Raw genomic sequence first — 112,477 nt, 5'->3', positions numbered from 1 at the left:
ATCGGCGGCGCCATGCTGATGGCCAACTCGGCCGCGATCATCACCGACGCCTTCCCGGCCAAGCAGCGCGGCATGGCGCTCGGCGTCAACATCGTCTCGGCCCTGGCCGGCTCGTTCATCGGCCTGGTGGCGGGCGGCGTGCTGGCCGAATGGGACTGGCGCTCGGTCTTCTGGGTCAACATCCCGCTCGGCGTGCTCGGCACCGTCTGGGCGTACCGCTCGCTGCACGACACCGGCGTCCGCCGCAAGGCGAAGATCGACTGGTGGGGCAACGCGACCTTCGCGATCGGCCTCACCGCCGTCCTGGCCGCGATCACGTACGGAATCCAGCCGTACGGCGGACACACGATGGGCTGGACCAATCCCTGGGTGCTGACCGGCCTGATCGGCGGCGCGCTCGTGCTCGTGGCCTTCGGGCTGATCGAGACCCGGGTGGCCGAGCCGATGTTCCCGCTCGGGCTCTTCCGGAACCTGTCGTTCCTCAGCGGCAACCTGGCCAACCTGCTGGCCAGCATCGCCCGCGGCGGCCTCCAGTTCATGCTGATCATCTGGTTGCAGGGCATCTGGCTGCCGCAGCACGGGTACGACTACGAGTCCACCCCGCTGTGGGCCGGCATCTACCTGGTGCCGCTGACGATCGGCTTCCTGGCGGCGGGACCGCTGGCCGGCGCGCTGTCGGACCGGTTCGGCCCCCGGCCGTTCGCCACCGGCGGCCTGCTGGTGATGGCGGTGTCCTTCGGCGGCCTGCTGCTGTTGCCGAGCAACTTCAACTACGTGGTCTTCGCCATCCTGATCTTCGTCAACGGCCTGGGCGGCGGCCTCTTCGCGGCGCCGAACACGTCACTGGTCATGTCGAGCGTCCCGGCCAACATGCGAGGCGCGGCCTCGGGCATGCGGGCGACGTTCCAGAACGCGGGCCAGGTGCTTTCCATCGGCGTCTTCTTCTCGCTGATGGTGGCCGGCCTGGCGTCGTCGCTGCCGAGCACGCTGAACAGCGGCCTGATCGCTCAAGGTGTCCCGGCCGACACGGCGGCCCAGGTGGCGGCCACGCCGCCGGTGGGCACGCTGTTCGCGGCCTTCCTCGGCTACAACCCGATCGGCGAGCTGCTGGGTCAGCAGACGCTGAGCTCGCTGCCGCCTGACAACGCTTCGCGGCTGACCGGCCTGGACTTCTTCCCGCAGCTCATCTCGGGCCCGTTCCACGACGGCCTGGTGATCGTCTTCTGGCTGGCGATCGCGATGTCGGTGGTGGGCGCCCTGGCCTCGCTCCTGCGCGGCAAGCCGGCGCCGGCCGACGCGTCGTTCGTCACCCACGAGGCGGTGGTGCAGGCCGAGTTCACCGACGCCGAGCTGCTCAACCCGGCCACCGCCGTCGCCGAGCCCCTCGACCCGTCCACTCCCGGACCCGCTGGCTCGTCCACTCCCGGACCCGCTGGCTCGTCCGCGACCGGTAACTAGCCGGACAAATCGGGCAGTCGCGCGGGGGTCGCTGGTCAGCGGCCCCCGTTGCGGCGTCTCATGCGGTGGCGGCGTTCAGAAGGATCTCCGCCATGCCGCGGGCGACCTTCGGGGACATCGAGGGCCGGTCCATCTTGGCGCCGACATTCGCGCCGTCGTAGAGGACGACCATCTGGGCGGCGAAGGCGGCCGGGTCCTTCACGCCGGCGTCGCGGGCCAGCTCGACGAACAGGCCGCGGGTCCACGCCCGGGTGGAGTCGGCGACCTCCTGGGCCGGGCCGCCGGGTGTGCCCTCGGCGTTGGCGTTGTAGAAGGCGCAGCCGCGGAAGCCCGGGGTGCCGGCCCGCTCGTCGAGCACCTCGAAGACACCGAGCAGCCGGTCGCGCGGGTTGTCGTACCTCTCCAAGCCCTTGATCAAGCGGCTCCGGCGGATTTCGTGCCGATTTTCCAGGTACGCCCGGACCAGCTCGTCCTTGCTGCCGAAAGTGCTGTAGAGCGAGGCCTTGGCCACGCCCGCCCGCTCGATGACACGGTCGATGCCGACCGTGTGGATGCCTTCGGCGTAGAACAGCTCATCGGCGGCGGCAAGGAGTCGTTCCCGCGCGGTGGGCTTACGCGCGGTGGAGGGTGATGCGGCAGACATGCTGTTGACGATACCAGACAGACCTGTCTAGTGTCGTGGCATCAGACAGACCTGTCTGTTCATAGTTTGGTAAGGATTCGCGAATGACCGCCGTAGCCGAAGCCCCGCCCGCCATCACGCGCAGCCGCCACTTCTCGCGGCCGCTGGCCTTCGCGGCGATCGCCGCGATCTTCCTGACCTTCACCTCGGCGTCGGCCGCGCCGTCACCGCTCTACGTGGTCTATCAGCACCTCTGGAATTTCTCGGCGACCACGCTCACGGTCGTCTTCGCGATCTACGTGGTCGGCCTGGTCGGCGCCCTGCTGACCCTCGGCGCCCTCTCCGACCACCTGGGCCGCCGCCCGGTGCTGGCCGCCGCCATCGCGCTCGAGGTCGTCTCCCTGATCCTCTTCCTGACCGCCGGTGACGTCGGCGTGCTGGCCGCCGCCCGCTTCCTCCAGGGCATCGCCACCGGCGCCGCCATGACCACGCTCGGCGCGGCCCTGGTCGACCTCAACCCGCCGCACGCCCCCGGCCGAGCCGGCCTGGTCAACGGCATCGTCCCCAGCGCGGGCCTCGCGCTCGGCGCGCTCGGCGCCGGCGCCCTGGTGCAGTACGCCCCCGCGCCCACCCACTTCATCTGGGCCCTGCTGCTCGGCGCGATGGTCATCGCCGGCCTGGTCGTGCTGCGCATCCCGGAGACCTCGGCCCGCCGCCCCGGCGCCGCCGCCTCGATGACCCCCAAGCTGGGCATCCCGGCCCGGCTCCGCGCCGACGTGTTCGCCCTCGTCCCGATCATCGTGGCGAGCTGGGCGATCGGCGGCCTCTACCTCTCCCTGGGCCCGTCGGTGGCGGCCGGAGTATTCGGCCTCGGCAGCCACCTGATCGGCGGCCTGGTGGTCACGCTGCTGTGCGGCACCGGCGCCGTGACGTCGTACTTCATGCGCCGCCTGCCCACCCCGAGGGTCCTGGCGATCGCCGCCAGCCTGCTGACTGTGGGCGCGGTCATCGCGGTGATCGGCGTCGAGGCCGACCAGGTGGTCGTCGCGGGCATCGGCACGGTGATCTCGGGCGTGGGCTTCGGCGCCTCGGCCCTGGCATCGTTCGGCACGCTGGCCGTCCTGGCCGACCCGCACGAGCGCGGCAAGCTGCTGTCGGTGGCCCTGGTCATCGCGTACATCGCCTTCAGCGTCCCGGCCGTGATCGCCGGCTTCGCCGCCACGTCGGCCGGCCTGCGGACCACAGCGGTCGCCTACGGCATCGTGGTGGCGGTGCTGGGAGCGCTGGCCTTGGTCGCCCAGCACATGCGCACACGCCGGGCGGTGGCCGCCTGACGCTTCAACTGACCAAGACGCCCGGCTGGGGCCTTCCTAGCCGGGCGTTTCGGCGCCTGGGCGCTTCTTTCGTGGTTGGCCCGGCGTGGAGGCGCCCAAAGAGGGCGCGCACGCCGCAGCATATGGGGCGAACCGGACACGAGAGGCAGGCATGAGAAAACTTCTGGCGGCGGCCACCACCATCGCCTTGGCGGCGACCGGGCTTGCGGCGAGCGGGGCTCGGGCCGATGAGCGCAGCGCTCGGACCGGCTACTCCCGTACCGCGCCGGCGATCAAGCCGATCAAGTGGGCGGCCTGCACGGACGCCACCCTGTCGGCTCGTCGGGCGGAGTGCGGTTTCCTCACCGTGCCGATGGACTACAAGAAGCCGGGCGGGGCGACCGTTCAGATCGCCGTCTCGCGGATCAAGCACACCGTGCCGGCGGCCAAGTACCAAGGGGTCGTGCTGGTCAACCCGGGCGGGCCCGGTGGCAAGGGCCGCGGCCTGTCGATTCTCGGCTCCTTGGTTCCCAAGAAGGCCGGGGAGGCGTACGACTGGATCGGTTTCGACCCTCGCGGTGTCGGTGAGAGCAAGCCGTCGCTGAGCTGCGACAGCGACTACGCCGGCTATGACCGGCCGCCCTATGTGCCCACGTCCTCGCAGATCGAGCGGCAGTGGCTGCAGCGGGCCGAGGGGTACGCCAAGGACTGCGCCAAGGCCGGCGGGCGGCTGCTGGATCATCTGAAGACGCTCGACACCGTGCGGGACATGGACAGCCTGCGTCAGGCACTGGGCGAGCGGCAGATCAACTTCTACGGCTTCTCGTACGGCACGTATCTCGGCCAGGTCTACGCGACCCGCTATCCGGACCGGGTGCGGCGGATGGTGCTCGACGGGAACGTGAACCCGGCACGGGTCTGGTACGACTCGAACCTCGACCAGGACCTCGCGTTCGACAAGAACATCAAGGTCTACTTCGCGTGGGTGGCCAAGAACGACAAGGTCTACAAGCTCGGCAAGACCGCCCGTGAGGTGCAGAAGCGCTTCGACGTCGAGCAGCGCAAGCTCACCGCCAAGCCGGCCGGCGGGGTGATCGGGCCGTCCGAGCTGACCGACGTCTTCCTGCAGGCGGGCTACTACGTCTTCGGCTGGACCGAGATCGCCCGCTCGTTCAGCGCCTGGGTGCACAAGCGTGACGCCTCGGGCCTGCGCAAGCTCTACGACGACAACAACCCGCAGACCAAGGGCGGCGACAACGGGTACGCCATCTATCTGGCCACCCAGTGCACCGATGTCGCCTGGCCGCAGAGCTGGGCCAAGTGGACCTCGGACAACTGGGAGGTGCACCGCAAGGCGCCGTTCGAGACGTGGGGCAACGCCTGGTACAACGCGCCCTGCCGGTCGTGGGCGGCCGAGCCGGGCATCCCGGTCACCGTCTCCGGGGAGACCGTCCCGCCGATCCTGCTGGTCAGCGAGACGATGGACGCGGCGACGCCGTTCAGCGGCAGCCTCGAGGTCCGCAAGCGGTTCCCGCGGTCGGTACTTATCGAGGGGGTCGGCGGCACCACCCACTCGGGTTCGCTGTTCGGCAACAAGTGCGTCGACGAGACCATCGCCGACTATCTGGCCACAGGAGCTTTACCCCAGCGTGTACGGGGTGAGCGGTCGGACAGACGCTGCAAGCCGATCCAGCCGCCCGTGCCGGGTGCGGCCGCGCCCACGGCGAAGCGCGCACCGGCGTACGCGGAAAGGCTCGAGCTGACCCGCGAACGATGAGATGCGCCACGGCCCTCGCGGAAACGCGGGGGCCGTGGCCTATGCTCGTGTTTGCGAAGGGGAGTAGCTCCCAATGTCGCGGTCGACATACTGATCTTGGCCACGTGAGGCAAGGTCCGGCCGCACGGCCTCCATGAGGCGAGCGAGACCTTCGACCATGGCTGTTTCGACGACGGCCGGGTCGAGGTCGCCCTGAGCAGCTTCCGCCCGGTCATCAGATACCGGGAGCAATTTCTGTGGATGGGTTCCTCGCCGCGACGGCGATCAGTTTCGCGGTCATCTTCGTGGCCGAGCTGGGCGACAAGTCGCAGCTCATGGCCCTCACCTTCGCGACACGGTTCAAGCCGGTGCCCGTGCTGATCGGCATCACCGTGGCCACCGCAATCGTGCACGCCGTGTCGGTCGGCATCGGATACGGGCTCGGCGCGACCCTGCCGACCGGCTGGATCTCGCTGGTCGCCGGCATCGCCTTCCTCGCCTTCGGCGCCTGGACCCTGCGCGGGGACAAACTGACCGACGAGGAGAAGACCAAGGCCGAGCGCACCACCAAGTCGGCCATCATCGCCGTCGGCGGCGCGTTCTTCCTGGCCGAGCTGGGCGACAAGACCATGCTGGCCACGATCACGCTGGCCACCCAGCACGGCTGGTTCGGCACCTGGCTGGGCTCGACGGTGGGCATGGTCGCGGCCGACGCGCTGGCGATCCTGGTCGGCCGGATGCTCGGCCGTCATCTGCCCGAGAAGGCCATCAAGTGGGGCGCGGCTGTCCTGTTCGCTATCTTCGGCATCTGGTTGATCGTGGAAGCGATCATCGAGCTGCGATAGGGGATGGCCGTGCTCCAGTACCGGGCGGAAGTGACCGCCGCCGTGACCCTCACCACCGGCGGCGGCCTGCGGGCCGAAGGGCTGCGGGTGGACGTGCCGCACGCCGATGTGACCACGGGCGAGATCGAGGCGCTGCTGGTCCGCTCGCTCGGGTTGCGTGACGTGGAGCGGGTCGAGCTGACCGGGGTGCGCGTGTTCGGCGAGCCGGCGCCGGTGGCCGGTGAGCCCGCGGCCGGGCGCACCCGGTTCGTCGAGCTGAGCCACGTGATCGAGGCCGGCATGGCGACCTATCCGGGCCTGCCCGGCCCGGTCGTCTCCCCGCATCTGACCTGGGCCGACTCGCGCTCCCGGTACGCCGAGGGCACCGAGTTCAGCATGGAGCGGATCGACATGCTCGGCCAGACCGGCACCTATCTGGACTCGCCCCGGCACCGCTACGAGGGCGGGACCGACCTGGCCGGTCTGCCCCTGGAGCGCCTGGCCGACCTGCCCGCGGTCGTGGTCCGCACGGCCGGCAGCGGTCGGCGGGCGGTCACGGCCGACGACCTGGAGCCGCTCACGGTGGCCGGCCACGCCGTGCTGCTGCACACCGGCGGGGACCGGGGCTGGGGCACCCCGGACTACGCGGTCGACGCGCCCTATCTGACCGGCGAGGCGGCCGCCCTGCTGGTCGAGCGCGGGGCGGCGCTGGTCGGCATCGACGCGGTGAACATCGACGACGCCAGCGAGGCGGCGGCGGGCGAGCGACCGGCCCACACGGTGCTGCTGGCCGCGAACATCCCGATCGTCGAGCACCTCACCGGACTGGAGAACCTGCCACCGCACGGTGCCCGGTTCACCGCGGCGCCGCCCCGGATCATCGGGGTGGGCACGTTCCCGGTCCGGGCGTACGCGCAAGTGCCGTTCTTCGAGTCTCACGACCACAACCGTTCCGCGGGCTGGCAGCCTTCATGAACGACACCGCCACCTCGATAGCCCGGGCCGCCGCGCAGTTCCAGCGGGGCGACGCGGCCGGCGCGGCCCAGCTGCTCGGCCCCGTGCTCGCGGCCGAGCCGGACAACGTGCGCGCCCTCGTGCTGATGACGCACACGCAGCTCGCGCTCAAGAAGCCCGAGCTCGCACACGAGGTGGCCCACCGGGCGGTGGTGACCGCGCCCGAGTCGGCCGAGGCGCTCAGCGCGCTGAGCCGGGCCCTGACCGGGCTCGAGCGGCACGACGAGGCGATCGCGGTGGCGCGGGCGGCGGCCCGGATCGAGCCGGAGAACGCCTATCGGCACAACCGGCTGGCGTGGGCGCTGCTCGGTGACGGCAAGCGCACGGTCGAGGCCGAGCACGCGGCCCGCCGGGCCGTGGAGCTCGACCCCGAGGAGGCCGACTTCCGGATCACCTACGCCATGGTGATGAAGCAGCTCGACTACACCGACCGGGCCCGGCAGGCGCTGCGGGACGCGCTGTCGCTGGAGCCGGACAACGCGGTGGCCCAGCACGAGCTGGCCACCCTCGACGTGGTGCACCGCAACCCGTTCGCGCTGGGCCGGCTGGCCCGGGGCGCCAGCGGACTGGCCGGCGCGCTGCGGGCCGACCCCGGCCAGCAGGCCAGCAAGTTCATGCTCGACGTGGCCCTGCAGCGGTTCCTGGTCTACACGGCGATCGTGCTGGCGCTGCTGGCGTACGTCGGGTGGCGGGTCCTGGATTTCTCGGTGCCGGGAGCGCGGTTGCTGGCGGCCGCGGCGGCGCTGGCCCCGGTCGGCGTCGCGGCGTACTTCGTCATGCGCCTCGATCGCGGCCTCCGGACGTACCTCATCAATGTCCTGGCCTATGGCCGTCAGCGCGTGGCGGCCGTGCTGGCCGGGGTGAGCATCGTGCTGCTGCTGACCGCGACCGTCGCGCCCCGCGCCTGGATGGGCTGGCTGCTGGGGCTGGCCGCGGCGGGCGGTTTCGCGGCCCGGCTGCTGACCGTCTCGGCGTCGAACGCGCACGTGCGCTCGGCCGGCATCGCGGTGCCGCGCGGGCTCAGCGGACCGGCGCTGTGGATCATCATGGTGGGCTGCGCCGTGATCGGCACGCTCTGCCTGATCGAGGCGAGCGACCTGATGCTGCTCGGCATCGGGCTGGGACTGTACGCGTGTGCGGGCGTAGCTCTCGCCACAATCGTCAGGCGAAAGCGAAAAGTCTCATCGTCGAGCTGAATCTGCCGATTATCACCATGTGACCCCCGACCTCCAGCGTGCCGTCGCCGGGCCCACCGAACTGGCGGTGGCGCGTGCCGCCACGCTCTTCGAGCAGCTCGACCTCGAGCAGGCCGTGAGCGTCCTCAAGCCGGCGCTGACCGCCGACCCGGCCGCGATCGAGGGCTGGATCCTCATGGCGCGGCTGCGGCTGGCCCTGGACGACGCGGCGGAGGCCCTCGACGCGGCCGACCACGGGATCAGCCTGAACCCGGGCGAGCCCCGGCCGCTGGCGCTGGCCAGCCGGGCGCTGACCATGCTGGGGCGGCACGAGGAAGCGGTCACCATGGCCTATCGGGCGGTCATCGCCGACCCCCGCAACCCGCTCTGGCACGACCGGGTCGCCTGGGCGCTGCTCTCGGCCGAGCGGCACACCGCCGACGCCGAGCAGGCCGCCCGCACGGCCATCGGGCTCGATCCGAACGAGGCCCACTACTACTACACGCACGGCGTCGCGCTGGAGCGCATGGGCCACGTCGACCAGGCCCGGCAGGCGCTGCTGATCTCGCTGCGCATGGAGCCGGAGAACCCGGTCGTGCAGCACCGCCTGGCGGTGCTCAACGGCGAGGCCGAGCGCGAGACCACGGTCCGTAAGAAGGGCTGGCGGCTCTTCAAGGGCAAGGGCTGATCAGCGCGTGTAGGCGAACAGGTCGAGGTCGCGCACCGACGCCGGCTCGGTGGCCTGGACCTTCAGTGTGTTGTCGGCGCCGAACAGCGACAGCCGGGTGACGTCGTCGTCGCGGGTGCGTACCAGCAGGTTGCCGCCGGCGTCGAAGACCGCGCCGACGATGGTGCCGGAGACCGGCAGCCGCACCAGGTCGCCGGTGGCCGTGTCGACGATCGCGTCGGCGGCGTCCGTGCCGGCCGCGTCCTCGCCGGTGGTCTGCAACGGGACGGTCACCCGCTCGCCGGTGGCGTCCACGCTGGTCGGCTTGCAGGCGGCCAGGCCGTCCGGGTTGTCGGCGGTCTGCGTGTCGCCGAGCACGGGCACCGCGGTGACCGACTGGTCCTGGGTGCCGGCTATCCCCAGGCCGCAGTACGACGTGGCGTACACCAGCTTGCTGCCGTCGCCCGACCAGCGGAAATGCTGCCCCTCGGTGAGGCCCTCGGGTAATGGGGTGATCTCGCCGGAGGCGAGGTCGAGCACGCCCGGCGCGTCGACCGCGACCAGCAGCCGGTCACCGGTCGGCGACCACGCCGGCGCCTGGTCGGGAGAGGTCACGCCGGTGGCGACCTGCTGGGGTGTTCCGCCGGAGGTGGCCGGGCCGACCATCAGGGCGCCGTTCTCCTCGTACGCGACACGGGCGCCGTCGGGCGAGACGCCGACGGCCGAGGTGGTGTCGCGCAGCACCGTCTCGGTCTCGCCGTCGGCCGGTGACAGCTTCACCACCGTGCCGCCCTCACGGTAGAAGGCGTGGCCGGGCAGGTCGGTGATGGTCCGCGAGAGCGGCGTGGCCGTCGTCGCGCTGGTCTGCGGCCGGCTGCCGCGATGGGGCGGGCGGACCTCGTCGGCCCTGGCCGAGGTGGCCATCGACGGCACCGGGCGCGGCGCCTCCATGGTCGCCGACCACGAAGGGCTGACGGTGGCGGACTGGGACGGGGCGACCGCGGCCGTCGACGACGAGCCGTCGTCGTCCGAGCCTCGGGGCAGATGCCAGAGGCCGCTGCCCAGCGCGGCCAGGACCACGACGGCGGCGGTGGTGCCGACCGCGGCCTCACGACGGCCGATCCCGCGGGACCGGTGTACCGCGCGGTCGTACATGTCGGTGGGCTCGGTGATGTCGGCCAGGTCGCGCAGCGACGCCCGGAGCTGATCGTGGTCGCCGGCGCTCATCGGCCCCGCTCCGGGAGCATCCGCGTGTCCGGCATCAGCGCGCGCAGCTTGTCGAGGGCGCGCGCGGTCTGCGTCTTCACCGTGCTGACCGAGACGCCGAGCATCTGGGCCGCCTCGACCTCGGTGTGGTCCTCGAAGAAGCGCAGCACGATCACGGCCCGCTGCTTGGCGCTGAGGGTGAGCAGGGCCCGGCGCAGCACGAGCCGCTCGACCGCCGCCTCGGCCGGATCGTCGGCGCCGCGGCGCTGATCGGGCTCGAAGCCGGACGGGAAGACCTCGGCGACCTTCGGCCGCCGCCAGAAGGACACCTGTGCGTGATACATGACCTTCCGGCAGTACGCCTCGGCGTGCTCCGGACGCTCCAGACGTGCCCAGGCGCGATGGGTACGAGCGAGCGCTTCCTGCACCAGATCCTCGGCTAAGTGTTGATCCCCGGTCAAAAGGTACGCGGAACGCAGAAGCGCATGAGAGCGGTCGCGGACGAACCGCGCGTAGTCGGTCTCACGGGCGTCCATCCGAGGGTGTCCGTTCGGGGAGACGAGGGAGACGTGAGCGTACCGAGGCGATTCAACAACCGCGCTCTCGGTCGTCACGTCTTCCCCTCTTCCCCTGCACCGCTCGATGCCTCCCCGTGTGGGCACCGTTCGGCGCATATGAGGACGCGTTTCCGTCGATGCCCGGATGACAGCCGTTCGGCCGAATCCGCGTTCCACCGAACGGCCAGAGGGTTTGTCACGCCGCTCACAACCCGTTTTCGGTAGCGTCGATCGGGCATCGGTCTGTACGCGGGCGCGCGGCGCCCATGACGGAAGGACCCGCATGGCACGCCCTCGCATCGTGATCGTCGGGGCCGGATTCGCCGGCTTCACCGCGGCCCGCACGCTGAGCAAACTCGCCCGCGGCGGCGCCGAGATCATCGTGATCAACCCGACCGACTACTTCCTCTACCTGCCGCTGCTGCCCGAGGTGGCGGCCGGCATCCTCGAGCCGCGCCGGGTCACCGTCTCGCTCGCCGCGGCGCTGCCCGACGTCAAGGTGATCCTCGGCGAGGTCGAGGGCTTCGATCTGGACGGTCGTACGGTGACGTACCGCGACCCGGACGGCGGCGTCGGCCAACTGGGCTACCACCGCCTGGTCATCGCGGCCGGCAGCGTCAACAAGCTCCTGCCCGTGCCCGGCGTGAGCGAGTACGCGCACGGCTTCCGCGGCATCTCCGAGGCGCTCTACCTGCGCGACCACATCATCCGCCAGGTCGAGATGGCGGCGGAAGCGGCCGACCCGGCCGAACGCGACGCGCGCTGCACGTTCGTCGTGGTCGGCGCGGGCTACACCGGCACCGAGGTGGCGGCCCAGGGCATTCTCTACACCGACGCGCTGGTCAAGCGGCGCCCCGAATTGCAGGGCCGGGTGCGCTGGCTGCTGCTCGACACCGCCGACCGGGTGCTGCCCTCATTGGACGGCCGCCTGGCCGAGGCGTCCGACGGGGTGCTGCGGTCCAGGGGCGTCGAGCTTCTCCTGCGTACGAGCGTGAAAGAGGCCACAGAGGACGGCGTGCACCTCTCGACGGGCGAGTACGTGCCGACCAAGTCGCTGATCTGGTGTGTCGGCGTACGTCCCGACCCGCTGGTGGCCGAGATGGGCCTGCCGATCGAACACGGCCGCCTGGTGGTCGACGAGTTCCTGACGGTACCGGGCCACCCGGACGTGTACGCCATCGGCGACGCGGCCGCGGTCCCCGACCTGACCCGCCCCGGCGAGTTCACCGGCATGACGGCGCAGCACGCGACCCGGCAGGGCACGACCGCCGCCAGGAACATCGCGGCCTCGTACGGCACCGGCCGCCGCCGCCCGTACCGCCACCACGACCTGGGCTTCGTGGTCGACCTGGGCGGCCTCGACGCGGCGGCCAACCCGATCGGCCTGCCCCTGTCGGGCCTGCCGGCCAAGGTGGTGACCCGCGGCTACCACCTGATCTCGATGCCCGGCAACAGGGTGCGGGTGGCGGCCGACTGGCTGCTCGACGCCGCCCTGCCCCGCCAGGGCGTCCAGCTGGGCCTGGTCCGAGGCGCCGCGGTCCCCCTCGACAGCTCGGTCGCCTGAGTCCTTCTTACGGAATGATCACCGCGCGGCCCTTGAGGGTGCCGGCTCGCATCTGGTCGTAGGCGTCGGCGGCCTGATCCAGGGTGAAGGTCTGCATCTCGGGCTTCACCAGGCCGCGGGCGCCCAGGTCGAGGACCTCGGCCAGCTCGCTGCGCGATCCCCAGTACGTGGTCTGGATGCTGGCCTCGTACGGGACCGAGAAGAACGACAACGGCAGGACGCCGCCGCCGATGCCGACGATCGTCACGTCGCCCAGCTGGCGGACGACCGAGGCGGCCAGGACCAGCGTGGGGTCGGCGCCGACGAAGTCGAGCACCACGTCGGCGCCGTGGCCGTCGGTCGACTTGCGGATCTGGCCGCTCGCGGCGTCGCCCGAGACGACCATCTCGTCGGCGCCGTGCTTCTCGGCCAGCTCCAGCGCCTCCCGGCGGTTGTCGACCGCGATGACGCGGGCCGCGGTGGTGGCCTTCAGGATCTGCACAGCCACGTGGCCCAGGCCACCCACGCCGATCACGACCGCGGTGGTGCCGGGGGCCAGCTTCGGCCAGGAGCGGCGGATCGCGTGGTACGGGGTGAGGCCGGCGTCGGTCAGCGGGGCCGCGCTCGCCGGATCGAGCCCGACCGGCAGCGGCAGCAGGTGCCGGGTGTGGTGCACGAGCATGAACTCGGCCATGCCGCCGTCCACGCCGAGGCCGCCTCCGCCGCCGGGCGCCGGGGTGGCGCCTGGATTTTCGCAGTACGGCTCCACGCCGATCCGGCAGCGGTCGCATTCGCCGCAGCCCCACGGCCCGTAGACGGCGACCGGCATGCCGACCGGGAAACCGGTGACGCCCTCGCCGACCTCGTGCACCCAGCCGGCGTTCTCGTGGCCGAGCGTGAACGGCGGTCCCCAGCCGAGCGCGCCCTCCTCGAAGTCGTGCATGAGGTGCAGGTCGGAATGGCAGGCGCCGGCGCCGCCGATCTTCACCACCACCTGGCCGGGCCCCGGCGTGGGCGGGTCGACCTCGGTCAGCACCGGTTCGGACTTCCAGGACAACAGGCGCAGAGCACGCACGGCGGCACTCCCTCTCCGGTCGGGTGGTCGCCCTCATCGTTGCCCTCGCAGGTTGCCGTGCCCGGCAAAAGCCGTATTTGGGCGGTGAACCGCGCGGCGATCGGTCCGTCTGGAGCGAGGAAGATTCCTCTACAAAGGAGTGGTACGTGCTTCGTCGTCGACTGATCGCCGTGGCGACCGCGGTGGCCGCCGCCGTGCTGGCACCGGCCGCGGCCCAGGCGCACACGCCGGGCAAGGCCTACGTGGCTCTTGGTGACTCGTACGCGGCGGGGGTGGGCGCGCCGCCGTACACGGACCCGGTCTGCCTGCGGGGTTCCGGCGGATATCCGCCGCTGCTGGCGGCCAAGCTCGGCGCGACCACCTTCAACTACGACGCGTGCAGCGGCGCCACCACGGCCGACGTGCTCACCAGCCAGCTCGGCGACCTCAACCGGCACACCCGCCTCGTGACGGTCACGGTCGGCGGCAACGACCTCGGCTTCAGCTCGGGCCTGACCACCTGCCTGACCGGCACCGACGCCGACTGCGAGGCGGTTGTCGAGCAGGCTTCGAAGTTCACCGCCGAGACGCTGCCGGGCCGGCTCGACGCGGTCTACCGGGCGATCAGGAAGAGGGCGCCGCACGCGACGATCGTGGCGACGGGCTACGCCCACTTCTTCGAGACCACTCCGGACTGCGCGACCGTCCCGGCCAGCTTGACGAAGCGCACGGCTCTGAACGGCGCGGTCGACGCCCTCGACGCGAAGATCCGCCAGCGGGCGGCGCGCGCCGGGGTCCGCTTCGTTGACGTGCGCCCGGCTTTCACCGGTCACGGTCTGTGCGGCGCCGACCCGTGGCTGGGCGGCCCGGCGGCCCAGGCCCCGTTCCACCCGACGGCGATCGGATATAGCGACGGTTATCTGCCCGCGATCAGCAAGGCCCTGACCCGGCGCTGACGGGTGTCCTTTGCCCGGAGGTGACGGCCCGTTCTTCGCCCGGAGGTGACGGCCCGTCCTTGCCCGGAGGTGACGGCCCGTCCTTTGCCCGGAGGTGACGGCCCGTCCTTGCCCGGAGGTGACGGCCCGTCCTTGCCCGGAGGTGACGGCCCGTTCTTCGCCCGGAGGTAACGGCCCGTTCTTCGCGCGGCGGCGACAGCAGTCCTTCGCGCGGCGTTGACGGCAGCCCTCGCGCGGCGTTGACGGCGGTCCTTTGCCCGGCAGCGACAGCAGCCTCGCTCGGCGCTGACGGCGGTCCTTTGCCCGGCGCTGGCGGTAGACGGGGAGCTCGCGTGTGCTGAGGCCACGGGCTCCCCGTCCCAGCTCTGCCAACCCGTTGTCCACAGGCCGGCCGTGGTTGTCCACAGGCGTCCCACGCGCTCGACCGTTTTCCGAGATAATGGTGTCGGGCGGCTCCCCCTGGGGAGGGCGGGCCGTTGATCAGGTGCCGGTTGCGGTTCCGCTGTTGGCAGCCGTTCCGGTTCCGGTTCCGGTTCCGCCTGGGGCCTGGCCCTGCTGCATTTGACCGCCGCCGGGCAGGCCGCCCTGCTGACCGCCCTGCATGCCGCTCGGCGCCTGGCCGCCCTGCTGAGTGCCGCCCTGCTGAGTGCCGCCCTGGGTGCCTTGCTGGGTCGAGGCCAGGTTGGTGTCGGTGATCGACGTGGCGGTGGCCTTCGAGTCGGCGCTGGTGGCTATCACGCGCACGGTGTGGCCGGTTGCTACCGAGGAGATCTGGTCGGCGCCGTTGTCGACCGTGGTCGAGGTGGTGATCACGTAGGTCTGGCTGTAGCCGTCGGTGCTCTTGACGGTCATCGAGCTGCTGCTGACGGCCGATACCGTGCCGGTCTGGGTGACCTGCGTGGTGTAGCCGCCGTTGCCGTCGGAGACCACGTACTCGCCGTGCAGGGCCGTCGAGGCGCCCGTGCCTCCGCCCATCGTGCCGCCGCCGTTCATGCCTCCGCCGCCGGGGAACTGGCCGCCGCCCGGGCCGCCCTGTGCTGAGGCGGAGCTGTCGCTTCCGGTCGCGGCCATCACTCCGGCGGTGATGCCGGCGCTGGCCACGGCCACCGCCACCAGCGCGCCGGCCGCTGCCAGCTTGGCGTTTTTGCGGCCGCCTCCGGGACGGTCGCCGCCGCCACCGTTGTTCTCGGGCGGGGTCCAGGTGGGTGGCGCGCCGCCGGCGTCGTTCACCGGGGTCCAGGTGGAAGTGGGGCCGCCTTCGGCATGCGCGGGCAAGGAGCCGTGCACGGCCGGGGAGTTGTACGAAGGCGGGGCAGCCGGGGAAGCGTGCGCCGACGCGGCGGCCCCGTAGCCGGGGCCTGAGTCGGTGGTTGTGGGGTAGGACGCTGTGGGGCCGGCGAAGTCCGTGTGATCATCGGGGGTGCTGACCGGCGGCCAGTTCAGTGGTGGCTCGGCGGACGAACGGGTGGAATGGTCGTGAACGGTCATCGTCTCGGTTCTCCCTCGGTTCGCTCGTGCGCTACCAGGGACTTTGACCGGCGTGACTATGTACGGCCTGTGGAGGTTTTAGGTGCCCGGTATCAACCCGGACGATATTCGCGCGGTCCTCTTCGACATGGACGGCACCCTCGTCGCCTCCGACGGGGCGGTCGAGCGTTCCTGGCTTTCCTGGGCCGCCGAGTACGGCGTCGACGGCCATGAGGCGTACGAGATGGCGCATGGCGCACCCAGCGAAAGCACCGTCCGTAAGCTCCTGCCGCACCTGGAAGAGGCGGCGATCCTGGCCGCCTCGGCCCGGCAGCTGGAGCTTCAGTACGACGACCTCAGCGACGTCACCGCCACGCCGGGCGCGTTCGAGGCGCTCGCCGTGCTCGAGGCGCGGAACCTGCCGTGGGCCGTCGTGACCAGCGCCGATACGCGCCTGGCCAAGGCCCGGCTGGGTGCCGCCGGCATCGTCGCTCCGGTGCTCGTGACCACCGACGACATCGCCGCCGGCAAGCCCGATCCGGAGGGCTATCGCCGCGCCGCCGAGTTGCTCGGTGTCGATCCGGGCGCGTGTCTCGTCGTCGAGGACGCCGAGGTGGGGCTACAGGCCGCGCGGGCTGCGGGCGCGCACACGGCGGCGCTGCGGGGGCTTGACGGAGACGTACGTCTGGAAAGCCTTGCCGATCTCGCGAGGTTCCTAAGAAGGTAGATCGTCCAGGAAGTCGGCGGTCGGCACGTAGAACAGCGAACCGGTCATCGCGGTCGAGAAATCCAGGATCCGGTCGTACGTCCCGTACGGCTCGCCCAGGAACATCCGGCGCAGCATCAACTCGGGAACGTCGGGAGTGGACGCGTACGCGATGTAGTACGTGCCGAACACGCCCTCCTTGATCGAGCCGAACGGCATGTTGTCGCGCAGGATCTTCAGCTCGTTGCCGTCCGGGTCGTCGACCGTGTTGAGGGCGACGTGCGAGTTCGGCGCCTTCTCCTCGATCTCGACGTTGTCGAGCTTGGTGCGGCCGATCGCCGCCTCCTGCTCCTCCACCTTCAGCGCGTTCCACGCGGTCAGGTCGTGGACGTACTTCTGCACCATGACGTAGCTGCCGCCGGCGAACTCCGGATCCTCGTCGCCGACCAGCACGGCCCGCGAGGCGGTGGCACCGGCCGGGTTCTCGGTGCCGTCGACGAAGCCGAGCAGGTCGCGCTCGTCGAAGTATTTGAAGCCGTGCGTCTCGTCGACCACGTCGGCCACGCCGGCCAGCCGCTGGGCGATCTTGGCGGCCATCTCGAAGCACACGTCCATCTGCCCGGCCCGCAGGTGGAACAGCAGGTCGCCGGGGGTGGAGGGGGCTACGTGCTCTGGGCCCTTCCAGGAGCGGAACTTGTGCAGCTGGGCCGGGCGCGGGCCGGCCGGGAACAGCCGGTCCCACAGCTCGGAGCCGATGCCGGTGACACACGACAGCCCCGCCGCCGGAAGCCGGAAGCCGACCGTGCGCTGGAGCGCGCTCACGTCCTCGAGCAGGTCGCGGACCGCCTGCTCGCCGCCGGGCCGGACGGTCATCACCATGAAGATCGCCGCGTCGGTGAGCGGCGCGAGCACGGCCTGCGATTCGACCGTGGGAGCGACGGAGCGGGGCGCTGTCATGGTCAGCAGCCTACGGACCCGTGGGCCGATAATGACCCGATGAGTGATCGGCGTGACGTCTGATGCGGCCCTTCGCGTTCGCGGGGCGGACCTGCGTGGTGACCGGGGCGGCGAGCGGGATCGGTGCGGCCCTCACGCATGAGCTGGCCCGCCGGCGAGCGGTGCTGGTGCTCGTCGACCGGGACGGGGAGGGCATGGCCCGGGTGGCCGACCTGGCCCGCGAGCTCGGGTCGCCGGACGTGTCGACGTACGAGATCGATCTCAGCGACGGCGGTGACCGGCTGGGCCTGGCGGCCGAGGTCGCCTCGCGGCATGGCGGGGTCGATCTGCTGATCAACAACGCCGGCGTGACCTTGATGGGGACGTTCGAGCAGAACAGCATGGCCGATTTCGACTGGCTTCTGGAGATCAACCTCCATGCGGTCGTACGGATGACGAAGGCTTTCCTGCCGCAGTTGCTGTCCCGGCCCGCATCGCACGTGGTGAACGTGTCCAGCCTCTTCGGGCTGATCGCCCCGGCGGGCCAGGTGGCGTACGTGACGAGCAAGTTCGCGGTCCGCGGCTTCACCGACGCCCTGCGCAACGAGCTGGAGCCCCAGGGTGTCGGCGTGACCGTGGTGCACCCGGGCGGCATCAAGACCAGCATCGCGGCCAGCGCCCGGCTCAGCGGTGGCGACCCGGGCGGTGAGCAGGCCGCGCAGGCCGAGAAGTTCGAGGAGCGGGCGCTGACCATGCCGGCCGAGGAGGCGGCCCGGCAGATCCTGACCGCCATCCAGCGCCGCCGCCCGCGCCTGGTGATCGGTGGTGTGGCGCGGGCCGCGGACGTGCTGGCGAGGCTGACACCGACCCGCTACTGGAAGCTCGCCCAGCGGGCCGGGAAACGCCTGACCTGAAAAGGACCTAGAAAGCGGCGAATCGCCGGCGGTCGCGGCCGTCGATCGTCGTGAAGTCGCCGCCGGCCTCGACCCTGCCCTTGTGCACGGTCAGGACGCGTACGCCGATGACGCCGTTGGCCTGGGGCGCCCAGCTCGTGAGCGTGCCGGTGGCGGTGAGCGCGGCCAGTTTGAGGCGCGGCGTGGAACCGTCGACGCAGCCGCCCTTGGCGCCGTTACGTTCGGTTCGGCAGATGGCGTCGAAGTGGCCGCCGACGTAGGTGATGCCGCCGGCCGAGGCGATGGCGGCCGCGTCACCATCGAAGACGCGTTGCCAGCGCAGGGCGCCGTTGGTGGCGTACGAAAGGGCTCGCCCGCCCACCCCGGCCGTGGCGACCTGCACGCCCGAGGAGTCGACGGCGATCGCCCGGACCTCGGCCGGCACCCGGGGCCGGAAGACCGGGTCGACGGCGCCGCTGACGCTGTTGACGGCGGCCAGGCGCAGCGTGCCCTTGACGCCGTTGACGATGTGGAAGCCGCCGCCCAGATAGACCTTGGGGCCGGCCACCGTGAGCGCGTGCACGGTGTCGTCGGTGAGCGGCCGCCAGTGGGTGTCCAGCCGTCCGGTGGCGAGGTCGAAGGCGGCCAGGTTGCCGCGCCGCTCGTCGTCGACCGCGGTGAAGCTGCCGCCCAGATAGAGGCGGTTGCCGGCGGTGCCGAGCGCGTACGCCGTGCCGGTGATCTCGTGGGCGAACGACGAGACGGCGCCGCTCGACGGGTTGAGCTTGGCCAGCGAGTCCCGGTCCTCGCCGCCGACCTCGTGGAAGTCGCCGGCCGCGTAGACGCTGTCGGTGGTGGCGGCCAGCGCGCGGACCGTGCCGTCCGCGGGTGGCGCCCAGTCGAGCAGGTCGCCGCTGCGCGCGTCGAAGGCGGCCAGCCGCAGCCGTTTGTAGGTCTTCCCTCCGGAGGTCGCGCTGGTGAACGCGCCGCCGACGTAGACCGTGTCGCCGCGGTGGGCGATCGCGTACACCCCGCCGTTGAAGGTCGGCGCGGTCCGTGGTGTTACCGGGGCGGGCAGCGCCCCGACGAGCATGGCAGTGAGGAAGGGGAGGAAAGGCACAAAGTGCTAACCGTCGTGGGTGCCGGAAAGGCTCGGGGCCTCCGCCTTCAAGAGCTCGTGCTGCTCGTCGTCGGCGGCCAGCGTCTGCGTGCGCAGGCCCAGCATGGACAGCCACTCGACGAGCTGGCGGTGGATGGCGTCCGGGCCGTCCAGCTCGGGCTGGGTGATCGGCCAGCGGGCCGGGTGGACCAGCACCGCGTCGGTCTGCCATCCGCCCAGGCCGCCGTGCGAGCCGACCAGCTCCTCGAACGCCGCCACCTCCTCGGTGACCGGGTCGACCGAGCTGATCAGCACCAGGTCGCCCACGTGGGCGGCCTCCTGGTGGCGGAGCAGATCACGCGCGGCGTGCGGCCCGTACGGCAGCAAGGGGTCGATGCCCTCGACGCTGCCGTCGCCGAGCCGGTGGGTGCCCGAGGTGCCGAGCACGACCGGGCCGTCGGCGTCGCGGACGATCACCAGTCCGATGCCCGGGTGGGCGACCAGGCCGTTGATCAGACGCGGGTAGACGCGCTCGATCTGCTCGCGGTCGAGCCGCTCGGTGAACTTGGTCAGGTAGAGCAGGGCCAGGTTGCCCGACGAGACGACCAGCAGCGGCGCCACCGGCGGCTCCGGGAAGTCGGGCTCCTTGGTCGCCTCCTCCTCGGCCGGCGTGGACGGCGCGTCGGCCGGATCGGGCGCCGAGAAACGCTCGACCACCTCGTCCAGGGTCTCGCCGTAGCGCTGCTTGAAGGTGGCGCCCTGGCTCTGCCCGTGATCGGAGAGGACGACCAGGTGATAGCGGCGGGCGGCCTCGGGGGCGAGCCGCTCGAGCACGCCTAGCATCCGGTCGAGGCTCTCCAGCTGGCGCATCGACTCGGGGCGGGCCGGGCCCGCGTGGTGCGCCACCTCGTCGTAGTCGACCAGGTCGCAGTAGACGGCCGGGGCGCCCCGGGCCATCTGCTCGGCGATCAGCGACACGTTCACGTCGCGCAGCAGCATCGAGGCCGGTCGCAGGGCCAGGAAGGAGCCGGAGCGGCTCACCCGGGGCTGGAGGTTGCGGCGGCGCTGGAGGCGGGCCTGGTGCAGCTCGGTGATCACCTCACCGACGCCCAGGACCAGGGCCCGGGTGAAGCCGTAGGGCGAGGCCATGAACGCCGCCCAGCCCCGCGCCGACCGGCCCGGCAGCGCCGCGTGGCTGACCGTGAGCAGGCTGACCGCGGCGTCGCCGCTGAACGCGTTGCCGATGCTGACCCCGCCGTCGCGCAGCAGGCCGCGGCCGTCGCTGAGCCGCGGCTCGATCACGGCCGCGTCGCGCGGGCGGTTGGTGACCATCAGCTTGCCGGTGTCCTTCTCGAACCAGCGGAACGCCGGCACCTGCCGGGTCGCGCCGTGCAGGATGCCGGCCTGCGACGCCGGGGTGGTCGACGGCAGCCCGGTGTGCCAGCCGCGCATCCGGTGGCTGCCCGAGCGCAGCCAGTGGCCGAGGGTGGGCAGGTTGCCGGCCCGCACGGCCCAGCGCAGTACCGGCTCGGAGAGGCCGTCGAACTGGATCATCAGCAGGCCCGGGTCGGTGCCGGTCCGGGGGCGGCGCAGGGTGATGAACGGGCCGCCCGCGAGCCGGGCCTGGCGGCGCCGCACCCCGCGCATGAGCCGCTTGGACTCCCGGACGAAGGTGTCGTCGGAGCCGCTGTCCAGCATCCAGTCGACGATCGCGGCGAAGACGATGGCCAGGATGGCGGTGAGCACCAGCGAGGGCAGGCCGCTGATCCGGTTGGCCGGGTCGATCTCGAGGGCGACCACGATGACGGTGATCTGGGCCAGGATGCCGAGCAGCATGGCCCCCCAGCCGCCGAGGGCCACGATGCCGACCAGCAGCAGCGGGCGCAGCACGGCGCCGACGCCGGCCACCACCAGCACCAGGCCGAGCGTGTCGACGATGTCGTTGCTGTTCACGCCCGGCATCAGCCAGAGCGTGACGGTCAGCACGACGAAAGTGACCAGGGCGCTGCGCAGGACGGCGCGCAGACGGTTGAGGACCCGGCGCCAGCTGAGCAGCGCGCGCAGATCGGCGCGCCAGTCGCGGGCGGCCGGGGCGGACGGAGGCTCGTGCAGGCTGATGGCCACGGGAAAACGATGTCACAGCTTCCGCCGAATCATCGGCTCCTCGTTAGTGTGATCACTTGGGGTTTGTTTGCCCCCTACAGATAGCTTCGGAGCGGTGCGCGCCCGAATAGTCTTGATCATGCTCATGATCACCGCCTTGTCCGCTTGTGGCGGGCCGGACGAAGAGCCTGCCCCGCCGACGCCGAAGGTCGTCGGCTACTTCGCCGGGTGGGGCACCTACGGCCGCGACTTCCAGGTCGAAGATCTGGTCACCACCGGCGCCGCGGCCCGCCTGACCCACCTCAACTACGCCTTCGGCAAGGTCGACAAGGGCCGGTGCGCCGTCGCCGACGCCTGGGCCGACTATCAGAAGCCGATCTCGGCCGGCGCCTCCGGTCTTCAGGGCAACTTCGGCCGGCTCCGCGAGCTCAAGCAGCAGCACCCCAACCTGCGGGTGCTGTGGTCGTTCGGCGGCTGGACCGGCTCGGCCGGCTTCACCGAGGCGGCCCGCGACCCCGAGGCGTTCGCCGAGTCCTGTCAGAAGCTGGTCACCGACCAGCGCTGGTCCGGCGTCTTCGACGGCATCGACATCGACTGGGAATATCCGAACGCCTGTGGCCTGCAGTGCGACAAGAGCGGCCCCGACGCGCTGCCCAAGATGATCACGGCGCTGCGCTCGGCGTTCGGGCCGGACGCGCTGATCACCGCGGCGGTCCCGGCCGACGTCTCCAAGCTGCGGGCCACCGACTACAAGACCGTTTCCGGCACGGCGAACTGGCTCAACGCGATGACGTACGACTACTTCGGCGCCGGCGGCGACGACGCTCAGAAGACCCCCAGGACGGCGCCCCATTCGCCGCTGACCGCCTACCCCGGCATTCCTCGCGAGTCGTCCACGGCGACGGCCACCGTCGACGAGCTGCTCGCGCTCGGCGTCCCCTCGGAGAAGGTGCTCCTCGGCCTCGGCTTCTACGGTCGCGGCTGGGACGGGGTCACCCAGGCCGAGCCGGGCGGCGAGGCGTCCGGACCGGCGCCCGGCAAGTACGAGAAGGGCCTCGAGGACTACAAGATCCTGGCCCAGCGCTGCCCGCCGACCGGCACGATCGCCGACACGGCCTACGCGCTCTGCGGCACGCAGTGGTGGTCCTACGACACGCCGGAGACCATCAAGACCAAGATTGAGTACGCCCGGAGCAAGCGACTGGGCGGGGCCTTCGCCTGGGAGCTGTCCGGTGACACGGCCAAGGGCGACCTGCTCGGTGCGGTCAGCTCGGGTCTCGCCGCGCCGCCGACCGGATGACGGCGGCCAGGCGCTCGCGGGCCGGCGACGGCGGTTCACCGGCCCGCTCGGCGAGGTAGACGGTGTTGAGCGGGACGACCGCGGGCTCGTGCAGCCGTACGAGGCGTCCGGCCGCGAGATCGGCCGCGCACAGATATTCGGGCAGCACGCTGTATCCGCCACCGGCGATCACGGTGGCGAGCACGGCGTGCAGATTGGGCACGACGACGGCTGCCTCCCGCGACGGCCGGGCGCCGAACTCGGTCTGCCAGTAACGGCGGACGATCGGAAGGTCTTCGGCGTACGCCACGAGCGGCACCGTCTTGAGATCACGCCCCGCCACCTCGGGCGCGCCGACCAGCAGGAACTCCTCGTCGCAGAGCGGCTCGACGCGCAGGCCGGCCCCGCGCGGCCGCACGCTGAGCAGGGCCAGGTCGATGGAGCCGTCGCGCAGCCGGGCCGTGAGCTCGGCGGGCAGGCCGAAAGTGACCCGCAGCTGGAGCCCTCGGGCGACGAGCGGCCCCGCCGCCGGAAGCACCACGGCGGTGAGGAACTCGGTCGGCCCGCCGAGGTGCACCTCCTCACCGACCTCGTCGACCACGAGCCCGGCCAGCTTGTCGAGGGGCTCACTGACCCGCCGGGCCAGCAGCTCGGCGGCCGGGGTGGGCGCGACGCCGCGCGGCAGGCGGGTGAACAGCGGCTTGCCGAGCGCGGTCTCCAGGGCCCGGAGCTGCGCGGTCACGGTCGGCTGGGACAGCGACAGCCGCCGGGCGCCCGCGGTGACCGACCCGGCCCGATAGACGGCCAGGAAGGTGCGCAGCAGGTCCAGGGAGAGCTCCATGGGCGGTCAGCCTATTTGCACCCAGACGTTGTCCAGGGCGCCGTTGAACTGGTCGTTGTCGGCGTAGGCGCCCTTGCCGCCGATGCTCATCGGCCGGTTGTTGGTGACCGACAGCTTGGCCGGAATCGTGGTGCGCCCACGCAGATATCCGTTGACCAGCACGAAGAGGGTGGTGGCGACCCGGCGGCACTCGACCGAGTGCCACTGACCGTCGGCCACGCTGACCGAGCTGGTGGCCATCCGGATCGGCGGCCGCTTGTCGTCGACGAGCACGCAGCTGGGCCGCCCGGCGGCACCGTCGATCTGCAGCTTCCACTGGCTGCTGGTGGTCGAGTAGCCCTTCTGCACGACGTTCTGCCCCTTGCTGGTCTGCCCCGGGGTCAGCATGACCTCGGCCCCGAACGCGATGTTGCGCGTGCCCGGATTGAGATCGGCCGAGGAGGTGGCGGTCTGCAGGGCGACATGAGGGCAGACCCGGGCCAGGCATCGCCCGGGAAAGGCCAGAGCCGACCCTTGCCCATGTACGACCCGGCGCACGGCCCCGCCGTGCCCCGAGATCACCCGGAGCGTGTGCCCACGCCCCGACTCATCGATGATCGAGCCGGCCCGCCCGTTGAACGCATACCGAGCCACCACCACACCCGTGGCCCCCACCCCCGGCGTAGGCGCAGCGGCGGGAGCCCGTCCAGCGGGCACTTCGGCGCCAGCAGCCGCCCCACCTCCCGTCACCTTGTCCGGTGCGTTGGCGAGCGCCCGATCACCCCCCACCTTGCCCGGCGTGCCGGCGAGGGCCCCATCACCCCTTACTTTGCCCTCGATCGCGTTATGAGCTGTGGCGGCGAGCGCTTCGGGCGGGGCGGCGAGGGGCGCGTGCGCGGGCAGCGGATTGGCAATGAGGGCGACGGCCGCCGTCGACACGGCGACGAGGGCAGCGCCGAACCAACTAGATCGCATGCCCGAATTATCGCTTGTCGGCCCTTTCGTCCGGCCGAGTTCGGCCCGTCAAACCGGGCGAACCTGGCCACCAAAAGGACTAATCTCACCGAAAAGGTGCAAAAGCGTGATTGTCCCGCGCCCCGCCTACGAGGAGGCGGGGCGCGCGAGCGCGATCAGGCTGAGCGGGACGCGGTCTTGCGGGCGGCGGTCTTTCGGGCCGTCGTCGTGGCCGGGACCTCGGGGGCCGGGGTGGCGGCCTTCCGCGGCGTGGCGGCACGGCGAGCGGGGGTCGTCCGGGTGGAGGCGGCGGTCGCGGCCTTGCGGGCCGTGGTGCGGGCGGCGGTCGCGCGGGCGGTGGAGGCGCCCTCGTCGGCGGCCGTGTCCTCGGCCGGGGTGCTCGCGGCGGAAGACGCCGGGGCCGCGGGTGTGGCCTTGGCGGCGGCGACCTTCGCGGTGGCGGGCGCGGCCTTGGTGGCAGCGGCCGGGGCCGAAGCGGCGGAGGCGGCCGGAGTGGCCGACGCGGCCGAAGTGGCCGGGGTGGCGGACGCGGCTGACGTGGCCGGGGCGGCGGGCGCGGCCTTCGCGGTGGCCGGCTCGGAGGAGGGCTTGGCGGCGGCGCGGTCCCGGGCCTTCTCGCGGGTGATCAGGTCGGCCAGGACGGCCTTGCTGTACTTCTCCTCCAGCGAAGTGGCGCGGGAAGCTGCCTTGTCGGCCTTCGCGGCGGCCTTCTTGTGTGCCTTCTCCAGGCGGGCCTTGTCGCGCTCCTGCGTCTTCAGCGAGCGCTTGAGCCGGCGGGCCTCGGCCTCGGCGTTGCGCAGCGCCTGCTTCTGGCGCTGGGTCAGGTCGGCGTTCGTGCGCAGGCGGTTCTCGAGCTCGGTGACTGTGGTCTTGGCGCGCTCCGCGGCTTCGTGCGCGGCTCCGGACGCGTCGCGTCGGCGGTCGAGCTGATTCTGGCTCACGAGGGGTCTCCTTTCGTCTCACCTATGGCCGTACCCCCGGATTGACGGTGGACGACATCAAGGCGAAGTCAAAGTTACGAGGATTGCTCGACAACTTCGGCCGCGCGAGCCCTGCGACGACGAATGTGACGCACGTGAAGCGTTACGTACGACACAACAGCGACCGTGATGATCCCTATTGCCCACCATTTGTACCGAAGTGCGTGATCCATGATTTCGATGAGGTGGGTGCCGAAGACGTACGCCACTGTCGTCCAGAAACCGACCCACAGCGCCGCGCCGATCGCGTTGTAGAGCAGGAACTGCTTCCACGGCATCGCGGTGATGCCGGCGATCACGCCGTTGAACTGGCGCAGGCCGTCGATGAAGCGGGCCACCACGACGATGCGCCCGCCCCGCCGGGCGAAGAAGCCCTCGGCCCGGGCCAGCCGCTCCGGTGTCAGGAAGACGTATTTCCCCCAGCGCAGGGCGGCCTTGCGACCGCCCTTGACGCCGATCCAGTAGCCGACGTTGTCGCCGAGCACGGCCGCGATGAAGGCGATCGCGGCCACGCCGAAGATGTTGAGCCGGCCGGCGCCGGCGTAGATCGCCGCGGCGACCATGATGGTCTGCCCGGGTGCGGGGACTCCGAAGCTTTCCACTCCGATCGAGCCCGCGACGGCGAGGTAGCCCCACCGGTCGAGGTACGGAGCGACGCCGTGCAGGAATCCCGGAAGGTCGGCTGAAGGAGGCATCGCTTATCTACGGTAGCCGGGGTTCAGGTGGCGCAACGCACAGAGTGGCGATGGTTGCCTGGATGAGGATGTCGACCACTCGCTTCATGACCCCAAAGGTCGGCTCGGTGACTTTCCGTGCGATAGGGCGTTCCTGTGCCCGTCTGTGAATGAGTGGCACGAAAGACCACCCGTTCGGGCCTGGCGCATTCACGCCGCTCTTTGCTTGGCTCCTACGCCGTGAAGGTTCTCATGCGTGCGCGCCGCAAGTTGCTCGCCGGCGGTGTGATCGCCGCCGTGGTGGTGGGGTTGTCGTCGTTCGCGTTGACGCGGGCCGACGCCGCCACATTCGCCACAGTCCAACCTGGAACCTTCAAGGGGTACGCCTTCGACGCGTGCACCGCTCCGACCAGCGCCGCCATGAAGGCGTGGCGCAAGTCGTCGCCGTTCAAGGCGATCGGCATCTACATCGGCGGCGTCAACCGCGGGTGCGCCCAGCCGCAGCTCACCGCGGCCTGGGTGAAGGAGCAGGTGCAGGCCGGCTGGAAGCTGCTTCCGCTCTACGTCGGCCTCCAGGCCTCGTGCACCACGGTCGGCAGCGGCCGCAACCTGATCAACAACGCGCAGGCCGGCGCGCAGGGCCGGGCCGCCGCCGCGGACGCGATCGCCAAGGCGGCCGCGCTGGGCCTGGCCCGCGACTCCGTGATCATCTACGACATGGAGGCGTACCGCACGAACGACGCCGCCTGCCGGGCCGGCGTGCTCGGCTTCATGAACGGCTGGACGTCCCGGCTGCACGACGGGGGATATTTCAGCGGCTTCTACAGCAGCGTCAGCTCGGGCATCGCCGACCAGGTGGCGAGCTACTCGGCCCCCGGCTACGCCCGTCCCGACTTCGTCGACTTCGCCCGCTGGGACCAGGTCGCCACGCTGACCGACCCGCAGATCCCGGCCTCGGCGTGGCCCGGTCACCGCCGCATGAAGCAATATCGCGGCGGCCACAAGGAGACGTGGGGCGGCGTCACGATCAACATCGACAGCAACTACGTCGACTACGCCCCGCTGGCCAAGACGCGCGGCGCCGACTTCAACCTCAGCGGCTGGCCCGACGTGATCGCCCGCTCGGCCACCGGTTACGTCTCGATGTTCCCGGGCAACGGCGGCAGCGTCGACTTCGCGGCCCGGCGCACGATCGGCAGCGGCTTCGCCGCGATGAACGCTCTGGTCCGCTTCGACCTCAACCGGGACGGCCGCGAGGACGTCCTGGCCCGGCAGAGCAACGGCGACCTGTGGTTCTACCCCGGCACGGGCTCGGGCCTGGGCACGCGCAAAAAGGTCGGCAGCGGCTGGCAGGTGCTGCGCGACATCACCACGATCGGCGACCTCACCGGCGACGGCTACCCGGACATCCTGGCGGTTTCCCAGGGCAACAACCTTTTCCTGTACGCCGGGCAGGCGGGCGCCAAGCTGAGTGGCGCCAAGCAGGTGGGTGCCGGTTTCGGCGACAAGACGGAGCTGACCGGCGCCGGCGATTTCAACCGGGACGGCTGGCCCGATCTGGTGGCCCGGCTCGCCGACGGCAAGCTCTACCTGATCACCGGGCGTAAGAACGGTTTCGTCCGGCAGATGCCGCTGGGCGCCGACGCGAGCGGCCTGCGCGATGTGATCTCGATCGGCGACTTCGACCGGGACGGCTTCCCCGACCTGGCCGCGGTGCAGAAGTCGACCGGCGCGCTGATCCTGCTGCCGGGCGCGGGCACGACGCTGCGCCCCGCCATCCGGATCGGCACCGGCTACGGGCCGCTCACACCCCTGGCATAAAAAATTCGTGGCCGGCCCGAACCGGGCCGGCCACGAAAGTCGGTGAAACTCAGAGCGCGTCGGCCGACAGCTGCGCGCGCAGCTTGCTCAGGGCCTTGGTGAGCAGGCGGGAGACGTGCATCTGGGAGATGCCGACCTGGTCGGCGATCTGCGACTGGGTCAGGTTGCCGTAGAAGCGCAGCGTGAGGATCTTCTGCTCGCGCTCGTCGAGGGTGGCCAGGGCCGGGCCTAGGGCGACGCGGGTCTCGGCCAGTTCGAACTCGTTGTCCTCGCCGCCGAGGGTGTCACCCAGCTCGGTGGTGCCGTCGGCCGAGATCGGGGTCGACAGTGAGGTGGCGTTGTAGGCGCGGGCGCCTTCGAGGCCTTCCAGGACGTCTTCCTCGGTGACGCCCAGGTGGGCGGCGACGTCGGCGACTGTCGGGGAGCGGCCCAGGCTGTGGGTCAGGGTGCTGTTGGCCTCGGTGATGGCCAGGCGCAGCTCCTGCAGGCGGCGCGGCACGCGGACCGACCAGGTGCGGTCGCGGAAGTGGCGCTTGATCTCGCCGATGATGGTCGGGATCGCGTAGCCGGCGAAGTCGACGCCGCGCTCGGGGTCGAACTTGTCGATCGCCTTGATCAGGCCGACGTTGGCGGTCTGCACGAGGTCGTCGGTGGGCTCGCCGCGGCCGGAGTAGCGGTGGGCGAGGTGACGGGCCAGCGGGAGCCAGGCCTCGATCGCCCGGTCGCGCAGAGCCGCGCGGGACGGGTGACCGGCCGGCATCGCGGCCATCGCGTTCAGCAGCTCGGCGGCGCTGTCGACGGGCGCCTCGGCGCCGGCCGGAATCGTCTCCGCCTCAGCAGAAGTCGTGGTGGTCTCGGTGACGGTCATGCTCTGGTCCTCCCTGGCACCTACCGGAGAGCCGGTCCCGCTCGCTGGCGGGACCCGTTCGGTCGGGTGTCCCTGTTTCCTGGTCGACGGCGATCGATCCGATAACCATCGACCCGCACACGTGGCCGTTCGGATATGAGAACCCTAGCCGAGAGGGCCAGGAAAGACTAGCCGAAAGTATGAGTTACTTTGCGTGATAGCAACTATACGGAGCGGATCTTGCGCGCGGTCGATTGGATCGCCGCGTTCCGGGCACGCCAAGGGGCATGACATTCGCAGTGGTGACCGGTGCCTCCAGCGGCATCGGATATGAGCTGGCACGGCAATTCGCACAGAACGGCTTCGATCTGCTGGTCGTGGCCGAGGACGCCGATATCGACCAGGCCGCGGCCGACCTCCGCCGCGACGGCCGGCGCGAGGTGACCGCGGTGCGGGCGAACCTCGCCACCTTCGAGGGAGTCGAGCAGACGTACGCCGCGATCCGCGAGGCCGGCCGCCCGGTCGACGCCATCGCCCTCAACGCGGGCCGCGGACTCGGCGGCGACTTCACCCGGGAGACCGACCTGGAGGACGAGCTCGAGATCATCGCGGTCAACGTGACCTCGACCGTGCACCTGGCCAAGCGGGTGCTGCCCGACCTGGTCGCCCGTGGCGCGGGCCGGGTGCTGTTCACCTCGTCGATCGCGTCGATGATGCCTGGCACCTATCAGGCGGTCTACAACGCGTCGAAGTCCTTTGTGCAGTCGTTCGCCGAGGCGCTGCGGGCCGAGCTCAAGGACACCGGGGTCACCGTGACCTCGCTGATGCCGGGCCCGACGGACACCCAGTTCTTCGAGCGGGCCGAGATGATGGACACCGCCGTCGGCACCGGCAAGAAGGACGACCCGGCCCAGGTCGCCGAGCAGGGCTTCAAGGCGCTGATGAACGGCGACGAGAAGGTCGTGGCCGGCTCGCTCAAGACAAAGGTGCAGGGTGCGGCGTCCAAGGTGATGCCGGACAAGGCAAAGGCCGAGATGCACCGGAAGATGGCCGAGCCGGGCTCTGCCAAATCGGATTAGTACATAAGTTTCTCGGCCGGCGGTCGGACGGTCGAGTGTCAAGGGCCACAGAACGGGCAAGATGGACGCCATGACTTCGCTCCGCGTATCGGTTCCCTTTCCGGCCGCGTCGGAGCTGCGGTGCTGGAAGCTGGACGACTTCGGTGAGCTGCGCGGTCTGCGGGCCGCCCTGCGCGAGGCGATCGCGCGGGTGCCCGCGGCGGCGCAGGACGATCTGACCGACAAGGTGGCCGTGGTCGCCACCGAGCTGGCGACCAACGCGCTGCGGCACGGGCTTCCGCCGACCGAGGTGCGCCTGCTCCGGCAGGCGGACCGGCTGATCATCGACGTCGCCGATCACGATTTGGAGGCGGAGCCCCAGGTGGCCGAGGACCGCCCGCTCGGCGCCGGCGGCCTCGGTTTGCAGCTCACCCGCACCTTCGCGATCGACGTCGGCTGGTACACGACCGAACAGGCCAAGCACGTCTGGGCCAGCTTCCCGGGCTGATCCGATCGAGTGCTGGTAGAAAAGGCCCGTGGCTGATTCCTACAAGATCGGCCAGGAGCGGATGGCCGACGGCACGGCCACTCTCCTGTGCCTCGACGGAGAGCTGGACATCAACGCCCGTGACGACCTGCGGGCGGCGATCCTGGGCGCGGTCGACCGCGGCGACGTCATGGTGGACCTCGGCGGCACGACCTTCCTCGACTCCGAGGCGCTCGGCGCGCTCATCGAGGGCTACAACGCGGCGACCACCGCCGGCACCACCTTCCGCGTGATCAAAGCCACCGGCGTGGTGGCCCGTGTGCTCGCCGTCTCGGGTGCGGGGGAGCTCTTCGGCTCGTAGTCTCCCGCGGTGGACTTGATCATTGCGGCGGCCCTGCTCGCCGGCGTGCTGGCGTTCGCGGTGGTCCGTCCCCGCGGGCTGCCGGAGGCGGTGGCCGCGGTGCCCGCGGCCGTGATCGCCGTGGCGGCCGGCCTGGTCCCGCTGAGCGAGGCCTGGGCCGAGGTCCGCGAGCTCGGCCCGACCGTCGGCTTCCTGGCCGCCGTCCTGGTCGTCGCCCACCTGGCCGACGAGCACGGCGTCTTCCGGTACGCCGGGCGGATCGCGGCCGGGATCAGCCGGGGCCGCCCGGTGCGGCTGCTCGGCGCCGTCTTCGTGGCCGCCTCGCTGACCACGGCGGCGCTGAGCCTGGACGCGACGGTCGTGCTGCTCACCCCGGTCGTGCTGGTGACGGCGGCCCGCACCGGCGTCCGGTCCCGCCCGCCGGCGTACGCCTCGGCGCACCTGGCCAACTCGGCGTCGCTGCTGCTGCCCGTCTCCAACCTGACCAACCTGCTGGCCTTCGCGGCCAGCGGCCTGACCTTCCTCGGCTTCGCCGGGGTGATGGCGCTGCCCTGGGTGGCCGTGATCCTGGCCGAGTACGTCGTGTTCCGCTGGTTCTTCCGCGACGACCTGCGGGTACGCGTGGAGCCGGAGACCAACGGCGGCGACGGCCCGGCCCCGCGGTACGCGCTGGTGGTGCTCGGGCTGACCCTGGCCGGCTTCGCGGTCGCGCAGCCGCTGGGCGTCCACCCGGCCTGGGTCGCGGTCGCGGGGGCGATCGCTCTCGCCGTACCCCTGAGGTCGTCGCCGTTGACCTTGATCCGCGAGGCGAACCCGGCCTTCTGCGCGTTCGTCCTGGCCCTCGGCGTCGTCGTGGCGGCGATCCGGGTGCACGGGCTCGGCGCGCTCATCGACCACCTGGTGCCGGACGGGAGCGGGCTGGGGGAGATGCTGGCCATGGCCGGGCTCGCCGCCGTGCTGGCCAACCTGCTGAACAACCTGCCGGCCACGCTGGTGCTGCTGCCCGGGGTGGAATCGTCGCCGGGGCTGTTGCTGGCGATGCTCATCGGCGTCAACGTCGGCCCGAACCTGACCTACGTGGGCTCGCTGGCCACGCTGCTGTGGCGGCAGATCCTGCACAACGAGGACGCGGCCCCGGACGCGGGCGTCTTCCTGCGCCTGGGCCTTTTCACCGTGCCGGTCGCGCTGGTCGCCGGGGTGCTCGCGTTGTGGCTCGGCCTACGGCTGACATAGGGGCGCACCCCACGCCGCCGCGCCGGGATCGGCCCGGGGATGGCCGAGGTGATCCGGTGGGGGATTCGGTGGCGGGGGTGCGACCAACGCAGTCAGTCTTATCGATGCCCGGTGTTACAGGCAAGTAAAACTGGTTACGGAACTAAGCACTGCTGGGCCGTACGCCGCCCGGGCCACCGCCGCCGGCCGGAGCCGCCCCGCCGGTCGGGGTGGTCGTCGTGTCGACCTTCGCGGTCAGCGCCACGGTGAACCCGTTGGTGACGTCGCCGCTGACGGTGCCGAGTTGCAGGGCGGCCGAGTCGTCGCCGAAGACGTTGTCGTTCGCCAGGCTGACCTGACTCAGGTTGGTCACCGATTTCGAGTAGCCCGTCGTGGCGTACACCAGATCGCATGTGGCCTTGGGCAGCGCCACCTGGGACGTGGCGATGGCCTTGGTGGAGTCGGTGATGTCGGCCTGGCTCGGGTAGACCTCGAAGTGGATGTGCGGCCACCGTCCGCTGTAGCAGGCCGGGAAGACGCTGGTGAAGGTCACCTTGCCCGCGCTGTCGGCGATCTGCACGCCGCGCAGATAGTTCTCGCCGGTGATGCCGTCGGAGTAGAGCGAGTAGTTGCCGTCCCGGTCGCAGTGCCAGACGTAGACGGCGACGTCCTTGAACGGCGCGTCGTCATCGGCCATGTCGAGGATCGTGAGTTCGAGCTTCATGGGTACGCCCTCGGCGGTCCCACTGGCCGTGCCGAAGCTGGAGCGGATGTCGCTGCGGACCACACCGCTCTGCTCCAGGACGTCCGGCCCGTTCGAGCCGTCACCGGGGTAGGGCCCGGCGGTCTCGTCCGGGATCTCGCCGGTGCTGGTCGCCGACGTGGTGGTGGCCGAGGTGGACGACACCGGGTCGTTGCTGCCGCAGGCGGCCAGGCCGAGAACGGCGGCGCCGAGCCCGAAGCCGCGCAGCATGTTCCGGCGGCTCATCAGCGTGCCGAGGTCGAAGCCCAGGCCCTGATCGGTCAGCTCCTCGCCGGGGCGGGGGAGTGGTCTTCCCTCGTACCGCTGCGTCATCGTCTCGCTCCTCGTCGTGTTGCCGCACGTTTCGACCGAGCCTAGGAAGATTTTTTGTGGAAAGAGGATGAATGTCCTGTCTGATGCTGTGCCCAGGATCTTTTCCTACCGGTTTTGAAGAGATAATTCTGCCGGACTGTTGACGGAAAAATTCGGGCCGCCCTACGGTGGCCTCGTGTCCGGGTCCGGAGGAGTACATGCGCTGGTCAGGCGCGCGCATGAGGAGCGCGTGCTGTCGATCCTGCGCGAGCGCGGCGGGCTGAGCCGGTCGCAGATCGCGGCCCGCTCCGGCCTGTCCCGCACCACGCTCAGCGAGATCACCGGCGACCTGCTGGCCCGCGGCGCGATCGTCGTGGTCACCACCGACGCCCGCGAACGCGCCGGCAGCGGCCGCCCGGCCGAGCTGCTGGCGCTCGATCCCCGCTCGGGCCAGTTCCTCGGGGTCGACCTCGGTCACAGCCGGGTCCGCGTGGCGGTGGCCGACGCCGCCCACGAGATCATCGCCAGTGAGGTGGCGGCCTACCCGTCGGACATGTCGTGGCCGCGGAAGCTGGCCGCCGGTGTCGCCCTGGTCGACCGGCTGACCCGCGAGCAGGGCATCACGCTCGCGGCGTTGCAGGGCATCGGGGTGGGGGTGGCCGGCCCCTACTCGCCGGACGGCTCCCGGGCCGGCGTGCTCGCCGCCTTCGCCGACCGTTTCACGCCGGGCGTCCCGGTGATCGTCGACAACAACACGCGCTTCGCGGCCCTGGCCGAGGCCATCGAAGGGGAAGCCCCGCCGCACGCGATCACCGACCGGCCAGCGGATGGCGCGGCTGCGGGAGGCGTCGTGGGGAAGGCCGGCGGCGCGGCCGTGGGGAGCGTTGCTGGGAAGGGTGGCGGCGCGGCTGCGGGGAACGCTGGGCGGATCGCGGGCGGCGTGGCCGAGGTGAATGACGTGCTCTACGTGCGGCTGGCCGATGGCATCGGTGGCGGGCTGGTGGTCGGGGGCCGGCTGGTGGCCGGGGCTCGTGGGGTGGCCGGCGAGTTCGGGCATGTGCGGGTCGATCCGGCGGGGGAAGTCTGCCGGTGTGGCAAGCGTGGGTGCCTCGAGACGATTGCCTCGGTGGGGCCGGCGCTGGCGGCCGCGGATGTTCGGGACCTCGGCGAGCTGGCCGCGCGCCGCGACGAGGCCCGGGTTCGTGAGGCGATGGACCAGCTCGCCGAGGCGCTGGGCCGCGTGCTGGCCGACGCCGCGCTGATCCTCAACCCCGACCAGATCGTGATCGGCGGGCCGCTGCCGCATGCCGTCCCGGCGATCGTCGCGCGGGCGGGCGCGGTGATCGCGGCCGAGCTGGTGTCGGTCGGCGGGCCCGGCCCGCTGATCCGGGCCGCCCGCCTCGGCGACGACGACGGCGCCCGCGGCGCGATCGCCGCCTGCTTCCGCCAGTCGCCGCTGCTCGACGACTACCCGTCTCTCTCCGGGAGCCCGCAATGACCGTGATCCAGGCCGATACCGAGGTGGCGGCCGGCTCGCCGCCCACCGAGCGCCGTCGTCGAGGCGTACCCAAAGCTGTCTTGAATGTCATCTCGGTCCTGCTCGGCATCGCCGTGTGGTGGGGTTTCTCGCTTGGCGGCTATGACATTCCGGCGCCGCCGGAGGTGCTGGAGCGCGGCGGTGAGCTGATCAAGGACGGCACGCTGCTCGACGACGTGCTGGCCAGTCTCGGGCGGGTGCTCGCCGGTTTCGTGCTCGGTGTCGCGCTGGCCATCCCGGTCGGGTTCCTGATGGGCTGGTACGGGATCGTGCGCGGCCTGATCGAGCCGTGGGTGCAGTTCTTCCGGACCATCCCGCCGCTGGCGATCATCCCGCTCGCGGTCGTGCTGATGGGCATCGGCGAGACCCCGAAGATCTTCGTGATCTTCCTGGCCTCGTTCCTGGCCTGCGTGATCGCCACCTTCCAGGGCGTCGTCGGCGTGGACAAGACGCTGATCAACGCGGCCCGGGTGCTCGGGGCCAAGGACGGCACGATCTTCGCGCGGGTCGTGGTGCCGGCGTCGATGCCGTTCATCCTGGTCGGCATGCGGGTCGGGCTCGGCTCGTCGTGGGCGACGCTGGTGGCGGCCGAGCTGATCGCCGCGCAGCAGGGCCTCGGCTACCGGATGCAGAGCGCGCAGCTCTACTACGACCTGCCGACCATCTTCGTGGGCCTGATCAGCATCGGCGTGCTCGGCCTGCTGATGGACCGGATCCTCCTCTTCGCCGAACGGCGTCTCACGAACTGGCAGGAGCGCCGATGATCACGGTCGAAAATGTCCGAAAAGTCTTCCCGGACAACAACTTCACCGCGCTCGGCGGAGTGTCGTTGGACATTTCGGACAACGAGTTCGTCACCGTCGTGGGGCCCTCTGGCTGCGGCAAGACGACGCTGATGAACATCCTGGCCGGCCTGGAAACGGCGACATCCGGGCGTGCGGTCGTCGACGGAAGAACGATCACCGGGCCCGGTCCGGACCGGGGAGTGATCTTCCAGCAGTACGCGCTCTTCCCCTGGCTCACCGTGCGCAAGAACGTCGAGTTCGGACTGCGCACGGCCGGCGTGGCCCGGGCCGAGCGCCGCCGCGTGGCCGAGCACTTCATCGATCTGGTCGGCCTGAGCGACTTCGCCGACGCGCTGCCCCGCACGCTCTCCGGCGGCATGAAGCAGCGCTGCGCGATCGCCCGCGCCTACGCGGTCAACCCGTCGATCCTGCTGATGGACGAGCCGTTCGGCGCGGTCGACGCGCTGACCCGGGTCCGCCTCCAGGAGCAGCTGCTCCGCACCTGGAGCCAGGAGAGACGCACCGTCGTCTTCATCACCCACGACGTCGACGAAGCCGTCTTCCTCGCCAACCGGGTCGTCGTCATGGCGGCCCGCCCGGGCCGGATCGTCGAGGTCGTCGACGTCGATCTGCCCTATCCCCGTACCGAAGAGATGCGGCTCAGCCCCGCCTTCACGGCGCTGCGCAATCGCGTGTGGAGCGCCGTCTATCACCAGGAGTCCGTTGCATGAAACGCGTTCTCGCGGCCGTCGCGGCCGCCTCCCTCCTCCTGCTGTCGGCGTGCGGATCAGCCGATGACAACTCTTCCGGAGAGGGCACCGCCAAGGTCAACTTCGGATACATCGCCGACTACAACGGCAGCAGCCTGCTCGCGGTGGCCGACGACCAGAAGCTCTGGGCCAAGCACGGCGTCGAGGTGAGCACCAAGGTCTTCACCAACGGCCCGCTCCAGATCACCGCGCTCAACGCGGGCGACCTCGACTTCGGCTACATCGGCCCCGGCGCCATCTGGCTGCCCGCCTCGGGCAAGGCGAAGATCGTCGCGGCCAACTCGCTCGGCAACGCCGACCGGGTCATCGCTCAGCCCGGCATCACCGACCTGGCCCAGCTCAAGGGCAAGAAGATCGGCGTGCCCGAGGGCACCTCGGGCGACATGATCCTCACTCTGGCCCTGAAGAAGGCCGGCCTCACCAACGACGACATCCAGCGCGTCCCGATGGACGCGGCCACGATCGTCTCGGCGTTCGCCTCGGGCCAGATCGACGCCGCCGGCATCTGGTATCCGCTGCTCAACAACATCAAGCAGAAGAAGCCGGGCCTGGTCGAGCTGGCCAAGGACAGCGACTTCGAGGGCGAGTTCTCGTTCCCGACCGCGTTCGTGGCCTCGAACGAGGTGACCGAGAAGAAGAAGGAGACGGTCACCAAGGTCGTGCAGGTGCTGCGCGAGGCCATGGACTACCGGGCGGCCAACCCGGACAAGACCGTCGAGCTGACCGCGGCCCTGCTCAAGCAGCCGGTCGACGCGGTCAAGGCGGACGCCGCCAACAGCAAGATGCTCGACTCCAAGACGCTGGACGGCTACACGGCCGACGGCACGATCGACAAGTGGCTGAAGGCGCTCGGCGACTACTTCGTCGAGGCCAAGAAGCTGCCCTCCAACCCCGACCCCAAGACCTACTACCTGGGCGACGTGTTCAAGGGATGAACTTCCTCTTCCTGATGACCGACCAGCACCGGGTCGACACCCTCGGGGCGTACGGGAACACGCAGGTCTCCACGCCCCACCTGGACCGTCTCGCGGCCACGGGCACGAGGTTCGACCGGTGGTACACCCCGACCGCGATCTGTACGCCGGCGCGGGCCAGCCTGCTCACCGGGCAGGCCCCGTTCCGGCACAAGGTGCTGGCCAACCACGAGCGCAACGTCGGATATCTGGAGGACCTGCCGGACGGCACGTTCACCTTTTCGCAGGCGTTGCGCGAGCGGGGCTACAACGTGGGCCTGATCGGCAAATGGCACGCGGGCACCGAGAAGGCGCCGGCCGACTACGGCTTCGACGGCCCGCATCTGCCGGGCTGGCACAACCCGGTCGATCACGAGGACTACCTGGCCTATCTCAAGGAGAACGACCTTCCCCCGTACGAGATCACGGACCGGATCCGGGGCACGCTGCCCAACGGCGGGCCGGGCAACCTGCTGGCGGCGCGGTTGCGGCAGCCGGTCGAGGCCACGTTCGAGTACTACATGGCAACCCGGACGATCGAGATGCTTCGGTCGTACGCCTCGTCGGGCGCCCCGTTCTATCTGGCCACCCACTTCTTCGGGCCCCACCTGCCGTACATCGTCCCCGACGAGTATTTCGACCTGATCGACCCGGCGACCGTCGAACTGCCCAAATCGATCGCCGAGACCTTCGAGGGCAAGCCGCCGGTGCAGGCCAACTACAGCGCGCACTGGACCTTCGACACCATGCCGATCGAGGTCACGCGCAAGCTGATCGCGGTCTACTGGGGTTACGTGACGCTGATCGACCAGCAGATCGGGCGGATCCTCGACGAGATGGACGCGCTCGGGCTGGCCGAGGCGACCACCGTCTTCTTCACCTGTGATCATGGCGAGTTCACGGGGTCGCACCGGTTGCACGACAAGGGCCCCGCGATGTACGAGGATATTTACCGCACTCCCGGGATCATTCGGGCGCCGGGGGCGCCGGCGCAGGTGCGGAACGAGTTCGTGTCGCTGCTCGACTGCACGGCCACGATCCTGGATCTGGCCGGGCTGGACACATCGGACGCGGTCGACTCCCGCAGCCTGGTCCCGCTGCTGCGCGGCGAACATCCGGACTGGCAGCCGGACATCCTGGGCGAGTTCCACGGGCACCACTTCCCGTACCCGCAGCGGATGCTCCGCGAGGACCGCTACAAGCTGGTCGTCAACCCGGACTCGACGAACGAGCTCTACGACCTGCACCGCGACCCCGACGAGCTGATCAACATCTACCGGCACCCGGAGATGGAGCCGGTCCGCAAGCGGATGACGCGGCGGCTGTACACGTTGCTCAAGGAGCGCGACGACCGCTTCTATCACTGGATGACCTCGATGTACGACGTCGGTGAGGTCTCCTACGACCCCACGCTCAGTGGGCTGGACGAATCGTCGTACCAGTGAACATCGTGATGATCCTGACCGACGACCACGCCGCGCACGCGATCTCCGCGTACGGGTCGGCGGTCAACACCACGCCCCGGATCGACGAGATCGCCCGGCTCGGCCGGCGCTTCGACAACTGCTTCGCGACCAACTCGCTCTGCTCGCCGTCACGGGCCAGCATCCTGACCGGGACGTACAGCCACGTCAACGGGGTGACCACGCTGGTCACCCCGATCGACGCGAGCCAGCCGACCTTCGTCTCCGCGCTCAAGGAGGCCGGCTACCGGACCGCGATGATCGGCAAGTGGCACATGGGCGACGGGCCCGGCCACGACCCGCAGCACTTCGACTACTGGGACGTGCTGATCGAACAGGGCGAGTACGTCGACCCCCAGTTCCTGTCGCCCGAGGGGCTGCGCACGGTTCCGGGCTACGCCACCGACATCATCACCGACCTGGCGCTGAACTGGATCGCCTCCGGCGACGGCCCCTATTGCGTGCTGATCTATCACAAGGCGCCGCACCGGCCGTGGATCCCGTCGCCCGCGCACGCCGGGCTCTATCAGGATCCGATTCCGCTGCCGCCGACTTTCGAGGACGACTATGCGACCCGCACCTCGTCGGCCCGGCGGGCGGCCATGCGGATCGCCGAGCACCTCACGCTCGAGGACCTCAAGGAGACGCCGCCGGCCGGTCTTTCCTATTCCGGCGAGGCGCTCTGGAAGTACCAGCGCTTCATGGAGGACTATCTGCGCTGCGTTGCCTCCGTCGACGACAACGTCGGCCGGGTCACCGATTTCCTCCGCGACCGCGGCGAGTTCGAGGACACCCTTTTGATGTACGCCTCGGATCAGGGTTTCTTCCTCGGCGACCACGGGTGGTTCGACAAGCGGTTCATGTACGAGGAATCGCTGCGGATGCCGCTCGTCCTGTCCTGTCCGCGGGCGGTCACGCCGGGGGTGGTCACCGAGATGGTCACCAATGTGGATTGGGCACAGACGCTGCTCGAGGCGGCCGGGGTGGCGCCGCATCCGCGCATGCAGGGCCGCAGTTTCTGGCCCCTTCTCACCGAATCCGCGTATGACGCCGCGGCGGGCGTCTACTACCGCTACTGGGAGCACGACGACGTCTTCCACAAGGCGCCGGCCCACTACGGATATCGGACGGCGCGGCACAAGCTCATCTACTTCTACAACGACGGGCTCGGGATCCCCGGCTGCGGCTGGGGGACCTATCCGCCGGAGTGGGAGCTGTACGACCTCCAGGCCGATCCGGCCGAGCTGCGCAACGTCTACGACGAGCCGGCGTACGCGGGCATCCGCGAGGAGCTGAAGGTCGCGATGTGGCGTGAGCAGGCCCGCCTGGGCGACGAACCGCATCCCAGCCAGCCCCGGCCGGTGGGCGTATGAGCGAGTCGTGCTGCAGCCCTTCCGCCGGCCGGCCGTCCGTGTCCGCGCCGGTCGCCATCACCGTGCGGGGGCGGCACCGGGTGCCGCAGGCTTCGGTTCCGGAGCAGACGTACGCCATGGGGGACGCGCACGGCGACGGCGTGCGTCCCGACGGCGAGCAGCCCGTTCATCCGGTGCGGGTCGGCGCTTTCGAGATCGACGCGACGGCGGTGACCGTGGCCGATTTCCGGGCCTTCGCGGAGGCGACCGGATATCGCACGGAGGCGGAGACGTTCGGCTGGTCCGCCGTCTTTCACCTGGCCGTCACCGACGAATCCGCCATCGCCGGAACGATGGCCGGCACCCCCTGGTGGGTGGGCGTCTCCGGAGCCGACTGGGCTCATCCCGGCGGCCCGTCCTCGCCGGCCGCCGACGACCACCCGGTGGTGCACGTCAGCTGGAACGACGCGCTCGCCTATTGCGCCTGGGCCGGACGGCGGCTGCCCACCGAGGCCGAATGGGAGTGCGCGGCCCGCGGTGGGGCGCCGTCGCGGCGTTACCCGTGGGGCGACGAACTGCCCGCGGAATGGGCCTGCAACATCTGGCAGGGCACCTTTCCGACGGTGAACACGGAAGAGGACGGCTGGCTCACCACGGCGCCGGCCCGATCCTTCGAGCCCAACGCGTACGGCCTCTACCAGCCGGTCGGCAACGTGTGGGAATGGTGCGCGGACTGGTTCTCGCCCACCTATTACGCGGTGTCTCCTCAGGACGATCCGCAGGGACCTCGGTCGGGGGCGGCCCGGGTGATCCGCGGCGGGTCCTATCTCTGCCACGACTCGTACTGCAATCGCTACCGCAATGCCGCCCGCTCGTCGAACACGCCCGATTCCTCGACCGGCAACACGGGATTTCGCACCGTCTCCCTCTGAGCTTAAGGACGCCACGGATGGCTCGCAGTCGTACCTCGCTATGGCTTTTTATAGTGATAATCGCCGCGTTTGCCGCGGCACCGGCGCAAGCCCACGCGGCGCCGGCGTCGTACACCAACCCGGTCAGCGCCGGCACCGTCGACACCCTCCCGGACCCGGCGGTGATCAAGGCGAAGGACGGGAAGTGGTACGCCTACGGGACCACGAACCCGATCTTCAGCAGCCGCGGCGAGACGGGTGAGCACATCCTGCCCACGCTCACCTCGGCCGACCTCGTGCACTGGAGCTATGCCGGCGACGTCTTCGCGCTGACCGCGAAGCCGGCGTGGTGGCCGGCCGGCACCCGGCCGTGGGCGCCCGACATCAGGTTCTTCGACAACACCTATCACCTGACCTATTCGCTGTCGGTCGGTGGCATCGCGCTGGCCACCAGCGACAATCCGGCCGGGCCGTGGACCGACCGCGGGCTGATCGTGCCGGCGTCCAACGGCTGCCCGAGCGGCGCCATCGACCAGGCGATGTTCACCGACACCGACGGGTCGTACTACCTGTACTGGGGCAGCTACGACACCATCTGCGCGGCGAAGATGAACGCGGACGCGACGGCGCTGGGCGGGCCGGTCACGCGGGTCGGGCACGGGCGGCGGATGGAGGGCGGGTTCGTCGTCCACCGCGACGGGTTCTACTACCTCTTCTACTCCGACGGCGGATGCTGCGACGGCGCCTTCAGCGGCTACACGGTGAAGGTGGGGCGGTCGACGTCGCCGCTCGGGCCGTTCACCACGCCGACCGGGGTCGGGCTGACCGAGCTGACCAGCAAGGACGGCATCGTGCTGGCCGGTAGCGGCAACGGCTGGGTGGGGCCGGGGCACAACTCGATCGCCACCGACCTGGCCGGGCAGGACTGGCTCGTCTATCACGCCATCCCGCAGGGCGATCCCGACTTCCCGCCGGTGACCGGGGCCAACGGGGCGACGCTGAACCTCACCAAGCGGCCCCTGATGATCGACCGGCTGGACTGGATCGACGGATGGCCGGTCGTGCGGGCCGGGGCCGGGCCTTCCTCCGGTCCACAGACCGCGCCGGTGACCAAGTGGGCTGTGTCGTCCGCGGATCGTTTCACCGGCGGTTTCACGCAGACTGGCCGCCGGCTTTCCGCCGACGGTGCCGCCGCCTCTTTCACTGCGAGGACAATCTCCGGAAATGTCCGTATTGAAGGTGACGTGCGGGGTGACGCGGCGGGCATCGCTTACGGAGACGTCACGGCCTGGCTGGACAGCGCCTCCCGCCGGCTGGTCGTCGAGGGGGCGGCCTCCGGGTCGGCGTCGTTGCCGGCGAACTTCAACTATCAGTCGTGGCACACGATCGTGCTGACCCGGCGGGGTGACGCGCTGACCGTCACGGTCTCGGCCGACCGGCTGCACGACGACGTCGCCTCCGTGCCGCTCACACTTCCGCCGGGCTTCGGCGGTGGCCGGATCGGAGCCGTCTCCCGGGGCGGCGCCGCCGAAGTGGACAATCTGGGCGCGGCTCCGCTGGCCACGCCGGTCACGAGGCGGGTGGCCGATCCTGAGGTGGGGCGCCTCCTGCCGGCGTACTCCGACGAATTCGACGGAAGCGCCCCGAACGGCGGCTGGAGCTGGATCAGGCCGGACGCCGCGGCGACGGTGAGCGGCGGCGAACTGGTGCGGCCCACGCAGGCCGGTGACATCGCGCTCGGCGGCAACAGCGCCGGGGTGCTGGTGCGGGACGCGCCGGCCGGCTCGTTCGTGGTCGAGACGCGGCTCCAGTTCGACGGTGTCCGCGGCAACCAGCAGGCCGGGCTGGTCCTCTATGACAACGACAACCGCTTCGTGAAGCTGGCCCACTCGGTGCTGCCGCTGGCCGGCTTCGCCAACACGTTCCTCCAGCAGACCGAGTTCACCAAGGAGGACACCCGCACGTCGACCAACGCCGTCACCTCGGGCCCGTCCTTCGGCGGCCCGGCCCCCGCCACCATGTGGCTGCGCCTGCTCTACCGCGACGGCGTGGCCCGCATGGCCACCAGCCGCGACGGCGTCACCTGGACCTGGGGCGGCGCCTGGACGCTGTCCCGCCCGGCCACCCTGAAGATCGGCGTGATCGCCATGGGCGGCACCGGCGCCACGGCCCGCTTCGACTACGTCAGGACGTACGCCGCGCGGCCGGCCTGAGGTTTCACGCGCCGGGTCAGGACGTGTGCCGGGCGGCCTGTCTGAGGTCCAGCTCGTCGATGATGTCGCGGGCCACGTCCTGGCCGATCCGGTGGTCGTGGACGGCTGTCGTCACGGCCAGGCGCTGGGCCTCGAAGCTCGCGTCGAGGTCGGCCGCCGGCTGGGCGGCGGCCTCGGCGACGATCTGGTCGGCGGTCTCGCGTTCGGCGTGTTCCTCGGCGTGTTCGGCGGCCAGGTCGAACTTCAGCTTGCGGGCCAGCCAGCTGATCGTCGTGCCCTGGATGAGCAGGGTGCCCAGGGTGACGATCAGCGCGATGGCCTGGATCGCGTCGCGGCCGGGGAACGGCGCGCCCGAGTCCGTGTGCTCCGGGATGCCGGCCGCGGCGGCCAGGGTCAGGATGCCGCGCATGCCGGTCCAGCCGACCAGCGCGATCTCCTTGCGGGTCGGCGGCTCCTGCGACTTGACGCCGCGCTTGCGGAGCTCCTCCTCGCGCCTCTGCCACCGGGCCCGGTAATAGACGTCCTCCTTGACCCGGCGCTTGCGGCGCTCGTCGCGGCGGCGGTAGCGCTCGAACAGCACGAACACCCCGGCCATCCGGAAGACGATGGCCACCACCAGCAGCACCCCGGCCGCGATCAGGGTGCGCGTGAGGCCCGGGTCGTCCTCGTGGGCGAGATCTTCGAGGACGAACTTCAACTGCAGGCCGATGTACGCGAAGACGAAGGTCTCCAGCAGGAAGTCGAGCACCGGCCAGACGTTGTTCTCGCGGATCCGGGTCAGATATCCGCCCGGATATTGGAAGTTCGGGTCGAGCGACAGGTTCAGGGTGATCGCGAACGCGGCCGCCACCACGGCCAGGATGCCCGAGGCGTGCGCCTCCTCGGCGGTCAGGAAGGCGGTGAACGGCACGAGCAGCACCAGGGCCGTCTCGAGCGTCGGGTTGTGCAGCCGCTTGCGGATCAGCAGGGCCGCCGAGGCCAGGGCGGCGCCGATGAGCAGCCCGAGGGACGCGTTGCGGAAGAACTCGGCCACGCCGCCGCCGAAGCTCGCGTGCTCGCCGTTGACCGCGCCGACCGCGATGGCGAACAGGGTCAGCGCGGTGGCGTCGTTGACCAGGCTCTCGCCGGTCAGCACCGAGGTGGCCCGTTTGGGCAGACCCATCTCCTCGCCGTGCGACACCGTGGTGATCGTGTCCGGCGGGGCCAGGACCGAGCCGAGCACGAACGCCGCGGCCAGGCCGATCGTCGGCAGGATCCACGAGGTGACGTAGCCGAGCACGCCGGCGGTCAGCACGACCAGGATCACGCCGAGGTTGATGATCGGGCGCAGGTTCGCCCCGAACGATGCGAACGACGCCCCGCGGGTCGCCGAGTAGAGCAGCGGCGGCACCACGAGCGCGAGGATCACCTCGCTCTCCAGCTCGAGCCGGGGCACGCCGGGGATGAAGGAGGCCGCGGCCGCGAGCACCACGATGATCCAGCCCGGTTCGACGCCGCGCCGCTTGGCGAACGAGGAGACCGCGATGCCGCAGCCGATGATCAGCAGGATCTGTACGCCGTTCACTTGATCAGGCTAGTCAGACGGCCGCAGTCCGGCGACGACGATTTCGATCATCCGCTCCCGGTCGGGGGCGGCGACGCAGGCGTTCAGGAGGGCCTTCACGTCGGCCCGGGTGACGTCGGCGCGCACGGTCCCGGCCCGTTGGGCGTCCGTGAGCAGGGCCGACTCCAGGCTTTCGAGGTCGTGGCCGGTGCGGGCGGCGGCCGCCTCGATGTCGAAGCCGCCGCCGCTGAGGGCCTCGGCCAGTCCGCGATCGGCGGTGGCCCGGCCGACCATGAAGGCGAAGAAGCGGGAGAAGGCCTCGCCGGGGGTTTCCTCGCGTCTCAACCGCTCGGCCTCCGCGTGGATCTCGGCCACCTCGGCGCCGACGATGGCCTCGAACAGCGACTCCTTGGTGGGGAAGTGCCGGCTGACCGTGCCGGTGCCGACCCCGGCCCGGCGGCCGATCTCGGCCACCGAGACGGACAGGCCGTCCTCGGCGAAGGCCTTCATGGCGGCCTCGACGACCTTGGCCCGGTTGCGCTCGGCGTCCGCCCGCACATCTTCTCCTTGCTAAACGGGATGGCCATCCCGCATAGTCGTAAGCGGGACAGGCATCCCGATTATAGGAGGGTTCCGCATGTGGACCACTGCCGACATTCCTGACCTGACCGGCCGGACCGCGCTCGTCACCGGCGCCACCTCCGGGCTCGGGCTGATCGTGGCCCGGGAGCTGAGGGCGAAGGGCGCGACCGTCATCGCGGCCGGCCGGAACGACGTCGACCTGGCCGATCTGTCCTCGGTGCGGGCGTTCGCGGCCGGCGTCGACCACCGGCTCGACCTGCTCGTCAACAACGCGGGGCTGATGATCCCGCCCTACGGGCGGACCGTGGACGGCCACGAGCAGCAGTTCGGGGTCAACCATCTCGGGCACTTCGCGCTGACCGGGCTGCTGATCGACCGGCTGGCCGGCGGCCGGGTCGTCACGGTCGCCAGCAACGCCCACCGGGGCGGCGCGTTCGACTTCGACGACCTCGACTGGGGGCGCGGATATCGCCCGATGGCCGCCTATCGCCGGTCGAAACTGGCCAACCTGCTCTTCGCGTTCGAGTTGGGGCGGCGCTACCCGGGGATTCTCAGCGTGGCCGCTCATCCCGGGGCGGCCCGGACGCCGCTGATGCGCCACAGTCCCTGGCACTTCCGGTTCGTCACGTCAGGACGTACGAAATGGGCGTTTTCGTGGTTGATCCAGAGCGCCGAAGCGGGCGCCCAGCCGTTGCTGCGGGCGGCGGCCGACCCCGGCGTGACGGCCGGCGACTACTACGGACCGGACGGATGGGGGCAGTTCACCGGGAAGCCCGTGGTGGTGTCCGCGGCGGCCGAGGCGTACGACCCGGCGCTCGCGGCGCGCCTGTGGGAGGTCTCGGAAAGGCTCACGGGAGTGCGGTGGCCGGCCGCCGCCACGACCGGCCACTAGCGATCAGCGCTTGATCAGCGCAAACACACCCCAACCGAGATATTCGCGCTGGTAGCGCACGTGGCTCACCGGAGCCGTATCGAGCTCGGCCCGCATCTCGGCCCACAGCGGGTCGCCCGGGTTGGCGTCGAGCCAGCGCCGGACGTTCAGCCAGTGCGCCGCCTCGTAGCGATCCCAGTCGTCGGAGTTCGACAGCATCATCTCGACCACGTCGTAGCCGAGCTCGCCGAAGTGCGCGAGCAGGCCGGGCAGGTCGCGAAGATCTTCTTTCGCGGCCATGTGGCAGGCCGTGACCGTCTCCTGATCGGGTGGGTCGAGCCGCCAGTAGGGCTCACCGATCAGGAGCATGCCGCCCGGTTTGAGGCTGCGTTCGAGGATCTCGATGGTGCCCTCGACGCCGTCGCCGATCCACGTCGCCCCGATGCACGCGGCGATGTCGGATTTGTCAGGCGAAACGAAGTGGGCGGCGTCGCTGTGGTGGAAGTCGGCCTGAACGCCCAGCTCATCGGCACGCTGCTGCGCTTCTCGCGTCCATTTGACCGAAATGTCAACACCGGTGCCGGTGATGCCGTAGTCGCGGGCCCAGGTGCAGAGCATCTCGCCGCGACCCGAGCAGAAGTCGGTCAGCGTCGTGCCCGGCGTCAGCTTGAGAACCCGGCCGAGGTCGGCCAGCTTGGCCGGCGAGAAGGGATTGAGGATCCGGAGGTCACCCTCGCGGATGAGGAACTGCCGTGGAAGATCCATGTCGGTGCGTCCTGTCAGTCGATCGGAAGAGGGAGACGGGAACGCAGCGGACAGTCATGAAACGCACCTCCAGGAGTTTCGGCCGACCCTAGGGAGCCGCCGACGGCGCGCGCAAAGGGTTTTCCGCCCGCTATGCTGGCCCCGGGCCGTGACTGGCGCGTTCGGATGGGCCAACCATCGGGGAGCGGCTCCTCTGACCTGCCGTGCGCCTGGGCCTCTTCATCCGTGATAGGGAGGTCCCATGCCCAACGCAGAGTCCACCGCCTTTCAGTCCGCCCTCGAGGTGGTCCGGTCGGTCGAGCCCCGCATCGCCGACGCGATCGCCAAGGAGCTGCACGACCAGCGCGAGTCCCTCAAGCTGATCGCCAGTGAGAACTACGCCTCTCCGGCCGTCCTGCTCGCCATGGGCAACTGGCTCTCCGACAAGTACGCCGAGGGCACCATCGGCCGCCGCTTCTACGCCGGCTGCCAGAACGTCGACACCGTCGAGGCGGTCGCCGTCGAGCACGCCAAGGCCCTGTTCGGCGCCGAATACGCGTACGTGCAGCCGCACTCCGGCATCGACGCCAACCTGGTCGCCTACTGGGCCATCCTGGCCGACCGGGTCGAGGTGCCCTACCTCAAGAAGTTCGAGAAGCGCCAGGTCAACGACCTGACCGACGCCGAGTGGGCCGAGCTGCGGGCCGCGTTCGGCAACCAGCGCATGCTCGGCATGTCGCTCGACGCCGGCGGCCACCTCACCCACGGCTTCCGCCCGAACATCTCGGGCAAGATGTTCGACCAGCGCAGCTACGGCGTCGACCCGGCCACCGGCCAGATCGACTACGCGGCCCTGCGGGAGACGGCGCGCGAATTCAAGCCGCTGATCATCGTGGGCGGCTACTCGGCGTACCCCCGCAAGGTGAACTTCGCGACCCTCCGCGAGATCGCCGACGAGGTGGGCGCGACGTTCATGGTCGACATGGCGCACTTCGCCGGCCTGGTCGCGGGCAAGGTCTTCACCGGCGACTTCAACCCGATCGAGCACGCGCACATCGTCACCACGACGACCCACAAGAGTCTGCGCGGCCCGCGCGGCGGCGCCGTCTTCGCCCAGGAGTCGCTGGCGTCCCAGGTCGACCGCGGCTGCCCGATGGTGCTGGGCGGCCCGCTGGCCCACGTGATGGCGGCCAAGGCGATCGCGTTCGCCGAGGCCCGCCGCCCCGAGTTCGCGACGTACGCCCAGCAGATCGTGACGAACAGCCAGGCGCTGGCCGAGGGCCTGCTCAAGCGCGGCGTCCAGCTGGTCAGCGGCGGCACCGACAACCACCTGGTCCTGATCGACGTGCACCCGTTCGGCCTCACCGGCCGCCAGGCCGAGCAGGCCCTGCTCGACAGCGGCGTGGTCACGAACCGCAACGCCATCCCGAACGACCCGAACGGCGCCTGGTACACGTCCGGCATCCGCATCGGCACCCCCGCCCTGACGTCCCGGGGCTTGGGCGCGGCCGAGATGGACACCATCGCCGAGCTGATCCACACGGTCCTGACCAGCACAAAGCCGGCCGAGGGCTCAAAGGCCAAGTTCCAGCTCGACGAGGCCGTCTCCGACAGCATCAGCAAGCAGGCCAACGAGCTGCTGGCGGGCTTCCCCCTCTACCCGTCGGTCGACCTGGGCTGACAGCTACGTCTAATCGACAAAGGTAGGGCCGGGAACCGCAACGGGTCCCGGCCCTACCTTTGTCGGCAACTGATTCGTACGTCGCCGCCGTATGGCCCTGTATGACATGCTGAGCGGCGACGAGAGGGGGCCGACCGATGATCGACAAGTTCACGACGCCGCTGCTCACGCCCCTGGAAATGTCCGTTCAGCTGCAGATCCCGGAACGGACTGTGCGCCACTGGCTCAGCCAGAAGGCAGCCGGCCGGCCGCTCGTGCACAGCGTCACTCCGGAACGGCGGGGGTGGCCTTCCGTGCCGTTCGTGGCTCTCGTCGAGGCCTACGTTCTGCGCTCCCTCCGCGCGCTCCATTTGCCGACGCACAAGATCCGCGACGCGGCGGCTGACATCAGGGAGCAGTTCGGCACCGAGTTCGGGCTGGCTACTCGACGCATCGCGACCGACGGTGTCGATATTTTCGTGCACTATCTCGACTCCGACGAAGTAGCGCGAGCCGGCGATCGCCAGATGCCGATCAGAGCGGTCATCGACGACTATCTCAAATACATCGTCTGGGACGAGGACGACGAGTTCCCGAAGCGCCTCACTCTCCGCCGATACGATCCGGCGATCGCCCAAGTCGTCATCGACCCGCGCTTTGCCTGGGGCGCTCCGATCGTGGAACCGGCGAAGGTTCCGGTCGATGCCGTGCTGGGCATGTGGCGGGCAGGGGAGTCCCCGGACGTCGTCGCCGACGAGTATGGTCTGAGCCTTGACCAGGTCAATGCCCTCATCCGAGTCGCAGCCTGAGTTCTTTTCGGACCGCTGCCTGGGTCGAGGCACGTCCCGGTTGCTGCGACAGCAAGGCTGGATCACGCACGACATCACCGATCATTTCGAGAACGATGCGCAAGACGTCGGCGATCCGGAGTGGATGGAGTACGGTCTCAGTCGCGGATGGTCCTTGTTGACGCAAGACAAAAGGATCCGGAACCAGGTCAGCGCCCTCGAACTCCTGGGCGATCATGCCGGGCGGATCTTCTGTCTGAGCAGCGGCAATCTTTTGGTCTCCGACCGCGCCGAGCGTTTCCATTCTCAGCAATCCGCGATCTTCCAGCACGTCGTGGCGGGAGCCGTGGGCTTCTTCGTGGTGTACGACCACGGGGTCGTCAGGCGCTGGCCGTAGCCCTTGCTGACGGAGCCGGGCATAACGCCGGGTGGGTTGCCGTTGGATCGCGCTAGGTCCTGTCTCTTAGATCATCGTGGCGATCATGAGCGTCGATCGTTGAGTGGGTGTGGCGCGTGGTGATCTGACGAACGAGGAATGGGCTGTGCTGGCGCCGTTGCTGCCGGCGCAGCCGGTTCAGGGCCGGAGGTGGCGTGATCACCGTCAGGTGATCAATGCGATCTGCTGGGTCAAGCGCACCGGGTCGCCGTGGCGGGATCTGCCCGAACGCTACGGGCATTGGAAGACCCCATATCAACGGTTCCGGCGGTGGGCCGCCGACGGCACCTGGGCGATGCTGAAGGCGCAGGTCATCACGCTCGCCGAACTCGACGACGACATCACTGGGACGCCCAGATCGACGCCACCGTCGTGCGTACCCATCAGCACGCAGCCGGTGCTGCTAAAAGGGGCTCAGCATCGCTGAAAGGCGGGCACGCGAGAGCATCGGACGGTCCCGGGGTGGGCTGACCGCGAAGATCCACACCCTGGCCGATGGCCGGGGTCGGTCCTTGACCTCGCTGATCACGCCGGGGCAATCAGCCGACACCCGGCAGCTGATCCCGCTGCTGGATCAGGTCCGCGTCGTCACGCCGGGGCCCGGCCGCCCGCGCAAGCGTCCGAACTTGTTAACCGGAGACCGGGCGTACTCGTCACGGGCCAACCGCCAAGCGCTGCGGGACAAAGACATCACCACGACGATCCCGCAGCCCCGTGATCAGATCGCCAACCGGCTGCGCAAAGGCCGTAACGGCGGCCGCCCACCCCGTCTTCGACCCGGACGCCTACAAGCAGCGTAACCAGGTCGAACGCGGCTTCAACCGGCGCAAGCACTGGCGCGGCGTGGCCACCCGCTACGACAAAACGGGCGCTCACTTCTAAGCCACCCTCGACCTCGTCGAAATGCTCGACTGGCTCCGCGCCGTACCCGACAGCCTTGATCTAAGAGACAGAACCTAGCTGCTTCCACCTCCACCGCCGTCTCCGCTTGACGGTGGTGAGTAGTCGCCGGGGTAGCCCATGCCGGGGGTCGAACCGCCCTGTGACGGGTAGTCGGCCTCGCCGGTGTGATGAGTCGGTGAGGGCTGGTCGTGCTGGCGGGAGCGGCGGGCCACGACGAACGCCACCGCGGCCGCGGCCAGGATCAGGACGACGAACAGCGCGTTCCCCATGTCGTGAGTGTGCGGCTCCGGTGCAAGGTGGGATGGCGTGCCGCTGGGCGGTAGCGTCGGCGCGGTGCAAGCGTCCCGAGTTCTTGCTGCCCTGGCCGAGCTGGCGCCGGCCGGTGGTGACCGCGTGCTCGACGTCACGCGGGGTGGGCTGCCGTTCGTGTGGCTGGACGCCGCGCACAAGGCGCCGCGGAAAGCCGAGGTCAACCGGCTGGCCGCGCTCGGCGCCCTGCACAAGGAGGAGCGGCCGCTGCGTGTGGGCTGGGGCTTTCTGGCCGGCAAGGCCGAGGTCGACGGCAAGCTGACGAAGATCCGGGTGCCGTTGCTCAGCCAGCCGGTGCAGCTGGTTCGGGGGATCGTCGGATATACCGTGGCGCCGGCGGGTGACCTGGAGATCACGCCGTTGATCGCGGACCGGGAACTGGCGGCGGCGCTGGAGGCGGCGCCTGGTGTGGGCCAGCCGGGATGGCTGGAGGCCACCGGCACCAAGGCGTGGCTGTGGTCGGCCGCGCGGGCCACCGGGCTGACCGTCGACGCGCTGGCGACGAGCCGGCGAGCGCCGGCCGATCGGGTGGTGCTGATGCCGTCGGCGGCGCTCTACGTGGTGCGGGACGTCTTCGGGGCCGGGCTCGCCGACAGCCTGCGCAGCTGGGCGGGGCGCGACCTGACCGGCACGGCCTTGGCCGCGGTGTACGCCGACGAGCTCGATGACTCGCGTGGGGGCGACGACGAGGCGGTTCTCTCCCCGTTGCCGCTGACGGAGGCGCAGGCCGAGGTGGTGGCGCGGGCGAGGACGGCGCCGATCACCGTGGTGTCGGGGCCGCCGGGGAACGGGAAGAGCCACACGGTGGTGGCGGCGGCGCTGGAAGTGGTGCATCGGGGCGGGTCGGTGCTGGTCGCCACGCAGTCGCCGCACGCGGCCGAGGTGCTGGCCCATCTGCTGGAGCGTTATCCGGGGCCGGTTCCGGTGCTGTTCGGCGACGCGGGCGGGCGGGAGCGGCTCGCGGCGGAACTCGCGGCCGGCGCCGAGCAGGGGATCGGCGAGAAACAGTTGCGGGCGGATGTCACGGCCGTTCGGGAGGCGCTTGATTCCGTACGTCGTCAGCGCTCTCTCATCACCGAAGCGCTGGAGGAGGAGCTTCGCGCGGCCGAACTGCCGAACTGGCAGCCCTTGATCCCGGCATTGGCCGCGGAGGTGCCGGGCGCCTTCGACGGTGAGCGGGACGGGGCACGGAGGGGCGAGGCCGAACGCGTCGCCGGGCGGCTGGCCGGAGGGGCGGTTTCGCGGTGGTGGGCCCGGTTGCGGTTGGGCGCGCGGGGAGACGTACCGGATGAGCGTGTTGTCGAAGCGGTGAAAGCGGCCTCCTCGCGGCAAGCGGCGGCGCGGCTGGCGGCCACGGGCGGCACGGAGCTGGAGTCGCGGTGGGCGGCGCTGCACGCGGCCGAAGCCGAGCTGGCCGAGGCCGTCGGGGTGGCCATGCGTCATGCGGCGCGCGGTGAGAAACGGTGGGACCGCGAGGCTCGGCGGGGCTCGGCGGCCCTGGCCACCGCGCTGCGGGCCGGGCGGAACCGGCGGCGGGAGTTGCTGGCCAAGCTCGACGCGCCGCCGCTGGTGCGGGCGCTGCCGTTGTGGATCGGGACCGTCGCCGACGTGGAGGACCTGCTGCCGGCCGCGCCGGGGATGTTCGACCTGGTGGTGCTGGACGAGGCGTCCCATGTGGACCAGGTGCGGGCGGCGCCGGTGCTGGCCCGGGCCAAGCGGGCGCTGGTCGTCGGTGACCCCCGGCAGCTGCGGTTCGTGTCGTTCGTCAGCGACGTCGACGTGGCCGACGTGCTCGACCGGCACGAGGCGGACGAGCGGCTCGATGTGCGCCGGGTGAGCGCCTTCGACCTGGCCGCGGGCGCGGCGCCGACGACCTGGCTGGAGGAGCATCACCGCAGCACGCCGCATCTGATCGGCTTTTCGGCGCGGCGCTTCTACGGCGACCGGCTCTCGGTGATGACCCGCACCCCGGCGAGCGAGAGCGCCGACGCCATCGATGTCGTACGGGTCGAAGGTGACGAGGTCGGCGCCGTCCTGAAGATCGTCGAGGAGCAGCGGGGCCCGGGCGGCATCGGGGTCATTTCGCCGTTCCGTGCGCAGGCCGAGGCGCTGGAGGCGGCGCTCGTGGAGGCGTACACCGTGGATCAGATCGAAGCTCTGGGTCTGCGGGTCGGCACGGTGCACTCGTTCCAGGGCAGTGAGGCCGAGGTCGTGATCGTGTCGCTCGGCTTGTCGCCGGACGATCCGCCCGGGCGCCGCCGTTTCGTCGCCGACGCGAACCTGTTCAACGTGATGGTGACCCGGGCGCGGCGGCGGCTGATCGTGGTGACCGCCCTGGACCAGGCCGACGGCCTGATCGGGGATTTCTTCGAGTACGCCTCGGCGGCGGCGCCCGCCTCGGCGGACGAGCCGGCGGCGACCGGGTGGGCCGGGGAGTTGGCGGCCGAGTTGGCGCGCCTCGGAGCTGAGGTGCGCCCCGGCTACACGGTCGGCCCGTGGTCGATCGACCTCTGCGTGGGCGACGCCGGCGTCATCTGCGGTCCGCATCCGGACGGCGCTGAGGCCCATCTGGCCCGGCAGCGGGCGCTGCACCGGGCCGGCTGGCGCCTGATCGACGCCTTCGCGAGCCGCTGGTCGGGCGATCCCCGCCGGGCCGCCCTCGAGATCACCGCGGCGGCAGCCGGCGCAGCTCGACCTCGGTGAGCCGGGCGTCGCCGACGGTGGCCGTCATGTAGGTGCAGTAGGGCTGCCTCCGCCGGTCGGTCGGCGAACCCGGGTTGAGCAGCCTCAGGCCCGTACTCGCGGTGGTGTCCCAAGGAATGTGTGAGTGTCCGAAGACGAGCACTTCGACGTCCGGGAACCGTTCCGCGCACCGCTCCTCACGTCCCTTCGACGGCCCGGTCTCATGCACCACCGCGAGGCGGAGGCCGTCCAGATCCGCGTACGCGATCTCCGGAAGCCGGGCCCGCAGACCGGGACCGTCGTTGTTGCCGTAGCAAGCGATCAGCCTTTTCGCGCGACCCTCGAACGCGTCGAGCGCCGCCTCGTCCATCCAGTCGCCCGCGTGCACGACCACGTCCGCCTCGTCGATCGCCGACCACAGCGGGGCGGGCAGGTCGCGGGCGCGCTTGGGCAGGTGGGTGTCGCTCGTGAGCACCAGTCGCATGGAAAGTCAGCGTAGGCGGGAAGCGCTTTCCGAGCCATGATCGGCGGAATTGCCGCTTTTCCCGCAGTGCGGCGGAACCGGTTCCGGGCTCTCTGTTATTCCTACCGGCCGGGTCATCTACCTGCGGTTCTGTTTCGGGGTGGTTCCGGAACCGTGTCGAACTATGGACAACTGTTAATGGCCGTCCTTAGCGTCGTTGCCGGGGGAGCGCTCTCCCCGTACTTCCCTGTCAGGCGCAAGCAGTCCCCCTTGCGTCATCCCCGTCCTAGGAGAAGTAATGATCACATTGCGGAGACGCTCCCCCTGGCGCCTCGCCGCCGCCGGCGGCCTGGTGGCCGTCGTCGTGGCCGGCTACGGCGCCGTGACCGCGGTCGGCGCCAGCGCCGCCGAGACCCTGCTCTCGCAGGGCAGGCCGGCGACCGCGTCCTCGACCGAGGCGGCCGGCGCGTACGCGGCGTCCGAGGCAGTCGACGGCAACACCGGCACCCGGTGGTCGTCGGCCTTCTCCGACCCCCAGTGGCTCCAGGTCGACCTCGGCAGCTCGCAGGCGATCACCCGGGTCGAGCTGAACTGGGAGACGGCGGCGGCCAAGGCGTTCCAGATCCAGGTCTCGGACAACGCCACCACCTGGACCAACGTCTACTCGACGACCACCGCGACCGGCGGCGTCCAGTCGCTGAACGTCAACGGCACCGGCCGCTACGTGCGCATGTACGGCACGCAGCGGACCACCGGATACGGCTACTCCCTCTGGGAGTTCAAGGTCTTCGGCGGGGGTGGCACCACGAACCCCGATCCGATCCCGGGCGGCGGCAGCCTCGGCACGAACGTCGTGGTCTTCGACCCGTCGATGTCGTCGGCCAGCATCCAGGCGCGGGCCGACCAGATCTTCCAGCAGCAGGAGTCGGCGCAGTTCGGCACCGGGCGCTACGTGCTGGCGTTCAAGCCGGGCACCTACAACGGCCTGAACATCCAGGTCGGCTTCTACACGTCGGTGGTCGGCCTCGGCCAGAACCCGCAGGACGTGCGGATCAACGGTGACATCACCGTCGACGCCGGCTGGTTCCAGGGCAACGCCACCCAGAACTTCTGGCGCTCCACCGAGAACGTCTCGGTCTATCCGGTGAACGGCGCCAACCGCTGGGCCGTCTCGCAGGCCGCGCCGTTCCGCCGCATGGACATCCACGGCGACCTGAACCTGGCCCCGAACGGCTACGGCTGGGCGTCCGGCGGCTACATCGCCGACTCGCGGATCAGCGGCTCCGAGGGTCAGTACTCGCAGCAGCAGTGGTTCACCCGCAACAGCCAGATCGGCTCGAACACCAACGCGGTGTGGAACCAGACCTTCGTCGGCGTGCAGGGCGCTCCGGCGGCCAGCTACCCGACCCCGCCGTACACGGTCATCCCGCAGACTCCGGTGATCCGCGAGAAGCCGTACCTCTACCAGAGCGGTTCCGACTACGCGGTCTTCGTCCCGAACCTGCAGAGCAACGCGGCCGGCGCGACGTGGGTCAACGGCAACACCCCCGGCACGTCGATCCCGCTCTCGCAGTTCTACGTGGCCAAGCCCGGCGACACGGCGGCGCGGATCAACCAGGCGCTCGCCCAGGGCCTGAACCTGATCTTCCAGCCCGGCATCTACCACGTCAACGAGACCATCAACGTGACCCGCGCCAACACGGTGGTCCTCGGCCTCGGCTACGCCACGGTCATCCCCGACAACGGCGTCACCGCGATGCAGGTGGCCGATGTGGACGGCGTGAAGATCGCGGGCGTCCTCTTCGACGCCGGAACCACGAACTCGCCGAACCTGCTGGTGGTGGGCCCGACGGGAAGCAGCGCGTCGCACGCCGCGAACCCGACGACGATCCAGGACGTCTTCTTCCGGATCGGCGGCTACATCGCCGGCAAGGCCACGAACAGCCTGCTGGTCAACAGCAACAACGTCATCATCGACCACATCTGGGCGTGGCGCGCCGACCACGGCAACGCGGGAACGTACGGCTGGACGATCAACACCGCCGACAGCGGCCTGATCGTCAACGGCAACAACGTCACGGCGTACGGCCTGTTCGTCGAGCACTACCAGAAGACCGAGGTCCTCTGGAACGGCAACGGCGGCCGCACGTACTTCCTGCAGAACGAGCAGCCGTACGACCCGCCGTCCAACGCCGCGTGGCGCGGCGACGGCGTGCTGGGCTACCCCGCCTACAAGGTCGCGGACGGCGTCCAGAGCCACGAGGCGTGGGCCATGGGCAGCTACGCCTTCTTCAACGTGAACCCGGCCGTCCACTCGGCCAACGGTTTCCAGGCCCCCACCCACGGCGGCGTGAAGTTCCACAACATCTTCACCATCTCGCTGGCCTCCGGCACGATCGACCACGTGGTCAACAACATCGGCGCCCCGGCCCAGGCCAGCAACGTCACCCCCTCGACAGTCACCAACTTCCCCTGATCCCTCTCCCCATCTGAGAACGGCGCCGTGGTCCTGCCGCGGCGCCGTTCCTTATGCGGACGCCGGTGACGCGACCTGCCACAGCGCGCTGACCGGAATGGCGCGAAGCTTGTCGCCGAACGGCAACGTGGACGTGCCGGTGTAGAGGACGACGCCGGCGATGAAGTCGTCGCCGAGGCGGTCGGCCAGCCGGCGCAGACCACGAAAGTCGTCCGACCCGACGGTCGAGGCCGCCTTGACCTCGACCCCGACGACCTGCCCGGATCTGTTCTCCAACACGGCGTCCACTTCGTACCTGTCGCGGTCGCGGTAGTGCGAAAGCTCGGCCCGCTGCTTCGACCACGTGAGTTGCCGGGCCAGCTCGGACAGGACGAAGGACTCGAGCAGCGGCCCGAACGGCGCACCCGGCCGCAGGAGCGCGCGGGCGTCGACGGCTACCTCGTTCGCCGCGATGCCGGAGTCGACGAAAATCATCTTGGGCGCGGCCGTGGCGCGCGTGCCGAGATTGCGTGACCACGCCGGGATGCGCTTGACGAGGAAGATCTCCTCCAGCGCTTGCAGGTACCGCGCGATCGTCGGCCGGCTCAGCCCCAGCCCGGACTCGAGTGAGCCGGCCGTGATGATGGTCGCGGTCCTGGCGGCGAGCAGACGTACCAGCTTGCGCAGCTCGCCTTTGTGCTGGATGTCGGACAGTTGCAGGACGTCGCGGTCGATGAGCGCCTGGACATAGCCGTCGAAGAACCGTTGACGGCGCCGGGCGTCGTCGCGGCCGGTCGCCTCAGGGAGCCCTCCACGCACGATCCTGGCCGTGTAGTCGGCGCGCATCACCGCCGACTCGTGCCGTAGCCGTGGCCCGAACTCGAAGATCGCATCGATGAAGCCGTCCGGCTCGCTGTCGATCTCGCCTTGCGAGAAAGGCCAGAGCTCGACGGTTTCCATCCTCCCGGGCAGCGCGTCGGGCGCCGCAACCATCCCGAACAGCCGGGAGGAACCGGTGAGCAGATAGCGGCCCGGGCGGGGATCCTCGTCGATGGACGCCTTGATCGCGAGCAACAGATCGGGAACGCGTTGAATCTCGTCGATGACCAGCAGGTCGGGAGAGTCGACGAAGCCGACGGGGTCGGCACTCGCTGCCGCCCGATCCTGTGCCCGGTCAAGATCACGGCGCTCGGCCAAACGATCACCGGCGACGACGCGGACGAGCGTGCTCTTGCCGGCCTGCCGAGCTCCGCTGATCAGCACAACCCTGGTGTCCGCAAGTGCCTCGCCGACCTGCGCTGCGGCGTGACGCGGGATCAGTTGGCGTGTGGTCACACCCCATACTATCTGCGGTTCTTTCGATACGCGAGGGGTTACGCTTTCGTTCTGCGAGGCGCTGCGTGTTCGGTCTGCGAGGGTGTCGGTGTTCGATCTGCCGAGTGCGCGATGGGGCGGCCGGCGGCTAGGGGGAAGCCCGACTCCAGGTAGGCCAAAGCGCGGTCGAGGGTGTCGCCGGTGGGTGGGGCGAGCAACAGGGCGGCGTGCAGGGTGCCGGTGAGGGCGCCCAGGAAGATGCGGGCCTCGAAATCGGCCGGTGGACGGCCGGTGCGGTTGATCAAGGCTTGGGCCAGGGCGCTGATCACGCGGTCGAGTTCGTCCGCCTGGGCTTGACGCAGGGCCGGGACCTCGGCGATCAGCGTGCGGCGCTGGGCTTCCGACTGGCGTTCGGTGCGGGCGAGGCCGGTGCGTACGGCCTGGAGGAATGCAGTCAGCAATGGCAGCTCGGCGGGCTGCTCGGCCAGGGCGGCCAACATGGTCTCTTCCAGGTCGTCGGCCAGGACGAGACGTTCCTTGGCGGGGAAGTAGCGGAAGAACGTGCTCGGTGAGACGTCGGCGGCGGCCGCTATCTGTTCGGTGGTCGTGGCGGCGTACCCCTGCTCGGTGAAGAGCCGCATGGCCTGGGCGCGGATCTCGGCGCGGATGCGGGCCTTCTTGCGTTCACGCAGTCCTGGCTCGGGCACTCTCGATGATCTCCTCGGTCGTCTCCCACAGCCGGCGTTCCAGGGCGGCGTCGCCCGCCGGGACGACCGGGATGATCGGTTTTCCGGTGCGTGCCGAGAAGTATCCCCCGGTCACGGTGGCCAGGGCCGGATCGGTGGCCAGGCGCACGATGCCGCCCGCGCCGCGGCGAGGGTCGCCGACGTGCAGGGTTTTCAAGAGCTTCTCCAGTACGGCGGCGCCCGGGAGCTCCCGGCCCAGGCCGGTGGTGTTGAAGCCGGGGTCGAGCGCGTTGGCGGTGGCGCCGGTCCGCCGGGCCAGCTCGTTGCTGAACATGATGTCGAGCAATTTGGTACGCCCGTAGACCGCGGACGATCCGCGCCGCGTGAACGGCGCCGTGTCGGTCAGAGCCTCAGGTAAGGAGAACGTCCCGTGATGGCGGGACGCCTCCGACGCCACCGTGACGATCCGCTCGGGCGAGGTCGGCAGCAGCTCGCGGGTGAGCAGCCACGGTGCCAGGTAGTTGACCGTGACCATCTCGGGCAGCCCCGCGGCCGTGGTCCGCGCCGTGAATGCGTGCAGCCCGGCGTTGTTGATCAGCACATCGATCTTCGGATGCCGCCCCCGGATCGTGGCCGCCGCCCGGCCCACCTGATCGAGGTCGCCCAGATCAGCGGCCACCACATCGATGACGCCGGGGAGGGCGGCCGTCCGCTCGGGGTCGCGGACGACGAGCACGAGGTCGTGTCCCTGGGCGGCGAGCTCGCGCGCGGCGATCGCGCCGAGGCCGCGGGTGGCGCCGGTCAGCACAACTTTCATATTTTGACAGTACTGCCAAAAAATAGTGCTGTCACATTCTGCCCGATCAGATCTCGCCCGAGCCTCGCGGGATGAGGGTGGTCGGGATGCGGATCTCGCGCGGTGGGCCGGTGTGGCCCTCGATGCGCTCGAAGAGGGCCGTCGCGGCCGTGCGGCCCATGCGGGCCGGGTCCTGGGCGACGACCGTGACGGCCGGGTCGAGGAGGTCGGCCATGGGGAAGTCGTCGAAGCCGACCAGGGCGACCGATCGATGACGCTCGAGCCGGCGCAGGGCTCGTACGGCGCCCATGGTCAGCGTGTGGCCGGCCGTGAAGATGGCCGTGGGCGGCCGGGGGCCGCGCATCAGGGTGACCACGGCCCGTTCGGCCGCGGCCGGATCGTGCAGATCGTGCACGACGGGGCCGGGACGGCCGCCCAGGGCGCGCAGGTAACCCCGGTAGCGGTCGCGTGACGTGGCCCTGGTCTCGCTGTCGCCGAGGAAGGCGATGTGGCGGTGGCCCTGGGCGATCAGGTGGCGGACCGCGGAGGCGGCGCCGGAGACATTTGTCGAGACGACGGTGTCCACGGAAGCGTCGTCGGCCTCGACGACCACTGTCGGCATGCCGGTCGCGACGCCGGCGGCGGACGTGAGGATGAGGCCGTCGAAGGACTTGGTGAGGGAATCGTGTGGTTTTCCGGTCAGGACGAGGGCGTTGTGGGCCCGGGCTTCCTCCTCGATGGCCCGGTGCAGGGCGGCGGAGAAGGGGTTGGAGACATCTTCGAAGAAGACGCCGATGGTCCCGGTCATATGGACCTCCGTCGATGTCGATCACTGTTCGCAACGCATCGTTGACATGTAGTCAACCTCGGCGTCTACTGCGGAAGCAACTGCTAAATCGGTGGAGGAGGCATGTCTCGAAGACGAAGGATGGTGGCCGCAGGCTGCGTGATGACGCTGATGCTCGCTCCCACGGCCGCGTGCAACAGAGGGTCCGGCGAGGATGTCGTCGGGCTGATCACCAAGACCGACACGAACCCGTTCTTCGTGCAGATGAAAAAGGGCGCGGAGGCGGCCGCCGAGGAGCAGAACCTCGAGCTCCAGAGCTTCGCCGGCAAGCAGGACGGCGACAACGAGGCTCAGGTGCAGGCCATCGAGAACCTGATGTCCTTCGGGGCCAAGGGTTTTCTCATCACCCCGAACGACTCCAAGGCGATCGTGCCGTCGATCGACAAGGCGCACGAGCAGGACATGCTGGTGATCGCGCTGGACACCCCGGTCGATCCGCCGAACGCGGCCGACGCCACCTTCGCCACCGACAACTACCAGGCCGGCAAGCTGATCGGGCAGTGGGCCAAGGAGAAGTTCGCGAAGGACGGCAAAGAGGCGAAGATCGCCATGCTGGATCTCAACGCCAACCAGGTATCCGTCGACGTCAAGCGTGACCAGGGGTTCCTCGACGGCTTCGGCATCGAGATCGGCGATCCCAACCGGATCGGCGACGAGAACGATCCCCGCATCGCCGGGCACGACGTCACCGACGGGGCCGAGGACGGCGGCCGTACGGCCATGGAGAACCTGCTCCAGAAGGACCCCTCGATCAACCTGGTCTACACGATCAACGAGCCCGCCGCGGCCGGCGCCTATCAGGCGCTCAAGTCGGCCGGGCGCGACAAGGACACCGTCATCGTCTCGATCGACGGTGGCTGCCCCGGCGTGGACAACGTCTCCAAGGGAGTCATCGGCGCCACGAGCATGCAGTTCCCGCTCAAGATGGCGCAGATGGGCGTCGACGCCATCGCGGCGTACGCCAAGGACGGCACCAAGCCGCAGGCCACACCCGGCAAGGACTTCTACGACACCGGGACCGAACTGATCACCGACGACCCGCAGGCCGGCGTGGAGTCCAAGGACTCGGCGTGGGGCAAGCAGAACTGCTGGGGTTGATATGGCGACAACTGCCACTGCCGACTTCGACGTACGCAAGAACGACTCGCTCGGCCTGCGCGTCCAGCACCTCCTGCACGCCAACCCGGTGCTCGGTCCGCTCGCCGTGCTCGTCGTCGCGATCATCGCCTTCTCGATCGTCAACGGCCGCTTCCTCACGGCGACCAACCTGTCGCTGGTCCTTCAGCAGGTCACGGTCATCGCCGTGCTCGCACTCGGGCAGACGCTGATCATCCTGACCGCCGGCATCGACCTGTCGGCCGGCGCCATCGCGGTCTTCTCGTCGATCCTGATGGCCACCTTCTGCGTCGACGCCGGCATGCCCGGCATCATCGCGCTGCTGCTCGGGTTCGCCTGCGGCACCGCGATGGGCGCGATAAACGGCTTCCTCGTCACCCGGATCAAACTGCCGCCGTTCATCGTCACGCTCGGCACGCTGACCATTTTCTTCTCGCTCAACGCGGTGGTCAGCAACAGCGAGACGGTGCGCGGCACCGACATGCCGTCGCTCATGACGTGGACCGGCAACTCGATCCCGATCGGCAACTTCCGGCTGACGTACGGGTCGATCATCATGCTCCTGCTGTTCGCGTACTTCTTCTACGCGCTCTCCAGGACCGCTTGGGGCAAGCACGTGTACGCCACGGGCGACGACGCGGAAGCGGCCAGGCTCGCCGGCATCCAGACGGGCCGGGTGTTGTTCTCGGTCTACACGGTCGCCGGCCTGCTGTACGCGATCGGCGGCTGGATCCTGATCGGCCGGCTCGCCTCGGCCAGCCCCAACGTGGGCGTCGAGTACAACCTCGACTCGATCACCGCTGTCGTGCTCGGCGGCACCAGCCTGTTCGGCGGGCGCGGCAGCGTGATCGGCACGCTGATCGGCGCGCTCATCGTCGGCGTGTTCCGCAACGGCCTCCAGCTCGGCGGCGTCGAGGTCGTCTGGCAGGGCTTCGCGATCGGCCTGCTGGTGCTCGTCGCGGTCTCCCTCGACCAGTGGATCAGGAAGGTGAAGACATGACCGACACCCCTGTTCTTCAGGCGAAGGGCCTGGTCAAGCGGTACGGGCGGGTCGTCGCGATCAACGGCAGCGATCTCGAGCTCTATCCCGGCGAGATCCTCGCGGTCATCGGCGACAACGGCGCCGGCAAGTCGAGCCTGATCAAGGCGCTCTCCGGCGCGCTGGTGCCGGACGAGGGGCAGATCTTCCTCGACGGAAAGAGGGTCCAATTTCGTACGCCCATGGACGCTCGCACCGCCGGTATCGAAACCGTCTATCAGACTCTCGCCGTCGCGCCCGGCCTGGACATCGCCGACAACCTGTTCCTGGGCCGCGAGGAGCGGCGCCCCGGGCCGCTCGGCTCGGTGTTCCGCATGCTCGACCGCAAGCACATGAGGTCCGAGGCGAAAAGGCACATGTCGGAGCTGGGCGTGGCCACGCTGCAGAACATCGGGCAGGCGGTCGAGTCGCTCTCCGGTGGTCAGCGACAGGCGGTGGCGGTGGCCCGGTCGGCCGCCTTCGGCAGCAAGGTGGTGATTTTGGACGAGCCGACCGCGGCCCTCGGCGTGAAGGAGGGCAACCGGGTCCTGCAACTGATCCGTGACGTACGGGACCGGGGTCTTCCGGTGATTCTCATCAGCCACAACATGCCGCACGTCTTCGAGGTGGCCGACCGCATCCACATTCAGCGGCTCGGCCGCCGGGCGACGGTGATCACCCCGAAGTCGCATTCGATGTCGGAGGCCGTCGCGATCATGACGGGAGCGGCGGAACCGCCACCGCAAGCCGCTTGACGATGGTGAATGGCCGGTCGCCGTGGCGACCGGCCATTTCTTATTTTACTTTACTTCCACTTGTGGTTGTTGCCGGTGCCGCACGTCCAGATGTCGAGCTTCACGCCATCCGCCTGGTTGCTGTTCGGGATGTCGAGGCACTTTCCGGAGTTCGGATTGCGAATGGTTCCGTCGCTGTAGAAAAGCCATTTCTGGGCCACGCCGTTGTTGCAGGTCCACATCTGAACCTTGGTGCCGTTGGCCGTACCGCTGTGGTCGACGTCGACGCACAGGTTGTTGAAGCTGATGAAGCTGTCCTTGAACATGAACTTCTGGTTGTTGCTGCCGTTGCAGGGCCGGATCTCCAGCTGCACGCCCTGGGTGAAGCTCGGCGCGTTGACGCACTTGCCGTGCAGGACGCTGGTGATCGCCCGGTCCCACAGGCCGCTCGACCAGATGGCCGCGCCGGTGTCGTTGCGGTAGAGGACCAGGTTGCCGTCGTTCTGCAGTTTCAGCGTGCTGGGGCCCTGGCCGTACGTCTTGGACGACCAGATCGCCGCGCCGGCCGCCGTGTAGAGCACCAGGTTGCCGTCGCGCTGGTTGACGAAGCGGGTGCCGGTGGTGGTGGCGGTCGACCACACCGGTCCGGTGCCCTTCGAGATGACGACGTTGCCGTCACCCTGCAGGCGCAGCGTGTGCCCGAAGGTCGAGTGCAGGAACTTGGCCTCGGACAGCTCGGCGCCGGTCACCAGCTTGGTGTTGACCGGGGTCCACTGCTGGTTGGTGCCGTTGTTCACGTCGTACGTGATCGTGGCCGCGCCGGCGACCTTGCTGGCGTTCAGGACGGTGACCGCCTTGTTGGTCAGCTCGTTGACCCAGACGTAGTTGTCGCCCTGCTTGCTGTAGTAGAAGGTCTGGTCGGTGCCGCCGTCACACCTGCGGATCACGAAGTTGACGCCGTTGGCGCCACCACCGCCGGTCTTGTCGGCCAGGCTCACACACTTGCTGCGGTCCCAGGCGTTGATGATCCGGTACTGCCCGCCGGTGTTGTAGACGCGCATGCCGATCCAGCGGTACTTCTCGTTGTCGTACGAGCAGGTGGTCTGCACCAGCTGCTTGCCGTCGGTGACGCTCTCGGCGTCGGCGGCCAGGCACAGACCGGAGTTGACGTTGGTCCACTGCCACTGCTTGCCGCTGGGCCGGTTGGCGGCGTCCGGCGCCACCCTGTACTGCCCGACGCGGATGAAGTCCGACACCGCGAGGGCGTCGCCCCAGAGGGCGTGGACGGCGGCGGTGACGATGTTGTCGTTGCCGTCGGCCGCGGCCTTGGTCCGGATGCTCTGCACGGCGGCGCGGTCGGCCGCCTCGCGCTCGGCCAGCTCGCGGACCAGGTCGCGCCGGTCGGCCTCGCGCATGCCGGTGTCGATGAACGCGCGCCAGACGGCCGGGTCGCTGCTGCGCAGGGCCCGCTCGGCGGCGGCGCGGATCTCGATGCGGTTCTCGTCGGTGTCGACGAGCTCCCAGATCCAGCGGACGAAGTTGTCGTCGGTCATGGCCAGCTTGCCCGGGTCGGCCACGATGCCGAGGATGGCCGCGGCGGCCTTCATGGAACCCTCGCGGGCCAGCCGGGCCTGCTCGGCCGCGCCGGCGTCCTCGGCCGCCTTGATCGCGTCCTGGAGGTCCTGCTCGGCCGCGGCCATGACGCCGGTGGCCAGGAATTCGTGCTGCTGGGCGGCGGTGCCGTTGATGACGGCCACGGCGGCCGCCTTGACCCGGGCGCCGGCCGCCTTGGTCCAGATCTCGATGACCACGTCGCGCTCGGAGAGCGTCAGCATGCGGCCGTCGGTGTCGAGGACCAGGCCGGCCGCCGCGTACGCGGCGCGCTTGAGGTCGCGTGCCTCGCGGGCGGCGGCCTCGTCGCTGATCTTCTTGGCGTCGTCGGCCAGCTTGGCGTCGAAGATGCCCTTGAGGATGAACTCCTTGCAGACCTCGTCGACGGTGGCGTTGTCGGCGCCCAGCGCGAGCTCGGCCGCCACCTGGATCAGCGGGAAGCGCTCCGAGTTCTGCCAGATCTTGAAGACGAAGTTGCGGTCGGTCTGGCTGAGCCACTCGCTGTCGGCCTCGATGCCGATCTCGTTGGCGGCCCGGACCTTCTCCTCCTCGCTGGTCGGCAGGCCGTCGTCGACGGCGAGTGCCTCGGCCGCCTTCGCGGTCATCGGCACCGCGTCGGCCGCCTTGATCGAGGCGGGCGCCTTGGTCTTCGCGCCGGCGGCCGGCTTCGGCGCGGCCGAGGAGGGCGTCACGGGCGTCGGTGCGGGGGCGGCGAGGGCCGGCCCGGCGAGGAGTGTCGTCAGGGTGGCGGTCACGGTCACGGTGAGCAGTCCACGTAGGACACGTGGATGCCTCATGGCTGTATTCAATTCAATCCCCGTTGTAGTGCCAGATGTGCCCGCGCCATTCGGCGGCCGGGCACGCGGCGACCCGCCTAGGGTGTCGCCGGTTTTCCCCCGCGTCCTGGCGCGGGTTGACGAACCGTAGCGATACGAATACACGATCGTCAAGGTCTGAACACGGTTTTTCAGAGATCCACGTCGATGAGGTGATCACCTTTGGAGCGGGGTGGCGGCGATCGATGGGTGCGTGCTAGAAACCTGGCGGATTCGGTGAACGTCGATCTCTGAGCATTATGGCCTTATCTATTTGCCCAGGGCGCCGGAACCGTAATTTCAACGGGGGATGGTGCAATTGAATACGCGTATGCGGACTCGGTCCGCAGCGATGATGGCGGCTGCGCTCATATTGGCGCCGGCCCTGATGTCCGGTGTCTCCACGCCGGCCTGGGCGGCCGGCCCCGCTTCGAGCGCCGTCACGACCACGACTTTCGACCAGTTCGAAGAGGACCGCATCTACGTGCGCTACCTCGCGAGCTACGACCCGCGCTCGCTCGTGCGCACGGCCGCCTGGAACGCGCTGGTGGCCAGCAACGTGCCCGCCGCCATCGAGCGTTTCCTCAACTCGGGCCTGGCGTACGCGGTGACCCGCTCCCAGCAGCTCGCGGCGCGCAACGCCGACTTCGCGCGCCGGATCCTGGCCACACACACCGCGGAATACTCGCCCGAGGTGCACGCGGCCGCGCAGTACGCGCTGAACAGCGGCACCTCCGCGCTCGACGCCTTCGCCCGCACCGGATACGCCGCGGCCAAGGAGCGCGACCGGGTGGCCCGCGAGGCCGCCGGCGAGCAGGTCGCCGCCCTGCTCGAGACCGACCGGCTCTTCGTCGCCCATCTGCGCGACAACGACCCCGGCGCCCAGGTCAAGGCCGCCGCCGGTTACGCCCTGCGGGTCGGTGCCACCGACGCCGACCTGGTCGAGTTCTACGCGTACGACTGGGCCGCCGCGGCCGCCGTCGACCTGCAGAGTCAGCAGATGCTGTGCACCAACAGCGACATGGTCTGGCGGGCCAAGGTGAAGACCCTGCTGGCCGACGCGCTGGCCGCGCAGAAGGCCGCCGAGGAGGCGGCCGGCGAGGCTCGCGAGCAGGCCCGCGCGGCCGCCGCCCGGGCCTGGCACGCGCTCGGTGAGCAGGCCTCCCCGGCCAAGTCCACATGGGACACGGCGGTCGAGGTGGCCGAGCAGCAGGCCGCCAACTGGCAGCAGGTGGCGCTGGCCGCCGCCGCGGCCGCGGACAACCCGAACTGGGACGCCATCGCGCTCAGCGCTCAGGCCAACGGCCAGAAGTGGACCACCGAGCAGGCCAACGCCGCGCAGCAGGCCGCCTACTGGACGGCGCTCTACCAGATGGCGCTGGACGGCGAGCAGGGCATGCAGGCGGGTGCCCGATGAAGAACTCGATACGTACGTGGCTGGTGCTGCTGCTGGCCCTGATCGTGGCCGGCGGCATCGTGCACGCGCCGCCGCCCGCGCTGGCCGCCCCGGCGCCGGCCCAGCTCCAGGATCCACCGCCGATCCCGATCCCCGACCTGGTGACCGAGCCGTGGAACGGCACCACCGGCGTGGTGACCTCCAACGAGCGCTGGGTCACGTCGATCCAGGATCTCGCCGAGCTCACCGAGGAACCGGAGATCCGCGACGCCGCGCTGGCCATCCTGGCCACCGGCGACGCCGCCAAGATCCGGAACTGGGCGCTGACCCAGGTGCCGGTCATCGAGCAGCAGGTGAAGGACCGCAAGCGCAAGGAAGCGGCCGACCGCCTGGCCAAGGTCAAGACCATGGTCGGCACCGGCGTGCCCGGCGGCTACTTCAACGCCGAGGTCCAGCGGGTGCTGGCCGGCACCGACGACGATCGCAAGCAGTTCCTGGCCTACGGGGCCGACATCGCCCGGGCCCGCGACGAGAAGGTCGCCGGCGACGCCCGCGAGCGCGCCGCCCAGCTGCGCGAGCGGCTGCGGGTCTTCGCGGCCGCCGCCCCGGCCGACTCCCAGGTGAAGCTGGCCGCCGAGCGGGCGCTGGCCGGCGACGACGCGGCCGTGGCCGCGTACTTCGCCACCGGTTACGCCGCCGCGGCCAAGGCCGACGCCGAGGCGCGCGAGCGCTACCTGGCCGACCTGGAGGCGCGGAACAAGGCCGCCGAGGAGCTGTCCGAGCTGGCCAAGAAGGCCAAGCGGGCCTCCGAGGCGCGGGCGCAGATGATGGTCGCGCACGGCAACAGCGTGCACGCGCTGCAGCGCGCGGCCAACGCGATGGCTGGCGCCGCCAACGCGGCCCGGCACAGCCAGCGGGTGCTGGCCGGCTCGGGCACGGTCGCCGAGAAGGCCGGAAGTCTGGCCATCGACAAGCAGCTGATCGCCACCGAGCTGGGCACCGCCCAGCAGGCGGCCCAGCAGGCGCAGGCCGCCGCGACCTCCTCCCGCAACGCGGCCGACGTCCTCGAGGAGACCGGCCTGACCTACGGCGTCGAGTGGACGGCGATCGCGCAGGGCGCGAGCGAGGCCGCGACCGCCGCGGTCGGCGCCACCACGACCGCCGGCCACGCGGTCGACGCCACCATCGCCACCAACAACGCCCAGGGCGCCCAGGCCCAGGCCGAGGCGCACGCCCGGCTGGCCGTGGAATGGCGCGGGCACGCGGCCGAGCACGCGGCGGCCGCGGCCAAGCTCGCCGCCGCCGCGGCCAAGCAGGCCGCCGCGGCCAAGACCGCGGCGGCCCGCACCAAGACCGCCAAGGAACAGGCGCAGGCGGCCGAGGCCAAGGCGTGGGCCGAGGCCGAGAAGACCCGCCAGCAGAAGGAGATCGCCCAGGCGAAGGCGGCGGAGGCGAAGACACACCGCCAGACCGCCGAGACCGAGCGCGCCAACGCGGAACGCCATCGGGCGGAGGCGGAGGCGCAGGCGAACATCGCGCGTAACGCCCGGGCCGCGGCCGACGCCGAGGCCGCCGTGGCGGAACAGGCCCGGTCGAAGGCCGAGTCGTCCGAGTCGGCCGCCCGCGCGGCCGAGACGCGGGCGTGGAACCAGGAAGGCGTCGCGCGGCAGGCGCGCGACGACGCCATGGCCGCCGAGCGGGCCGAGCAGACCGCCAAGGCGAGGGCCCAGGCTATGCGCGCGGCCGCGGCGTCGGCCGAGACGGAGGCCGAGCGTCAGGAAGCTCAGGCGGAGGCCGACGAGGCCGACCGGCAGGCGGGCATCGCGAGCTCGGCGGCGCGGTCGGCCCGTGCCCACGCGAACACCGCCACGGGCGCCGCCGCCAACGCCCGCGCCGCGAGCGCCCAGGCTCAGGACGCGGCCAACCGGTCCCGGGCGGCCGCCGAACAGTCGCGCGCGGCGGCGGCCGCCGCCGACTCCGCGGCCGACAGGGCCGAGGCGACCTCGCGAAGCGCGCACTCGGCGCGAGTGAGGGCCGACGCGAAGGCCGCCGAGGCGACCGCGCAGCAGGCCAAGGCCGCGGAGGCGGCGAACTCGGCCCAGCGGCTGGCCGGTCAGGCCGCCGAGGAGTCGGTGCGGTCGCTGTGGGCGGCCGACCGGACGAAGTCCGAGGCCGAGGGAGCCGCCCGCGAGGCGGTCGCCGCCAGCGAGCAGGCCGAGTCCGCGGTGCGGGCGGCCACGGCGGCGGCGAGCTCGGCGGCCGGGATCGCCCAGCCCGCCAACACCGCGATCGGCATGGTCAGCCCGTTCACCGGCGCCGACATCGACGCCGACTTCGTGGCCCAGGTGGCGGCGCAGGCCCTGGTCATCGGCGATGAGCAGGCGGACGCGGCCCAGGCCCGGGCGGCCGAGGCGCTCATCGCGGCCCGGGCGGCCGACGATGCCGCCCGTGACGCGGCCGACCAGGTCCGGCCGGCGTATCTGTCGGCGGCGGCCGCGGCCCACTCGGCGGCCGACGCCGCCGAGTCCGCGGCGCAGGCCCGGCGGTCGGCGGCTCAGGCCGCGGCCGACGGTGCGGCGGCCCGGACCGCGGCCGCCAGCGCCGGGCGGGCCGACGCACAGGCCCGCGCCGACGCCGCCGCGGCACGGCAGGCGGCCAACGAGGCCGCCAACGACGCGGCGATCGCCGGGCGCAGCGCGCAACAGGCGCAGGAGGCGGCGAACCAGGCCAACCAGGCGGCCAACAGCGCCGAGGCCGACGCGGCGGCCGCTCGCGGCGCCGCCGACCGGGCCGAGGCCGACGCGGCTGCCGCGCGGACGGCGGCCACCAACGCGCAGCAGGCGGCCGACAGCGCCTCCACGGCCGCGGCCAACGCGTTGCAGCACGCCGTCGACGCGCAGAAGGCGGCCGACCGGGCCGAGGAAGCCGAACGGCAGCGCGCCGCCCTGGAGATCGCCAACGCGGCGGCCGACATCCCGCCGGACGCCACCGAGGCCGACCTGCTGCAATATCTGACCCCGGACGAGCTGGCGCAGCTGCGGCAGGCCGAGCAGGAAGCCGGGATGAGTGTCCTGGACTTCATCAAGGCCGAGGCCTGGGACCTGTTCCTGGAACTGTCCGGAGTGGGCGACCTGATCGGCTGCTTCCGTGACGGCAACGTCGAGGCCTGCCTGTGGAGCCTGGCCGGCCTGCTCGGCGGCATCAAGGCGATCCGGGCCGGCTACAAGATCGTCAAGCTCATCCCCAAGCTGATCAAGTTCTTCGAGAAGGTCAAGGACGCGAAGAAGCGGCGGGACAAGCTGCGCGAGCTCGCCCGCAGCAAGAAGAAGAAAAAGGACCGCGACGACGAGTGCGACGCCCGTGCTCGGAAGAACAGCTTCCTTCCCGGCACCCCGGTGCTGCTCGCCGACGGCACCACCCGGCCCATCGAAAAGGTGGCGGTCGGCGACCTCATCCGGGCCACCGATCCGATTACCGGTGTCACCGTCGCCAAGCCGGTCACGGCCACCATCGTCGGTGACGGCGACAAGAAGCTGGTCGACATCACCATCGGCGGCGCCACGGTCACCGCCACCCACAACCACCCGTTCTGGGTTCCGGAGTTGTCGGAGTGGGTCGACGCCGAACAGCTGGCGCCTCAGCAGTGGCTGCGCACCAGCGCCGGCACCTACGTCCAGGTCACCGCGGTGCGGCACCATGACGCCGACACCCGGGTCCACAACCTCACCGTCGCCGACCTGCACACGTTCTACGTGGCCGCCGGAACCGCCTCGGTCCTGGTCCACAACAGCGACTGCCAAGAAGAGGTCATCTGGAAGAACGAACGGCATCCCGACTTCTCGCTCCGCGGTAAACCCGACGACACCCCTCAGGCTCGTTTCCACAACCTCCCGGCGCGGGACCAAGCAGCCCTTCGGCGGAGCAAAGACGGGCGAGGGTCGCTCGCGGACGGTTGCCACACCTTTGTGATCATGCCGAACGACGAGGTCAGGTCGGTCCAGGACAGCATTCTCGACAAGTGGCAGGACGGCGACAAATTCGCGGGTCACACGACCGTCGCCGGCCACGACGCCGATGACAAGCCCAACGGTGTCCTGATGGCGGGCAGCTTCGAGGTCAAAGACGGAAAGATCTTGTGGTGGGGCCGTCACTCCGGCCACTACAGGCCGCAGGAGTATGGCGGTGACATGCTGCAAGACCTCACGAAGCGCGCGTTCGGGTCGGCCGGCTACGGCGGGGATCAGGAGTACAAGGGCGCGACGATCTGCGACGACGGCGACGACGATGACTGGTAAGGGATGAGATGACGAGCCGATGGCGGACGGTCTGGGCGACCGGCGAAAGCGACGAACGGATCGTCCGCCTCGGCATGGCCGGCCCTGACATGGTGGTCTCGGCCGATCACGGCGGCGCGATCGAGGCGCGGTGGGCCGGCGATGGTTCCCCGGTCGCCGCGCCCACCTACACCGGGATCACGGGCATCCTGGCGCTGGCGGCCTGGCGGCAGGGGGAAAGTGTGCGGGTGGCGACCGGTGCCGGTTCCCGGCATGTGTCGCACCGGTGGCTGCAACGGTGGGATCTCGTCGCGAGGAAGGAGATCCCACCGGCGATCGACATGAACGTGATGGGGGTCAAACACGTCGACCCGGCCATCGTCCGCGGTGAACAGGTGCTGGTCGTGGTCAGCCAGGGAGTGCTCGCGATCCGGCGGACCGGTGACGGGTCGGTCATCGACGACGTGGTAAAGCACCGGTCGACATCCCGTGTCGTGATCGGCTCGACCGATCGTGGCCCGGTCGCGGTCACCTCGTCGCACGACGAACATCCGCAATTGTTCTGGTTGGAGAATCTGACCGAGGCGGTGCGTCTGCCGCATGCCGACGGCGAGTTCATCGCCGCCATGCAGGGCGACCGCCTGGTCTGCGGTAGTTACGCGGAGCCGTGGAACGCGTGGCAGACCGCCTGGGCCGGTGACCTGTCCGGCCGGCGCCTCGGGCCCGCGGTCACCGGCGAGGTGATCACGGCGGTGGCGGTGGCGGCCTGGCCCGCGGTCTACATCGCCCGGGCCGACCGTACGGTGTCGCTCGTCGATCTGGAGACGGGCCGCGAACTGGCTCCGGCCCTGAGCCTGCCGAAACGGGCCCGCAGCCTCGTGGTCGTCGACGGGCGGGACGTCATCGTGGGGTTCGGCCTTCAGGTGGCCCGTTTCGAGCCACCGGGATGGAAGAGTGAGGCGTGAGCGATCTATGGACGCGGGAGATGGCCGGCGTCAAGGAGGAGTTCGCCCGCTGGAGCGAGGCCGAGCGCATCCGGGTCATGTGTGAGGCCATCGACTACGCGATGTTCCGGTCGCTGACACCGCTGGCCGCGATTCCGTCGCCCGGGGCCCGCGCGCTGATCGACGAAGCCCTGGCCGCCGGGCGGTCGGGCGCGAAGGCCGAGACCGCGTACGAGATCTCGGGCCGGATGTATCCCTCTCTGGACTTCGAGGGGTCCGTCGGCTCGCTGCAGCGGCAGGCGATGGGGCGCCGGATCACGATCGAGCACGAGCTCGGCAATCCGGCCTGCCTCGACATCATCCGGGCGCAGAAGGAGCTTCTGAGCCCGAGGTGACGTACGGGCTATTTCTTCTTCTTTTTGCCCTTTTTCCCGTCGCCGTCGGCGAACATGCTGTTGAGCATGACTTCGTCCCGTTCGTGGGCCTGTTCGGCGGCGGTCTTGGGCTCGCGGACGGCGATCTTCCAGAAGATCGCGACGGCGACGACGAGCCAGGCCCACCACGGGATGCCCGACTCGGGGCCGAACAGCTGGCTCGTCACGTCGTAGGCGCCGTTCATGTACTGCTCCATGGCCGCAAGGATCGGCTCGTGAGCCCGCCGGGTTGAGGAACCCGGCGGGCTTTTCTCACGTCAGGCGCCCCAGCCGGCCTGCTCGCCGCCCACGCGCTCGGCGACGATCTTCTCCTGGTAGCCGCTGGCCTTGTAGGCGCGCACCGGGTCGGGGTCGAGGCCGGCGTCCGCGCGGACCTCGGCCAGCAGCGGGCGGACGTCGGTGTTGTACGCGTCCATCAGCACCGCGTTCGCCTCGAGCACGTCGCCCTCGGCCTGCGCCTTGAACAGGGCGTCGCGGTCGACCAGCAGGGCCTTGGCGGTGGCCTCCTGGATGTTGAGCACCGAGCGGATGATCGCCGGGATCTTCGCCTCGATGTTGTGGCACTGATCGAGCATGAAGTTGATGCCGTACGCCGGGTCCAGCGCGCCGCCCCGGACGATCTCGTACATGATCCGGAAAAGCTGGAACGGGTCGGCGGCGCCGGCCATCAGGTCGTCGTCGGCGTAGAACCGGCTGTTGAAGTCGAACGCGCCGAGCTTCTTCTGCCGCAGCAGGAACGCCACGATGAACTCGATGTTCGTGCCGGGGGCGTGGTGGCCGGTGTCGATGCAGACGGTGGCCTTCTCGCCGAGCTCGACGCAGTGCGCGTACGAGGTGCCCCAGTCCGGGATGTCGGTGGCGTAGAAGGCCGGCTCGAACAGCTTGTACTCGAGCAGGAAGCGCTGGTCGTCGCCGAGCCGGTCGTACGCCTCCTTGAGGGCGGCGCTCAGCCGGTCCTGGCGCAGGCGCAGGTCGTCCTGACCCGGGTAGTTGATGCCGTCGGAGAACCAGAGCTTCAGGTCGCGCGACCCGGTCTGGTCCATGATGTCGATCGCCTCGAGCAGGTGATCGGTGGCCTTGCGCCGGATGCCGGCGTCGGGGTTGGTGACCGAGCCGAGCTTGTAGTCGTTGTCCTGGAAGACGTTGGTGTTGATGGCGCCGATCGCGACGCCCTCCGACTTGGCGTACTCGCCGAGGGCCTTGTAGTCGTCGACCTTGTCCCACGGGATGTGCAGGGCGACGGTCGGCGCGACGCCGGTGAAGCGGTGCACGACGGCCGCGTCGGCGATCTTCTCCTCGGGGGTGCGCGGCACGCCCTCCTGAGCGAAGACCTTGAAACGGGTGCCGGAGTTGCCGAAGGCCCACGACGGGGTCTCGATGCGCTGCGCCGCGAGCGCGCGCTTGACTGCGGAGAGATCAGTCATGGGTAGCCTCCAAAGGCTCATCGGAAAGGTGGAACACCTCGGTCAGCAACGGGAATCCGTCGGTGGGTGAGGTGCCGGCGAAGAAGGGGGCCATCTCCGCCTGCCACCGGGTGTTGACGTCCAGGGCCGCCATGGCCGCCTGGGACGCCTCGAGATCGTCGGCCTCGACGTAGCCGATCAGGAGGCCGTCGTCTCGGAGGAACAAGGAGTAGTTGCGCCAGCCGGTGGCCCGAAGTGCTGCCTGCATCTCGGACCACACGGCCTGGTGCCGCTCCACGTACTCCGCCATCCGCTCGGGGCGGACCTGGAGGTTGAAGCAGTAGCGCATGTCTCTAGAAGTTGAACTGGTCGATGTTGTCGGCGGTGAACTCGGTCGGCGGGCCGAGGACGATCTCGCCGTCCTTGCCGATCGTGTACTCGCCGAGCTTGCCGGCCTTGAACTTCTCGCCCTCGGCGCCGGTGATCTGGCCGGAGGCCAGGGCCGCGCCCGCGTAGGCGGCGAGGTAGCCGATGTCGGCCGGGTTCCACAGCGCGAACTTCTTCACGGTGCCGTTCTTGACGTACTCACGCATCTGGTTGGGAAGGCCCAGGCCGGTGACGGCCACCTTGCCCTTGTACGACGACGAGCCGATGTAGCGCGCGGCGGCGGCGATGCCGACGGTGGTCGGGGCGACGATCGCCTTCAGGTTCGGGTACGACTGCAGCAGGCCCTGGGCCTCCTGGAACGACTTCTGGTCGTCGTCGTTGCCGTACGCGACCTTGACCAGCTTCAGCTTCGAGTACTCGGGCTTGGCCAGCTCGGTCTTCATGACCTCGATCCAGGCGTTCTGGTTCGTGGCGTTCGGGGTGGCCGAGAGGACCGCGATCTCACCCTCGCCGCCGGCCTGCTCGAGCGCCATCTTGGCCAGCGACTCGCCGATGCCCTGCGTGGTGGCCTGGTTGATGAAGGCGTCGCGGCAGTCCTTGGAGGCGTCCGAGTCGAACGTGACGACCTTGATCTTCGCGGCGCGGGCCTGGTTGAGCGACGGGCAGACCGCGTTCGGGTCGTTGGCGGCGACCACGATGACGTCCTGCTGCTGCTGGATCAGGGTGTTGATGTACGACACCTGCGACGAGGCGGACGCGTCGTTCGGGCCGACCAGCTTGTACTCGCCCTTGACCTCGCCGACCGCCACCTTGCCGCCGCCGACCTCCACATCGGAGTACGGGTTGTTCAGCTGCTTCGGCAGGAAGGCGATCTTCAGGCCCTCCTTGGTGGCGGCGTTCGGGTCGGCGGCCGCGGAGGCCTGCGAACCCGAGCCGCTGTTGTCGGTGCTGTCCTTGGTGGTGCCACCGCAGGCGCTCAGGCCCACGACCAGGAGTGCGGCAGAAGTGACGGAAAGTAGTGTGCGGGGGGAGCGACGAAGCACGGCGTACTCCATTCTTTTCAGGTCCGAGGGTTATCGGGCTGCGGCTTGCCGCAGGCGCCGGCGGTGCCAGTTGCCGCGGACGGCGGTGGCGATGTTGGGAAGCAGGACGGAGAGCACGAGCAGGGCGCCCGTGACGATGTTGAGCGCCTGCCCGGAGACGTCCTCCAGGCGCAGCGCGTTCTGCAGCGCGGCCAGCAGCACGACACCGGCCAGTACGCCGGGCAGGCTGCCCTTTCCGCCGAAGATCGACACACCGCCCAGGAGGACGGCCGCGACGACGGCGAGTTCGAGGCCCGAGCCGTTGTCGGCCCGGGCGCTGGAGTAGCGGAGGGTCCACAGCACGCCGACCAGTCCGGCCACGGCGCCGCTGACGACGTACAGCCAGAATTTGGTCCTGGCCACCCGGATGCCGGAGAAATGCGCGGCCTTGTCGTTGGCGCCGATCGCGTAGAGCGCGCGGCCGACCGGGGTGGCGTGCTGCACGATCCCGAAGATCAGAGCCAGGATCACGATCAGAATCAGGACATTGGGTACGGGTGATGACCCGATCGTTCCGGTGACCCAGTCGGTGTAGCTGAACGGGAAGTCGGCCACCGCGCCGTCACCGAGCACCACGAAGGCGAGGCCGCGGAAGAGCGCGAGCGTGCCGATCGTGACCGCCAGCGAGGGCAGGCCGAGCACCGTGATCAGAAATCCGTTGAGCACGCCGCAGATCGCGCCGATCACGATGCAGAGCGGGATGATCATCTCGATCGACAGGCCGTTGTTCCAGAACCAGCCCATCAGCGCGCTGGTGAAGCCGAGCGTGCTGGCCACCGACAGGTCGATCTCGCCGGTCACGATGATCATTGTCATCGGCAGCGCGATCAGGATGATCGGCAGCAGGTCGAGGACCATGAAGGTGAAGTTGCGGCTGGTGCCGAAGTTGTCCACGACGGCCGACGCGACGAACAGCACCACGATGGTCAGCAGGATGATGATGCTGTCCCAGCTGGTCAGCCTCTTCTTCACTTCAGACATGAGCGTCTCGCTTACGGAGAGAACGGGCGATCCGGACCGCGACCAGCCGGTCGGCGCAGATGGCCAGGATGATCAGGGAGCCGACGATCGCCTGCTGCCAGAACTGGTTGATGTCCAGGACGGCCAGGGCGCTGCTGATCACGGTCAGCAGCAGGGCGCCGAGGCCGGCGCCCCAGACCGTGCCGCTGCCGCCGAAGACGGCCACGCCGCCGACCACGACCGCGGCCACCACGTTCAGCTCGTAGCCGTTGCCGGCCGAGGCGTCGATCGTGCCGAACCGGGCGGCGAACAGCACGCCGGCCAGCCCGGCGGCGGCGCCGCTGAGGATGAAGGCGACGATCAGGTTGCGGGCGACCTTGATGCCGGCCAGCTCGGCGGCGTCGGGGCTGGAGCCGATCGCGTACATCTCGCGGCCGATGCGGTAGTTGCGCATCATCAGCGAGACGCCGCCGACCACCACCAGGGCGATCAGGACCAGCCAGGGGATGCCCAGGATGTTGTCGTTGGAGAAGTCGAGGAAGCTGCCCGGCAGCTCGTCGGCGGTGACCTGGTCGCCGCCGGCCCACGAGTAGACCAGGCCGCGGAAGATGTACATCGTGCCGAGGGTGACCACCAGGGCGGGCACCTTGCCGTAGCGCACCAGCACGCCGTTGACCAGGCCGGCGACCGCGCCCACGGCGATGCCGACGACGATCGCGACGATCATCGGCAGGCCCGGGTTGTCGCTCATCATGGTGGCCACGGTGAACGCGCTGATGCCGAGCACCGAGCCGACGCTCAGGTCGATGTTGCGGGTGATGACGACGACGGCCTGCCCGGCCGCCATCACCGCGAGGATCGCCGTGTTGAGCAGGTTGTCGCGGATGCTCTGGCCGGAGAGGAAGCGCGGGTTGTCGATCGCGGTGTAGCCGATCAGCACCACGAGGGCGAGCACGATGCCGAGCTCGCGGGTCTTCAGCAGCCCACCGGCGAAACGCCGGCCGGGCGCGGGCGGGCCGAGCGTAGACGTGGTCATGCCGAAACCTTCTGTCCCATGGCGGCGTACATAACTGACTCCTCCGTGGCCTCGGCCCGGGTGAGCTCGGCCGCGACCTTGCCCTCGCGGAGCACGATGACCCGGTCGGCCATGCCCAGCACCTCGGGCAGTTCGGACGAGACCATGACGACGCCCATGCCGTCGGAGGCCAGCGAGGAGAGCAGCCGGTGGACCTCGGCCTTGGTGCCGACGTCGATGCCGCGGGTGGGCTCGTCGACGATCAGCAGGCGCGGGCCGGTGGCCAGCCACTTGGCCAGCACCACCTTCTGCTGGTTGCCGCCGGAGAGCGTGCCGACCGCGTCGCTGAGCTTGCCCAGCTTGGTCTGGAGCTTCTCGGTCCAGGTCAGCGCCGACCGGCGCTCGCTGCCGCCGAACAGCAGGCCCAGCCGGGCCAGCTTGCGGGCCCGGGGCAGCGTCACGTTGCGCTCGATCGACAGGTCCATGACCAGGCCCTGCTGGCGCCGGTCCTCGGGGACCAGGGCCAGGCCGGCCGACATGGCGGCCCGCGGCGAACCGCCCTTGAGCTTCTTGTTCTGGACGCGCACGGTCCCGGAGTCGTACGGATCGACGCCGAACACGGCCTGCATGACCTCGGAGCGCCCGGCGCCGACCAGGCCGGCCAGCGCGACGATCTCGCCCTCCCGCACGTTGAACGTGATGTCGCGGAAGACGCCCTCGCGGCTGAGCTTGTCGACCTCGAGGAGCACCTCGCCCGGCTCGACGTCCTGCTTGGGGAAGAGCGCGCTCAGGTCGCGGCCGACCATCTTGCGGATCATGTCGTCGACGCTGAGCTCGGACACCAGCTCGGTGGCGACGTGCTTGCCGTCCCGCATGATCGTCACCCGCTCGCAGAGCGCGGTGATCTCCTCGAAGCGGTGCGAGATGAACATGATGGCCGCGCCCTCGTCGCGCAGCGAGCGCACGACCGAGAAGAGCCGCTCGACCTCGACCGCGGACAGCGCCGCGGTCGGCTCGTCCATGATCAGCACCCGGGCCTCGGCCGACAGCGCCTTGGCGATCTCGACCAGCTGCTGGTCGGCGATCGAGAGGCCGCGCGCCGGGCGGCCCGGATCGAGGTGCACGCCGAGGCGGCGGAACAGGGCCTCGGCGTTCTCGGTCATGGCCTTGCGGTCGATCTGCCGCAGTTTGGTCAGCGGCTGGTTGCCGATCGCGATGTTCTCGGCGACCGAGAGGTCGGGGAAGAGCGTGGGCTCCTGGTAGATGACGGCGATGCCGGCCGCCTTGGCGTCGGCCGGGCCGGCGAAGTCGACGTCGGTCCCGTCCACCCGCAGCGTGCCGGTGTCGGGCCGGTGCACACCGGCGAGCATCTTGACGATGGTCGACTTGCCGGCGCCGTTCTCGCCGACGAGAGCGTGCGCCTCGCCCGGGAAGAGCGGGAAACTGACGCCCTGGACGGCCGCGACCGCGCCGAACGACTTCGTGACGTCGGCGACCTCGAGCCGGGCCGGCCCGTGGTCACCGGCGCGGTTATCGGGCTTGGCCGAAGAGTCCGCCACAGCCACCTCCACGTCGGACTTTGAAATGTTTCAGAGAACGTGTAGAGAACGTAGGTGGCCCCGATCACACGTGTCAAGCATTCGATCGAAACGTTGCGGAAACACGGCCGTTGTGAGTTCGACCTGTACCGTAAGATGCATCTTCAACGTTTCAACGGCGTTCGCTGTCCCCGCCAGGACCCCCGGCGCGGTACCGTGAGCCGGTTCCGTTCACCGCCGGTTGACCGGCAGGTCTAGGAGGTAGCGGTGCTGAACGGCAGGACGCCATCCGTCAAGGATGTGGCCGCCGCCGCCGGCGTCTCGCTGGGCACGGTCTCGAACGTGATGAACCGCCCCGAAGTGGTCAGCGCCCGCACCCGGGAACGGGTCGAGCGCGCCATGACGGAGCTCGGTTTCGTTCGCAACGAGTCGGCCCGCCAGTTGCGTGCGGGCACAAGCCGCACCCTGGCCTACGTGATGCTCGACGGCACGAACCCGTTCTTCCACGACGTGGCCCAGGGCATCGAGCTGGCCGCCGAGGACGCCGACCTGTCGCTGTTCATCTGCAACAGCAACAGCCGCGCCTCCCGCGAGGAGGTGCACCTCGACCGCCTGCTCCAGCAGCGCGTCCAGGGCATTCTGATCACCCCGGTCGACCCGGCGGCGCCCCACCTCGACGAGCTGTCCCGCCGGGGCGTGCCCCTGGTCGTGGTCGACCGGGTCCGCGGCGTCGACAACTGCTGCTCGGTGGCGGTCGACGACGTGCTCGGCGGCCGCATAGCGGTCGAACACCTCGCCGAGCAGGGTCACGAACGGGTGGCGTTCATCGGCGGCCCCGACTCGCTGGGCCAGGTCGGCGAGCGTCTGCAGGGAGCCCGCGAGATCTGGTCGTCACTCGGCCGCTCACCGGACGACCTGATCTACCTGCCGACCGACGCCATGACCGTCGCCGATGGACGGTCGGCCGGCGAGCGCCTGGCCGGGTTGCCGGCGCGGCGCCGCCCGACGGCCGCCTTCTGCGCGAACGACCTGCTGGCCCTGGGCCTGCTGCAGCAGAGCATCGGCGCCGGCCTGCGCGTGCCGGACGACCTGGCCATCGTCGGCTTCGACGACATCGAGTTCGCCGCCGCGGCGGCGGTGCCGCTCACGTCGGTCCGCCAGCCGCGCCAGGAGCTGGGCCGCGCGGCGGCCCAGTTGGTGCTGGACGAGGCCACCAACCCCGACCACAAGCACAGCCAGCTCCAGTTCACCCCCGAGCTGGTCGCCCGCGCCTCGACGGTCTCCCGCTCCCGCGCCGTCTGACCGCGCCGCATCTGGTGGCATTCTGTGACCGTGAGGCCTAGGTGCTCCCTATATGTGGACGTCGGTTACCTGCTCAGCGCGGCAGCGGTCCGGGTGACGGGTACGTCGCTGCGCAACGGAATCCAGGTCGACTATGAGTCGCTGATTGACGGGCTCGTCCATCAGGCCGAGAAGCTGTCGGAGCTTCCGGTTCTGCGAGTCCACTGGTACGACTCCGCGCGAGACGGCGTACCCGACCTTCAGCAGCAGCTCATCGGAGAGCTGTCCAACGTCAAGTTGCGGCTCGGCCGGTTCGGCGTGGAAGGTCAGCAGAAAGGCGTCGACCTGCGCATCGGCCTTGATCTTGTAACGCATGCCCGTAACGGTGTCGCGGAGGTCTTCATCCTCGTGTCGGGGGACGATGATCTGACCGAGGCGGTCGAAGAGGCCCAAGTTCATGGCGTGCAGGTCTTCCTGCTTGCCGTTCCCAACGCTGAGGACAAACCGCACGGCATCAGCCGTCATCTGATTCGTGCGGCCGACGGTCTCAAGATCCTCTTTCCGGAGACCATCGACCAGACGGTGACGAAGGTGGCACCGCAAGGAGCTCGGCCGGTGTCCCTCGACAGCGAACCGCCGGTCCTGACCTCGGAGTCGGCCGAACAGATCGACTCGGTGGTCAATGGAGTCCTGACGACCTTCCGCAGATCCGCCAGCGCGGAGGAGCTCGCGGCGCTTACTGCCGGCAAGCCGTCGATTCCCCGGGACATCGACAAGGCATTGCTGACCGATCTGTCGGATCGCCTCGGTGTCGTCGACTTGGATGAAGCAGCCCGGCACAAGCTTCGGGCACGGTTCTGGGCGAAGTGGGACGAGGCTTACGGGCCGGAAGGTTCCGGTCGACCGACCACGCTGATTTGACTTTCGGCAGTGTCGAGCGGTGGCCGCGGCCCCGTACCGTCGCCTCGGTGAAGCGCACAGCGATCAAGGTTGCGGTGTCGTCCGTCCCGGTCGCGTTCGCCGGTCTGAGCATGGTGAGCGCGTGGTGGCTGCTGCCGGCCGTGGTCACCGCGTTTCTGGCCGGGCGGCGGCCGGGGCGGACCGGTCCGACGGTGGTCGGGCTGGTGGCGGTGCTCTCGGCCGGTGTCGTGGTGTTCTCCGCTGTGCCCGGCTGGCTGCCGCTGGCGAGCCGGTTCCTGGTCGTGATCGTCGCCGGCACGATGACGCCCTGGTTCGCGGGACGGTTCTGGCGCCAATATCAGGATCTCGCCCGCGCCGGCTGGGAACGGGCCGAGCAGGCGCAGCGTGAGCAGCGGCTGGTCGCCGAGCAGGCGCGGCTGCGCGAACGGGCGCGGATCGCCCAGGACATGCACGACCTTCTCGGCCACGACCTCAGCCTGATCGCGCTGTCGGCGGGCGCGCTGAAACTCGCGCCAGGCCTGGAAGAGGACCACCGCCGGATGGCCGCGGATCTGCGGGCCCGGGCCGGGGCCGCGGTGGAGCGTCTCGGCGAGGTGATCGGCGTCCTGCGCGAGGAGACCGACAGCGCACCCATGGAAGCCCCTGGCCTCGCGGCGCTGGTGGCCGGGGCGTCCGCATCGGGGCTGGAGGTTGAGCTGCGCGTCGATGGTGAGGCGGGCACTATGCCGCCGATGGCCGAGCGGGCCGTGCACCGGGTCGCGCAGGAAGCGCTCACCAATGTGGCCAGACACGCGCCCGGAGCGGCGGCGGTCATCGCGGTGACGCATGCGGAGGCCGCGACGACGATCGTGGTGGAGAACGGCCCGCCGTCGTCACCGGCCCGGGTCGGCGGCGGCGGTGGCGGGCATGGTCTGGTCGGCCTGGCCGAACGGGTGCGGCTGGCCGGCGGCACCTTCGACCACGGCCCGCACGACGGAGGTTTCGCCGTCACCGCGAGGATCCCGCACGCCCCCTGGCCACCACCGAAGATCGACCGGACGCCTCTGCGGGAGCATCGTCACGCCCGGCGGCGTGTCGGCCGGACCCTGGTCATCGCGGTCATGGTGCCGCTGGTCACCGGTGCTGTGCTGAGCGGGGCCCTGGCCGGCTGGGAGACGCTGTCCGCGTCGCGGGCGGTCCTCGATCCGGGTGACTACGCCCGCCTGCGCGTCGGGCAGGATCGCTCCGAGGTGGAGCGTCTCCTGCCGAGCCGGCAGACCCGCTACCGCCCGCTGACCGCCGAGCCGACCGGGGACGGATTGACGTGCGAGTACTACGCGATGACGGCCGACCGCTTCGACGACCGGTCGGGAGACGTCTACCGGCTCTGCTTCCGCGACGGCGTGCTGGTGTCCCGCGACACCGTCAGCCCGTGAGCCGCCGATGATCCGCGTACTGATCGCCGACGACGAGCCGATGATCCGGGCCGGGCTGCGCGCGGTTCTCGCCACCGCCGCCGACATCGAGGTGATCGGCGAGGCCGGTGACGGACACCAGGCCGTCGAGTTGGCGCGGCGGCACCGGCCCACGGTGGCCGTCCTCGACATCCGGATGCCCGGCATGAACGGCATCGAGGCGATGGCCGAGCTCCGCCGGGCCGTGCCGGCCACGCGCGTGATCATCTTGACGACGTTCGGGGAGGACGACTACATCCTCCAGGCGCTCGGCGGCGGGGCCGCCGGCTTCCTGATCAAGTCCGGCGAGCCCGAAGAACTGATCATCGGCGTACGCGCGGTGGCCGACGGCGCCGCCTATCTGTCACCGAAAGTGGCGGCCCGGGTCGTGGCGCACCTCGCCGCTACGGGCGCGGACGCCCTGGCTGCGCGGCGCTCCAGTGCCCGTGACCTGGTCGATGCCCTCAGTCCCCGGGAACGGGAGGTACTGGCCTTCCTCGGCCGCGGACTGTCCAACGGGCAGATAGCCCGGCGGCTGCACGTGGTCGAGGGGACGGTCAAGGCGCACGTGAGCTCGATCCTGGCCAGGTTGGGTGTGGACAATCGGGCCGCGGCCGCGGTGGTCGCCCATGAATCGGGCATCGCGCAGCAGTAACGACGCCGCCACGATGGCGCCGCCGAGCACCGCCCCGGCCAGGACGTCGTGGGGATAGTGGACGCCCACCAGCACCCGCAGCAACGCGGCGGCGACGGCCACGGGCAGGGTGATCGCGGCCAAGCGCGGCCGCAGCATCGCCAGGCCGACGGCCAGCCCGGCGGCCAGGGTGGCGTGGTTGCTCGGGAACGACCAGTCGCCGCTTTCCGGGCAGGCGGCGATCACCACGGTGCGACACGGTCGTTCCTCGTCCACCACCAGCTTGATCGCCTCACTGAGGGCGTATGCCACCACGGTGCCGAGAACGGTCAGCACGACCCCGGTGATCTCCCGGGCGTCCCGGCGTCGCAGCGCCCTCCATCCCATTCCGGCCAGCATCAGGCCGAGGAGCACCAGGGTGCCCTCGGTCGCCACCTCCAGCACCGGTCCGAGCCACGGTGGGGCGTCCGCCACCGCCCCGGTGATCGCTCGATACGCGGACGCCGAGACGCCGCCGGTCACGTGCACCGGTTCGGCCCGGCCCAGCCCGCCCGGGGCGAGCCAGGTGACCAGCGCCGCCGCCGGCACCAGGACAACGAGTGCTTTTCGTTTCATGGGCTGACCGTAGAAACGAAGACGGCCGGAAACCCGGGTCCAACGGCAAGCCACACCCCCTGACGATCGTCAGGGTTGACTGCCCAGCAGCTCCGAGACGGTGACGAAGCGGTAGCCGCGGGCGCGCAGGCCGGCGACCATGGCCGGCAGGGCGTCCAGGGCCACCAGGCGCCGCTTGGTGCCGGCGTCGTGGGCCAGGATGATCGAGCCCGGGCGCACGGCGTCGATCAGGTCCTCGGCCTGGGCCTTCGGGTCGCCGGCGAAGCGGCGCTCGCGCATCTGGTGCGACCACAGCACGATGTCGTATCCCATGGCGTCGGCGGCCAGCACCGTCGATCCGCCGAAGTGGCCGTAGGGCGGGCGGAGCAGGGTGGGCGTCCGGCCGGTGTGGCGCTTGATGGCGTCGTGGGTGCGTTCCAGCTCGCGGCGGCAACCGTTGAGGTCGAGGGTGGCCAGGTCGTCGTGCGACCAGGAGTGGTTGCCGACCTCGTGGCGGTCCAGGCGGTTGCGGAGCAGGTCGGCGTGGGCCTCCAGGTGACGGCCGACCAGGAAGAACGTGGCCGGCACGCGGGCCTCGTCGAGCGCGTCGAGGAAGCGCGGTGTGTAGTCCGGCAGCGGGCCGTCGTCGAAGGTGAGCGCGACCAGCTTCTCGGTGGTCGGCTTGAAGTAGTGGATCCGGACGCCACCGGTGGAGACAGCGCCCAGGTCGTCGGCGGCCGAGGCGTAGCCGCCGCCCAGTGGTGGGCGGTCCCAGCCCAGCCAGTGCTTGACCTGGTCCGACCCGGCGAAAGCCGTGGCCGCACCGCCCGCGGCGAGCAGAGCTCCGCGCAGCATCGAACGACGAGTAACCATGAATCCCCCATGAACGTACCGGGCTCACAGCCTGGTTGATCATGGCAAGAACCGCCTCGGCCACTGGACTGGTTCAGTGACCGAGCTCATCGGCCAAAAGGCCGAGGGGATGAGGATTCGCTCAGTCGAAGGGGTGCGAGGTCTGCACGTTGAGCAGCCGGGCCAGGCGGCCGGTGACCGGGCGGGCCTCCAGGTGGAGGCGGGCGATGTTCAGGCCGCTGTCGCCGATCACGGCCAGCAGGGCGAGCTCGCCGATCGCGTACACCGACAGATAGCCGCCGGTGTTGCGGATCGTCACCTCCTGGAAGGTGCCCTGGCCGAGGGCGGCGCCGCAGGTGCGGCTGATGCCGTGCGCGCCGGCGGCGAGGGCGGCGATGTCGTGCGGCTCGGTCGAGGACACCGTGTCGTGCAGGATCAGCAGGCCGTCGACGCCGGCGATGACGCAGCCACGGACGCCGGTCACCTGGTGGCGGAGCGCGGCCAGCTCGCCGCGAACGGCCTGGTACGGATCTGTTTGCACGGCTTTCTCCAGGAGGGGGAGCGGATCAGAGGGAGCGGAGGGCGTTCAGCACACGGTCGAGCACGTCGTCGTCCGCGGCGTAGGGCTGGCCGAGGAGGCTGAACAGGTCGGGGGAGTCGTCCGCGGGGGGCGGCTCCACGCGGTTGCGCCGGGGCAGTTCGCCCGGCGGCGGCGACGGGTCGGGATCGGAGGCGGCAACCTCCGAAGGAGCGGCGATCGCGGGAGCGGCCGGGGACGCGAGGGCGGGGGCGGCCGCCTCGCGCGTCTGAGAGGCTTTTCCGGCGTACGCCTTGATGAGCGACCCGAACTCACGCCGGGCCATCGCCAGGTTGGCGCCGGACCGGCGCAGCGTCAGATGGGCGACCAGCGGCGAGGTGTCGTCCTCGACCAGCCGCACCACATGGAACGCGTCGCTGCTGGTCAGCAGGACGTCACCGAGCTCGTCGCCGGTCTCGCCCAGCATGACCATGCCGGCGGCGGCCGCGGCCAATGTCACCACGGTCGCCGCCTGCTGCTCGTCCGGCGGGCCGCCGCCGGCCCACCACAGCACGCGGGGGCCGTCCGGATCGAGCAGCGAGACCGCGCTGGCGCCGGGGATGCCCAGGGCGTCCGCCAGCGGCGGCGGGTCCGTCGGCCCGGTCATCCCGCGAGGCCGGCGTCCAGCTGCTTCATGACGATCTGGGCCTGGGCCAGCAGCATGCCGGTGTTCGCCGAGCGGCGGCACACCACCACGGCCACGATGTCCTGGCTGACGGGGCTGCGCAGGAACACGTGCACGAGGTTGTCGCTGTGGACGAGGATCTCCTGGAAGTAGTGGTGATCGTCCTCGGGCACGCCGCGGCGCGCCTTCCAGATGTCCTCGATCATCGTCACGTTGCGGCCCTGGAACAGGTCGAACGTGGCCGCGGCGAGCAGGTCCAGCACCTCGCTGGGGTGGTCGTCGAGCGTGTCGACGGCGAGCAGCATGCCGGTCGACATGTCCACCAGGCCGCTGGCGATGCACTCCGGCACCTGCTGCCGGAACTGCCGGACGGCCTCACTGACCAGCTGCGAGGTGCTGCGGACGTTCAGGCCGCTCTCCTCGAGGGCCGTCATACGTCGAGTTCCGCTTCGATCTTGCGGAGCTGGTGGCGCGCGAGGCCGAGGTTGGCGCGGCTCTTGTTCAGCGCGAGGTAGAGGAAGAACGCCTCGTTGCCGCGGCCGTGCAGCAGCCGGATCAGGTGGTACTGCGAGTCCAGCGTGATCAGGACGTCCTCGATGCTGTCGCCGAGGCCGAGCATCTCGAGCGTGCGGACCTTGGCCCGGACCACGTCGGTGTTGCCGGCGGCGGCGACGTTCATGTCCATGTTCAGGCCGCCGCCCATGACACCCAGGGTGAGGCCGCTGGTGTAGTCGACCAGGGCCACGCCGATGGCGCCCTCGATCGTCATGGCCTCTTTGAGGGAAGTCTCGATGTTCGCCACGTGCTGTCCTCCTAGAGCGAGCGCCGGGCCGGGGGTCGAATCCGGTGCTCGGGTGGGCTTTCAGGGCAACACTGACACGGCCCGGTTTGGTTGAGCACTAAACAAAGGACTAAACGGCCTAGATCCATCCGAAGATCGTTGTGTCGTGAGTGGACAGCCTGGACCGGGGTCGTCCGATCGGTGCCAGAGAGATCGAATAGTGGGATGGACAAGTCCGAAAAGATGATCTTTGTACGTGGGTGACGCGCCGCCCACAACGTTTCAAGTGTGATGTGCGTCTTGACCGAGGTCGCTACAGCCCCGTAATGTGTCGGCAACGTCTGAAACGTTTCACGCGGCCCCCCGGCCACGATCCGCGATGAAGGAAACCATGACGAATCCCGCAGTGCGTGAGCTTCTGGAGCGCAGCAATCGGCTCGGCGCCGACCCGCGCAACACCAACTACGCCGGGGGAAACACCTCGGCGAAGGGTAGCGAGACCGACCCGGTCACCGGCGAGCCCACCGAGCTGGTCTGGGTCAAGGGCTCCGGCGGCGACCTCGGCACGCTGAGCGAGAAGGGCCTGGCCGTCCTGCGGCTCGACCGCCTCCGCGCGCTCACCGGGGTCTACCCGGGCGTCGAGCGCGAGGACGAGATGGTCGCCGCGTTCGACTACTGCCTGCACGGCCGCGGCGGCGCCGCCCCGTCGATCGACACCGCCATGCACGGCCTGGTCGACGTCCCGCACGTCGACCACCTGCACCCCGATTCGGGCATCGCGATCGCCACCGCCGCCGACGGCCCGGCCCTGACCAAGGAGATCTTCGGCGACAAGGTGCTGTGGGTGCCGTGGCGCCGGCCCGGCTTCCAGCTCGGCCTCGACATCGCCGCCGTGCAGAAGGCCAACCCGCAGGCGATCGGCGTGATCCTGGGCGGGCACGGCATCACCGCCTGGGGCGCCACCAGCGCCGAGTGCGAGGCCAACTCGCTCGAGATCATCAAGACGGCCGAGCGCTACCTGGCCGAACACGGCCGCCCGAACCCGTTCGGCGACAAAAAGGTCAATTCGCTGGAAGGTGAAGCCCGGCGGCAGAGGGCGGCGGAGATCTTCCCCTACCTGCGCGGCCTCGCCTCGACCGACCGCGCCCAGGTCGGCCACTACACCGACAGCGACGTCGTCCTCGACTTCGTCAACAGCGAGCGCCTCGAGGAGCTCGGAGCGAAGGGCACTTCGTGCCCCGACCACTTCCTCCGTACGAAGGTCAAGCCGCTCATCCTGGACACCGCGCCCGACGCCCCGCTCGACGAGGTGATCAACCGGGCCAAGGAGCTCCACGCCGCCTACCGCGAGGACTACCAGGCCTACTACGACCGGCACGCCACCCCGGAGAGCCCCGCGATCCGCGGCGCCGACCCGGCCATCGTGCTCGTCCCCGGCGTCGGCATGTTCTCGTTCGGCGCCAACAAGCAGACCGCCCGCGTCGCCGGCGAGTTCTACGTCAACGCGATCAACGTGATGCGCGGCGCCGAGTCGGTGTCGGCGTACGCCCCGATCGACGAGTCGGAGAAGTTCCGCATCGAGTACTGGGCGCTGGAGGAGGCCAAGCTTCAGCGCATGCCGAAGCCGAAGCCGCTGGCGACCCGCATCGCCTACGTGACCGGTGGTGGCTCGGGCATCGGCCGCGCCATCGCGCTGCGGCTGGCCGCCGAGGGCGCCGTCGTGGTCGTGGCCGACCGTGACTTCGAGGCGGCGAAGGGCGTGGCCGCCGAGATCGGCGGGACCGACGCCGCGATCGCCGTCGCGGCCGACGTGACCAGCGCCGACGCGATCGCCGCCTCGCTGCGTGACAGCGTGCTGGCCTTCGGCGGCGTCGACCTGGTGGTCAACAACGCCGGCCTGAGCATCTCGAAGCCGCTGCTGGAGACCACCGAGGCCGACTGGGACCTGCAGCACGACGTGATGGCCAAGGGCTCGTTCCTGGTCTCCCGCGAGGCCGCGCGCGTCCTCATCGCGCAGGGCATGGGCGGCGACATCGTCTACATCTCCAGCAAGAACTCGCTGTTCGCCGGTCCGAACAATGTCGCTTACGGCGCCACCAAGGCCGATCAGGCCCATCAGGTACGCCTCCTGGCGGCGGAACTGGGCGCGTACGGCGTCCGGGTCAACGGCATCAACCCCGACGGCGTCGTCCGCGGCTCCGGCATCTTCGCCGGCGGCTGGGGCGCCAAGCGGGCCGCCGTCTACGGCGTGCCCGAGGAGAAGCTGGGCGAGTACTACGCGCAGCGCACCCTGCTCAAGCGTGAGGTGCTGCCGGAGCACGTGGCCAACGCGGTCTTCGTCCTGACCGGCGGCGACCTGACCCACACGACCGGCCTGCACATCCCGGTCGACGCCGGCGTGGCCGCAGCGTTCCTGCGATGACCGGAAGCTTCGCCGCGGTCGACCTCGGCGCGTCCAGCGGGCGCGTCATGGTCGGCCGCGTCGGCCCCAGCGAGATCAAGCTGACCGAGGCCCACCGCTTCCGCAATGAGCCGGTCCGCACAAATCAGACTCTCTACTGGGACATCCTCGGTCTCTACCGCGGCGTCCTGGAGGGCCTGAAGCAGGCCGGCCCGGTCGAGAGCATCGGCATCGACTCGTGGGCGGTCGACTACGGCTTCCTCGACGCGACCGGCGAGCTGCTGGGCAACCCGGTGCACTACCGGGACGCCCGCACCGACGGCGTGCCCGAGCGGATCGCGGCGACGATCGCCGACGAGCGGCTCTACGACATCACCGGCCTTCAGAAGCTGCCGTTCAACACGATCTACCAGCTCGCGGCCGCGCGGGGCACCCCGCAGTACGAGGCCGCGAAGCAGTTCCTGCTCATCCCCGACCTGCTCGCGTACTGGCTGACCGGTGAGACCGGCGCCGAATACACGAACGCGTCGACCACGGAGCTGGTCGACGTGCGTACGCGGGAATGGTCCTCGCCCTTGATCGACGATCTCGGCCTGCGGCCTTCGCTCTTCCCGGCGATCCGTCACCCCGGGTCGGTCATCGGCGATTTCGGGGGTACGCGGGTGGTGGCGGTCGGATCGCACGACACGGCCTCCGCGGTCGTGGGTGTCCCGGCGGCCGGCGACAACTTCGCGTACATCTCCTGCGGCACCTGGTCGTTGGTCGGCCTGGAGCTGACCGAACCGGTGCTGAGCGCGGCGTCGCGGGCGGCCAACTTCACCAACGAGGGCGGCGTCGACGGCACCATCCGCTATCTGCGCAACGTGATGGGCCTGTGGCCGCTGCAGGAGTGCATGCGCGAGTGGGGTTCGCCCGACATCGTCGAGCTGCTGCGGGCGGCGTCGCGGGAGAAGCCGTTCGCACATGTCGTCGACCTGGACGATCCGGTCTTCCTGCCGCCCGGCGACATGGCGGGCCGGCTCAGCAAGGCGGCCGGGCTGCCGTCGGACGCGAGCCCGGCGCTGCTCACCCGGTGCATCGTGGACAGTCTGGCCCTGGCCCACAAACGGGCGATCGAGCAGGCGCAGGAGCTTTCCGGCAGACACGTCGACGCGGTGCACATCGTCGGCGGCGGCGCCCGCAACGAGCTGCTCTGCCAGCTCACCGCGGATGCCTGCGGACTGCCCGTGCTGGCCGGTCCGGTCGAGGCGACCGCTCTGGGCAACCTGCTGGTGCAGGCCCGCGCGGCCGGCGTGATCGACGGTGACCTGACGGCGTTGCGCGCGGTGCTGCGCGACACCCAGCGGATCGTGCGGTACGAGCCCAGATAGGAGGTCCCGTGCGGATCGCGTTGTTCGCCACCTGCCTGGCCGACACGATGTTCCCGGCCGCGGCGAAGGCGACCGTCCTGCTGCTGGAGCGGCTGGGCCACGAGGTCGTCTTCCCCGAGGCGCAGACCTGCTGCGGCCAGATGCACATCAACACCGGCTATCAAAAAGAGGCACTGCCGCTCGTACGCCGTTACGTGCGCACCTTCGAGCCCTACGACGTCGTGGTGGCGCCGTCGGGAAGCTGTACGGGCTCGATCCGGCACCAGCACAAGATGGTGGCGAACGCCGCGGGCGACCGCGGGCTGGCCGCCGGCGCGGAAGAGGTCGCGAGCCGCACGTACGAGCTGTCCGAGCTGCTCGTCGACGTGCTCAAGGTCGAGGACGTGGGCGCCTACTACCCGCACCGGGTCACCTATCACCCGACCTGCCATTCGCTGCGGATGCTGCGGGTGGGTGACCGGCCGCTGCGGCTGCTGCGCCAGGTGCGCGGGCTCGACCTGGTCGAGCTGCCGGCGGCCGAGCAGTGCTGCGGGTTCGGCGGCACGTTCGCGGTGAAGAACGCGGACACGTCCACGGCGATGCTGGCCGACAAGATGCGGCACGTGCTCGGCACGGGCGCCGACGTCTGCACGGCCGGCGATACGTCCTGCCTCATGCACATCGGCGGCGGCCTGTCCCGCCTCCGTGCGGGCGTCAAAACTGTGCACCTCGCGGAAATCCTGGCTGCCTCATGACGACTTTCCTCGGTATGCCGGTGGCGCACGCGCCGCGCGGAGTGGGACATCTGCGCGGCGACGAGCCGTTTCCGGCGGCGGCCCGGACGGCGCTGGCCAACCCACAGTTGCGCCGGAATCTGCGGCATGCGACGACCACCATCCGCGGCAAGTCGGGCCGGGTCATCGCCGAGCTGGAGGACTGGCAGGACCTTCGCTCGGCCGGGTCGGCGCTCAAGACGTACACCATGGCGAATTTGCCCCGGCTCTTGGAACAGCTGGAATCCAAGGTCACCGAGGCCGGTGGGGTGGTGCACTGGGCGGCGGACGCGGCCGAGGCCAACCGGATCGTCACCGATCTCGTGCGGGCGACCGGTGAACAGCGCGTCATCAAGATCAAGTCGATGGCGACCCAGGAGATCGGGCTGAACGAGGCCCTCGAGGACGCCGGGATCACCCCGGTCGAGACCGACCTGGCCGAGCTGATCGTGCAGCTCGGCGACGACAAGCCGAGCCACATCCTGGTGCCGGCCATCCACCGCAACCGCTCGGAGATCCGCGAGATCTTCCTGCGCGCGATGCCCGGCGTCGACCCGGCCCTCACCGACGATCCGCCGGTGCTGGCCGCGGCGGCCCGCCGCTATCTGCGCGAGACGTTCCTGACGACGAAGGTCGCGATCTCCGGCGCCAACTTCGGCGTGGCCGAGACCGGCACCCTCACGGTCGTCGAATCCGAGGGGAACGGCCGGATGTGCCTGACCCTGCCGGACACGCTGATCACGGTGATGGGCATCGAGAAGGTCGTGCCGACCTGGCAGGACCTCGAGGTCTTCCTGCAACTGCTGCCGCGCGCGTCGACCGGCGAGCGGATGAACCCGTACACCTCGATGTGGCACGGGGTGACGCCCGGCGACGGGCCGCAGAGTTTCCACCTGGTGCTGCTCGACAACGGGCGCTCGGCCGTGCTGGCCGACGAGGTGGGCCGGTCGGCGCTGCACTGCATCCGCTGCTCGGCCTGCCTCAACGTGTGCCCGGTCTACGAGCGGACGGGCGGGCACGCGTACGGCTCGGTCTATCCCGGCCCGATCGGTGCGATCCTGTCGCCGCAGCTCACCGGGGTCGAGGACAACGCCTCGCTGCCGTACGCGTCGTCGCTCTGCGGCGCCTGCTTCGACGCCTGCCCGGTGAAGATCGACATCCCGTCGATCCTGGTCCACCTGCGGAACAAGGTGCCGCACCCGGCGGCCGAGAGGGCGGTGATGGCGGCCGCGGCGTACACGATGGACCGTCCCCGTCTCTACACCCGCGCGCAGCGGGCCGCGAAGTTCTCCAAGCTCGTCGGCAAGCGGGGACGTGGTCTGCCGCCACCGTTGAACGGCTGGTCGGCCGCGCGCGATCTGCCGACGCCGCCCACGGAGAGCTTCCGTGACTGGTGGCGAGGGCGATGAGCGGCAAAGACCTGATCCTCGGGCGGGTGCGGGCGGCGCTCGCGGACGGCCCGCCGGTGCCGGAGATCCCGCGGTCCTACCGCCGGGAGTTCCCGCCGGCCGATCTTGACGTGCTCATCGATCGGCTCGTCGACTACAAGGCCGTGGTCCACCGCGGCGCCGACGTGGCGGCCATCGTCGCCGACATCATCGGCGCCGGCACGCTGGTCGTGCCGCCGGGCCTGCCGAGGGAGTGGCTGCCGCCGGAAGCGCCGGCACGAGCCGACGTCGGCCTCGCGCAGGAGGCCATCGCGGCGGCCGACGGCGTGGTGACCGGGGCGGCCGTGGCGATCGCCGAGACCGGCACCATCGTTCTCGACGCGTCGCCCGATCAGGGGCGGCGGATCCTCACCCTTCTGCCCGATCTGCACATCTGCGTATTGCGGCCCGAGCAGGTCGTCGCGTCGGTGCCCGAGGCCATCGCCCGCCTCGACCCCACGCGGCCATCGACCTGGATCAGCGGGCCCTCGGCGACCAGCGACATCGAGCTCAACCGGGTCGAGGGGGTGCACGGCCCTCGTCATTTGCACGTCATTCTCTGGGAGGCAGCATGACCTTTCTCGAACCGAAGAACCGGCGCAAGGTGCGCATCGGACTCGTGGCCGGCGGCCTGGGTACGTACTGGCCGCAATTTCCGAATCTCCTCCCGCAGCTGGAGGAGTCGGCCCGATATGTGAGCTCTCGCTTCCAGGAGATGGACGCCGAGGTCACCGACGTCGGCTTCATCTCGGACGCGACCGACGGCGTCCGGGCGGCCGACGAGCTGCGCCGCGCCGACTGCGACCTGATCGTCCTGTTCCTGACCACCTATCTGACCTCCTCGATGGTCCTGCCGATCGCGCAGCGGGCGAACACCCCGGTCCTCGTGATCGACCTCCAGCCCACCGAGCGGATGGACCACGCCACCTTCGACACCGGCGCCTGGCTGGCCTACTGCGGGCAGTGCCCGGTGCCCGAGGTCGGCAACCTGTTCCGCCGGGCCGGCATCCCGTTCCGGTCGGTCACCGGCTGGCTGCGGCAGGAGTCGGCCTGGCTGCGGATCGGCCGCTGGATCGAGGCGGCCCGCATCCGGGCCGCGCTGCGCAACGCCCGCCACGGCCTGATGGGCCACCTCTACCCCGGCATGCTCGACGTCTCGACCGATCTGACGCTGCTGCCGACCACCTTCGGCTCGCACGTCGAGGTGCTCGAGTTCGACGACCTGCGGGAGCGGGTCGCGGCCGTCACCGACGACGAGGTGGCCGAGCGCAAGGAGCTCGCCCGCAAGATCTTCGAGCTGGACGAGTCGGTGAACGAGGACGACTTCTCCTGGGGCGCCCGCGTCTCGGTCGGCCTCGACCGCCTGGCCGACGACTTCGATCTGGACAGCCTCGCCTACTACCACCGCGGCCTCAACGGCGAGCAGCACGAGCGGCTCGGCGCCGGGATGATCCTGGGCGCCTCGCTTCTCACCGCGCGGGGCATCCCCACGACCGGTGAGTACGAGCTGAGGACCACCGTGGCCCAGCTGGCCACCCAGGTCGCCGGGGCCGGCGGGTCGTTCTGCGAGATCCAGGCGCTGAACTTCACCGACAACGTGGTCGAGATGGGCCACGACGGGCCGGCCCACCTCGCGGTCAGCTCGCGGCAGCCGCTGCTGCGCGGCCTCGGCGTCTATCACGGCAAGCGCGGCTGGGGCGTCAGCGTCGAGTTCGACGTACGGCACGGCCCGGTCACCCTGCTCGGGCTCGGCCAGGACCGGGACGGCTCGCTGTCGTTCATCGCCGGCGAGGGCACCGTGGTCGACGGGCCGCTGCTGGCCATCGGCAACACCACCAGCCGGGTCGACTTCGGGCGCGACCCCGGCGAGTGGGTCGACGACTGGAGCGCGTCCGGGGTCGGGCACCACTGGTCGCTGTCGCTGGGCCACCGGGCGTCCACCTACGAAGCGGCTGCGAGTTTGATGGGAATCGATTTCCGCAAGGTCTGATGTGGATTAGGGTGTCGTCCATGGTCGACGACACCCGCGTCCACTCCGCCCGGCGGTACAACTACTGGCTCGGCGGGAAGGACAACTTCGCCGTCGACCGGGAGTCCGGCGACATGATCGCCGCCGCCTTCCCCGGCGTGCGCGTCACGGCCCGGGAAAACCGCGGCTTCCTGCGGCGGGCCGTCACCCACCTGGCCGGTGAGGCCGGCATCCGGCAGTTCCTCGACATCGGCACCGGCCTGCCCACCGCCGACAACACGCACGAGGTGGCCCAGCGCGTGGCGCCGTCGAGCCGGGTCGTCTACGTCGACAACGACCCGATGGTGCTCGCGCACGCCCGCGCCCTGCTGACCAGCACCCCTGAGGGCCGCACCCACTATCTCGAGGCCGACCTGCGCTCACCCGAGAAGATCCTGGCCGACCCGGCGGTCGGCGAGGTGCTCGACCTCGGCCGGCCGGTCGCGCTCATGCTGGTCGCGGTGCTGCATTTCGTGAAGGACGACGCCGAGGCGGCCGAGATCGTCCGCACGCTGATGGACGCCCTGCCCTCGGGGAGCTACCTGGCGCTCAGCCACGCCACCACCGACTTCACCGACGCCGAGGGCCGGGCCCGCTACCTGGCGATGATCGATGCCGGACAGGTCGACGCCTACCCGCGTACGGCCGCCGGCCTGGCGCTGATCGTCGACGGCCTGGAGGTGCTCGACCCGGGATTCGTCGCGGTCAGTGAGTGGCGCCGCGACGGCGACGACCCCCGCCCCGACGCCGCCGACGTAGCGATCTACGGCGTACTGGCCCGCAAGTCTTAAGATCCAGGCCGTGACCTCACCGATGCGCGTGCCGCCGTCCGAGCCCGAGCGTGAGCGCGCCGCCGAGCTGTTGCAGCGCGCGTGCGGCGACGGGCGGCTCACCCTGGAGGAGTTCAGCGTGCGGGTCGGCGCCGTCTGGGCCGCCGAGGACGCCGGCGAGCTGACCCGGGCCACCGAGGGGCTCGCCACCACCCCGATCGTCGGCTCGTCGCGCACGGTCGACCGGGTCATCACCATCTTCAGCGAGAACAAGCGCCGCGGCCGGTGGCGGCTGCGCGACTCTGGGGTCTCCATCCGCACGCTGTTCGGCTCGACCGAGCTCGACCTGCGCGAGATCGCCACCGACCAGGCGGTCATCGAGATCTCCGGCAGCGTCACCTTCGGCGAGCTCAAGCTGATCGTCCCCGAGGGCGTCGAGGTCGACCTCACCGGCGCCGCCGTCTTCTCCTCACGCCAGCTCCATCTGGCCCGCGTGCCGCGGGTCCCCGGCACGCCCGAGGTCCGCGTCCACATCACCACGTGGTTCAGCTCGGTCGAGGTCGTCTCCAAGAAGTACTCGTTAACGCAATAATTGCGTGAAAAAGGTTCGGATTTTCTGACAACGACGGACGGGTCAGCGGTGTCTTATCCCGTGTGACGACCGTAATGAAGCACCGACCGGCCGGGACGGCGAGCGGCACGGAGCAGGAGTTCCGGGTTTTCGTCCAGGGGATGGCCGCATCGCTGCACCGCACGGCCTATCTGCTGTGCGGGGACTGGTACCTGGCCGACGACCTCGTTCAGGAGGCTCTGGCCAAGGCCTACAGCCACTGGCGCAAGGTCCAGAAGGCCGACAGCCCGTCCGCGTACGTGCGGCGCATCCTGATCAACGAGTCGCGGCGCCACTGGCGTCGGAACCGCCGGGTCGACGTGTCCGAAGTTCCGGACATCACCGTGCCCGACCTCTCCGACGGCGTCGTCACCCGGGCCGATCTGCTCCAGGCCCTCCAGTCGCTGACGATGCGGCAGCGGGCCACCGTCGTCCTCCGGTTTCTCGAGGGGCTGAGCGAGCGGGAGACCGCCGAGGCCCTCAAGTGCAGCCAGGGCACGGTCAAGAGCCAGACGAGCCGGGCGTTGATCAAGCTCAAGTCCGTCCTGAACCGAGGAGACCTCTGACATGTCGTACGACACCGAGCAGCGCCTGAGCACGTCCCTCAAGGCCGCCGTGGGGGACCGCGAGTACGCACCCGACCTGGACAAGATCGAGAGCCGTGGCCGTCAGCTGCGCGGACGCCGCCTGGCCTGGCGCGCGACCGCCACCGGCGGCTTCGCCGTGGCCGCGATCGCCGCGGTCGCGGTGGCCACGACCGGCGGCGGCGCTCAGCCGTCGGCGCCGACGCTCGCCGCCCCGGCCACCAGCGCGTCCACCGCGTCCACGCAGCAGGCGCCGCTGGTCCAACTGGTCGGCTACCTGAGCACGGCCAAAGCCCCCGAGGGCGACGCGACGCTCGTGCTGCGCGATCAGAAACTGTTCGACGGCAAGCGGGTCAAGGTCTGGGACCTCTGGGCCGACAAGGGCGGTTACTACTTCGCCAAGACCCGTGCCGGCCTGCCGGCCCAGGTGAAGGCCGGCAACATCCGCGGCGGCGACTCCTACCGCGAGTACGTCGCGGTGGCCAAGGCCGCGGCGACCGGCGACCTGACCGCCGCCCGCAAGAGGATGATCGTGGCCGGCGCGCCCAAGGGTTCCCCCGTGCCGACCGAGGCCCCCGGCTACATCCACCCGGCCCCGACGAGCACGAAGATCCCCGAGGCGGTGAGCGAGGGCATGCGGACGAACATCGCCGACAACCGCGTCTGGAACAACGTCCTCGACGCGCTGCACGCCGGCGCCGGCGACCCGGTCGTGCGGGCCGGAGCGCTGCGGCTGCTGGGTCAGATGCCCGAGGTCAAGGTCGCGCCCGGCACCCTCGACGGCAAGAAGGTGCTGAACCTGACCGTCGGCATGCCGGCCCTGCCCGGCGCGGGACAGACCCTGGTCATCGACGCTCAGTCCGGCGTTCCGCTGAAGCTTTCCAACGGTCCCGGCGACAACGTGACGACCTTCGTCGTGACCCGCGTCAACCTGGCCGACGTGAAGAAGGGCTCCTTCTAGGCCGGGAATGAAACGCGCCAGGGCCGGTCCGTCCGCCGGCCCTGGCGTCTCCCGTCAGTTCTCGTCCGGACGGACAGCGGCGCGGTGGACGCCCACCTCGTGATTGCCCTCGTGCTCGGCCACCGAGACACGGTGACCATCGGGGTGAGTCTCCACCGCGTGCCGCCCATTGACGCGTCCCTCATCGCGGCCGTTTTCGGCCGCCCCATCGCGGGACCCTTCGGCCGCCTCAACGGGGGACCCTTCGGCCGCTTCCTCGACGGCTCCTTCGACCGCCTCCTCCGCGGCGCGGGCGGCCAGGCCCGACTGGGTGCGCAGCGGGATCTGCGGCAGGAAGGCGAAGATCACCAGAGCGATCACGATGATCGCGGCGGCGGCCAGGAAGATCATGTCCATGGACTGCGAGAAGCCCGCCTTGAACGGGTAGGCCACGACGTCGCTCAGCCCGTTCAGGAACGAGGTGTCGTTGAGGTCGGCTCCTCCGCGCAGGGCCTCGGCGACCGCGCGGTTGGCCGGATCGGCGAGGGCCTGCTGGAAGGCGGGCCCGGCGTCCCGCACCGCGTTCGCGATGTTCTGGCCGACCGTCGAGAACAGCAGCGACAGGAAGAGCGCGGTACCGGCCGTCGCACCCATCTGCCGGAAGAACGTGGCCGACGAGGTTGCCACCCCGATCTCGCGGGCCGACATCGCGTTCTGCACGGCCAGCGTGATCGGCTGAAGAACCAGACCGAGACCCAGACCCAGAACGGCCATGAAGACGCCCGTACGCCAGAACGGCGTGTCCACCCCGACGGTGTGCAGCAGCCACATCCCGGCCGCCGCGAACACACTGCCGAGGATCGGGAAGACCTTGTATTTCCCGGTACGGCTGATCAGCTGACCCGACACGACCGAGCCCACCATGAGACCGAGCGTCAGCGGCAGCAGCTGCAGACCCGACTCGGTCGGCGTGGCGCCCTGCACGATCTGCAGGTAGAGCGGCAGCACGGCCAGACCGCCGAACATGCCGAGACCGACGATGAAACCGCCGGCCGCGGTCAGGCTGAAGGTCCTGTTCCGGAAGAACCGCAGCGGGATCAGCGCGTCCTCACCCATCCGCCACTGGTCGTACACGAAGAGCAGCAGACCGGCGACGCCGATGCCGTAGCAGAGGAACGCGCGCCCCGAATCCCAGCCCCAGGCCCGCCCCTGCTCGGCGATGGTCAGCAGCGGCACCAGCGCGACACACAGCCAGACCGCGCCCCACCAGTCGATCCGGTGTTCGCGGCGCTGCTGCTGGATGCGCAGCACCTTGGCCACCACGATCAGCGCCACGATCCCGATCGGCACGTTGACCAGGAACACCCAGCGCCACCCGGTGATGCCGAGAATCTGGTCGGCCCCGGCGAAGAACCCGCCGATGACCGGCCCGAGCACACTCGACGTGCCGAAGACGGCCAGGAAGTAGCCCTGATAGCGGGCCCGTTCCCGGGCCGGGACGATGTCGCCGATGATCGCCAGGGCGAGCGAGAACAGCCCACCGGCGCCGAGCCCTTGGAAGGCCCGGTAGGCGGCGAGCTCGTACATCGACTGCGCGAAGGAACAGGCGGCCGAGCCGATGACGAAGATGGTGATGGCGGCCAGGAAGAAGCGCTTGCGCCCATAGATGTCGGACAACTTGCCGTACAACGGTGTCGAGATCGTCGAAGTGATCAGATAGGCCGTGGTCACCCAGGCCTGGGCACTGAGCCCGTGCAGGTCGTCCCCGATGGTCCGGATGGCCGAGGCGACGATCGTCTGATCCAGCGAGGCGAGCAGGAGCCCGAGCATGAGCCCGCCGAGCACCTGCAACACCTGACGGTGCGTGAGCTCCACGCCCGGCGGCTTGGTAACGGTGGTCATCTCGGGTTCCCCTCGCTAGGTCGACGCCTCCGACTACCCCCACGCATCCAGGCACGATGCGTTCAGGAGAGAGCCATCACCTGCGATGCCCGTCACGGCAGCGGGCTGAGGGTCAGCGGCCGGCGCACTCCGGGGGAGCGGTGGGCTCGCCGCCGGTGGCGAGGTTCTGGTTCATCTCGGTGGGGGTGGCCAGGCGGGTGAACGACGGGCCGAGGATCAGGTCGATGGCCTTGTCGGTGCGGTCGGGGTCGAAACGCATGGTGATGTCGCCTTGGATGGCCGCTCGCAGCACGGTGGCGGTGCCGATCGACGTGGGGCCGTAGAGCAGGGTGGCCGCGCTGTCGGAATCGGGGCCGGTGGAACCGTCGAGGACGGTGAAGGTCCGGGTTCGGAGCTGGGCCGCCGCCGTCGCCAGCTGGGTGGAGGAGGCGCCGCCGTCGAGGACCCGGACCTGGACTTCGGCCGGGCTGCTCGGCAGGGACACGTCGCAGGTGAGGCCGGGGGTCGACGGCCGGTCGGCCGTGGCGGCCGGGGGCTGTCGCTGTTGTTGCTGCTGTGGCCAGCCGAGCGTGACGCCCGCCGTGGTCGCCACCACTGCGGCCGCTGTCAGCAGGGCGGCTTTCTGGCGGCGGGCCCGGCTGCGGCCTCGGGCCCGGATCGCCTCGGCCGGCAGGAGCTTGAGGTCCCGTACGTCGGTCTCCAGCTCTTGAAGTCGGTCATGCACCGAAGGTGACATCGCTGTTCTCCTGATCGTGGTCGTCGAGAAGGCGGCCGAGCGTGGCCCGGGCCCGGGAGAGCCGCACCTTGACCGTCCCGGCCGGGACGCCGGTGGTCGCGGCGATCTCCTGGACCGGCATGTCCAGCAGGTAGTGCAGGGTGACGGCCTGGCGTTGCGGCGCCGGCAGCTGTTGCAGCGCCTCGATGACCGCCACCCGGTCGGGCGACGGCCCGCCGGTCGCCTCCTCCGGCGGGCCCATGCGGGCCCGGGCGGCCAGCCAGCGCCGCAGGCCACGCCAGCGGTTGACCATCAGGCGCCAGGCCACCGTGCGCACCCAGCCCTCGGGGTCGTCGTAGCCGGAGACCTTGGGCCAGTGCTGCCAGGCCCGGGCGAAGGCCTCCTGCGCGATGTCCTGGGCGTCGCCCCGGTCACCGCCGGCCGCGTACAGATAGAGCACGACCCGCCGAACCGTCGCGACGTAGAAGGCATCGAAGTCGGCGCTGTCCCTGCCGGCCATGGTCCCCGCTTCCCGTTGGTGCTTGCACACTGGAGAACACACCGGTCGCGGTGCGGCGGTTACATGTCGAGGCCGAAAATTTAGCCGATCTCGACCCAGACCTCGTCGAGGATGCCCTGGAACTGGTCGTTGTCGGCGAAAGAGCCCTTACCGCCGATGCTGAACGGCAGTCGGTTGTGGACCGACAGGGTGGCCGGGATCGTCGTGCGGCCCCGGTGGACGCCGTCGACCAGGATCGTCAGGTGGGGGCCGGAGCGGCGGCACTCCAGGGTGTGCCAGCGGTTGTCGGCCACACCGACCGAGCTGACCGCCGTGTTGATCCGCGGGTCGCGGTCGTCGACGAAGACGCAGCTGGGGCGGCCGGCCAGGCCGTCGATCTGGAGCTTGTACTGGCTTCCCCGGGCCGAGTAGCCCTTCTGGAGCACGTTCTCGCCCTTGGTGGTCTCGTCGGCGGCCAGGCGGACCGCGGCGCCGTAGCGGATCGGGCGGCGGCCCGGGTTGAGTTCGGTGGCCGCCGAGCGCAGGGCGATCCGGGGGCACGGCTCGGTCTTGCACGGCGGCGGGAAGGCCAGCGCGCGGCCGCCGTTGTGGGCGACCGTGGTGAAGGCGCCGCCGTACCGGCTGACCGGGCTCAGGTCGAGGCCGCGGCCGGACGCTTCGGCCAGCGGGGACGGGCCGTCGAAGGTGTAGCGGACGGTGACCTTGCCGGCGGTGGAGGCCGAGGCGGGCATGACCGCGGCGAGGCCCAGCACCAGGGCGCAGCCGGCGACGAGGGACAGACGCACGCCGGGCTAACGGACGGCACGCCTCGAAGGATGCGCGGCATTTTGACGCGGTATTAACGCGTGAGCGTGGGAGGGCCCCGTCGCTCGGTGGAACCATTCGCGAGTGACGACCACGGGGTTCCGGGACTGGATGCTTTCCGGATTGAACGACACCGCGAAGCACCATGAGGGCCCGCACGGCGAACCGGCGAATCCGGAGGAGAAGCCGCACTCGTGGTGGAAGGTGATGTGCCTGACCGGCGTGGACTATTTCTCCACGCTGGGCTATCAGCCGGGCATCGCGGCGCTGGCCGCGGGCGTGCTGTCGCCGATCGCGACGCTCGTGCTCGTGCTGGTCACGCTGCTGGGCGCGCTGCCGATCTATCGCCGGGTGGCGGCCGACAGCCCGAACGGCGAGGGCTCCATCGCGATGCTGATGAAGCTGCTGTCGTTCTGGAAGGGAAAGCTTTTCGTCCTCGTACTGCTTGGTTTCGCGGCGACCGACTTCATCATCACGATCACCCTCTCGGCCGCCGACGCCACCGCGCACATCGACGAGAACCCGTACCTCCCCTCGGCCCTGCACGGCCATGAGGTGATCGTGACCCTGCTGTTGGTGGCCCTGCTGGGCGGGGTCTTCCTCAAGGGGTTCACCGAGGCCATCGGGATCGCGGTCGGCCTGGTCGGCGTCTATCTGGTGCTGAACGTGGTAGTGATCGCGGACGGGCTGTGGGAGGTGCTGACCCATCCGCACTCGGTGACCGACTGGACCACCGCGCTGACCACCCAGCACGGCAATCCGCTGGTGGTGGTCGGCATCGCGCTGCTGGTCTTCCCGAAGCTGGCGCTGGGCCTGTCCGGTTTCGAGACCGGCGTGGCCGTGATGCCGCACATCAAGGGCGACCTCCAGGGGCGCATCCGGGGCGCCAAGCGGCTGCTCACCACGGCCGCCGTCATCATGAGCGTCTTCCTGCTGACCAGCAGCGTCGTCACCACAGTGCTCATTCCGCAGGCGGAGTTCGAGTCGGGCGGCGACGCCAACGGGCGGGCGCTCGCCTTCCTCGCGCACGAAAATCTGGGCAATGCCTTCGGGACCGTGTACGACCTGTCGACCATCGCCATCCTGTGGTTCGCCGGGGCCTCGGCCATGGCCGGGCTGCTCAACCTCGTGCCGCGCTATCTGCCCCGGTTCGGTATGGCGCCGGGCTGGGCCCGGGCCGTACGGCCGCTGGTCCTGGTCTTCACCGGCACCGCCTTCCTGATCACCTGGATCTTCGACGCGGACGTGGACGCGCAGGGCGGCGCCTACGCCACCGGCGTGCTCGTGCTGATCACCTCGGCCGCGGTCGCGGTGACCCTGTCGGCGCACCACCGGCGGCAGAAGAAGCGCACGATCGCGTTCGGCGTCATCGCCGTGCTGTTCGTCTACACCACCGTCCTGAACGTGGTCGAACGCCCGGACGGCGTGAAGATCGCGGCCTGTTTCATCGCCGCGATCCTGGTCGTCTCGTTCCTTTCCCGGCTGTTCCGGGCGTTCGACCTGCGGGTCACCGACATCTCGGCCGACGAGACCGCGCTCGGCTTCCTGGCCGACTGCCGGCGCCGGCAGATCCGGCTGATCGCCAACGAGCCCGGCCGCCGGGACAGCCGCGAGTACAGCGACAAGATCGCGCAGATCCTGGCCGACAACGACATGGCCGACGATCGGGACGTCATCTTCGTCGAGGTCACGGTCAAGGACGCCTCCGACTTCGAGACCGAGCTGCGGGTGACCGGCGAGCTGCTGCACCACCGTTACAAGGTGATGCGGGTGACCAGCTCCTCGGTGCCGAGCGCGCTGGCCGCGTTGCTGCTGTGGATCCGGGACACGACCGGTCGCCGGCCGCACATCTACTTCGAGTGGACCGAGGGCAACCCGGTCGCCAACTTCGTGCGCTATCTGGCCTTCGGGCAGGGTGAGGTGGCGCCGGTCACCCGCGAGATGCTGCGGCGGGCCGAGCACGACCGCAATCGCCGGCCGCATGTGCACGTAGGCTGATCGGAAGGTGTGCCGGGAAGTCTGGTCGGCGTCCTGTCGCCGACCCTCCCGGAGGTCGTTTTGCCCGTCTCGACCATTGCCGAGCGCCTGCGCGCCGAGACCACCGGCGGATTCCTGCTGCTGGGCGCCGCCGTGACCGCCCTGATCTGGGCCAACTCACCGTGGTCGTCGAGCTACGCCGACCTGACCGCGGTCACGGTCGGCCCGGCCGCGTGGCATCTCGATCTCACGCTCGCCGAGTGGGCCGCCGACGGCCTGCTGGCGATCTTCTTCTTCGTGGCCGGGCTCGAACTCAAACGGGAGTTCGTCGCCGGCGACCTGCGCGATCTGCGCCGGGCCGCGCTGCCGGTGACGGCCGCGGTCGGCGGCATGCTCGCGCCCGCGATCATCTACACCGTCGTCAACGCGGCGGCGCCGGGCGGCGATCTTCGTGGCTGGGCCGTGCCGACCGCCACCGACATCGCGTTCGCCCTCGCGGTCCTGGCCGTGGTCGGCTCCAACCTGCCGGCGGCGCTGCGCACCTTCCTGCTCACGCTGGCCGTCGTCGACGACCTGCTCGCGATCCTGATCATCGCGATCTTCTTCACGTCGTCGTTGCACCTGTGGGCGCTCGCGGTGACCGTACTGCTGCTCGGGGTCTTCGGCTATCTCGTCCGCCGTGGACTGGGCTGGTCGCTGCTGCCGCTGGCGGTGGCGGCCTGGATCTTCATGCACGCCTCCGGGGTGCACGCCACGGTGGCCGGAGTGCTGCTCGCCTTCCTGGTCCCGCTCCGGCGGATCGACAAACTGGAGCACCGCTGGCGCCCCATCTCGGCCGGTGTCGCCGTGCCGGTCTTCGCCTTCTTCGCGGCCGGGGTGACGGTCGGCGGCGACCTCGGGGCGGCGCTGACCGACCCCGTCACCCTCGGCATCGTCGCCGGGCTGATCCTCGGCAAGACGATCGGCATCACCGGCGCCACCTGGCTGGTGCAGCGTTTCACCCGGGCCGAGCTGGCCGACGAGCTGGGCTGGCCGGACGTGCTCGGCGTGGCGATGCTGGGCGGCATCGGCTTCACCGTCTCGCTGCTCATCGGCGACCTGGCGTTCGGGGCCGGCACCACCGAGGCCGAGCACGCCAAGATGGGTGTGCTGCTCGGCACCCTGGTCGCCGCCCTGCTCGCGACCGTGCTGCTGCGCCTCCGCGACCGCCACCACCGGGCCTAACATTCACTGGTGAGAGAACTCGAGGCGTTCCGCGACCTGCTCCGCATTCCGACCGTCTCGACCCGCGAGGCCGAGGAGTGGGACGCCGGCCCGTTCGACGACTTCCACGAGGCGCTGCGGCGGCACTTCCCGCTGCTGCACGAGAAGCTCGAACGGACCCTGATCGGCACCCACGGCCTGCTCTTCCACTGGCCGGGCGCCTCGGCCGAGCGGCCCGTCGTGCTCATGGCGCACATCGACGTGGTGCCGGTCGAGGGGGAGTGGACGCATCCGCCGTTCGAGGCGGTCGTCGAGGACGGCGTCGTCTGGGGCCGCGGCACCCTCGACTGCAAGGCCAGCCTGACCGCCATCTGCCAAGCCGTGGAAGACCTGCTGGCCGCCGGGCACACTCCCGCTCAGGACGTGTGGCTCTCCTTCGGCTGCGACGAGGAGGTCGCCGGCGTCGCGGCCCAGCTCGCGGTCGACGAGCTGCGCCGGCGCGGGGTCGCGCCCTGGTTCGTGCTCGACGAGGGCGGCGCGGTGGCCCACGACGTGCTGCCCGGCGTGCCGGTGCCGGTCGCCGCCATCGGCGTCACCGAGAAGGGCGTCGCCTCGATCGAGCTGAGCGTCGACGGCCGCGGCGGCCACGCGTCCACGCCGGCCCCGATGGGACCGACGGCCCGCCTGGCCCGGGCCATCACCCGGCTCGACCGTTCGCCGATGCCGGCCACGACCCCGGACGTGGTGGTGGAGTTCCTGCGCCGCGCCTCCGAGCACGCCACCGGCCCGATCGGTCTCGCCCTGCGCGGCGCCGTCCGCTCCCGCCCCGTGCTCACCCGGCTCCTTCTGGCGGCCGGCCCGGAGGCGGCGGCGATGGTGCGGACGACCTTCGCGGTCACCACGCTCAGCGGCTCACCGGCCCTGAACGTGGTGGCGTCGAACGCGACCGCCGGCGTCAACATCCGCATCCTGCTCGGCGACACCATGGCGAGCGCGATCACCCACGTCCGCAAGGTGATCCGTGACAAGAAGGTGACGATCCGCGTGGTCCACGACGGTGAGCCGTCACCGCCGTCACCCCTCGATGACGCGTTCCAGCTCATCGAAGCGATCACGGTGGAGCATTTCCCCAGAGCGGTTCCAGCGCCGTACGTCATGATGGCCGCCACCGACGCACGGCGCTTCACCGCGATCTGCGAGCGGGTCTACCGCTTCACACCGTTCGAGATGACCAAGCAACAGCGCGAGGCGATCCACTCGTACGACGAGCACATCACGGTCGACGCCTACCTGGCCGGCATCAAGTGGTATCGCTCTCTCCTGGAAAAGCTGCCCGCCTAGTGCGGTGTCCACGAACGTTTGCCGGGTGGGTTCCGGTGGTGTTGTGGATCCTCGCCCATGAGTGTGGACGAGCGACTCCCCACCGGTATGGGTGGGGCGGGCCTCCGCCGGCCAACTGACCCTGCTGCCGCTGCCCGTGGTGGGTGGCGGCGGGGGTCACGCCGGGCCGTGAGGACACCGGGCAGGTGTCGTCCGGCTCGACGGTGCGTGACTGCACTCATGTGAGCGGGTGCGGTGGTGGTGACGCTGCCCGGGGTTCGGGCGGCGATGGTGAACGCCGCGGCGAGGTCGCGATGCCCGGCGAACTGACAGTGCCGGCAGGTCATGGTCCTGCCGCGTGGTTTGGTGATCTTCTTGCGGCAGTGTGGGCAGGTCGAGGAGGTGCCGCGTTCGTCGACCAGGTGCACTTGGATTCCGGCCAGTGCGGCTTTGTCTTGCAGGATTTGCAGGGTGCGGCCGATCTGCCACTGCCGGAGCCGCAGGTTGTGCCGCCGCCCGGCCGGCAGATCGAGCACACCACGCGGGTCCCCGACGGTCAGCGTGCCGATCCGGTGCTCGACAGCCCAGCCGACCACTGTTGTGGCGGCCTCGTGCAAGGCCTGCCGCACGCGGCGGCGGTGCCGGCCTTCGATCAGCCGGGCCCGGCGGCGGGTCTTGCGCCAGCGCCGCGATCCGCGCTGGCCTTTGCTGGGTGTTCGGGTGGCGGTGGCGCGGCGGCGGGCTTTGGTGTCGGCCAGGTGCAGGCGGTGTTCGGCGCGGATGGCCCGGCCGGAGACCAGCAGCGCCGCACCGTCGCGGGTGGCGACGGCGAACGGGTGGATGATCCCGCAATCGACTCCGGCGACGCGCCTGGGATCAGGTCGCTGCCCGGCCGGATACGTGGCGATCGGGAGTTCGGCGGTGACGTCGATGCACAGTCGGCCGTCGGCGAACAGCAGGGTCACCGACCGCACCGTCTCGACCGGATACGGCACCGCCCGATCCAGCCGCAGCAGCAACGCCCGGCAATCCCGGGCGACCGGTAGCCGCAGGCGGTGTCCGTCAAGGCCGAAGGTGCCGTGGTACCAGCGGATCGGCATCAACGAGCGCCGGCGGCGCGGGAACCGCACCTCGAGGGCGCCGGCTTTGCGGCGGGCGGCGGCGGAGAACCAGGCATCGGAGTAACGCCGTAACACCGACCGGGCGCCCACGCTGTCGAGTTCACTGAACGTGCCCGGCCCGGACTGGGCCAGCAGGCGGCACAGCTCCTGATAGCCCGCCGCCGGGGCGTCCCCACGCCGGCGCCGCCAGCCGTTGACCTCCAGCACACACGCCCACACGTCCCCGGCCGAGCGCAGCAGGCCGAAGCAGCGCTGCCGTTGGGCGCGGGTCAGGCGTAGGCCGATCCGGGCGGTGCGATGCACGACCGGATCGGGGCTAGCGCCACGACGTCTAGGCATGGAGCAAGGATGCCGCGGCCGTCAAACCCGGTCAACGTTCATGGAAACCCCACTAGCCGCGGTGACAAAAGCCGCGACTGCCCGCGACCGGCTGCTCTCGACCCAGGCCAGGACCAGGGTGGCCGGGACGGCGTCGAGCACCGGCCGATAGACCACACCGCGATGCGGCCGCTGCGCCGCCGACTCGGTGACCAGCGCGATCGCCCGGCCCAGCGCCACCAGCTGCATGAGCTCGCCCACGTCACCGACCCGCGGGCCGGCCACCGGGCGCGCGGCCTCCGGGAACTGCGGGAGCTCCTCGCCGGCCAGGTCGTCCATGCGCAGCTCGTCGCGGGCGGCGAGCGGATGACCGTCGGCCAGCGCGACCACCCGCCGCTCCACCGCCAGCTCCTCGGTGGCGAGCCCGCTCAGATCGTTCTGCGGGTGGTGCAGCAGCCCGACGTCGGCCCGGCCGTCGCGGAGCATCGCCGCCCGATCGCCGAGCGAGAAGGCGAATTCAACGGGCAGAGCATCGGGGCGTTTCTCGTACGCCCTGAGGATCGCCGGCAGGAGCCCGGCGTCACCGCCCGGCTTCATCGCCAGCACGAGGCACGCCTTCGGGCCGGTCCGCTGCGCCCGCCGTGCCGCGGCGGCCACCGCGTCGAGGGCGGTCCGGCCCTCGGCCAGCAGCACCTCACCGGCCGGGGTCAGGCGGCTGCCATGGCTCGTACGCTCCAGAAGCTCGACGCCGAGGCGATGCTCGAGCCGCCGGATCGCCCGGGAGAGCGGCGGCTGCGCGATGCCCAGCCTTTCCGCGGCCCGCCCGAAGTGCAGCTCCTCGGCCACGGCGACGAAGTACCGCAACTCGCGCGTCTCCACGTCCTCCATACCTGGAGGGTATCGCCGTCGTACCCCATCGATCTTGGGTCGAAGGGCGGCCCGGTGGTCGGATGGGGTCATGTCCGACACGAAGATCGCCCTGGTCACCGGGGCCGCCCGCGGAATCGGCGCCGCCATCGCCGAAGGTCTCGCCGCCCGGGGGATGACCGTCATCGCGGCCACCCGGGCCGACCTCGACGTCACCGACGACGCCTCGGTCGCCGCGTTCGCGGCGCGCCACGACCGCCTCGACATCCTGGTCAACAACGCCGGCATCTCCGGTGGCCGCGAAGGGCAGGCGCCCGGCGCGGCCGACCTCGCGGTGATCCGGGCCGTCTACGAGACCAACCTCTTCGGCGTCATCCGGGTCACCGAGGCCTTCCTGCCCCTGCTCCGCGCGTCGGCCGATGCCCGCATCATCAACGTCTCCAGCGGCACGGCCTCCCTGCACTGGAACACGGACCCGGCGCACGCCTTCGCGGCTCGCGGCACCCCGCTCGGTTATCCGGCGTCGAAGGCCGCCCTGAACATGCTCACCGTCCAGTACGCCAAGGCGCTGCCCGGCATGGCGGTGAACGCCGTGGCCCCCGGTGCCTGCGGCACCGACTTCGCCAAGGACCTGGGCCTGTCCCTCGAACGCACGGCCGCCGACGGCGCCGCCGTGGCGATCCAACTGGCCACGATGGACAACCCGCCGACGGCCGCGTTCGTCTCCGACGAGGGACCGGTTCCCTGGTAGGTCAGCAGCCACTCCACTGGCTGGTCCGCAGGCTGGTGCCGACCCCGCCGACCTCCTTGAGCGAATCCGGGAGCACGATCGTGGTGTCCACGGTGATCCCCCAGCGGTAGCTGCCGCACGGGTGGTTGTAGTCCTCGACCGGCGAACTGTTCTTCACCTTGCGAACACCGCAGGCGCTGTGCCCGTACCACGTGCCGCAGACGCCCTTGGGCCCGTAGCGGCAGGCCTTGCCGGTAGTGCAGATGCCCGGCGTCTCCTTGATGCCCCGGCAGTTCAGCAGGGTGCCGTCCGCCCTCTGGCAGTAGATCGAGTTCTCAGCCTTCCACTGATCGCCGTACGGAATGTCGAACAGGTCGATGCAGTGCACACCCTGGTTGCCGAGATCATCGGTGCCGACCACCCGGCATTCGTGATCCACCAGGCGCCATTCCGCCGCCATGGCCGGCCCGGCCCCGGGAACCACGAGCCCGGCGATGGCCAGGACACCGACCACGAGAGAGATAAAGATCCGTCGCATGATCAGAGTGCACCGGCCCGGCCGGCTGTCCGGCTACCTGTCCGAACACCTCCGAACTGTTCCGAACGGCGCCGAACTCACCGCACGAACCACGGCCCGGCCGCCGGGTCGAGGGCGATCGCCAGGCAGCGCGCCTGATGCGGCGGCAACGGCGGCACGGCGGCCGGCTCGAACCAGGCGACCTCGACCGACTCGTCGTCGTTGACGTGGGCCTCGCCGCCGAGGGCGCGGCACTGGACGCCGATGGCGAGCCAGTGGATCTGGTCGCCGTTGGGCGCCACGGACAAGTCGAGCGCCTCCACCGCGAGCAGGCGTTCGGCCTTCACATCGACGCCGGTCTCCTCGCGGACCTCGCGGACGGCCCCGGCGGCCGGCTGCTCGCCCGGTTCCAGACAACCGGTGGTCAGGGCCCACTCGTGGCTGTCCGAGCGCCGGACCAGGAGCACCCAGCCGCGGTCGTCGAGCACGACCGCGATCACCCCGGGCAGCGGGAGCGGATCGTGCCCGACCTTCGAGCGGAGCGCGACGACGAACTCAGGAATCGGCATGGGCGCACCGTAGAACGGTCGAGCAGTCAGGCGGCGGAGAGGGCCGGCTTGGGTGAGACGGCGCCGTGGTCGAGACGGGTGGCGAGCCGGCGCAGCGCGGCGGCGGTCGCGCGGCGGCCACGGCCGGGCGGTCGCTCCGCCACGACCGGACTGGCCGGGAGGGCGGAGCGCATCGGGCTGGTGCCGGCGCCGGTCACGAGTGGGGCTAGTGCCAGTTCCTGCATCGGGATCTCCTCGGTTGATCGATGCGGGCTAAACTCGTTTCACTAGAAACATAGATACCGCGCCTGGTGCGGGTCAAACACGTTTTGGTGGAATCAATGTCCGGATCCGCGTTTCTGGAGCCCTTCGGGGGCGCCGTCTGTCTCGACTTCGCCAACACGCTCGACGGGCGCGCCACCGCGCAACCGACGGAATTCCTGCACACGTACGCCGATCTCGCCGGCTGGTCCGCATATGCCGGCCTGATCGACGAGCCCACGAGCGCGCGGCTCCGCCGGCACGACTCCCGGGCTTCACTGCGGACGGCGCTGAGCCTGCGGGAGGCGATCTTCGAGGTCTTCACCGCGATCGGCCGCGGTCAGGAGCCGCCGGCCGGCCCGCTGGAGGAGGTGCGGCGACGGTACGCCGAGGCGGTCGCCGCCGCTCGCCTCATGCCCTCGCCGGGCGGCTCGTTCACCTGGCAGTTCCTCGGCGACGACCCCGATCGGGCCTGGTGGCCGATCAGCGTCGACGCCGTGCGCCTGCTCACCGGAGGGCCGCTCGACCGCGTCAAGGTCTGCGCCGCCGAGGCCGGGTGCATCGGCCTGTTCGTCGACACCAGCAAGAACCGCAGCCGCCGGTGGTGCACCATGGACGGCTGCGGTGTCGAGGCCAAGGTCCAGCGCCAGGCGCGGCGCCGCCGGGCGGCCCGCGGCTGACGATCAGTCCGGGATGTTCCTCCTCCGGAGGCCGCCCAGGCCGATCACGGTGAGGACCGCGGCCACGGCGAGCAGGGTGACCAGGGGTGTCACCGTGACGTCGCCTCCGGGCAGGTGCGGGATGTGGGTGAAGGGGGAGACGTCCAGGAGCCACTGGTCGAGCTGGAGGGTCTGTCCGACCAGCAGGATCAGCAGGCAGAGAGCGGGAGCGCCCCACGCCGCGGCCGACAGCCGGGGGAGCAGTCCGAAGAGGAGGACCGCCACCGCGGCCAGGACCCAGACCGCCGGGAGCTGGACCAGGGTGCTCGTCATGATGGCGCCCAGGTCGCCGTCGGTGTAGGTGAGCCCGGCCACCAGGCCCTCGGCGAGCAGGGCCACGGCCGGGCCCAGCAGGGAGAACAGCAGGTGGGAGCCGGCCCAGGCGTAGCGGGACACCGCGGTCGCCAGCAACGGCTCGGCGCGGCCGGACTGTTCCTCGTCGCGCAGGCGCAGGGCGGCCTGCACGGCGTAGCAGGAGGCGATCAGGCCGACGATTCCGGCCGTGCCCGCGAAGTAGTTGTCGACCAGGTTCGAGGCGCCGCCGAGGCGGGCGAAGATGTCGCCCAGGTTCTGGTTGTCCTCGATGAGGGAGACGACGCTGCCGCCGACGCCGCCGAAGATGAGGCCGAGCAGGGCCAGGCCGATCGTCCAGCCGGCCAGCAGGCCGCGGTGCAGGCGCCAGGCCAGGGCCAGCGGGGTGCCCATGGCCGAGGTGGCCGGGCCGAGCCGGGCCGGCAGCAGGCCGCCGCCGAAGTCGCGCCGGGTCAGCAGGACCGCGGACAGGCCCGCGGCCAGCACCACGAACAGGGCCGACAGCAGGACGGGCCACCAGTCGTTCGTGCCCCACGGGAAGATGTGCGTGGCCCAGCCGATGGGGGAGAGCCAGCTCAGCCAGGAGACGGCGCCGTCGCCGATGGCCGAGACGTCGCCGGCCACCCGCAGCGCGTACGCGGCGCCGAGCGCGACCACCGCGATCGTCCGCGCGCCGCGGGCGCTGGCCGTGAGCTGGGCGGCGATGGCGCCGACGGCGGCGAAGGCGCAGCCGCTGAGCGCGAGCTCGAGGCCGAACAGCACCGAGCCCTCGGCCGGCATGCCCTGCCCGAGCATGGCCGCGGTCAGGATCGCGCCCAGCACCAGGCTGGCCGCGCAGGTGGTGATCAGGGCGGCCGCGAGCTGGGCGTGCCGGCCGACGGCGCCGGCCGCGACCAGTTCCGTACGGCCGGTCTCCTCGTCGGCGCGCGTGTGCCGGATGACCGTGAGGGCCGCGAAGAGCGCCACCATGATCGGGATGAAGCCGGCGCGCCACGCCACCAGCTCGCCCAGCGACGAGCCCTCGATCAGCCCGTAGAGGCCGACGAACCCGGCGTTGGAGGAGCTGACCGTGGCGTATTCGAGGCGGTCGGCCGCGGTCGGGAAAAGGCCCTCGAAGGAGGCCACGTAACCGGCCGGGATGAGGGCGAGAAGGACCACCCACAGCGGCATGAGGACGCGGTCGCGGCGCAGGACGAGCCGGATCAGCCGGCCGGCGCCGGTCACGACCCGGACCGTGAGTATTGGCGGAGGAACAGCTCCTCCAGCGACGGCGGCTGGCTGACCAGGGACGTCACGCCGACCTTGACCAGGGTCTGCAGGGCCGGCGACAGTGCGTCCGTGTCGACGTCGAAGCGTACGCGGCCGTTGTCGATCTG

General features: G+C 70.4%; 104 protein-coding genes, 2 pseudogenes and 1 riboswitch (2 of these 107 only partly in view). Of the genes and pseudogenes, 58 read left to right on the top strand and 48 right to left on the bottom strand.

Annotation, left to right across the window (positions count from 1 at the left end; translation table 11 throughout):
* On the top strand, window positions 1-1,458 hold the 3' portion of the coding sequence (locus tag ACFY36_RS26065) for an MFS transporter (RefSeq protein ID WP_499748552.1). The gene continues 366 nt to the left of window position 1, outside the view; only the last 1,458 of its 1,824 coding nucleotides appear in the window; the start codon falls outside the window, past its left edge; the stop codon is at window positions 1,456-1,458.
* Window positions 1,459-1,516: 58 nt separating this feature from the next.
* Here ACFY36_RS26065 and ACFY36_RS26060 read toward each other — a convergent pair whose 3' ends face one another.
* Window positions 1,517-2,101, bottom strand: a complete 585-nt coding sequence (locus tag ACFY36_RS26060) for a TetR/AcrR family transcriptional regulator (RefSeq protein ID WP_499748551.1) — start codon at window positions 2,099-2,101, stop codon at window positions 1,517-1,519.
* Between the two features lie 83 nt (window positions 2,102-2,184).
* Here ACFY36_RS26060 and ACFY36_RS26055 point away from each other — a divergent pair, with 83 nt between their 5' ends.
* The 6 genes from ACFY36_RS26055 to ACFY36_RS26030 all read left to right on the top strand — a co-directional run bounded on the left by ACFY36_RS26055 (window position 2,185) and on the right by ACFY36_RS26030 (window position 8,850).
* On the top strand, window positions 2,185-3,414 hold the full coding sequence (locus ACFY36_RS26055) for an MFS transporter (RefSeq protein WP_499748550.1): 1,230 nt from the start codon (window positions 2,185-2,187) through the stop codon (window positions 3,412-3,414).
* A 151-nt stretch (window positions 3,415-3,565) separates the two neighbouring features.
* The gene (locus ACFY36_RS26050) at window positions 3,566-5,170 is read left to right on the top strand and encodes an alpha/beta hydrolase (protein WP_499748549.1); all 1,605 of its coding nucleotides are present in this window, start codon (window positions 3,566-3,568) and stop codon (window positions 5,168-5,170) included.
* A 236-nt stretch (window positions 5,171-5,406) separates the two neighbouring features.
* Window positions 5,407-5,994 (top strand): TMEM165/GDT1 family protein, encoded by a 588-nt coding sequence (locus tag ACFY36_RS26045; protein ID WP_499748548.1) that lies wholly within the window; start codon window positions 5,407-5,409, stop codon window positions 5,992-5,994.
* Between the two features lie 3 nt (window positions 5,995-5,997).
* Window positions 5,998-6,948: a cyclase family protein gene (locus ACFY36_RS26040; RefSeq protein WP_499748547.1), complete on the top strand. Its 951-nt coding sequence runs from the start codon at window positions 5,998-6,000 to the stop codon at window positions 6,946-6,948.
* Window positions 6,945-8,183: a tetratricopeptide repeat protein gene (locus ACFY36_RS26035; RefSeq protein ID WP_499748546.1), complete on the top strand. Its 1,239-nt coding sequence runs from the start codon at window positions 6,945-6,947 to the stop codon at window positions 8,181-8,183. The genes ACFY36_RS26040 and ACFY36_RS26035 overlap by 4 nt, the downstream gene beginning before the upstream one ends.
* A gap of 19 nt (window positions 8,184-8,202) precedes the next feature.
* Window positions 8,203-8,850, top strand: a complete 648-nt coding sequence (locus ACFY36_RS26030) for a tetratricopeptide repeat protein (RefSeq protein ID WP_499748545.1) — start codon at window positions 8,203-8,205, stop codon at window positions 8,848-8,850.
* Here the strand turns inward: ACFY36_RS26030 and ACFY36_RS26025 are convergent, their stop codons facing one another.
* Entirely contained in the window at window positions 8,851-10,056 is a 1,206-nt protein-coding gene (locus ACFY36_RS26025) for a TolB family protein (protein ID WP_499748544.1), read from the bottom strand.
* Window positions 10,053-10,571, bottom strand: a complete 519-nt coding sequence (locus tag ACFY36_RS26020) for a SigE family RNA polymerase sigma factor (RefSeq protein ID WP_499748543.1) — start codon at window positions 10,569-10,571, stop codon at window positions 10,053-10,055. Before ACFY36_RS26020 ends, ACFY36_RS26025 begins: the two co-directional genes overlap by 4 nt.
* Before the next feature lie 304 nt (window positions 10,572-10,875).
* Here ACFY36_RS26020 and ACFY36_RS26015 point away from each other — a divergent pair, with 304 nt between their 5' ends.
* Window positions 10,876-12,156 carry an NAD(P)/FAD-dependent oxidoreductase gene (locus ACFY36_RS26015; RefSeq protein ID WP_499748542.1) on the top strand — a complete coding sequence of 427 codons (1,281 nt, stop codon included), beginning with the start codon at window positions 10,876-10,878 and terminating at the stop codon, window positions 12,154-12,156.
* 7 nt (window positions 12,157-12,163) lie between these two features.
* Here ACFY36_RS26015 and ACFY36_RS26010 read toward each other — a convergent pair whose 3' ends face one another.
* Window positions 12,164-13,210, bottom strand: a complete 1,047-nt coding sequence (locus tag ACFY36_RS26010; protein ID WP_499748541.1) for an NAD(P)-dependent alcohol dehydrogenase — start codon at window positions 13,208-13,210, stop codon at window positions 12,164-12,166.
* Between the two features lie 146 nt (window positions 13,211-13,356).
* Between ACFY36_RS26010 and ACFY36_RS26005 the strand changes: the two genes are divergently transcribed.
* Window positions 13,357-14,145: an SGNH/GDSL hydrolase family protein gene (locus ACFY36_RS26005; protein ID WP_499748540.1), complete on the top strand. Its 789-nt coding sequence runs from the start codon at window positions 13,357-13,359 to the stop codon at window positions 14,143-14,145.
* Window positions 14,146-14,625: 480 nt separating this feature from the next.
* Here the strand turns inward: ACFY36_RS26005 and ACFY36_RS26000 are convergent, their stop codons facing one another.
* Window positions 14,626-15,633 (bottom strand): hypothetical protein, encoded by a 1,008-nt coding sequence (locus tag ACFY36_RS26000; RefSeq protein WP_499748539.1) that lies wholly within the window; start codon window positions 15,631-15,633, stop codon window positions 14,626-14,628.
* 82 nt (window positions 15,634-15,715) lie between these two features.
* On the opposite strand from ACFY36_RS26000, the gene ACFY36_RS25995 reads away from it, so the two are divergent.
* Window positions 15,716-16,339: an HAD-IA family hydrolase gene (locus ACFY36_RS25995; protein ID WP_499748538.1), complete on the top strand. Its 624-nt coding sequence runs from the start codon at window positions 15,716-15,718 to the stop codon at window positions 16,337-16,339.
* Here the strand turns inward: ACFY36_RS25995 and ACFY36_RS25990 are convergent.
* On the bottom strand, window positions 16,328-17,275 hold the full coding sequence (locus ACFY36_RS25990; protein ID WP_499748537.1) for a Dyp-type peroxidase: 948 nt from the start codon (window positions 17,273-17,275) through the stop codon (window positions 16,328-16,330). The genes ACFY36_RS25995 and ACFY36_RS25990 overlap by 12 nt on opposite strands.
* 62 nt (window positions 17,276-17,337) lie before the next feature.
* Here ACFY36_RS25990 and ACFY36_RS25985 point away from each other — a divergent pair, with 62 nt between their 5' ends.
* On the top strand, window positions 17,338-18,168 hold the full coding sequence (locus ACFY36_RS25985) for an SDR family NAD(P)-dependent oxidoreductase (RefSeq protein ID WP_499748536.1): 831 nt from the start codon (window positions 17,338-17,340) through the stop codon (window positions 18,166-18,168).
* A 7-nt stretch (window positions 18,169-18,175) separates the two neighbouring features.
* Here the strand turns inward: ACFY36_RS25985 and ACFY36_RS25980 are convergent, their stop codons facing one another.
* Together ACFY36_RS25980 and ACFY36_RS25975 are read right to left on the bottom strand one after the other, a co-directional pair.
* A complete protein-coding gene (locus ACFY36_RS25980) occupies window positions 18,176-19,267 on the bottom strand; it encodes an NHL repeat-containing protein (protein ID WP_499748535.1) in 1,092 nt (363 codons plus the stop codon).
* Between the two features lie 6 nt (window positions 19,268-19,273).
* The gene (locus tag ACFY36_RS25975) at window positions 19,274-21,370 is read right to left on the bottom strand and encodes an alkaline phosphatase family protein (protein WP_499748534.1); all 2,097 of its coding nucleotides are present in this window, start codon (window positions 21,368-21,370) and stop codon (window positions 19,274-19,276) included.
* Between the two features lie 118 nt (window positions 21,371-21,488).
* Here ACFY36_RS25975 and ACFY36_RS25970 point away from each other — a divergent pair, with 118 nt between their 5' ends.
* Window positions 21,489-22,649, top strand: coding sequence for a glycoside hydrolase family 18 protein (locus tag ACFY36_RS25970; protein ID WP_499748533.1), 1,161 nt, complete (start codon window positions 21,489-21,491; stop codon window positions 22,647-22,649).
* Here the strand turns inward: ACFY36_RS25970 and ACFY36_RS25965 are convergent.
* The 4 genes from ACFY36_RS25965 to ACFY36_RS25950 form a co-directional block, all read right to left on the bottom strand.
* Window positions 22,615-23,469: a LysR family transcriptional regulator gene (locus ACFY36_RS25965; protein ID WP_499748532.1), complete on the bottom strand. Its 855-nt coding sequence runs from the start codon at window positions 23,467-23,469 to the stop codon at window positions 22,615-22,617. The two genes, ACFY36_RS25970 and ACFY36_RS25965, sit on opposite strands and share 35 nt — an antisense overlap.
* A gap of 6 nt (window positions 23,470-23,475) precedes the next feature.
* Window positions 23,476-24,102, bottom strand: a complete 627-nt coding sequence (locus ACFY36_RS25960) for a LamG-like jellyroll fold domain-containing protein (RefSeq protein WP_499748531.1) — start codon at window positions 24,100-24,102, stop codon at window positions 23,476-23,478.
* 476 nt (window positions 24,103-24,578) lie between these two features.
* The gene (locus tag ACFY36_RS25955; protein WP_499748530.1) at window positions 24,579-25,364 is read right to left on the bottom strand and encodes a hypothetical protein; all 786 of its coding nucleotides are present in this window, start codon (window positions 25,362-25,364) and stop codon (window positions 24,579-24,581) included.
* A 74-nt stretch (window positions 25,365-25,438) separates the two neighbouring features.
* Window positions 25,439-26,098: a DedA family protein gene (locus ACFY36_RS25950; RefSeq protein WP_499748529.1), complete on the bottom strand. Its 660-nt coding sequence runs from the start codon at window positions 26,096-26,098 to the stop codon at window positions 25,439-25,441.
* 231 nt (window positions 26,099-26,329) lie between these two features.
* Between ACFY36_RS25950 and ACFY36_RS25945 the strand changes: the two genes are divergently transcribed.
* Window positions 26,330-27,898, top strand: coding sequence for a glycoside hydrolase domain-containing protein (locus tag ACFY36_RS25945; RefSeq protein ID WP_499748528.1), 1,569 nt, complete (start codon window positions 26,330-26,332; stop codon window positions 27,896-27,898).
* A gap of 49 nt (window positions 27,899-27,947) precedes the next feature.
* Here the strand turns inward: ACFY36_RS25945 and ACFY36_RS25940 are convergent, their stop codons facing one another.
* The gene (locus ACFY36_RS25940) at window positions 27,948-28,766 is read right to left on the bottom strand and encodes an RNA polymerase sigma factor SigF (protein ID WP_499748527.1); all 819 of its coding nucleotides are present in this window, start codon (window positions 28,764-28,766) and stop codon (window positions 27,948-27,950) included.
* A 266-nt stretch (window positions 28,767-29,032) separates the two neighbouring features.
* Here ACFY36_RS25940 and ACFY36_RS25935 point away from each other — a divergent pair, with 266 nt between their 5' ends.
* The 4 genes from ACFY36_RS25935 to ACFY36_RS25920 all read left to right on the top strand — a co-directional run bounded on the left by ACFY36_RS25935 (window position 29,033) and on the right by ACFY36_RS25920 (window position 31,884).
* Window positions 29,033-29,824, top strand: a complete 792-nt coding sequence (locus tag ACFY36_RS25935) for an SDR family NAD(P)-dependent oxidoreductase (RefSeq protein WP_499748526.1) — start codon at window positions 29,033-29,035, stop codon at window positions 29,822-29,824.
* 70 nt (window positions 29,825-29,894) lie between these two features.
* Window positions 29,895-30,311 carry an ATP-binding protein gene (locus ACFY36_RS25930; protein WP_499748525.1) on the top strand — a complete coding sequence of 139 codons (417 nt, stop codon included), beginning with the start codon at window positions 29,895-29,897 and terminating at the stop codon, window positions 30,309-30,311.
* A 28-nt stretch (window positions 30,312-30,339) separates the two neighbouring features.
* Window positions 30,340-30,651: an STAS domain-containing protein gene (locus ACFY36_RS25925; protein WP_499748524.1), complete on the top strand. Its 312-nt coding sequence runs from the start codon at window positions 30,340-30,342 to the stop codon at window positions 30,649-30,651.
* Between the two features lie 9 nt (window positions 30,652-30,660).
* Window positions 30,661-31,884: an SLC13 family permease gene (locus ACFY36_RS25920; protein ID WP_499748523.1), complete on the top strand. Its 1,224-nt coding sequence runs from the start codon at window positions 30,661-30,663 to the stop codon at window positions 31,882-31,884.
* Between the two features lie 142 nt (window positions 31,885-32,026).
* Here ACFY36_RS25920 and ACFY36_RS25915 read toward each other — a convergent pair whose 3' ends face one another.
* Window positions 32,027-32,938, bottom strand: a complete 912-nt coding sequence (locus ACFY36_RS25915) for an intradiol ring-cleavage dioxygenase (protein ID WP_499748522.1) — start codon at window positions 32,936-32,938, stop codon at window positions 32,027-32,029.
* Window positions 32,939-33,167: 229 nt separating this feature from the next.
* Between ACFY36_RS25915 and ACFY36_RS25910 the strand changes: the two genes are divergently transcribed.
* Genes ACFY36_RS25910 through ACFY36_RS25875 form a run of 8 tightly spaced genes read left to right on the top strand, consistent with a single transcriptional unit; the run spans window position 33,168 to window position 42,901 of the window.
* Window positions 33,168-34,415, top strand: coding sequence for an ROK family transcriptional regulator (locus ACFY36_RS25910; protein ID WP_499748521.1), 1,248 nt, complete (start codon window positions 33,168-33,170; stop codon window positions 34,413-34,415).
* Window positions 34,412-35,218 (top strand): ABC transporter permease, encoded by an 807-nt coding sequence (locus tag ACFY36_RS25905; protein WP_499748520.1) that lies wholly within the window; start codon window positions 34,412-34,414, stop codon window positions 35,216-35,218. The genes ACFY36_RS25910 and ACFY36_RS25905 overlap by 4 nt, the downstream gene beginning before the upstream one ends.
* Window positions 35,215-35,970, top strand: coding sequence for an ABC transporter ATP-binding protein (locus tag ACFY36_RS25900; protein WP_499748519.1), 756 nt, complete (start codon window positions 35,215-35,217; stop codon window positions 35,968-35,970). The genes ACFY36_RS25905 and ACFY36_RS25900 overlap by 4 nt, the downstream gene beginning before the upstream one ends.
* A complete protein-coding gene (locus ACFY36_RS25895; protein ID WP_499748518.1) occupies window positions 35,967-36,944 on the top strand; it encodes an aliphatic sulfonate ABC transporter substrate-binding protein in 978 nt (325 codons plus the stop codon). The genes ACFY36_RS25900 and ACFY36_RS25895 overlap by 4 nt, the downstream gene beginning before the upstream one ends.
* Window positions 36,941-38,407, top strand: a complete 1,467-nt coding sequence (locus tag ACFY36_RS25890) for a sulfatase family protein (RefSeq protein ID WP_499748517.1) — start codon at window positions 36,941-36,943, stop codon at window positions 38,405-38,407. Before ACFY36_RS25895 ends, ACFY36_RS25890 begins: the two co-directional genes overlap by 4 nt.
* Entirely contained in the window at window positions 38,404-39,798 is a 1,395-nt protein-coding gene (locus ACFY36_RS25885; RefSeq protein WP_499748516.1) for a sulfatase family protein, read from the top strand. Before ACFY36_RS25890 ends, ACFY36_RS25885 begins: the two co-directional genes overlap by 4 nt.
* Entirely contained in the window at window positions 39,795-40,709 is a 915-nt protein-coding gene (locus ACFY36_RS25880) for a formylglycine-generating enzyme family protein (protein WP_499748515.1), read from the top strand. The genes ACFY36_RS25885 and ACFY36_RS25880 overlap by 4 nt, the downstream gene beginning before the upstream one ends.
* Window positions 40,710-40,762: 53 nt before the next feature.
* On the top strand, window positions 40,763-42,901 hold the full coding sequence (locus tag ACFY36_RS25875) for a glycoside hydrolase family 43 protein (protein WP_499748514.1): 2,139 nt from the start codon (window positions 40,763-40,765) through the stop codon (window positions 42,899-42,901).
* A 16-nt stretch (window positions 42,902-42,917) separates the two neighbouring features.
* Here ACFY36_RS25875 and ACFY36_RS25870 read toward each other — a convergent pair whose 3' ends face one another.
* Both ACFY36_RS25870 and ACFY36_RS25865 read right to left on the bottom strand, forming a co-directional pair.
* Complete coding sequence (locus ACFY36_RS25870; RefSeq protein WP_499748513.1) at window positions 42,918-44,465, bottom strand: cation:proton antiporter; 1,548 nt, start codon at window positions 44,463-44,465, stop codon at window positions 42,918-42,920.
* 9 nt (window positions 44,466-44,474) lie between these two features.
* Window positions 44,475-45,002: a TetR/AcrR family transcriptional regulator gene (locus ACFY36_RS25865; RefSeq protein ID WP_499748512.1), complete on the bottom strand. Its 528-nt coding sequence runs from the start codon at window positions 45,000-45,002 to the stop codon at window positions 44,475-44,477.
* Window positions 45,003-45,081: 79 nt separating this feature from the next.
* Between ACFY36_RS25865 and ACFY36_RS25860 the strand changes: the two genes are divergently transcribed.
* The gene (locus tag ACFY36_RS25860; RefSeq protein ID WP_499748511.1) at window positions 45,082-45,918 is read left to right on the top strand and encodes an SDR family NAD(P)-dependent oxidoreductase; all 837 of its coding nucleotides are present in this window, start codon (window positions 45,082-45,084) and stop codon (window positions 45,916-45,918) included.
* 3 nt (window positions 45,919-45,921) lie between these two features.
* Here the strand turns inward: ACFY36_RS25860 and ACFY36_RS25855 are convergent, their stop codons facing one another.
* Window positions 45,922-46,662: an SAM-dependent methyltransferase gene (locus tag ACFY36_RS25855; RefSeq protein ID WP_499748510.1), complete on the bottom strand. Its 741-nt coding sequence runs from the start codon at window positions 46,660-46,662 to the stop codon at window positions 45,922-45,924.
* Between the two features lie 138 nt (window positions 46,663-46,800).
* Window positions 46,801-46,884: riboswitch (ZMP/ZTP riboswitch) on the top strand.
* A 19-nt stretch (window positions 46,885-46,903) separates the two neighbouring features.
* Here ACFY36_RS25855 and ACFY36_RS25850 point away from each other — a divergent pair.
* From ACFY36_RS25850 to ACFY36_RS25835, 4 genes and pseudogenes are all read left to right on the top strand, one after another.
* Window positions 46,904-48,322, top strand: coding sequence for a glycine hydroxymethyltransferase (locus tag ACFY36_RS25850; protein WP_499748509.1), 1,419 nt, complete (start codon window positions 46,904-46,906; stop codon window positions 48,320-48,322).
* Between the two features lie 137 nt (window positions 48,323-48,459).
* Window positions 48,460-49,110: a DUF433 domain-containing protein gene (locus tag ACFY36_RS25845; RefSeq protein WP_499748508.1), complete on the top strand. Its 651-nt coding sequence runs from the start codon at window positions 48,460-48,462 to the stop codon at window positions 49,108-49,110.
* Between the two features lie 40 nt (window positions 49,111-49,150).
* Window positions 49,151-49,486 (top strand): PIN-like domain-containing protein, encoded by a 336-nt coding sequence (locus tag ACFY36_RS25840; protein ID WP_499748507.1) that lies wholly within the window; start codon window positions 49,151-49,153, stop codon window positions 49,484-49,486.
* A gap of 109 nt (window positions 49,487-49,595) precedes the next feature.
* A pseudogene (locus ACFY36_RS25835) lies at window positions 49,596-50,407 on the top strand (IS5 family transposase).
* 74 nt (window positions 50,408-50,481) lie between these two features.
* Here the strand turns inward: ACFY36_RS25835 and ACFY36_RS25830 are convergent.
* Window positions 50,482-50,697, bottom strand: a complete 216-nt coding sequence (locus tag ACFY36_RS25830) for a hypothetical protein (RefSeq protein ID WP_499748506.1) — start codon at window positions 50,695-50,697, stop codon at window positions 50,482-50,484.
* A 64-nt stretch (window positions 50,698-50,761) separates the two neighbouring features.
* Here ACFY36_RS25830 and ACFY36_RS25825 point away from each other — a divergent pair, with 64 nt between their 5' ends.
* On the top strand, window positions 50,762-53,440 hold the full coding sequence (locus ACFY36_RS25825) for an AAA domain-containing protein (protein ID WP_499748505.1): 2,679 nt from the start codon (window positions 50,762-50,764) through the stop codon (window positions 53,438-53,440).
* Here the strand turns inward: ACFY36_RS25825 and ACFY36_RS25820 are convergent.
* Window positions 53,403-53,903, bottom strand: a complete 501-nt coding sequence (locus tag ACFY36_RS25820) for a metallophosphoesterase family protein (RefSeq protein ID WP_499748504.1) — start codon at window positions 53,901-53,903, stop codon at window positions 53,403-53,405. The genes ACFY36_RS25825 and ACFY36_RS25820 overlap by 38 nt on opposite strands.
* Before the next feature lie 277 nt (window positions 53,904-54,180).
* Between ACFY36_RS25820 and ACFY36_RS25815 the strand changes: the two genes are divergently transcribed.
* Complete coding sequence (locus ACFY36_RS25815; protein ID WP_499748503.1) at window positions 54,181-56,358, top strand: pectate lyase-like domain-containing protein; 2,178 nt, start codon at window positions 54,181-54,183, stop codon at window positions 56,356-56,358.
* Between the two features lie 51 nt (window positions 56,359-56,409).
* Here ACFY36_RS25815 and ACFY36_RS25810 read toward each other — a convergent pair whose 3' ends face one another.
* From ACFY36_RS25810 to ACFY36_RS25795, 4 genes are read right to left on the bottom strand one after another with little or no spacing between them, the layout of a single operon-like run.
* Window positions 56,410-57,672 (bottom strand): ATP-binding protein, encoded by a 1,263-nt coding sequence (locus ACFY36_RS25810; protein ID WP_499748502.1) that lies wholly within the window; start codon window positions 57,670-57,672, stop codon window positions 56,410-56,412.
* A gap of 38 nt (window positions 57,673-57,710) precedes the next feature.
* Complete coding sequence (locus tag ACFY36_RS25805; RefSeq protein WP_499748501.1) at window positions 57,711-58,358, bottom strand: TetR family transcriptional regulator; 648 nt, start codon at window positions 58,356-58,358, stop codon at window positions 57,711-57,713.
* The gene (locus ACFY36_RS25800) at window positions 58,336-59,154 is read right to left on the bottom strand and encodes an SDR family NAD(P)-dependent oxidoreductase (protein ID WP_499748500.1); all 819 of its coding nucleotides are present in this window, start codon (window positions 59,152-59,154) and stop codon (window positions 58,336-58,338) included. Before ACFY36_RS25800 ends, ACFY36_RS25805 begins: the two co-directional genes overlap by 23 nt.
* Before the next feature lie 46 nt (window positions 59,155-59,200).
* Window positions 59,201-59,941: a substrate-binding domain-containing protein gene (locus tag ACFY36_RS25795; protein ID WP_499748499.1), complete on the bottom strand. Its 741-nt coding sequence runs from the start codon at window positions 59,939-59,941 to the stop codon at window positions 59,201-59,203.
* Window positions 59,942-60,043: 102 nt separating this feature from the next.
* Between ACFY36_RS25795 and ACFY36_RS25790 the strand changes: the two genes are divergently transcribed.
* The 3 genes from ACFY36_RS25790 to ACFY36_RS25780 are packed head-to-tail and all read left to right on the top strand — an operon-like array spanning window position 60,044 to window position 62,869.
* Window positions 60,044-61,078 (top strand): sugar ABC transporter substrate-binding protein, encoded by a 1,035-nt coding sequence (locus ACFY36_RS25790; RefSeq protein ID WP_499748498.1) that lies wholly within the window; start codon window positions 60,044-60,046, stop codon window positions 61,076-61,078.
* 1 nt (window position 61,079) lies between these two features.
* On the top strand, window positions 61,080-62,096 hold the full coding sequence (locus ACFY36_RS25785; RefSeq protein WP_499748497.1) for an ABC transporter permease: 1,017 nt from the start codon (window positions 61,080-61,082) through the stop codon (window positions 62,094-62,096).
* On the top strand, window positions 62,093-62,869 hold the full coding sequence (locus ACFY36_RS25780) for an ATP-binding cassette domain-containing protein (protein WP_499748496.1): 777 nt from the start codon (window positions 62,093-62,095) through the stop codon (window positions 62,867-62,869). Before ACFY36_RS25785 ends, ACFY36_RS25780 begins: the two co-directional genes overlap by 4 nt.
* Window positions 62,870-62,919: 50 nt before the next feature.
* Here ACFY36_RS25780 and ACFY36_RS25775 read toward each other — a convergent pair whose 3' ends face one another.
* Window positions 62,920-65,256: an RICIN domain-containing protein gene (locus ACFY36_RS25775; RefSeq protein WP_499748495.1), complete on the bottom strand. Its 2,337-nt coding sequence runs from the start codon at window positions 65,254-65,256 to the stop codon at window positions 62,920-62,922.
* A gap of 406 nt (window positions 65,257-65,662) precedes the next feature.
* On the opposite strand from ACFY36_RS25775, the gene ACFY36_RS25770 reads away from it, so the two are divergent.
* Genes ACFY36_RS25770 through ACFY36_RS25755 form a run of 4 tightly spaced genes read left to right on the top strand, consistent with a single transcriptional unit; the run spans window position 65,663 to window position 72,283 of the window.
* Window positions 65,663-66,691, top strand: a complete 1,029-nt coding sequence (locus ACFY36_RS25770) for a hypothetical protein (RefSeq protein WP_499748494.1) — start codon at window positions 65,663-65,665, stop codon at window positions 66,689-66,691.
* Window positions 66,688-70,965: a polymorphic toxin-type HINT domain-containing protein gene (locus ACFY36_RS25765; RefSeq protein ID WP_499748493.1), complete on the top strand. Its 4,278-nt coding sequence runs from the start codon at window positions 66,688-66,690 to the stop codon at window positions 70,963-70,965. Before ACFY36_RS25770 ends, ACFY36_RS25765 begins: the two co-directional genes overlap by 4 nt.
* Window positions 70,966-70,973: 8 nt before the next feature.
* The gene (locus tag ACFY36_RS25760) at window positions 70,974-71,909 is read left to right on the top strand and encodes a hypothetical protein (protein WP_499748492.1); all 936 of its coding nucleotides are present in this window, start codon (window positions 70,974-70,976) and stop codon (window positions 71,907-71,909) included.
* Window positions 71,906-72,283, top strand: a complete 378-nt coding sequence (locus tag ACFY36_RS25755; protein WP_499748491.1) for a hypothetical protein — start codon at window positions 71,906-71,908, stop codon at window positions 72,281-72,283. Before ACFY36_RS25760 ends, ACFY36_RS25755 begins: the two co-directional genes overlap by 4 nt.
* 8 nt (window positions 72,284-72,291) lie before the next feature.
* Here ACFY36_RS25755 and ACFY36_RS25750 read toward each other — a convergent pair whose 3' ends face one another.
* From ACFY36_RS25750 to ACFY36_RS25720, 7 genes are read right to left on the bottom strand one after another with little or no spacing between them, the layout of a single operon-like run.
* Window positions 72,292-72,519 (bottom strand): hypothetical protein, encoded by a 228-nt coding sequence (locus ACFY36_RS25750; RefSeq protein WP_499748490.1) that lies wholly within the window; start codon window positions 72,517-72,519, stop codon window positions 72,292-72,294.
* Window positions 72,520-72,579: 60 nt separating this feature from the next.
* The gene (gene rhaI / locus ACFY36_RS25745; protein WP_499748489.1) at window positions 72,580-73,746 is read right to left on the bottom strand and encodes an L-rhamnose isomerase; all 1,167 of its coding nucleotides are present in this window, start codon (window positions 73,744-73,746) and stop codon (window positions 72,580-72,582) included.
* Complete coding sequence (locus ACFY36_RS25740; RefSeq protein ID WP_499748488.1) at window positions 73,739-74,074, bottom strand: L-rhamnose mutarotase; 336 nt, start codon at window positions 74,072-74,074, stop codon at window positions 73,739-73,741. The genes rhaI and ACFY36_RS25740 overlap by 8 nt, the downstream gene beginning before the upstream one ends.
* A 4-nt stretch (window positions 74,075-74,078) precedes the next feature.
* Window positions 74,079-75,155: a rhamnose ABC transporter substrate-binding protein gene (gene rhaS / locus ACFY36_RS25735; RefSeq protein ID WP_499748487.1), complete on the bottom strand. Its 1,077-nt coding sequence runs from the start codon at window positions 75,153-75,155 to the stop codon at window positions 74,079-74,081.
* 30 nt (window positions 75,156-75,185) lie between these two features.
* Window positions 75,186-76,175: an ABC transporter permease gene (locus tag ACFY36_RS25730; protein WP_499748486.1), complete on the bottom strand. Its 990-nt coding sequence runs from the start codon at window positions 76,173-76,175 to the stop codon at window positions 75,186-75,188.
* Window positions 76,168-77,190, bottom strand: a complete 1,023-nt coding sequence (locus tag ACFY36_RS25725; protein ID WP_499748485.1) for an ABC transporter permease — start codon at window positions 77,188-77,190, stop codon at window positions 76,168-76,170. The genes ACFY36_RS25730 and ACFY36_RS25725 overlap by 8 nt, the downstream gene beginning before the upstream one ends.
* Window positions 77,187-78,728 (bottom strand): sugar ABC transporter ATP-binding protein, encoded by a 1,542-nt coding sequence (locus ACFY36_RS25720; protein WP_499748484.1) that lies wholly within the window; start codon window positions 78,726-78,728, stop codon window positions 77,187-77,189. Before ACFY36_RS25720 ends, ACFY36_RS25725 begins: the two co-directional genes overlap by 4 nt.
* Before the next feature lie 246 nt (window positions 78,729-78,974).
* On the opposite strand from ACFY36_RS25720, the gene ACFY36_RS25715 reads away from it, so the two are divergent.
* Genes ACFY36_RS25715 through ACFY36_RS25700 form a run of 4 tightly spaced genes read left to right on the top strand, consistent with a single transcriptional unit; the run spans window position 78,975 to window position 82,997 of the window.
* Window positions 78,975-80,009 carry a LacI family DNA-binding transcriptional regulator gene (locus tag ACFY36_RS25715; protein ID WP_499748483.1) on the top strand — a complete coding sequence of 345 codons (1,035 nt, stop codon included), beginning with the start codon at window positions 78,975-78,977 and terminating at the stop codon, window positions 80,007-80,009.
* A 54-nt stretch (window positions 80,010-80,063) separates the two neighbouring features.
* On the top strand, window positions 80,064-80,909 hold the full coding sequence (locus ACFY36_RS25710) for an NYN domain-containing protein (protein WP_499748482.1): 846 nt from the start codon (window positions 80,064-80,066) through the stop codon (window positions 80,907-80,909).
* Between the two features lie 47 nt (window positions 80,910-80,956).
* Entirely contained in the window at window positions 80,957-82,324 is a 1,368-nt protein-coding gene (locus tag ACFY36_RS25705; RefSeq protein ID WP_499748481.1) for a sensor histidine kinase, read from the top strand.
* A gap of 7 nt (window positions 82,325-82,331) precedes the next feature.
* Window positions 82,332-82,997 carry a response regulator gene (locus ACFY36_RS25700; RefSeq protein ID WP_499748480.1) on the top strand — a complete coding sequence of 222 codons (666 nt, stop codon included), beginning with the start codon at window positions 82,332-82,334 and terminating at the stop codon, window positions 82,995-82,997.
* A gap of 42 nt (window positions 82,998-83,039) precedes the next feature.
* Here ACFY36_RS25700 and ACFY36_RS25695 read toward each other — a convergent pair.
* From ACFY36_RS25695 to ACFY36_RS25670, 6 genes and pseudogenes are all read right to left on the bottom strand, one after another.
* Window positions 83,040-83,363, bottom strand: a pseudogene (locus ACFY36_RS25695) (phosphatase PAP2 family protein); the annotation flags it as partial.
* Between the two features lie 297 nt (window positions 83,364-83,660).
* A complete protein-coding gene (locus ACFY36_RS25690; RefSeq protein ID WP_499748479.1) occupies window positions 83,661-84,443 on the bottom strand; it encodes a polysaccharide deacetylase family protein in 783 nt (260 codons plus the stop codon).
* 121 nt (window positions 84,444-84,564) lie between these two features.
* On the bottom strand, window positions 84,565-84,963 hold the full coding sequence (locus tag ACFY36_RS25685) for a roadblock/LC7 domain-containing protein (protein ID WP_499748478.1): 399 nt from the start codon (window positions 84,961-84,963) through the stop codon (window positions 84,565-84,567).
* A gap of 25 nt (window positions 84,964-84,988) precedes the next feature.
* The gene (locus tag ACFY36_RS25680; protein ID WP_499748477.1) at window positions 84,989-85,606 is read right to left on the bottom strand and encodes a hypothetical protein; all 618 of its coding nucleotides are present in this window, start codon (window positions 85,604-85,606) and stop codon (window positions 84,989-84,991) included.
* On the bottom strand, window positions 85,603-86,058 hold the full coding sequence (locus ACFY36_RS25675; RefSeq protein ID WP_499748476.1) for a hypothetical protein: 456 nt from the start codon (window positions 86,056-86,058) through the stop codon (window positions 85,603-85,605). The genes ACFY36_RS25680 and ACFY36_RS25675 overlap by 4 nt, the downstream gene beginning before the upstream one ends.
* Window positions 86,055-86,426 carry a hypothetical protein gene (locus tag ACFY36_RS25670; RefSeq protein WP_097326555.1) on the bottom strand — a complete coding sequence of 124 codons (372 nt, stop codon included), beginning with the start codon at window positions 86,424-86,426 and terminating at the stop codon, window positions 86,055-86,057. The genes ACFY36_RS25675 and ACFY36_RS25670 overlap by 4 nt, the downstream gene beginning before the upstream one ends.
* Window positions 86,427-86,796: 370 nt before the next feature.
* Here ACFY36_RS25670 and ACFY36_RS25665 point away from each other — a divergent pair, with 370 nt between their 5' ends.
* From ACFY36_RS25665 to ACFY36_RS25620, 10 genes are all read left to right on the top strand, one after another.
* Window positions 86,797-88,827: a bifunctional aldolase/short-chain dehydrogenase gene (locus ACFY36_RS25665; protein ID WP_499748475.1), complete on the top strand. Its 2,031-nt coding sequence runs from the start codon at window positions 86,797-86,799 to the stop codon at window positions 88,825-88,827.
* Window positions 88,824-90,176 carry a rhamnulokinase gene (locus ACFY36_RS25660; RefSeq protein WP_499748474.1) on the top strand — a complete coding sequence of 451 codons (1,353 nt, stop codon included), beginning with the start codon at window positions 88,824-88,826 and terminating at the stop codon, window positions 90,174-90,176. The genes ACFY36_RS25665 and ACFY36_RS25660 overlap by 4 nt, the downstream gene beginning before the upstream one ends.
* Before the next feature lie 8 nt (window positions 90,177-90,184).
* Window positions 90,185-90,910: a (Fe-S)-binding protein gene (locus ACFY36_RS25655; protein ID WP_499748473.1), complete on the top strand. Its 726-nt coding sequence runs from the start codon at window positions 90,185-90,187 to the stop codon at window positions 90,908-90,910.
* Window positions 90,907-92,337 (top strand): lactate utilization protein B, encoded by a 1,431-nt coding sequence (locus ACFY36_RS25650; protein ID WP_499748472.1) that lies wholly within the window; start codon window positions 90,907-90,909, stop codon window positions 92,335-92,337. Before ACFY36_RS25655 ends, ACFY36_RS25650 begins: the two co-directional genes overlap by 4 nt.
* Window positions 92,334-92,930, top strand: coding sequence for a LutC/YkgG family protein (locus tag ACFY36_RS25645; RefSeq protein WP_499748471.1), 597 nt, complete (start codon window positions 92,334-92,336; stop codon window positions 92,928-92,930). Before ACFY36_RS25650 ends, ACFY36_RS25645 begins: the two co-directional genes overlap by 4 nt.
* Window positions 92,927-94,345 (top strand): arabinose isomerase, encoded by a 1,419-nt coding sequence (locus ACFY36_RS25640; protein ID WP_499748470.1) that lies wholly within the window; start codon window positions 92,927-92,929, stop codon window positions 94,343-94,345. The genes ACFY36_RS25645 and ACFY36_RS25640 overlap by 4 nt, the downstream gene beginning before the upstream one ends.
* A 20-nt stretch (window positions 94,346-94,365) precedes the next feature.
* A complete protein-coding gene (locus ACFY36_RS25635; protein ID WP_499748469.1) occupies window positions 94,366-95,154 on the top strand; it encodes an SAM-dependent methyltransferase in 789 nt (262 codons plus the stop codon).
* Window positions 95,155-95,164: 10 nt separating this feature from the next.
* Window positions 95,165-95,725 (top strand): DUF1707 SHOCT-like domain-containing protein, encoded by a 561-nt coding sequence (locus ACFY36_RS25630; RefSeq protein WP_499748468.1) that lies wholly within the window; start codon window positions 95,165-95,167, stop codon window positions 95,723-95,725.
* 62 nt (window positions 95,726-95,787) lie between these two features.
* Window positions 95,788-96,309, top strand: a complete 522-nt coding sequence (locus tag ACFY36_RS25625) for a SigE family RNA polymerase sigma factor (RefSeq protein WP_499748467.1) — start codon at window positions 95,788-95,790, stop codon at window positions 96,307-96,309.
* Window position 96,310: 1 nt separating this feature from the next.
* On the top strand, window positions 96,311-97,288 hold the full coding sequence (locus ACFY36_RS25620) for a hypothetical protein (RefSeq protein ID WP_499748466.1): 978 nt from the start codon (window positions 96,311-96,313) through the stop codon (window positions 97,286-97,288).
* 54 nt (window positions 97,289-97,342) lie between these two features.
* Here ACFY36_RS25620 and ACFY36_RS25615 read toward each other — a convergent pair whose 3' ends face one another.
* From ACFY36_RS25615 to ACFY36_RS25600, 4 genes are all read right to left on the bottom strand, one after another.
* Window positions 97,343-99,169 (bottom strand): MDR family MFS transporter, encoded by a 1,827-nt coding sequence (locus tag ACFY36_RS25615; protein WP_499748465.1) that lies wholly within the window; start codon window positions 99,167-99,169, stop codon window positions 97,343-97,345.
* Window positions 99,170-99,281: 112 nt separating this feature from the next.
* On the bottom strand, window positions 99,282-99,893 hold the full coding sequence (locus ACFY36_RS25610) for a LytR C-terminal domain-containing protein (RefSeq protein WP_499748464.1): 612 nt from the start codon (window positions 99,891-99,893) through the stop codon (window positions 99,282-99,284).
* Window positions 99,886-100,404 (bottom strand): RNA polymerase sigma factor, encoded by a 519-nt coding sequence (locus tag ACFY36_RS25605; protein WP_499748463.1) that lies wholly within the window; start codon window positions 100,402-100,404, stop codon window positions 99,886-99,888. Before ACFY36_RS25605 ends, ACFY36_RS25610 begins: the two co-directional genes overlap by 8 nt.
* 80 nt (window positions 100,405-100,484) lie before the next feature.
* A complete protein-coding gene (locus tag ACFY36_RS25600; RefSeq protein WP_499748462.1) occupies window positions 100,485-101,189 on the bottom strand; it encodes a LamG-like jellyroll fold domain-containing protein in 705 nt (234 codons plus the stop codon).
* A gap of 103 nt (window positions 101,190-101,292) precedes the next feature.
* Between ACFY36_RS25600 and ACFY36_RS25595 the strand changes: the two genes are divergently transcribed.
* From ACFY36_RS25595 to ACFY36_RS25585, 3 genes are read left to right on the top strand one after another with little or no spacing between them, the layout of a single operon-like run.
* The gene (locus tag ACFY36_RS25595; RefSeq protein ID WP_499748461.1) at window positions 101,293-103,206 is read left to right on the top strand and encodes an APC family permease; all 1,914 of its coding nucleotides are present in this window, start codon (window positions 101,293-101,295) and stop codon (window positions 103,204-103,206) included.
* Between the two features lie 21 nt (window positions 103,207-103,227).
* Window positions 103,228-104,409 carry a Na+/H+ antiporter NhaA gene (gene nhaA, locus ACFY36_RS25590; RefSeq protein WP_499748787.1) on the top strand — a complete coding sequence of 394 codons (1,182 nt, stop codon included), beginning with the start codon at window positions 103,228-103,230 and terminating at the stop codon, window positions 104,407-104,409.
* Window positions 104,410-104,418: 9 nt separating this feature from the next.
* Window positions 104,419-105,729 carry a M20/M25/M40 family metallo-hydrolase gene (locus ACFY36_RS25585; RefSeq protein ID WP_499748460.1) on the top strand — a complete coding sequence of 437 codons (1,311 nt, stop codon included), beginning with the start codon at window positions 104,419-104,421 and terminating at the stop codon, window positions 105,727-105,729.
* On the opposite strand, the gene ACFY36_RS25580 is transcribed toward ACFY36_RS25585, so the two are convergent.
* On the bottom strand, window positions 105,726-107,168 hold the full coding sequence (locus ACFY36_RS25580) for an RNA-guided endonuclease InsQ/TnpB family protein (protein ID WP_499748459.1): 1,443 nt from the start codon (window positions 107,166-107,168) through the stop codon (window positions 105,726-105,728). The two genes, ACFY36_RS25585 and ACFY36_RS25580, sit on opposite strands and share 4 nt — an antisense overlap.
* 21 nt (window positions 107,169-107,189) lie before the next feature.
* On the bottom strand, window positions 107,190-108,035 hold the full coding sequence (locus ACFY36_RS25575; RefSeq protein ID WP_499748458.1) for a LysR family transcriptional regulator: 846 nt from the start codon (window positions 108,033-108,035) through the stop codon (window positions 107,190-107,192).
* 70 nt (window positions 108,036-108,105) lie between these two features.
* Here ACFY36_RS25575 and ACFY36_RS25570 point away from each other — a divergent pair, with 70 nt between their 5' ends.
* Window positions 108,106-108,765, top strand: coding sequence for an SDR family NAD(P)-dependent oxidoreductase (locus ACFY36_RS25570; protein ID WP_499748457.1), 660 nt, complete (start codon window positions 108,106-108,108; stop codon window positions 108,763-108,765).
* 1 nt (window position 108,766) lies between these two features.
* Here the strand turns inward: ACFY36_RS25570 and ACFY36_RS25565 are convergent, their stop codons facing one another.
* The 3 genes from ACFY36_RS25565 to ACFY36_RS25555 form a co-directional block, all read right to left on the bottom strand.
* Window positions 108,767-109,282 (bottom strand): hypothetical protein, encoded by a 516-nt coding sequence (locus ACFY36_RS25565; protein ID WP_499748456.1) that lies wholly within the window; start codon window positions 109,280-109,282, stop codon window positions 108,767-108,769.
* A 77-nt stretch (window positions 109,283-109,359) separates the two neighbouring features.
* Window positions 109,360-109,830 (bottom strand): NUDIX hydrolase, encoded by a 471-nt coding sequence (locus tag ACFY36_RS25560; protein ID WP_499748455.1) that lies wholly within the window; start codon window positions 109,828-109,830, stop codon window positions 109,360-109,362.
* Window positions 109,831-109,856: 26 nt separating this feature from the next.
* Window positions 109,857-110,054: a hypothetical protein gene (locus ACFY36_RS25555; protein ID WP_499748454.1), complete on the bottom strand. Its 198-nt coding sequence runs from the start codon at window positions 110,052-110,054 to the stop codon at window positions 109,857-109,859.
* Window positions 110,055-110,150: 96 nt separating this feature from the next.
* Here ACFY36_RS25555 and ACFY36_RS25550 point away from each other — a divergent pair, with 96 nt between their 5' ends.
* Window positions 110,151-110,750 (top strand): CGNR zinc finger domain-containing protein, encoded by a 600-nt coding sequence (locus ACFY36_RS25550; protein WP_499748453.1) that lies wholly within the window; start codon window positions 110,151-110,153, stop codon window positions 110,748-110,750.
* A gap of 3 nt (window positions 110,751-110,753) precedes the next feature.
* On the opposite strand, the gene ACFY36_RS25545 is transcribed toward ACFY36_RS25550, so the two are convergent.
* Together ACFY36_RS25545 and ACFY36_RS25540 are read right to left on the bottom strand one after the other, a co-directional pair.
* Complete coding sequence (locus ACFY36_RS25545; protein ID WP_499748452.1) at window positions 110,754-112,325, bottom strand: ABC transporter permease; 1,572 nt, start codon at window positions 112,323-112,325, stop codon at window positions 110,754-110,756.
* Window positions 112,322-112,477: the 3' portion of an ABC transporter ATP-binding protein gene (locus ACFY36_RS25540; protein WP_499748451.1), read on the bottom strand. 738 nt of this gene lie beyond the right edge of the window; the window shows 156 of its 894 coding nt (coding positions 739-894); its start codon lies beyond the right edge, outside the window; it ends in the stop codon at window positions 112,322-112,324. Before ACFY36_RS25540 ends, ACFY36_RS25545 begins: the two co-directional genes overlap by 4 nt.

Source organism: Actinoplanes sp. NPDC000266 (assembly GCF_042899005.1).
In the GTDB taxonomy this organism is placed as follows: domain Bacteria; phylum Actinomycetota; class Actinomycetes; order Mycobacteriales; family Micromonosporaceae; genus Actinoplanes.
Note: the sequence above shows the minus strand (reverse complement) of the source record. Positions and strands in the feature narration are given on the sequence as shown.

Bases quoted from the DNA above. Each gene is read 5' to 3' on its own strand.
- ACFY36_RS25915 (WP_499748522.1), bottom strand. From the start codon at position 32,938: ATGACGCAGCGGTACGAGGGAAGACCACTCCCCCGCCCCGGCGAGGAG.
- ACFY36_RS25725 (WP_499748485.1), bottom strand. From the start codon at position 77,190: ATGACCACGTCTACGCTCGGCCCGCCCGCGCCCGGCCGGCGTTTCGCC.
- ACFY36_RS25940 (WP_499748527.1), bottom strand. From the start codon at position 28,766: ATGACCGTCACCGAGACCACCACGACTTCTGCTGAGGCGGAGACGATT.
- ACFY36_RS25880 (WP_499748515.1), top strand. From the start codon at position 39,795: ATGAGCGAGTCGTGCTGCAGCCCTTCCGCCGGCCGGCCGTCCGTGTCC.
- ACFY36_RS26035 (WP_499748546.1), top strand. From the start codon at position 6,945: ATGAACGACACCGCCACCTCGATAGCCCGGGCCGCCGCGCAGTTCCAG.
- ACFY36_RS25555 (WP_499748454.1), bottom strand. From the start codon at position 110,054: ATGCAGGAACTGGCACTAGCCCCACTCGTGACCGGCGCCGGCACCAGC.
- ACFY36_RS25620 (WP_499748466.1), top strand. From the start codon at position 96,311: ATGTCGTACGACACCGAGCAGCGCCTGAGCACGTCCCTCAAGGCCGCC.
- ACFY36_RS25890 (WP_499748517.1), top strand. From the start codon at position 36,941: ATGAACTTCCTCTTCCTGATGACCGACCAGCACCGGGTCGACACCCTC.
- ACFY36_RS26020 (WP_499748543.1), bottom strand. From the start codon at position 10,571: ATGGACGCCCGTGAGACCGACTACGCGCGGTTCGTCCGCGACCGCTCT.
- ACFY36_RS26060 (WP_499748551.1), bottom strand. From the start codon at position 2,101: ATGTCTGCCGCATCACCCTCCACCGCGCGTAAGCCCACCGCGCGGGAA.
- ACFY36_RS25700 (WP_499748480.1), top strand. From the start codon at position 82,332: ATGATCCGCGTACTGATCGCCGACGACGAGCCGATGATCCGGGCCGGG.
- ACFY36_RS26055 (WP_499748550.1), top strand. From the start codon at position 2,185: ATGACCGCCGTAGCCGAAGCCCCGCCCGCCATCACGCGCAGCCGCCAC.
- ACFY36_RS25750 (WP_499748490.1), bottom strand. From the start codon at position 72,519: ATGGAGCAGTACATGAACGGCGCCTACGACGTGACGAGCCAGCTGTTC.
- ACFY36_RS25815 (WP_499748503.1), top strand. From the start codon at position 54,181: ATGATCACATTGCGGAGACGCTCCCCCTGGCGCCTCGCCGCCGCCGGC.
- ACFY36_RS25575 (WP_499748458.1), bottom strand. From the start codon at position 108,035: ATGGAGGACGTGGAGACGCGCGAGTTGCGGTACTTCGTCGCCGTGGCC.
- ACFY36_RS25935 (WP_499748526.1), top strand. From the start codon at position 29,033: ATGACATTCGCAGTGGTGACCGGTGCCTCCAGCGGCATCGGATATGAG.
- ACFY36_RS26050 (WP_499748549.1), top strand. From the start codon at position 3,566: ATGAGAAAACTTCTGGCGGCGGCCACCACCATCGCCTTGGCGGCGACC.
- ACFY36_RS25650 (WP_499748472.1), top strand. From the start codon at position 90,907: ATGACGACTTTCCTCGGTATGCCGGTGGCGCACGCGCCGCGCGGAGTG.
- ACFY36_RS25570 (WP_499748457.1), top strand. From the start codon at position 108,106: ATGTCCGACACGAAGATCGCCCTGGTCACCGGGGCCGCCCGCGGAATC.
- ACFY36_RS25775 (WP_499748495.1), bottom strand. From the start codon at position 65,256: ATGAGGCATCCACGTGTCCTACGTGGACTGCTCACCGTGACCGTGACC.
- ACFY36_RS25990 (WP_499748537.1), bottom strand. From the start codon at position 17,275: ATGACAGCGCCCCGCTCCGTCGCTCCCACGGTCGAATCGCAGGCCGTG.
- ACFY36_RS25765 (WP_499748493.1), top strand. From the start codon at position 66,688: ATGAAGAACTCGATACGTACGTGGCTGGTGCTGCTGCTGGCCCTGATC.
- ACFY36_RS25660 (WP_499748474.1), top strand. From the start codon at position 88,824: ATGACCGGAAGCTTCGCCGCGGTCGACCTCGGCGCGTCCAGCGGGCGC.
- ACFY36_RS25785 (WP_499748497.1), top strand. From the start codon at position 61,080: ATGGCGACAACTGCCACTGCCGACTTCGACGTACGCAAGAACGACTCG.
- ACFY36_RS25905 (WP_499748520.1), top strand. From the start codon at position 34,412: ATGACCGTGATCCAGGCCGATACCGAGGTGGCGGCCGGCTCGCCGCCC.
- ACFY36_RS25550 (WP_499748453.1), top strand. From the start codon at position 110,151: ATGTCCGGATCCGCGTTTCTGGAGCCCTTCGGGGGCGCCGTCTGTCTC.
- ACFY36_RS25860 (WP_499748511.1), top strand. From the start codon at position 45,082: ATGTGGACCACTGCCGACATTCCTGACCTGACCGGCCGGACCGCGCTC.
- ACFY36_RS25780 (WP_499748496.1), top strand. From the start codon at position 62,093: ATGACCGACACCCCTGTTCTTCAGGCGAAGGGCCTGGTCAAGCGGTAC.
- ACFY36_RS25565 (WP_499748456.1), bottom strand. From the start codon at position 109,282: ATGCGACGGATCTTTATCTCTCTCGTGGTCGGTGTCCTGGCCATCGCC.
- ACFY36_RS25800 (WP_499748500.1), bottom strand. From the start codon at position 59,154: ATGAAAGTTGTGCTGACCGGCGCCACCCGCGGCCTCGGCGCGATCGCC.
- ACFY36_RS25970 (WP_499748533.1), top strand. From the start codon at position 21,489: ATGCTCATGATCACCGCCTTGTCCGCTTGTGGCGGGCCGGACGAAGAG.
- ACFY36_RS25820 (WP_499748504.1), bottom strand. From the start codon at position 53,903: ATGCGACTGGTGCTCACGAGCGACACCCACCTGCCCAAGCGCGCCCGC.
- ACFY36_RS25760 (WP_499748492.1), top strand. From the start codon at position 70,974: ATGACGAGCCGATGGCGGACGGTCTGGGCGACCGGCGAAAGCGACGAA.
- ACFY36_RS26000 (WP_499748539.1), bottom strand. From the start codon at position 15,633: ATGACCGTTCACGACCATTCCACCCGTTCGTCCGCCGAGCCACCACTG.
- ACFY36_RS25850 (WP_499748509.1), top strand. From the start codon at position 46,904: ATGCCCAACGCAGAGTCCACCGCCTTTCAGTCCGCCCTCGAGGTGGTC.
- ACFY36_RS25950 (WP_499748529.1), bottom strand. From the start codon at position 26,098: ATGCCTCCTTCAGCCGACCTTCCGGGATTCCTGCACGGCGTCGCTCCG.
- ACFY36_RS25690 (WP_499748479.1), bottom strand. From the start codon at position 84,443: ATGGTTACTCGTCGTTCGATGCTGCGCGGAGCTCTGCTCGCCGCGGGC.
- ACFY36_RS25730 (WP_499748486.1), bottom strand. From the start codon at position 76,175: ATGTCTGAAGTGAAGAAGAGGCTGACCAGCTGGGACAGCATCATCATC.
- ACFY36_RS25965 (WP_499748532.1), bottom strand. From the start codon at position 23,469: ATGGAGCTCTCCCTGGACCTGCTGCGCACCTTCCTGGCCGTCTATCGG.
- ACFY36_RS25795 (WP_499748499.1), bottom strand. From the start codon at position 59,941: ATGACCGGGACCATCGGCGTCTTCTTCGAAGATGTCTCCAACCCCTTC.
- ACFY36_RS25560 (WP_499748455.1), bottom strand. From the start codon at position 109,830: ATGCCGATTCCTGAGTTCGTCGTCGCGCTCCGCTCGAAGGTCGGGCAC.
- ACFY36_RS25665 (WP_499748475.1), top strand. From the start codon at position 86,797: ATGACGAATCCCGCAGTGCGTGAGCTTCTGGAGCGCAGCAATCGGCTC.
- ACFY36_RS25675 (WP_499748476.1), bottom strand. From the start codon at position 86,058: ATGACGGCCCTCGAGGAGAGCGGCCTGAACGTCCGCAGCACCTCGCAG.
- ACFY36_RS25945 (WP_499748528.1), top strand. From the start codon at position 26,330: ATGCGTGCGCGCCGCAAGTTGCTCGCCGGCGGTGTGATCGCCGCCGTG.
- ACFY36_RS25605 (WP_499748463.1), bottom strand. From the start codon at position 100,404: ATGGCCGGCAGGGACAGCGCCGACTTCGATGCCTTCTACGTCGCGACG.
- ACFY36_RS25985 (WP_499748536.1), top strand. From the start codon at position 17,338: ATGCGGCCCTTCGCGTTCGCGGGGCGGACCTGCGTGGTGACCGGGGCG.
- ACFY36_RS26040 (WP_499748547.1), top strand. From the start codon at position 5,998: ATGGCCGTGCTCCAGTACCGGGCGGAAGTGACCGCCGCCGTGACCCTC.
- ACFY36_RS25895 (WP_499748518.1), top strand. From the start codon at position 35,967: ATGAAACGCGTTCTCGCGGCCGTCGCGGCCGCCTCCCTCCTCCTGCTG.
- ACFY36_RS25845 (WP_499748508.1), top strand. From the start codon at position 48,460: ATGATCGACAAGTTCACGACGCCGCTGCTCACGCCCCTGGAAATGTCC.
- ACFY36_RS25790 (WP_499748498.1), top strand. From the start codon at position 60,044: ATGTCTCGAAGACGAAGGATGGTGGCCGCAGGCTGCGTGATGACGCTG.
- ACFY36_RS25855 (WP_499748510.1), bottom strand. From the start codon at position 46,662: ATGGATCTTCCACGGCAGTTCCTCATCCGCGAGGGTGACCTCCGGATC.
- ACFY36_RS25830 (WP_499748506.1), bottom strand. From the start codon at position 50,697: ATGGGGAACGCGCTGTTCGTCGTCCTGATCCTGGCCGCGGCCGCGGTG.
- ACFY36_RS25635 (WP_499748469.1), top strand. From the start codon at position 94,366: ATGGTCGACGACACCCGCGTCCACTCCGCCCGGCGGTACAACTACTGG.
- rhaI (WP_499748489.1), bottom strand. From the start codon at position 73,746: ATGACTGATCTCTCCGCAGTCAAGCGCGCGCTCGCGGCGCAGCGCATC.
- ACFY36_RS25615 (WP_499748465.1), bottom strand. From the start codon at position 99,169: ATGACCACCGTTACCAAGCCGCCGGGCGTGGAGCTCACGCACCGTCAG.
- ACFY36_RS25580 (WP_499748459.1), bottom strand. From the start codon at position 107,168: ATGCCTAGACGTCGTGGCGCTAGCCCCGATCCGGTCGTGCATCGCACC.
- ACFY36_RS25640 (WP_499748470.1), top strand. From the start codon at position 92,927: ATGACCTTTCTCGAACCGAAGAACCGGCGCAAGGTGCGCATCGGACTC.
- ACFY36_RS25930 (WP_499748525.1), top strand. From the start codon at position 29,895: ATGACTTCGCTCCGCGTATCGGTTCCCTTTCCGGCCGCGTCGGAGCTG.
- ACFY36_RS25680 (WP_499748477.1), bottom strand. From the start codon at position 85,606: ATGACCGGGCCGACGGACCCGCCGCCGCTGGCGGACGCCCTGGGCATC.
- ACFY36_RS25740 (WP_499748488.1), bottom strand. From the start codon at position 74,074: ATGCGCTACTGCTTCAACCTCCAGGTCCGCCCCGAGCGGATGGCGGAG.
- ACFY36_RS25900 (WP_499748519.1), top strand. From the start codon at position 35,215: ATGATCACGGTCGAAAATGTCCGAAAAGTCTTCCCGGACAACAACTTC.
- ACFY36_RS25645 (WP_499748471.1), top strand. From the start codon at position 92,334: ATGAGCGGCAAAGACCTGATCCTCGGGCGGGTGCGGGCGGCGCTCGCG.
- ACFY36_RS26015 (WP_499748542.1), top strand. From the start codon at position 10,876: ATGGCACGCCCTCGCATCGTGATCGTCGGGGCCGGATTCGCCGGCTTC.
- ACFY36_RS26025 (WP_499748544.1), bottom strand. From the start codon at position 10,056: ATGAGCGCCGGCGACCACGATCAGCTCCGGGCGTCGCTGCGCGACCTG.
- ACFY36_RS25770 (WP_499748494.1), top strand. From the start codon at position 65,663: ATGTCCGGTGTCTCCACGCCGGCCTGGGCGGCCGGCCCCGCTTCGAGC.